Annotated in this window: 104 protein-coding genes and 2 tRNA genes (2 of these 106 running past the window's edge); 54 read left to right on the forward strand and 52 right to left on the reverse strand. The window is 70.5% G+C overall.

Translation table 11 applies throughout. The annotated features are described in order from the left end of the window. Positions 1-26: the 5' end (the start) of a lytic polysaccharide monooxygenase gene (locus AB0N78_RS09680; RefSeq protein WP_363389050.1), read on the reverse strand. 571 nt of this gene lie to the left of the window's left edge; 26 of the gene's 597 nt are visible here — the first part of the coding sequence; it begins with the start codon at positions 24-26; its stop codon lies off the left edge, out of view. Between the two features lie 186 nt (positions 27-212). On the opposite strand from AB0N78_RS09680, the gene ligD reads away from it, so the two are divergent. Both ligD and AB0N78_RS09690 read left to right on the forward strand, forming a co-directional pair. Then, positions 213-1,280, forward strand: coding sequence for a non-homologous end-joining DNA ligase (gene ligD / locus AB0N78_RS09685; protein ID WP_363389053.1), 1,068 nt, complete (start codon positions 213-215; stop codon positions 1,278-1,280). Between the two features lie 58 nt (positions 1,281-1,338). After that, positions 1,339-2,001, forward strand: coding sequence for a DUF5701 family protein (locus tag AB0N78_RS09690; protein WP_363389056.1), 663 nt, complete (start codon positions 1,339-1,341; stop codon positions 1,999-2,001). A 25-nt stretch (positions 2,002-2,026) separates the two neighbouring features. On the opposite strand, the gene AB0N78_RS09695 is transcribed toward AB0N78_RS09690, so the two are convergent. Together AB0N78_RS09695 and AB0N78_RS09700 are read right to left on the reverse strand one after the other, a co-directional pair. After that, positions 2,027-2,860: a sulfurtransferase gene (locus AB0N78_RS09695; RefSeq protein WP_363389058.1), complete on the reverse strand. Its 834-nt coding sequence runs from the start codon at positions 2,858-2,860 to the stop codon at positions 2,027-2,029. A gap of 57 nt (positions 2,861-2,917) precedes the next feature. After that, entirely contained in the window at positions 2,918-3,211 is a 294-nt protein-coding gene (locus AB0N78_RS09700; protein WP_363389061.1) for a hypothetical protein, read from the reverse strand. A gap of 50 nt (positions 3,212-3,261) precedes the next feature. Between AB0N78_RS09700 and AB0N78_RS09705 the strand changes: the two genes are divergently transcribed. The 4 genes from AB0N78_RS09705 (at position 3,262) to AB0N78_RS09720 (ending at position 10,147) form a co-directional block, all read left to right on the forward strand. Then, a complete protein-coding gene (locus tag AB0N78_RS09705) occupies positions 3,262-4,737 on the forward strand; it encodes a DUF3375 domain-containing protein (protein WP_363389064.1) in 1,476 nt (491 codons plus the stop codon). Further along, on the forward strand, positions 4,730-5,491 hold the full coding sequence (locus AB0N78_RS09710) for a DUF4194 domain-containing protein (protein ID WP_363389067.1): 762 nt from the start codon (positions 4,730-4,732) through the stop codon (positions 5,489-5,491). The genes AB0N78_RS09705 and AB0N78_RS09710 overlap by 8 nt, the downstream gene beginning before the upstream one ends. Continuing rightward, positions 5,488-8,841, forward strand: coding sequence for an SbcC/MukB-like Walker B domain-containing protein (locus tag AB0N78_RS09715; protein ID WP_363389069.1), 3,354 nt, complete (start codon positions 5,488-5,490; stop codon positions 8,839-8,841). The genes AB0N78_RS09710 and AB0N78_RS09715 overlap by 4 nt, the downstream gene beginning before the upstream one ends. 328 nt (positions 8,842-9,169) lie before the next feature. Further along, positions 9,170-10,147: an HNH endonuclease signature motif containing protein gene (locus AB0N78_RS09720; protein WP_363389072.1), complete on the forward strand. Its 978-nt coding sequence runs from the start codon at positions 9,170-9,172 to the stop codon at positions 10,145-10,147. Between the two features lie 37 nt (positions 10,148-10,184). On the opposite strand, the gene AB0N78_RS09725 is transcribed toward AB0N78_RS09720, so the two are convergent. From AB0N78_RS09725 to tmk, 5 genes are all read right to left on the reverse strand, one after another. Beyond that, positions 10,185-11,246: a DNA cytosine methyltransferase gene (locus tag AB0N78_RS09725; protein ID WP_363389075.1), complete on the reverse strand. Its 1,062-nt coding sequence runs from the start codon at positions 11,244-11,246 to the stop codon at positions 10,185-10,187. A gap of 936 nt (positions 11,247-12,182) precedes the next feature. Further along, positions 12,183-12,255: transfer RNA gene (locus AB0N78_RS09730), tRNA-Thr, on the reverse strand. A gap of 63 nt (positions 12,256-12,318) precedes the next feature. After that, complete coding sequence (locus AB0N78_RS09735; protein WP_363389078.1) at positions 12,319-13,848, reverse strand: alpha/beta hydrolase; 1,530 nt, start codon at positions 13,846-13,848, stop codon at positions 12,319-12,321. Between the two features lie 21 nt (positions 13,849-13,869). After that, complete coding sequence (locus tag AB0N78_RS09740) at positions 13,870-15,009, reverse strand: DNA polymerase III subunit delta' (RefSeq protein ID WP_363389081.1); 1,140 nt, start codon at positions 15,007-15,009, stop codon at positions 13,870-13,872. Further along, positions 15,006-15,668: a dTMP kinase gene (tmk, locus tag AB0N78_RS09745; RefSeq protein ID WP_363389084.1), complete on the reverse strand. Its 663-nt coding sequence runs from the start codon at positions 15,666-15,668 to the stop codon at positions 15,006-15,008. The genes AB0N78_RS09740 and tmk overlap by 4 nt, the downstream gene beginning before the upstream one ends. A gap of 214 nt (positions 15,669-15,882) precedes the next feature. Here tmk and AB0N78_RS09750 point away from each other — a divergent pair, with 214 nt between their 5' ends. Genes AB0N78_RS09750 through AB0N78_RS09760 form a run of 3 tightly spaced genes read left to right on the forward strand, consistent with a single transcriptional unit; the run spans position 15,883 to position 19,875 of the window. Then, positions 15,883-16,680: an IclR family transcriptional regulator gene (locus tag AB0N78_RS09750; RefSeq protein WP_363389086.1), complete on the forward strand. Its 798-nt coding sequence runs from the start codon at positions 15,883-15,885 to the stop codon at positions 16,678-16,680. A gap of 1 nt (position 16,681) precedes the next feature. After that, complete coding sequence (locus AB0N78_RS09755; RefSeq protein ID WP_363389088.1) at positions 16,682-18,322, forward strand: beta-N-acetylhexosaminidase; 1,641 nt, start codon at positions 16,682-16,684, stop codon at positions 18,320-18,322. After that, entirely contained in the window at positions 18,319-19,875 is a 1,557-nt protein-coding gene (locus tag AB0N78_RS09760) for an amidohydrolase family protein (protein ID WP_363389091.1), read from the forward strand. The genes AB0N78_RS09755 and AB0N78_RS09760 overlap by 4 nt, the downstream gene beginning before the upstream one ends. Here AB0N78_RS09760 and AB0N78_RS09765 read toward each other — a convergent pair. Both AB0N78_RS09765 and AB0N78_RS09770 read right to left on the reverse strand, forming a co-directional pair. Then, positions 19,839-21,017 (reverse strand): alanine racemase, encoded by a 1,179-nt coding sequence (locus AB0N78_RS09765; RefSeq protein ID WP_363389093.1) that lies wholly within the window; start codon positions 21,015-21,017, stop codon positions 19,839-19,841. The two genes, AB0N78_RS09760 and AB0N78_RS09765, sit on opposite strands and share 37 nt — an antisense overlap. 65 nt (positions 21,018-21,082) lie before the next feature. Next, positions 21,083-22,087 carry a Gfo/Idh/MocA family oxidoreductase gene (locus tag AB0N78_RS09770; protein WP_363389096.1) on the reverse strand — a complete coding sequence of 335 codons (1,005 nt, stop codon included), beginning with the start codon at positions 22,085-22,087 and terminating at the stop codon, positions 21,083-21,085. A gap of 162 nt (positions 22,088-22,249) precedes the next feature. Between AB0N78_RS09770 and AB0N78_RS09775 the strand changes: the two genes are divergently transcribed. Then, positions 22,250-23,398, forward strand: a complete 1,149-nt coding sequence (locus tag AB0N78_RS09775; protein ID WP_363389099.1) for a glycerol dehydrogenase — start codon at positions 22,250-22,252, stop codon at positions 23,396-23,398. 166 nt (positions 23,399-23,564) lie between these two features. Then, the gene (locus tag AB0N78_RS09780) at positions 23,565-24,914 is read left to right on the forward strand and encodes an alpha-amylase family glycosyl hydrolase (RefSeq protein ID WP_363389102.1); all 1,350 of its coding nucleotides are present in this window, start codon (positions 23,565-23,567) and stop codon (positions 24,912-24,914) included. Between the two features lie 47 nt (positions 24,915-24,961). On the opposite strand, the gene topA is transcribed toward AB0N78_RS09780, so the two are convergent. Together topA and AB0N78_RS09790 are read right to left on the reverse strand one after the other, a co-directional pair. Next, a complete protein-coding gene (topA, locus tag AB0N78_RS09785; RefSeq protein ID WP_363389105.1) occupies positions 24,962-27,694 on the reverse strand; it encodes a type I DNA topoisomerase in 2,733 nt (910 codons plus the stop codon). Between the two features lie 70 nt (positions 27,695-27,764). Next, complete coding sequence (locus AB0N78_RS09790; RefSeq protein WP_363389108.1) at positions 27,765-28,706, reverse strand: phosphatase PAP2 family protein; 942 nt, start codon at positions 28,704-28,706, stop codon at positions 27,765-27,767. Between the two features lie 151 nt (positions 28,707-28,857). On the opposite strand from AB0N78_RS09790, the gene AB0N78_RS09795 reads away from it, so the two are divergent. From AB0N78_RS09795 to AB0N78_RS09805, 3 genes are all read left to right on the forward strand, one after another. Continuing rightward, positions 28,858-29,238: a VOC family protein gene (locus tag AB0N78_RS09795; RefSeq protein ID WP_363389111.1), complete on the forward strand. Its 381-nt coding sequence runs from the start codon at positions 28,858-28,860 to the stop codon at positions 29,236-29,238. 61 nt (positions 29,239-29,299) lie between these two features. Beyond that, a complete protein-coding gene (locus AB0N78_RS09800) occupies positions 29,300-30,034 on the forward strand; it encodes a response regulator transcription factor (RefSeq protein ID WP_363389113.1) in 735 nt (244 codons plus the stop codon). Beyond that, on the forward strand, positions 30,031-31,536 hold the full coding sequence (locus AB0N78_RS09805) for an ATP-binding protein (protein WP_363389116.1): 1,506 nt from the start codon (positions 30,031-30,033) through the stop codon (positions 31,534-31,536). Before AB0N78_RS09800 ends, AB0N78_RS09805 begins: the two co-directional genes overlap by 4 nt. Here AB0N78_RS09805 and AB0N78_RS09810 read toward each other — a convergent pair. The 3 genes from AB0N78_RS09810 to radA form a co-directional block, all read right to left on the reverse strand. After that, a complete protein-coding gene (locus AB0N78_RS09810; protein WP_363389119.1) occupies positions 31,533-31,991 on the reverse strand; it encodes a hypothetical protein in 459 nt (152 codons plus the stop codon). The two genes, AB0N78_RS09805 and AB0N78_RS09810, sit on opposite strands and share 4 nt — an antisense overlap. Before the next feature lie 78 nt (positions 31,992-32,069). Continuing rightward, positions 32,070-33,620 carry a hypothetical protein gene (locus AB0N78_RS09815; RefSeq protein ID WP_363389122.1) on the reverse strand — a complete coding sequence of 517 codons (1,551 nt, stop codon included), beginning with the start codon at positions 33,618-33,620 and terminating at the stop codon, positions 32,070-32,072. A gap of 120 nt (positions 33,621-33,740) precedes the next feature. After that, complete coding sequence (gene radA / locus AB0N78_RS09820; protein ID WP_363389125.1) at positions 33,741-35,159, reverse strand: DNA repair protein RadA; 1,419 nt, start codon at positions 35,157-35,159, stop codon at positions 33,741-33,743. Between the two features lie 81 nt (positions 35,160-35,240). On the opposite strand from radA, the gene disA reads away from it, so the two are divergent. Both disA and AB0N78_RS09830 read left to right on the forward strand, forming a co-directional pair. Beyond that, positions 35,241-36,314, forward strand: coding sequence for a DNA integrity scanning diadenylate cyclase DisA (disA, locus tag AB0N78_RS09825; protein ID WP_363389128.1), 1,074 nt, complete (start codon positions 35,241-35,243; stop codon positions 36,312-36,314). Between the two features lie 36 nt (positions 36,315-36,350). Beyond that, positions 36,351-37,274, forward strand: coding sequence for an NADP-dependent oxidoreductase (locus tag AB0N78_RS09830; RefSeq protein ID WP_363389130.1), 924 nt, complete (start codon positions 36,351-36,353; stop codon positions 37,272-37,274). 23 nt (positions 37,275-37,297) lie between these two features. Here AB0N78_RS09830 and AB0N78_RS09835 read toward each other — a convergent pair whose 3' ends face one another. Further along, positions 37,298-37,879, reverse strand: a complete 582-nt coding sequence (locus AB0N78_RS09835) for a hypothetical protein (protein ID WP_363389133.1) — start codon at positions 37,877-37,879, stop codon at positions 37,298-37,300. A gap of 88 nt (positions 37,880-37,967) precedes the next feature. Here AB0N78_RS09835 and AB0N78_RS09840 point away from each other — a divergent pair, with 88 nt between their 5' ends. Further along, positions 37,968-38,888 (forward strand): A/G-specific adenine glycosylase, encoded by a 921-nt coding sequence (locus tag AB0N78_RS09840; protein WP_363389136.1) that lies wholly within the window; start codon positions 37,968-37,970, stop codon positions 38,886-38,888. Positions 38,889-38,895: 7 nt separating this feature from the next. Here the strand turns inward: AB0N78_RS09840 and AB0N78_RS09845 are convergent, their stop codons facing one another. The 4 genes from AB0N78_RS09845 to AB0N78_RS09860 all read right to left on the reverse strand — a co-directional run bounded on the left by AB0N78_RS09845 (position 38,896) and on the right by AB0N78_RS09860 (position 43,750). Beyond that, the gene (locus AB0N78_RS09845) at positions 38,896-41,364 is read right to left on the reverse strand and encodes a hypothetical protein (protein WP_363389139.1); all 2,469 of its coding nucleotides are present in this window, start codon (positions 41,362-41,364) and stop codon (positions 38,896-38,898) included. A gap of 211 nt (positions 41,365-41,575) precedes the next feature. Then, complete coding sequence (locus tag AB0N78_RS09850; protein ID WP_363389142.1) at positions 41,576-42,085, reverse strand: hypothetical protein; 510 nt, start codon at positions 42,083-42,085, stop codon at positions 41,576-41,578. 28 nt (positions 42,086-42,113) lie between these two features. Continuing rightward, on the reverse strand, positions 42,114-42,638 hold the full coding sequence (locus AB0N78_RS09855) for an amino-acid N-acetyltransferase (protein WP_363389145.1): 525 nt from the start codon (positions 42,636-42,638) through the stop codon (positions 42,114-42,116). Between the two features lie 161 nt (positions 42,639-42,799). Next, complete coding sequence (locus tag AB0N78_RS09860) at positions 42,800-43,750, reverse strand: sugar-binding transcriptional regulator (protein WP_363389148.1); 951 nt, start codon at positions 43,748-43,750, stop codon at positions 42,800-42,802. A 156-nt stretch (positions 43,751-43,906) separates the two neighbouring features. Between AB0N78_RS09860 and AB0N78_RS09865 the strand changes: the two genes are divergently transcribed. The 3 genes from AB0N78_RS09865 to glpK all read left to right on the forward strand — a co-directional run bounded on the left by AB0N78_RS09865 (position 43,907) and on the right by glpK (position 48,179). Beyond that, positions 43,907-45,727, forward strand: a complete 1,821-nt coding sequence (locus AB0N78_RS09865) for a glycerol-3-phosphate dehydrogenase/oxidase (protein WP_363389151.1) — start codon at positions 43,907-43,909, stop codon at positions 45,725-45,727. Between the two features lie 104 nt (positions 45,728-45,831). Next, complete coding sequence (locus tag AB0N78_RS09870) at positions 45,832-46,563, forward strand: MIP/aquaporin family protein (protein ID WP_363389882.1); 732 nt, start codon at positions 45,832-45,834, stop codon at positions 46,561-46,563. A gap of 95 nt (positions 46,564-46,658) precedes the next feature. After that, entirely contained in the window at positions 46,659-48,179 is a 1,521-nt protein-coding gene (gene glpK, locus AB0N78_RS09875) for a glycerol kinase GlpK (RefSeq protein WP_363389154.1), read from the forward strand. Positions 48,180-48,230: 51 nt separating this feature from the next. Here the strand turns inward: glpK and AB0N78_RS09880 are convergent, their stop codons facing one another. The 4 genes from AB0N78_RS09880 to mgtE all read right to left on the reverse strand — a co-directional run bounded on the left by AB0N78_RS09880 (position 48,231) and on the right by mgtE (position 52,393). Beyond that, positions 48,231-49,334, reverse strand: coding sequence for a sugar kinase (locus tag AB0N78_RS09880; RefSeq protein ID WP_363389156.1), 1,104 nt, complete (start codon positions 49,332-49,334; stop codon positions 48,231-48,233). A gap of 107 nt (positions 49,335-49,441) precedes the next feature. Then, positions 49,442-50,080 carry a bifunctional 4-hydroxy-2-oxoglutarate aldolase/2-dehydro-3-deoxy-phosphogluconate aldolase gene (gene eda, locus AB0N78_RS09885; protein WP_363389159.1) on the reverse strand — a complete coding sequence of 213 codons (639 nt, stop codon included), beginning with the start codon at positions 50,078-50,080 and terminating at the stop codon, positions 49,442-49,444. Between the two features lie 156 nt (positions 50,081-50,236). Beyond that, the gene (locus AB0N78_RS09890; RefSeq protein ID WP_363389161.1) at positions 50,237-51,004 is read right to left on the reverse strand and encodes an IclR family transcriptional regulator; all 768 of its coding nucleotides are present in this window, start codon (positions 51,002-51,004) and stop codon (positions 50,237-50,239) included. 18 nt (positions 51,005-51,022) lie between these two features. Beyond that, positions 51,023-52,393: a magnesium transporter gene (mgtE, locus tag AB0N78_RS09895; RefSeq protein ID WP_363389164.1), complete on the reverse strand. Its 1,371-nt coding sequence runs from the start codon at positions 52,391-52,393 to the stop codon at positions 51,023-51,025. A gap of 564 nt (positions 52,394-52,957) precedes the next feature. Here mgtE and recQ point away from each other — a divergent pair. Together recQ and AB0N78_RS09905 are read left to right on the forward strand one after the other, a co-directional pair. Further along, complete coding sequence (recQ, locus tag AB0N78_RS09900; RefSeq protein ID WP_363389885.1) at positions 52,958-54,790, forward strand: DNA helicase RecQ; 1,833 nt, start codon at positions 52,958-52,960, stop codon at positions 54,788-54,790. Between the two features lie 5 nt (positions 54,791-54,795). Further along, positions 54,796-55,449, forward strand: a complete 654-nt coding sequence (locus tag AB0N78_RS09905; RefSeq protein WP_363389167.1) for a hypothetical protein — start codon at positions 54,796-54,798, stop codon at positions 55,447-55,449. Here AB0N78_RS09905 and AB0N78_RS09910 read toward each other — a convergent pair. Both AB0N78_RS09910 and mgrA read right to left on the reverse strand, forming a co-directional pair. Next, positions 55,446-55,823 carry a VOC family protein gene (locus AB0N78_RS09910; RefSeq protein ID WP_363389169.1) on the reverse strand — a complete coding sequence of 126 codons (378 nt, stop codon included), beginning with the start codon at positions 55,821-55,823 and terminating at the stop codon, positions 55,446-55,448. The two genes, AB0N78_RS09905 and AB0N78_RS09910, sit on opposite strands and share 4 nt — an antisense overlap. Positions 55,824-55,825: 2 nt before the next feature. After that, positions 55,826-56,869 (reverse strand): L-glyceraldehyde 3-phosphate reductase, encoded by a 1,044-nt coding sequence (gene mgrA / locus AB0N78_RS09915; RefSeq protein ID WP_363389172.1) that lies wholly within the window; start codon positions 56,867-56,869, stop codon positions 55,826-55,828. Positions 56,870-56,928: 59 nt separating this feature from the next. Between mgrA and AB0N78_RS09920 the strand changes: the two genes are divergently transcribed. The 8 genes from AB0N78_RS09920 to AB0N78_RS09955 all read left to right on the forward strand — a co-directional run bounded on the left by AB0N78_RS09920 (position 56,929) and on the right by AB0N78_RS09955 (position 65,579). Continuing rightward, complete coding sequence (locus AB0N78_RS09920) at positions 56,929-57,390, forward strand: tRNA (cytidine(34)-2'-O)-methyltransferase (protein ID WP_363389175.1); 462 nt, start codon at positions 56,929-56,931, stop codon at positions 57,388-57,390. A 79-nt stretch (positions 57,391-57,469) separates the two neighbouring features. Then, on the forward strand, positions 57,470-58,969 hold the full coding sequence (locus AB0N78_RS09925) for an amino acid permease (RefSeq protein ID WP_363389177.1): 1,500 nt from the start codon (positions 57,470-57,472) through the stop codon (positions 58,967-58,969). Positions 58,970-59,083: 114 nt separating this feature from the next. After that, on the forward strand, positions 59,084-60,052 hold the full coding sequence (locus AB0N78_RS09930; RefSeq protein WP_363389179.1) for an ATP-binding cassette domain-containing protein: 969 nt from the start codon (positions 59,084-59,086) through the stop codon (positions 60,050-60,052). After that, entirely contained in the window at positions 60,049-60,888 is an 840-nt protein-coding gene (locus AB0N78_RS09935) for an ABC transporter permease (RefSeq protein ID WP_363389182.1), read from the forward strand. The genes AB0N78_RS09930 and AB0N78_RS09935 overlap by 4 nt, the downstream gene beginning before the upstream one ends. A gap of 20 nt (positions 60,889-60,908) precedes the next feature. Beyond that, positions 60,909-62,735: a gamma-glutamyltransferase family protein gene (locus tag AB0N78_RS09940; RefSeq protein ID WP_363389185.1), complete on the forward strand. Its 1,827-nt coding sequence runs from the start codon at positions 60,909-60,911 to the stop codon at positions 62,733-62,735. A gap of 103 nt (positions 62,736-62,838) precedes the next feature. Beyond that, on the forward strand, positions 62,839-63,324 hold the full coding sequence (locus AB0N78_RS09945; protein WP_363389187.1) for a MarR family winged helix-turn-helix transcriptional regulator: 486 nt from the start codon (positions 62,839-62,841) through the stop codon (positions 63,322-63,324). Between the two features lie 121 nt (positions 63,325-63,445). Further along, positions 63,446-65,038, forward strand: coding sequence for an MFS transporter (locus AB0N78_RS09950; protein WP_363389190.1), 1,593 nt, complete (start codon positions 63,446-63,448; stop codon positions 65,036-65,038). Between the two features lie 79 nt (positions 65,039-65,117). Then, on the forward strand, positions 65,118-65,579 hold the full coding sequence (locus tag AB0N78_RS09955) for a MarR family transcriptional regulator (protein ID WP_363389193.1): 462 nt from the start codon (positions 65,118-65,120) through the stop codon (positions 65,577-65,579). A 16-nt stretch (positions 65,580-65,595) separates the two neighbouring features. Here AB0N78_RS09955 and AB0N78_RS09960 read toward each other — a convergent pair whose 3' ends face one another. The 4 genes from AB0N78_RS09960 to AB0N78_RS09975 form a co-directional block, all read right to left on the reverse strand. Further along, entirely contained in the window at positions 65,596-66,477 is an 882-nt protein-coding gene (locus AB0N78_RS09960; RefSeq protein ID WP_363389196.1) for an NERD domain-containing protein, read from the reverse strand. 57 nt (positions 66,478-66,534) lie between these two features. Further along, entirely contained in the window at positions 66,535-66,942 is a 408-nt protein-coding gene (gene msrB, locus AB0N78_RS09965) for a peptide-methionine (R)-S-oxide reductase MsrB (protein ID WP_363389199.1), read from the reverse strand. Between the two features lie 183 nt (positions 66,943-67,125). Continuing rightward, positions 67,126-68,673 carry a DEAD/DEAH box helicase gene (locus tag AB0N78_RS09970; RefSeq protein ID WP_363389202.1) on the reverse strand — a complete coding sequence of 516 codons (1,548 nt, stop codon included), beginning with the start codon at positions 68,671-68,673 and terminating at the stop codon, positions 67,126-67,128. A 58-nt stretch (positions 68,674-68,731) separates the two neighbouring features. Then, positions 68,732-69,382, reverse strand: a complete 651-nt coding sequence (locus AB0N78_RS09975) for a PilZ domain-containing protein (protein ID WP_363389204.1) — start codon at positions 69,380-69,382, stop codon at positions 68,732-68,734. Positions 69,383-69,674: 292 nt separating this feature from the next. Here AB0N78_RS09975 and AB0N78_RS09980 point away from each other — a divergent pair, with 292 nt between their 5' ends. Genes AB0N78_RS09980 through AB0N78_RS09995 form a run of 4 tightly spaced genes read left to right on the forward strand, consistent with a single transcriptional unit; the run spans position 69,675 to position 73,168 of the window. Next, a complete protein-coding gene (locus AB0N78_RS09980) occupies positions 69,675-71,594 on the forward strand; it encodes an EAL domain-containing protein (protein ID WP_363389207.1) in 1,920 nt (639 codons plus the stop codon). 41 nt (positions 71,595-71,635) lie between these two features. After that, positions 71,636-72,262 carry a TasA family protein gene (locus AB0N78_RS09985; protein WP_363389210.1) on the forward strand — a complete coding sequence of 209 codons (627 nt, stop codon included), beginning with the start codon at positions 71,636-71,638 and terminating at the stop codon, positions 72,260-72,262. Further along, positions 72,262-72,993, forward strand: a complete 732-nt coding sequence (locus AB0N78_RS09990) for a signal peptidase I (RefSeq protein WP_363389213.1) — start codon at positions 72,262-72,264, stop codon at positions 72,991-72,993. Before AB0N78_RS09985 ends, AB0N78_RS09990 begins: the two co-directional genes overlap by 1 nt. A gap of 16 nt (positions 72,994-73,009) precedes the next feature. After that, positions 73,010-73,168, forward strand: coding sequence for a hypothetical protein (locus AB0N78_RS09995; protein ID WP_363389216.1), 159 nt, complete (start codon positions 73,010-73,012; stop codon positions 73,166-73,168). 958 nt (positions 73,169-74,126) lie between these two features. Here the strand turns inward: AB0N78_RS09995 and AB0N78_RS10000 are convergent. After that, positions 74,127-74,414 (reverse strand): hypothetical protein, encoded by a 288-nt coding sequence (locus AB0N78_RS10000; protein WP_363389219.1) that lies wholly within the window; start codon positions 74,412-74,414, stop codon positions 74,127-74,129. A gap of 107 nt (positions 74,415-74,521) precedes the next feature. Between AB0N78_RS10000 and AB0N78_RS10005 the strand changes: the two genes are divergently transcribed. The 8 genes from AB0N78_RS10005 (at position 74,522) to AB0N78_RS10040 (ending at position 80,398) form a co-directional block, all read left to right on the forward strand. Then, the gene (locus tag AB0N78_RS10005) at positions 74,522-74,830 is read left to right on the forward strand and encodes a type VII secretion target (protein ID WP_363389221.1); all 309 of its coding nucleotides are present in this window, start codon (positions 74,522-74,524) and stop codon (positions 74,828-74,830) included. 3 nt (positions 74,831-74,833) lie between these two features. Further along, complete coding sequence (locus AB0N78_RS10010; RefSeq protein WP_363389224.1) at positions 74,834-75,559, forward strand: hypothetical protein; 726 nt, start codon at positions 74,834-74,836, stop codon at positions 75,557-75,559. A gap of 1 nt (position 75,560) precedes the next feature. Beyond that, positions 75,561-75,878 (forward strand): hypothetical protein, encoded by a 318-nt coding sequence (locus AB0N78_RS10015; protein WP_363389227.1) that lies wholly within the window; start codon positions 75,561-75,563, stop codon positions 75,876-75,878. A 115-nt stretch (positions 75,879-75,993) separates the two neighbouring features. Next, entirely contained in the window at positions 75,994-76,977 is a 984-nt protein-coding gene (locus tag AB0N78_RS10020; RefSeq protein WP_363389230.1) for an ABC transporter substrate-binding protein, read from the forward strand. A 53-nt stretch (positions 76,978-77,030) separates the two neighbouring features. Then, entirely contained in the window at positions 77,031-77,969 is a 939-nt protein-coding gene (locus AB0N78_RS10025; RefSeq protein WP_363389887.1) for an iron chelate uptake ABC transporter family permease subunit, read from the forward strand. Then, a complete protein-coding gene (locus AB0N78_RS10030; protein WP_363389233.1) occupies positions 77,962-78,930 on the forward strand; it encodes an iron chelate uptake ABC transporter family permease subunit in 969 nt (322 codons plus the stop codon). The genes AB0N78_RS10025 and AB0N78_RS10030 overlap by 8 nt, the downstream gene beginning before the upstream one ends. Beyond that, positions 78,927-79,688: an ATP-binding cassette domain-containing protein gene (locus AB0N78_RS10035; RefSeq protein ID WP_363389236.1), complete on the forward strand. Its 762-nt coding sequence runs from the start codon at positions 78,927-78,929 to the stop codon at positions 79,686-79,688. Before AB0N78_RS10030 ends, AB0N78_RS10035 begins: the two co-directional genes overlap by 4 nt. Before the next feature lie 206 nt (positions 79,689-79,894). Next, on the forward strand, positions 79,895-80,398 hold the full coding sequence (locus tag AB0N78_RS10040; protein ID WP_363389239.1) for an FBP domain-containing protein: 504 nt from the start codon (positions 79,895-79,897) through the stop codon (positions 80,396-80,398). A 46-nt stretch (positions 80,399-80,444) separates the two neighbouring features. Here AB0N78_RS10040 and AB0N78_RS10045 read toward each other — a convergent pair whose 3' ends face one another. The 3 genes from AB0N78_RS10045 to AB0N78_RS10055 all read right to left on the reverse strand — a co-directional run bounded on the left by AB0N78_RS10045 (position 80,445) and on the right by AB0N78_RS10055 (position 82,239). Then, positions 80,445-80,810, reverse strand: coding sequence for a nuclear transport factor 2 family protein (locus AB0N78_RS10045; protein ID WP_363389242.1), 366 nt, complete (start codon positions 80,808-80,810; stop codon positions 80,445-80,447). Positions 80,811-80,899: 89 nt separating this feature from the next. Continuing rightward, on the reverse strand, positions 80,900-81,406 hold the full coding sequence (locus tag AB0N78_RS10050; protein ID WP_363389244.1) for an RNA polymerase sigma factor: 507 nt from the start codon (positions 81,404-81,406) through the stop codon (positions 80,900-80,902). Next, the gene (locus tag AB0N78_RS10055; protein WP_363389247.1) at positions 81,403-82,239 is read right to left on the reverse strand and encodes a DsbA family protein; all 837 of its coding nucleotides are present in this window, start codon (positions 82,237-82,239) and stop codon (positions 81,403-81,405) included. The genes AB0N78_RS10050 and AB0N78_RS10055 overlap by 4 nt, the downstream gene beginning before the upstream one ends. Before the next feature lie 94 nt (positions 82,240-82,333). Between AB0N78_RS10055 and AB0N78_RS10060 the strand changes: the two genes are divergently transcribed. The 4 genes from AB0N78_RS10060 to AB0N78_RS10075 all read left to right on the forward strand — a co-directional run bounded on the left by AB0N78_RS10060 (position 82,334) and on the right by AB0N78_RS10075 (position 86,230). Beyond that, a tRNA-Lys gene (locus tag AB0N78_RS10060) sits at positions 82,334-82,406 on the forward strand. Between the two features lie 43 nt (positions 82,407-82,449). Further along, positions 82,450-82,986, forward strand: coding sequence for an MFS transporter (locus tag AB0N78_RS10065; protein ID WP_363389250.1), 537 nt, complete (start codon positions 82,450-82,452; stop codon positions 82,984-82,986). A 69-nt stretch (positions 82,987-83,055) separates the two neighbouring features. After that, positions 83,056-85,464, forward strand: a complete 2,409-nt coding sequence (locus tag AB0N78_RS10070) for a hypothetical protein (protein WP_363389253.1) — start codon at positions 83,056-83,058, stop codon at positions 85,462-85,464. Positions 85,465-85,639: 175 nt separating this feature from the next. Continuing rightward, on the forward strand, positions 85,640-86,230 hold the full coding sequence (locus AB0N78_RS10075) for a hypothetical protein (protein ID WP_363389256.1): 591 nt from the start codon (positions 85,640-85,642) through the stop codon (positions 86,228-86,230). Here the strand turns inward: AB0N78_RS10075 and AB0N78_RS10080 are convergent. Next, on the reverse strand, positions 86,196-87,632 hold the full coding sequence (locus AB0N78_RS10080; RefSeq protein WP_363389259.1) for an MDR family MFS transporter: 1,437 nt from the start codon (positions 87,630-87,632) through the stop codon (positions 86,196-86,198). The genes AB0N78_RS10075 and AB0N78_RS10080 overlap by 35 nt on opposite strands. Before the next feature lie 115 nt (positions 87,633-87,747). Here AB0N78_RS10080 and AB0N78_RS10085 point away from each other — a divergent pair, with 115 nt between their 5' ends. Beyond that, positions 87,748-88,329: a helix-turn-helix domain-containing protein gene (locus tag AB0N78_RS10085; protein WP_363389262.1), complete on the forward strand. Its 582-nt coding sequence runs from the start codon at positions 87,748-87,750 to the stop codon at positions 88,327-88,329. 73 nt (positions 88,330-88,402) lie between these two features. Then, positions 88,403-88,669, forward strand: coding sequence for a GlsB/YeaQ/YmgE family stress response membrane protein (locus AB0N78_RS10090; RefSeq protein ID WP_363389265.1), 267 nt, complete (start codon positions 88,403-88,405; stop codon positions 88,667-88,669). A gap of 48 nt (positions 88,670-88,717) precedes the next feature. Here the strand turns inward: AB0N78_RS10090 and nadC are convergent, their stop codons facing one another. From nadC to dacB, 16 genes are all read right to left on the reverse strand, one after another. Further along, positions 88,718-89,656, reverse strand: a complete 939-nt coding sequence (nadC, locus tag AB0N78_RS10095) for a carboxylating nicotinate-nucleotide diphosphorylase (RefSeq protein ID WP_363389268.1) — start codon at positions 89,654-89,656, stop codon at positions 88,718-88,720. 54 nt (positions 89,657-89,710) lie between these two features. Continuing rightward, entirely contained in the window at positions 89,711-91,414 is a 1,704-nt protein-coding gene (locus AB0N78_RS10100) for an L-aspartate oxidase (protein WP_363389271.1), read from the reverse strand. Then, positions 91,411-91,980, reverse strand: a complete 570-nt coding sequence (gene panD / locus AB0N78_RS10105; protein ID WP_363389890.1) for an aspartate 1-decarboxylase — start codon at positions 91,978-91,980, stop codon at positions 91,411-91,413. Before panD ends, AB0N78_RS10100 begins: the two co-directional genes overlap by 4 nt. Positions 91,981-91,982: 2 nt before the next feature. Next, positions 91,983-92,852 (reverse strand): pantoate--beta-alanine ligase, encoded by an 870-nt coding sequence (gene panC / locus AB0N78_RS10110; RefSeq protein WP_363389274.1) that lies wholly within the window; start codon positions 92,850-92,852, stop codon positions 91,983-91,985. Further along, positions 92,849-93,814: a DUF2520 domain-containing protein gene (locus AB0N78_RS10115; RefSeq protein WP_363389277.1), complete on the reverse strand. Its 966-nt coding sequence runs from the start codon at positions 93,812-93,814 to the stop codon at positions 92,849-92,851. The genes panC and AB0N78_RS10115 overlap by 4 nt, the downstream gene beginning before the upstream one ends. Further along, a complete protein-coding gene (locus tag AB0N78_RS10120; RefSeq protein WP_363389281.1) occupies positions 93,811-95,391 on the reverse strand; it encodes a PH domain-containing protein in 1,581 nt (526 codons plus the stop codon). Before AB0N78_RS10120 ends, AB0N78_RS10115 begins: the two co-directional genes overlap by 4 nt. Beyond that, entirely contained in the window at positions 95,388-95,876 is a 489-nt protein-coding gene (locus AB0N78_RS10125; RefSeq protein WP_363389284.1) for a PH domain-containing protein, read from the reverse strand. The genes AB0N78_RS10120 and AB0N78_RS10125 overlap by 4 nt, the downstream gene beginning before the upstream one ends. A 29-nt stretch (positions 95,877-95,905) precedes the next feature. Further along, complete coding sequence (locus tag AB0N78_RS10130) at positions 95,906-96,388, reverse strand: DUF3180 domain-containing protein (RefSeq protein ID WP_363389287.1); 483 nt, start codon at positions 96,386-96,388, stop codon at positions 95,906-95,908. A gap of 1 nt (position 96,389) precedes the next feature. Further along, positions 96,390-97,817 (reverse strand): 2-amino-4-hydroxy-6-hydroxymethyldihydropteridine diphosphokinase, encoded by a 1,428-nt coding sequence (gene folK, locus AB0N78_RS10135; RefSeq protein ID WP_363389290.1) that lies wholly within the window; start codon positions 97,815-97,817, stop codon positions 96,390-96,392. Continuing rightward, positions 97,814-98,632 (reverse strand): dihydropteroate synthase, encoded by an 819-nt coding sequence (folP, locus tag AB0N78_RS10140; protein WP_363389893.1) that lies wholly within the window; start codon positions 98,630-98,632, stop codon positions 97,814-97,816. Before folP ends, folK begins: the two co-directional genes overlap by 4 nt. 91 nt (positions 98,633-98,723) lie before the next feature. After that, positions 98,724-99,305, reverse strand: coding sequence for a GTP cyclohydrolase I FolE (gene folE / locus AB0N78_RS10145; RefSeq protein ID WP_363389293.1), 582 nt, complete (start codon positions 99,303-99,305; stop codon positions 98,724-98,726). 3 nt (positions 99,306-99,308) lie between these two features. After that, positions 99,309-101,342 carry an ATP-dependent zinc metalloprotease FtsH gene (ftsH, locus tag AB0N78_RS10150; RefSeq protein ID WP_363389296.1) on the reverse strand — a complete coding sequence of 678 codons (2,034 nt, stop codon included), beginning with the start codon at positions 101,340-101,342 and terminating at the stop codon, positions 99,309-99,311. Positions 101,343-101,467: 125 nt separating this feature from the next. Further along, positions 101,468-102,022 (reverse strand): hypoxanthine phosphoribosyltransferase, encoded by a 555-nt coding sequence (hpt, locus tag AB0N78_RS10155; RefSeq protein WP_363389299.1) that lies wholly within the window; start codon positions 102,020-102,022, stop codon positions 101,468-101,470. Continuing rightward, entirely contained in the window at positions 102,019-103,068 is a 1,050-nt protein-coding gene (gene tilS / locus AB0N78_RS10160; protein ID WP_363389303.1) for a tRNA lysidine(34) synthetase TilS, read from the reverse strand. Before tilS ends, hpt begins: the two co-directional genes overlap by 4 nt. Before the next feature lies 1 nt (position 103,069). Further along, complete coding sequence (locus AB0N78_RS10165; RefSeq protein WP_363389306.1) at positions 103,070-104,062, reverse strand: zinc-dependent metalloprotease; 993 nt, start codon at positions 104,060-104,062, stop codon at positions 103,070-103,072. 28 nt (positions 104,063-104,090) lie between these two features. Beyond that, positions 104,091-105,512 (reverse strand): D-alanyl-D-alanine carboxypeptidase/D-alanyl-D-alanine-endopeptidase, encoded by a 1,422-nt coding sequence (dacB, locus tag AB0N78_RS10170; protein WP_363389309.1) that lies wholly within the window; start codon positions 105,510-105,512, stop codon positions 104,091-104,093. Positions 105,513-105,668: 156 nt separating this feature from the next. Between dacB and AB0N78_RS10175 the strand changes: the two genes are divergently transcribed. After that, entirely contained in the window at positions 105,669-106,166 is a 498-nt protein-coding gene (locus tag AB0N78_RS10175) for an inorganic diphosphatase (RefSeq protein WP_168628634.1), read from the forward strand. 69 nt (positions 106,167-106,235) lie between these two features. Here the strand turns inward: AB0N78_RS10175 and AB0N78_RS10180 are convergent, their stop codons facing one another. Next, complete coding sequence (locus AB0N78_RS10180; protein ID WP_363389312.1) at positions 106,236-107,624, reverse strand: NlpC/P60 family protein; 1,389 nt, start codon at positions 107,622-107,624, stop codon at positions 106,236-106,238. 387 nt (positions 107,625-108,011) lie between these two features. On the opposite strand from AB0N78_RS10180, the gene AB0N78_RS10185 reads away from it, so the two are divergent. The 5 genes in view from AB0N78_RS10185 to AB0N78_RS10205 are tightly spaced (at most 22 nt apart) and all read left to right on the forward strand, a layout consistent with a single transcriptional unit that may run on beyond the window. Beyond that, positions 108,012-109,328, forward strand: a complete 1,317-nt coding sequence (locus AB0N78_RS10185) for a bifunctional o-acetylhomoserine/o-acetylserine sulfhydrylase (protein WP_363389315.1) — start codon at positions 108,012-108,014, stop codon at positions 109,326-109,328. Next, positions 109,328-110,512, forward strand: coding sequence for a homoserine O-acetyltransferase (locus tag AB0N78_RS10190; protein ID WP_363389318.1), 1,185 nt, complete (start codon positions 109,328-109,330; stop codon positions 110,510-110,512). Before AB0N78_RS10185 ends, AB0N78_RS10190 begins: the two co-directional genes overlap by 1 nt. A 22-nt stretch (positions 110,513-110,534) precedes the next feature. Continuing rightward, entirely contained in the window at positions 110,535-111,359 is an 825-nt protein-coding gene (locus AB0N78_RS10195; protein ID WP_363389321.1) for a maleylpyruvate isomerase N-terminal domain-containing protein, read from the forward strand. A gap of 18 nt (positions 111,360-111,377) precedes the next feature. Further along, positions 111,378-112,340, forward strand: a complete 963-nt coding sequence (locus tag AB0N78_RS10200; RefSeq protein ID WP_363389324.1) for a zinc-binding dehydrogenase — start codon at positions 111,378-111,380, stop codon at positions 112,338-112,340. Between the two features lie 11 nt (positions 112,341-112,351). Further along, positions 112,352-113,046 carry the 5' portion of an alpha/beta hydrolase gene (locus AB0N78_RS10205; RefSeq protein ID WP_363389327.1) on the forward strand. The gene runs 274 nt beyond the window's last position, so the window shows 695 of its 969 coding nt (coding positions 1-695); it begins with the start codon at positions 112,352-112,354; its stop codon lies beyond the right edge, outside the window.

Genomic DNA, 113,046 nt, shown 5'->3' on the forward strand with positions numbered 1-113,046 from the left:
CTGCCGATCTTCTGACGTCGATTCATGGATCCCCCTGTGTCGGGCAGGGGACAGCACAGTGGTGCGCGCCCCCTGCGTCGCACTGCCCGCGTCATCGCGAGCAGCCGGTGTGACCCTAGACACAGTGGGCGCACCGCTGACCAGAGTTGCCCCGACCGGTCGCGCCTGGCACACATCGAGCACACAGCGACCGCCCGCCCTACCGTGGGGCGATGACGCCCAGTGCCAGCCCCGCCACCCAGCTCGAGGTTCGCGGTCGCACCGTCCGGGTGAGCAACCCGCAGAAGGTGTACTTCGCTGAGCGTGGGTACACCAAACTGGATGTGGTCGAGTACCTGCTCGCGGTCGGTGACGGCATCCTGAACGCGCTGCAGCACCGGCCGACCACGCTGGAACGCTGGCCGCAGGGCGTGTTCCCCGGCGCCACGCTGTCCACGCGGGCGGACAACCGGGGGGACGCGTTCTTCCAGAAGCGAGTGCCCCAGGGCGCACCCGACTACGTCGAGACCGCACGGATCGCCTTCCCCTCCGGGCGCACCGCCGACGAGGTCAGTCCCTCCGAGCTGGCCGTGGTGATCTGGGCCGCCAACCTGGGCACGTTGACCTTCCACCCCTGGCCGGTCACCGCCGACGATGTGGAGGCACCGGACCAGCTCCGGATCGACTTGGACCCGCAGCCCGGCACCGACTTCTCCGACGCCGCCCGGGTCGCCCCGCATGTCCGGGAGATCCTGGCCGAACACGGGCTGACCGGATATCCCAAGACCTCTGGCGGCCGCGGGATGCACATCTTCGCGCCCATCGAGCCGCGCTGGACCTTCACCCAGTGCCGACGTGCCGCCATCGCCGTGGGACGGGAACTGGAGCGGCGGCTGCCCGGGCAGGTCACCACCAAGTGGTGGAAGGAGGAGCGGGGCGAGGCGATCTTTGTCGACTACAACCAGATGGCCCGGGACCGCACCATCGCCTCCGCGTGGTCGATCCGCCCCAACCCACGCGCCACGGTGTCGATGCCACTGGACTGGGCCGAGGTCGACCAGGTGCACCCGGACGACTTCGACCTGCGCACCGCACCCGCCCGGTTCGCGCAGGTCGGTGACCTCTTCGCCCCGCTGCGCGCCGGGGCACCCGACCGGGGCTCCCTCGACGGACTGCTGGAGCTGGCCGATCGGGACGAGCGCGACCACGGGTTGGGCGATCTGCCCTACCCACCGGAGTACCCGAAGATGCCGGGTGAGCCCAAGCGGGTGCAGCCCAGCAAGGACCGGGACCGGAGCTGACGGAACTCTCCCGGCACGTCGACCGTTGAGCCCGGTTCCCCCACTCCCGGAGGTATCGATGGGCCTGTCCGACGTCCCGCACAACCCTAATTGGCCGACCACCGCCGACCACACCAGCCCCGCCGAGCCCTACGACCCCACCGTGTCAGCCGCCGACGAGCTCGCCCGACAGCTGCGTGCCTACCAGTCGCTCGGCGTGACCGCGGCTCTGGGCTGGTCGGAGCAGCCGCTGCCCACCCCGCCGGAGAACGTGGTGCTGCACGAGGACCACATCCCCTTCCTGCTGGTGCTCGACCCAGCACCCTCGAATGCCCTGGTCCCCGCCATGCGTCGCGGGTCGACGTCCGGGGTCAGCGTCATCGACGACCAGGAACTGGCCGGGTACAGCACCGTCGATCAGCGCGCGCCCTACCTGCTGGTGGATGTCGACACCGGGTCGGAGTTCTGCAACCAGACCCCAGAACACGCGTTGACCGTGGTGCAGCAGCGCGGACGGGTCGGCCTGACCATCGCCGAAGGACTGGCGCTGGTGACCGTGCGACCGGACATGCTGCGCCCCAACAAGTGCTTCAGCCTGATGGCGTCCCGGGCCGGTAATCAGCGCGTGCCAGCGATCTGGATCAGCCAGCGCCGCCCGAAACTCGGCTGGTGCTGGGACCGCAACCCGCACACCTGGCTGGGCGCGGCCTCCGCCGGTGGCCGGGTCGACTCAACCCGATGACCGGCGGCGGGGTGGTCATGGGTGGTCATTCCCCCGTCGCCACCGGCCGATCTGGGTCGCTGGACCACTGCGACCAACTGCCCGGGTAGAGCACCGGCGTGTACCCGGCCAGGGTCAGCGCCGCTGCCTGGTGCGCCGCAGTCACCCCGGAGCCGCAGTACACCGCCACCCGACCACCCGCCGGTGCGCCCAGCGCCGCGAACCGGCGGGTCAGGTCGTCGGTGGGCAGGAAGCTGCCGGAGTCGTCGTTGTTCTCCGCGGTGGGTGCACTGACCGCCCCGGGGATGTGTCCGGCGCGGGGGTCGATCGGTTCCACCTCGCCACGGAACCGCTCGGCGGCCCGGGCGTCCAACAGCAGACCGTCCTGCGGCCAGGCGGCGGCACCATCGGCATCCAGGGTCGGCAGCCCGCCCCCGGTCAGCTCGACATCACCGAGCGGCGGATGCACCTCGTCCTGGCTCAGCGCGCCACCCGCAGCCACCCAGGCGGCCAGTCCACCGTCGAGGATGCGCACCCGCTCCACCCCGGCCCAGCGCAGCAACCACCAGGCGCGAGCCGCTGACATCGACCCCGAGTCGTCGTAGACCACGACCGGCTCGCCCTGCCGCAGTCCCCAGGTCCGAGCGGCCCGTTGCAGCGCAGCCGGGTCCGGTAGCGGGTGACGACCGGCGGCCGGGCTGGGCGGTGCTGCCAGCTCGGTGTCCAGGTCGACATACACCGCGCCCGGCAGGTGGCCCGCGCGGTAGCCGTCCACGCCCGGCGGTCCGCCGAGCTGCCAGCGCACATCGAGCAGCCGGGGCGGGCGGGGGCCGGACAGTTCCTCGGCCAGAGCAGCGGCGGAGACGATCACCTCGGGCATGACCGCAACCTAACCCCGGCCCCGACGATCAGCGCGCTGGTGCTTTCTTTCCGGCGCTCAGGCCGTGACCGGCAGCCAGCGAGCGCCCTCCCGGCGGGTCACCACCGAGGCCGACACCTGCGCCAGACCGGTCACCTCTCCGATCACCCGACCGGCCACATCCCGGGCCTGATCATCATGCTCAGCGACGTACCGCACGACGATTCGCGGCTGCCCGGCGACCACGGTCAGATCCTGCGCCTCCACCTCAGTCAGCTCCGCGGCGGCGGCTCCGGCAGCGGGGAGCACCGTCGACGGGTTCACGCCGCGGTGCAGCAGTCCGATGGTCATGGTCACGCGATACGAGGGCATCCTCACAGGGTGGCACGGGCACCTGTCGGGCTTCACTAGGCTGTGTCCCGATGATCACTCGTGCCGAAGGTGCCTACCTGGGCGCCGTCCGGGCGTTCCAGAATCCGATGCTCGACCTGCTGCACAAGCGGCATGCTCCCCTGGTCGTCGCGATGCTCTCGCTGACCTTCACCGCGGAGCGCCCGACCGTGCCGGTGGACGACGCGCATGCGGAGATCGGCGACGCCCTGGACCAGCTGCGTGCCGACGGGCACGGCGACGACCTGCCCGTCGGGTCCGCGCGCGAGCTGTGCCGTCAGTGGGCGGATGCCGGGTGGCTGGTCCGTCAGGTGCGGGACGACGACGTCGAGGTCTATCAGCTGACCGCGCACGCGGTGGGCGCGTTGGAGGTCGCCGGTCGGGCCGGTGGTACCCGGGCGCGGGTGTCGCACTCCCGGGTCCGCACCCTGTTGGACGCCCTGGACCGGCTGGCGCAGCACGCCGACCCCGATGTGCTGGTCGCCCTGGCCCGGCTGGATGCCGAGATCGCGGAGAAGAAGGCCGAGCTGGACCGCATCCAGCGCACCGGCAAAGTGGTCGAGACCCCGGACGACATCCTGCTGGAAGAGGCGGAGAACGTCCTGCACCTGGTCCGCGAGCTACCCGGCGACTTCGCCCGGGTGGCCGAGTCGATCAAGGCGATGCAGCGCGATGTGGTCACCGCCCTGCGTCAGGATGAGCGCCCCACCGGTGAGGTGCTGCGCGAGTACCTGGAACGCGGCGAGCACGTGATGGAGTCCACCGACGAGGGCCGGGCCTTCGCCGGGGCGCTGCGCCTGATCGGCGACCCGCAGCGACTGGATGAGCTGGCCGCACAGTTGGACGTGGTGCTGCGGCACCGGTTCACCCGGCAACTGCCCGCCCAGCAGCGCGCGGAGCTCGCGGACATCGGGCGTCGGATCGAGCAGGGTCTGGAGCAGGTGTTCGCCGCCCAGCGTGAGGCCTCGTCGGTGATCACCTCCCAGGTGCGCAACCACGACCCGCTGCGTGACCGGCAGGTCGACGATCTCCTGCGCGAGGTGATGACCGGCCTGCAGGACTGGATGCCTACCTCCCGACGCGGGCAGGCTGTCGAGCCGCTGCGCCGGCTGCCGGTGGCCGAGGTCGAGGCTCTGCGCCAGACCCCGAGCGACCTGCGGCCCCCGCAGCCCCCGGAGGCACTCACCGAGTGGGACGACGATCTGGACCCGGCGGTCTCCACTGCCGAGGCCCGGGCCTGGGGCGGACCGCACTACGCGGAGCTGAGCGCCTACCTGACCACCTGGTTGGACGAGCACGAGGACGCCGACCTGGCCGAGGCCTTCGCCGCGGCACCCGATCATCTGCGCCGACCGGTGGACCTGCTGGGTCTGCTGGAGATCGCCGAGCAGCACCACACCACCGAGACCGCCACCGTCGCCCAGGTCGAGGCGATCCGGCCCGACGGCACCCCGCGCCGCTTCGCCTTCGAGGGCGTCGCGGTCCGCCTGGAGGAATCCGATGACTGAAGACGCCTTCATCGCACCCGTGTCGATGGAGGAGGACCCGAGCGAGCTGTTCGCCGGGGACTCCGGAACCCTGGACGCCGAGGTGCGCCGGGTGCTGGTCCGACTGCTCCAGCGCCGGGTGATCCTGGCCGAGAAGAACACCGCCCAGTGGCGCACCCTGGTGGAGAACCAGCAGGTGATCGAGTCGCGGCTGCACGACCTGTTCGTGCACCTGGTGGTCGACCACGACCGGGGCATCGCCTACAAGCGTCAGGTCCGCTCCGCGGAGTTGGACGTCCCGGTGCTGCTGCGCGACGAGCCCTACAGCCGGGCCGAGACCCTGGTGCTGGTGCACCTGCGCACCGTGTTCCAGCGCGAACGCGGTGCCGGGGAGACCTCCGTGCGGGTCGACGTCGAGGAGATCGAGCAGACCGCGCTGACCTACTTCGACCCCGAGGGCACCAACCTGGCCACCCGGCAGCGGGAGATCCGGGCCGCCATCGCCCGTCTGGCCAAGGACGGGCTGATCGAGGAGGCCTCCGAGGGGCGGTACCGGATCACTCCGCTGGTCGAGGTGGTGCTGAGCAATGAGCGACTGTCCGAGCTGAATGCCTGGTTGCGCACCCCCGGCGCGGAGGTGGTGGTGGACGACCTGCCCGCCGAGCCCGACGTCGATGCCGCATCCGAGTCCGAGCCCGAGCGGCCCGTCGAGGACACCCCCGAACCGCCCCAGGACACCGACCTGTTCACCCCTGACGAGGAGACCGCCCGATGACGATGGTGGACACGCTCTTCGGGCTGATCCCCGCCGCCTCCACCGGTCAGCAGTGGGTGGCCCGCGACCTGCAACTGGTGAACTGGGGTGGCTACGACGGCCATCACAGGGTGCTGCTCGCCCCCACCGCCACCCTGCTATCCGGCGGTTCCGGCTCCGGCAAGTCCACCCTGATGGACGCCTACATCGCCCTGCTCATGCCGCACACCACCCCGTTCAACGGCGCGTCCAACGGCGGTGTCGTCGGACGTCCGCGTGGCAAGGACCAGCGCAACATCCTGTCCTACGCCCGGGGCAAGCTGGACGAGTCCCGCACCGACGAGGGCACCCGTCAGCGTGTGCTGCGCGGCGATGGCCGGGACACCTGGTCCGCCATCGCGATGACCTGGGCGGATCAGACCGGCCGGGTGTTCACCGCGGTGCGTGCCTGGTACGTCCCGTCGGCCGCCCGGACCCTGGACGAGGTCACCGCGGTGCGCGCCACCGTCGACGCCGACTTCGACCTGACCACCCTGGAACCGGCCGCCGCCGAGCGACTGTCCCGGGCCGCGGTCACCGCCACCGGGCTGACCGCCTATGACACCGACCGGGAGTTCACCGCCCGCCTGTACTCGACCCTGGGGATCGGGGCCACCGGCGACGGCAGCCGCGCGGTCGGCCTGCTCGGGCGCATCCAGGCCGGACAGCAGATCACCACCGTGGACGCGCTGTACAAGGCGATGGTGTTGGAGGAGCCCACCACCTTCGCCACCGCCGACGCCGTGGTCGAGCAGTTCGACAAGCTGACCGGCACCCGCGATCAGATGATCACCGCCCGGCAACAGGTGAAGGCGCTGGAGCCGATCCGCGGACTGCGCGACGGCATCGAGGCCGCCGCCGACCGCGTGCGGGTCATCGCCCAGCTCGGTGACGTGGACGCCCCCAACAGCCCCGCAGCCGTCTGGCGGCACGAGCAGCGCCTCGGACTGTTGCGCGATGTCGAACACGACCTGCAACAGCGCCACAAGCAGGCCCAGCGCCAGGTCACCGAAACCCAGGCCCGGGTGGAGGCCGCCCGTTCCGAGCTCGACGGCGTCAAGGAGACGCTGTGGAGCTCCGGTGGCGACCGCCTGGCCACTGCCCAACGCGAGCTACGCACCGCCGAGGAGCGCCTGGCCCGGGTCACCGCGGCCCGCACCCGGCTGGCCGAGACCGTGTGGGACGCGCTGGGCAGCGACCTGCGTGGCAAGTCCGACTTCGATGCGTTGGCAGCCCGGGCCCGCACGGCGCTGACCGACGGTGCGGCCAAGGCCGACGCCCGCCGCGCGCTCGGTGACGCGATGACCGAGAAGAAGGACGCCGCCATTGAGTTGGCCCGGCTCCGCTCCGACCGGGTCGCCGCCACCTCGCACAAGGGCGCGATCCCCGGTGAGCTGCTGCGTGCCCGGGCCGCCCTGGCCGAGGCCGCCGGAATGTCGCCCGAGCAGCTGCCCTTCGTCGCCGAGCTGATCGAGGTCCGCGCCGAACACGAGCCGTGGCGGGAAGCCTTCAACCTGGCCCTCGGCGGATTCGCCACCCAGCTGCTGCTCGACATGGCCGACCTGCGCCGGTTCCGCGAGGCCATCGACGGGGTGCAGCTCGGACGCCGGCTGCGATTCGAGGGCGTACCCACCGACATCCACACCGAGGTCGCCCTCGACCCGCGCACCCTGCCCGGCCGCCTGGACTTCCGCTCCGGGCCGTTCACCGGGTGGCTACGCACCGAGCTGGCCAACCGGTTCGCCTACGTCTGCGTCGACACCACCGGCGAGCTCGCCCAGCACCGCAAGGCGCTGACCCGCACCGGCCAGACCTCCGAGGGCAGCCGCGGCGCCCACGGCGGTGGCGGTCGGGCCAACGTGCTCGGCTTCACCAACACCCGTCGACTCGCGCACCTCGATCAGGAGATCGACGCAGCGCAGAAGCGACTCCTCCTGGCCGAGCAGGCCGTCGAGTCCGCCGATGCCGGCCTGGATCAGCAGGACGCCGAGCTGGACGCCTTCCGGATCATCGACGCCACCGCCTGGACCGACGTCGACACCGCCACCGCGCAGGCCGACCGGGACCGCTGGCAGCAGGTCATCGACGATGTCACCTCCGGCAGCCCCGAGGTCACCCAGCTCCAGCGCCGCGCCACCGAGCTGGAGGGCTCGATCCGCACACTCTCCGACCAGTTGGGCCGGGCCAAGGGTGAGGCCGAGCGACTGTCCGAGAGCTGGTCCGCGATCACCGACGACGTCGACGTCTCCCAGCAGGCCCTGGACGACGCCGCCGACGCCGAGGTCGAGATCACCGAGGACCAGCGCGCCTACCTCGACGGGCTGCTCGGCTCCCCGGACGGCCCCGCACCCACCTCACCCGCCGCGGCCCTGGACGCCTTCGACACCCTGTCCGCCCGCGCCACCGAGCTGCTGCGCACCGACCGGCAGGCCGCCGAGCAGGAGATCGGCACCGCACGGGACACCCTGCGCCGGATCTTCGAGACCTTCGTCGAGCGCTGGCCCGACCCGAATCTCGGCACCGACCCGGAGGGCTCCTACCCGGACTTCGCCCGAATCCTCGCCGAGTTGGAGACCAGCGGCCTGCACGAGTTGGAGGCCGACTGGCGCAAGAGCCTGCTACGGCTGTCCGGCAACGACCTCACCGACCTGTACAACGCCCTGTCCCGCTCCGTGCGGGAGATCAAGGAGCGCATCCGCCCGGTCAACGACATTCTGGCCGCGCTGCCCTTCGCCGACGACGACCACCGCCTGCGGATCGACGCCCGGGACACCCAGTCCACGGTCGTCGCCCGGTTCCGCAAAGAACTGCGCGACCTGCGCGACGAGCTCGCCACCGAGGCCACCGACGCCGAACGCGAACGCCGCTACGCCCGGATGGCCAAGGTCATCGACCGCATCCGCCGCACCGCACCCGACTTCGCCGACCTGGTCGACGTCCGCCGCCACGTCCGACTCTCCGCGGAGAAGGTCGACCTGGAGGGCAACCACGTCGCGCTCTACGACCACATTGGAGAGAAGTCCGGTGGCGAATCCCAGGAGCTCGTTGCGTTCATCGTCGGCGCCGCCCTGCGCTACCAGCTCGGTGACGCCGGTGCCGACCGCCCGCGCTACGCCCCCGTGTTCCTGGACGAGGCACTGATCAAGGCGGACGCGCGGTTCACCGGCCGGGCGATCGGTGCCTGGCGTGGACTCGGCTTCCAGCTGGTCATCGGCGCACCGAACGACAAGTTCAGCGCGCTGGAGCCGCATGTCGACCTGGAGTACATCGTGATCAAGGACGCGGCGGGGCGGTCGCGGACGAAGGCGGTGGTGGGGCTGCCGGTGGCGTGAGGGCCGCCGTGCAGCTTGGCGAGGCAGACGTCGATGGCGGCCCATCACGCCACTGTCTACCGGCGATCAACGGTCACTGGGACAGCACGAACATGATTGGCTTGTGCTGCGACATAGTCGGATGCATGCCTTCGATGGCGCGGCCTAGTGTCCGACGAGATCCAGTCCTACCGAGACGGCTGCCACGAGTGCCGGTTGTGGCCGATTCGAACGCACAGGCCCCGCTTGACGCAGAATCGTGCCGTTGCGAAGTCGCCAGCTGAGCGAACACGATGGCGCAACCGTGTCCCTCCGTCAGGTGCGTCAGTGTTCTCGCTAGCGTGTGGACATGAACGACGACGCAGGTGCACCGTCTTCGGACGATGAGGTTCTCTTCGGTCGACTACTGAACGCGAATGACCCGACGGACAACGTGATCCCGATCCGACCACGACCAGGCGAATCCGTTGAGCACGACGACATCCTCGCCGTTTCGCGTCAGCTTCCTGAGCCTGGTTCGGCTCTCATCCAAGACCTCGGTGTCTCAGGGGCCCAAGCCGCGATCTACTCGATGTTGCACGCGAGGCGTGACGATCCGCCAACCATGCTCGAGATCCGAGACCACATCGTCGCGACCTTCGGGGAGGCCCAGTCTCAAACCGATCGTCGGGTTCGCGACCTTCGCAAGTACTTCGTTATTCGATCCGAGCGCGGCGTAGATGGCGAATGGCACTACCACCTCGTTGGATGGAAGCAGAAGCCATCGGTCGACACGATCCCGATCTCGCTGCGAGTGCGCGCCGAGGTGCTTGCTTCTCAACGATGCGCGCAGTGCGGTCGGACGCCGTCCGAGGACGGGGTGAAGCTGGCGGTAGACCACAAGATCCCGCAAGCATGGGGCGGCGGAAACGAGATCGAGAACCTTCAGCCCCTATGCGAGGACTGCAACTCGGGTAAGAAGGACTATTACGCGACGTACGACTCCCACAGTGAGGAGATCAAGGAAGCAATCCTCCATGATGAACCTCACCGTCGCATCGGGGAACTACTCAAGGCATTCGAAGGCAAATGGGTGCCATCCGATCTCATCGGTATCGTCGCGTCCGCGAAGCAGTATCAAGAGGACTACCAGAAGCGCCTGCGGGAACTACGCAAGCTGGGCTGGATCATTAAGTCTCAGCGCCGCTACCACGAGGGCACACGGGTGCGGACATACTACCAAGCAACGCACTGCGAGCCATGGGGAGATGGGCCGATCCGAGCGCAAATAAGTGCAGCGGAGCGCGCCATTAAGGAAAAGAGGCTCGACGGAGGCGCCAAGCCGTAACGAGCAGAGTCGCTCACCCCAGCAGTGAACCTGCCGTTCACACCGCCTTGAGTAGGCGCAGCGCGGACTGGTGGAACGAGGCACGGGACACGCTCTCCGAGTAGGTGAGACCGTCGCCTTCGTCCTCGACCAGGCGATGGAGCGGCGTTCCGGTGAGAACAGCGCGGATCGACAGCCCAACCGCCTTCGCAACAGGAGGCGGGAAGGCATTCCCGACCTGGCGGTACGCAGCAGTCTTACGCCCGGAGAATTTCCAGTCACCAGGGAAACCCTGGATCGCGGCGACCATCGGGAGGGTGAGACGCGGCGTGTGATCAGCCGGGGTGTCGTAGTCCGGCGCTGCGTCCGCGATACTTCGACCGTCAACACCAAGCTCGAGCCACGCGGCGCGCGCGCGAGTCGGACCCAGGTCGGGGCCTCCGTGCTTGCGAGAGCCACCTACGACAGTGGGTGCGATTCCGTTCGCGCGGTCGCGCCACGCCTCCGCACCGAGCCATCCATTCGCCGACATCATCGGGTACAGCGTCTCGCCGACTGTGGCCGCGGTAGCACCGATCGCATGCCACTCGAAACGCTGCTTTCGCAGATACTTGCGCTTGATTGCCGCGAGCACAAACCGAGGCCGCAACTGTGGAACGCCAAAATCGTTCGCAAACAGCAGGTGCCAATAGGCGTCGTAGCCCATCGCATCGAGCGCCGCCAGGATGGAATCGCGGTAAGGGGCGAACTTTGCACCCGCCAGCCCTTTAACGTTCTCTAACATCACCGCTCCAGGCTGAGCCTCGCGCACGAGACGGAGCGCTTCGGGGAAGAGATCGCGCTCATCGTCAGCCCCCAGCTGCTTGCCAGCGATACTAAAAGGAGGGCACGGAACGCCCCCCGAAAGCAAGTCGATCCCTTTATAGTCTTTGCCGTTGACGTCGCGCACATCGCCCTGATGCACATTTTGATTGGGGCGATTGATTCGCAGCGTCTCGCATGCCTCGGGCTCGATCTCGACAGCAATAGTATGATCGAAACCTGCCTGCTCCAACCCAATGAACTGCCCGCCAGCCCCGGCGCAAATCTCAAGCCCGGTCAGCCGCTGTTCGTCAGCCATCGAGTGGTCCTCTCATCGTCGGCAAGCGCACGCGCCGCCTCATCTTCTATCAACACCCAGCACAAGACCGGGATCCGCCCCGGTGTGGCGGCATCGAACCGACACGTGTGCCCGCGTTCGTGGCTGCGCGACTACCAGTGTCCACTACGCACCTCGACCACGAGGACATCATGCTCACGAGCACTGACATCCCCCTCGGCTCCGACGTCTGGACTGGTCGTAGCCGACTGAGTGCTGATCCCGCTGACCGCTCTCGCCCACGTAGATCACCGTGTTGGCGTGCCCATCGATGTAGAGATGCTGCTCGGCAGCCCTGCTCAGCATCGTCGGCAATAGCGCGCAGCCCGCCAAAAACAGCAGGCAAACCCACCAGCACCTCGAACTCGAACCTGGTCTCGCCCGCAGTGTCCCACTCTCGTCGGCGTCGGTCGTCGTCAGGGAGTCCGTAGCGCCGCGCTCGGCCCTACACCCGACCAGCGCCTCGGCACAAGCCAGCAAGAACTGACCTCAGCATCCGTGAGGTCCTCCCGCCAAGCCACACACATCACTGAGAGTTCAGAGAGTCGCGTTCGTCCACTTCTCAGCCACAGCATGGGCATGCATGTTGCTCACTGGCGCGGGTCGGCGCTTAGGGCAACCTCGGAGACTCCGGTTCGCTGCGGCGTCGGTCACGGAGTACTTGACCCGCCGGGCGGGGCGGTGGACGACCTCTATTCGGGTTACCCCAGGCGGGCGACTGCACGCGCTCGTTTCCGTCGGCCACACACCGTCATCGCCTCACGCCGCAGCCGAACCGGGCTTGCGAGAGCCTCGCGCTCAGGGCGAGTAGGCGTGTAACCATCCACCAACGAGAGGCAACCCCGGAGCAGTCCTGCGCCGGATATGAGAAGGCCCCTCGCACCACTGCTTGTGTTGGCGTGAGGGGCCTTCCGTCGGAGCCGCCTGTGGGAATCGAACCCACGACCTTCTCATTACGAGTGAGACGCTCTGCCGACTGAGCTAAGGCGGCGTCGTCCCGGAGGACGAGCGCGCCCACTGTACCCGGCGAGGCGGCGGTGCTCCAAAGTGCTTCTCAGCAGCGGGTGCCGTCGGCGGGGACGGTGCCGTCGACCAGGTAGGCGTCGACCGCGTCGAGGATGCAGGAGTTCGAGCGGCCGTAGGCGGTGTGGCCCTCGCCCTCGTAGGTGAGCAGGGTGGCGGAGTCGCCGAGGGTGGCGGTGAGGGATTCGGCCCAGGTGTAAGGGGTGGCCGGGTCGTTGGTGGTGCCGATGACGACGATGGGGGCGGCGCCCTCGGCGGTGTAGGAGTCCAGGCCGCCGGCCTCGGCGACGGGCCAGTTGGCGCACAGGACGCCGCCGTAGCCGAAGAAGCTGCCGACGGTGGGGGCTGCGGCCTCGATCTCGGCGGCGTCGGCGCGCATCTGGGCGATGTCGGTGGTGCCACGGTCGTCCGCGCAGCCGATGGCCCAGAACGCCACGGTGGAGTTGGTGGTGTACGTGCCGCTGGCGTCCCGGTCGTAGTACAGGTCGGCGAGCTGGAGCAGGACGGAGCCGTCGCCGGCCAGGGCTTCGCGCAGGCCCATCGTGAGGTAGGACCAACTGGACTCGTCGTAGAGCGGCAGGGCGATTCCGCTGAACGCGAGCGCGCCGGTCAGGGTGCGACCGTCGGTGCCGGTGGGCAGCGGGGTGGCGGTGGCCTGGTCGAGTAGGGCGCGGATCTGGGTGAGGCCCTCGTCCACGGTGCCGGTGAGTGGGCAGTCAGTGCCGTTCTGGCAGTCGGTGACGTAGGCGCGCAGCGCGTTCTCGAAGCCGACGGCCTGGCCGAGGGACAGCTCCTGGCTGCTCAGCGTCGGGTCCAGTGCACCGTCGAGCACCAGGCGACCGACCTGCTGCGGAAAGAGTGCGGCATAGGTGGCGCCGAGCTGGGTGCCGTAGGAGTAGCCGACGTAGGTGAGCGTGTCGTCGCCGAGCACGGCACGGATCACGTCCATGTCCTTGGCCGCGCTGACCGTGTCGACGTGCTCGAGCAGCGGACCGGTGTTCGCCAGGCAGCCCTTGCCCAGGGTGGCGTAGGCGGCTTCTGCGGCGGCCACGCCTTCATCGGTACTGAAGTCGTAGTCGGCGGACACGAGTGCGTCCATCTCGGCATCGCCCACACAGTCGACGGCGGTGGACTGGCCGACGCCGCGCGGGTCGAAGCCGATCAGGTCATAGGCGGCGATCACATCGTCACCGAATCCACCCAGAGCGATGGAGGACAGCGCGTCGATGCCGGAGCCGCCGGGGCCGCCGGGGTTGATCAGCAGCGAGCCGAGCTTCTCACCGGTGGCCTGGTGCCGGTTCACCGCGATGTCGATGGTGTCGCCGCTCGGGTCGGACCAGTCGAGCGGGACGGTGACGGTGGCGCACTCCAGGTCGCCGCAGCTGGACCAGTCGATCTGCTGGGCGTAGATCTTCTCCGCGCCGTCGGGCACCGAGGTCGGGACCACCGGGGAGGGTGTGGCATCGGTGTCGGTGCGGCCGTCACCGGCGCTGCATGCGGCGAGCGCGAGGGCGGCGACAGCGGTCAGGGCGAGGGTGCGGGCATGGCGCTGGGAAGTCACCGGGCCACGGTAACGGGTGTCTCAGGCCCGCTGGGGACGCAGGCCGATCATCATCGCCTCGACGGCCAGCAGCGGGGAGACGTTCCCGGCCAATCGCTCACGGGCCTCGGTGACGGCGTCCATCCGGTGCAGGTTCTGCTCCGGGGTGCTGCTGCGGGCCAGGTCCCGGACGGCCTCTTCCTGCTCACCGTTGACCAGGTCGACGCCGGCACCGAGCTGGACCACCAGGACATCCCGGTAGAGGGACAGCAGGTCGACCATCGCGCGGTCGAGCACGTCGCGCTGGGCGCGGGTGGCCCGCCGCTTCTGTTCCTCCTCCAGCTGGCGGATCTGACCGCGCAGCGCGGGCGGGATGGTCGTCGTGCCCTCGGCACCGAGGGAACGGAGCAGGGCGGTGCGCTCGGCGGCATCGCGCTCCTCGGTGGCGGCCTTGGCGTCGGCCTGCGCGGTCTCGACCAGATCGGCGGCGGCCAACACCGCGTCCCCGACCCCGCGGACCTGAGAGGCCAGCCGGAGCACCTGGTCGCGGCGGGCGCGTGCCGCCGGGTCCCGGGCCAGGCGACGGGCGACACCCACGTGACTCTGCGCGGCCTTCGCGGCGGTGAGCGCCACCGTGGGGTCGATCCCGTCCCGGCGGACCAGGAGGTCGGCGACGGCCTGCACCGGCGGCACCCGCAGGGCGACGGCGCGGGACCGGGAGCGGATGGTGACCAGCACGTCCTGCGGGCTCGGGGCGCACAGCAGCCACACAGTGCGCGGCGGCGGCTCCTCGATGGCTTTGAGCAGCACGTTCCCGGAGGTCTCGTTCAGCCGGTCGGCGTCCTCGATCACGATCACCCGCCACCGACCCTGCGCGGGGCTGCGCTGGGCCAGCTCCACCAATGGGCGCACGGTCTCGGCCCGGATGACGACACCCTCGGTGGCGACGAAGGTGACATCCGGGTGGGTGCCAGCCAGCACCTGCGCGCAGCCCGGGCTGTGCGGGTCGGCGCTCGGGTCTTGGAGTGCGGCAGCGAAGGCGCGGGCGGCGTTGGAGCGACCGGAGCCGGGCGGGCCGGTCAGCAGCCAGGCGTGGGTCATCTTCTCCGGGTGCTCGGCGGCAGCCCGCAGCACCTCGACGGCGGGCTCCTGTCCCACCACGTCGTCCCAGACGGTGGTCATGCGGTGACCCCGCGCTCCGCGAGCAGAGCGGTGACCCGGGTGCGGATGTCCGCGGCGATGTCCTCGGCGGGGCGGGCGGCGTCGAGGACCAACCACCGGTCGGGGTCGGCGGCAGCACGGTCCAAGAACGCGGCGCGGGTCCGGCGGTGGAAGTCGTCCCCCGCGGATTCCAGCCGGTCCGGGGCGGCATCGCGGTCGGCGAGGCGACCCAGACCGACCGCGGGGTCCAGATCGAGCAGCACGGTGAGCGCGGGCAGCAGCCCGGCGGTGGCCCACAGCGACAGCTGCTCGACCTCGTGCGCACCCAGGTCGCGGCCGGTGCCCTGGTAGGCGACGGAGGAGTCCAGGTAGCGGTCGGTCAGTACGACGGCCCCTGCGTCCAGCTCGGGCCGGACCAGCGACGCCACGTGATGGGCGCGGTCGGCGGCGTAGATCAGCGCCTCGGTACGGGGGTCCATGTCCTCGCCGTGCAGCACGGCGTCACGCAGCACCGCACCGAGCGTGGTGCCGCCGGGTTCTCGGGTCGGCACCACCCGGAGCCCGAACTCGCTGGTCAGCCACCGCCCCAGCAGCTGCAACTGGGTGGACTTCCCCGCGCCGTCGCCACCCTCGAAGGAGATGAACAGGCCGCCGGGGACGGGCGCAGGGGTGGTGGTCACGGGGCTCAGGGTATCCAGCCACACCCACGGCCCAACGCGTCGTGCACTGCACACGCACAACGCACCCAAGCCGGACACGGACGGATGCACACGCCATCAGCGGTGCATTCCGTGCGCAGGACACGACAAGTCCGCCGATATCGCTGTTAGCGTCACGACCACCCGAGCCCCCAGGAGCGTCCGTGCACCGCCGCCGTCCGCACTCCCCCGTCCGATGACCGCCGTCGAGGCCACCGGCCGCAACGAGTCCCTGTCCGTCCGCCGCTGCCTGCACCTGCTGGAACACGTCCGGGCCCACGCCACCGCCGACCGCGGCGTCCCGGTGCTCCAGCTGGCCGAGGCGATCGGCGTGCACCGGTCCACTGCCGCACGGCTGCTCGCGCCGCTGATCGAGGAGGGCCTGCTGATCCGCGACCCCGCCGGTCGGTACCGATTGGGGGTCGGAGCGCTCCGCCTCGGACAGTCCTACCTGGGTGCCATCGACCTGCCCGCGCTGGCCGAACCGGCGCTGCGGGAACTGGCCGAGCGCACCGGCGGCATCTGCGCACTTGGCGTGCCTGACCAGGACCGGATCCGGGTGGCGCTGAGCACCGGACGCGGCGCACTGCGCGCCGGCGCACTGATCCCCGCCTACTGCTCGGCCTGGGGCAAGGCGGTGCTGTCCGTCGCGCCGCCGGCCTGGATCGACCGCGCGATCGCGACCGGGCTGCGCGCGCTCACCCCACGCACCATCACCGACCCGACCGAGCTGCGCGGCGAGCTGGACCGCACCCGGCAGCGCGGATTCGCATTGGACGACCGCGAGCACGACCCCCAACTGCGGGCGGTGGCCGCGCCGGTGCTCAACCACACCGGCATGGTGGTCGCCGCGGTCGGTGTGGCACTCGACCACCACCGGATGCCGCCGGTGGTGCTGCGCGAGCACGCCCGAGCCACCGCTGAGCTCGCCCGTTCGCTGTCCGGCGCGATGGGCTGGTCCCGCGCACCCCGTCCCACCACCCGAGAGGCCTGACATGACCGGACCCGAGCTGGTCCCCGCCCCCGCGACGCTGGTAGCGGACGGGCGCGGATGGACCATGCCCGAGCGCCTGACCGTGTCGACTCACGCGGAGCTGGCAGCAGTACGCCCTCTGCTGATCGATGTGCTGGCGGTACGCCTCGGTCGGGAGCTGGTCACCGTCGACGGGGCCGCCGATCTCGTGCTGCACCACGATCCGACCCTCGACCCCGAGCACTATCGCCTAATGGTGGATTCCGGGGTCCGGATCGAGTCGAATGGCCCGGACGGTGCCCGGCATGCCCTGCGCAGTCTGCAACAGCTGATCGGTCCGGACGCCTACCGCGCGGTGCCGCGGCAGGCGCACGCCCTCGCGCTGCCCACGGTGCGGATCGAGGACGGCCCGCGGTTCACCCACCGTGGCGTGCTGTTGGATGTCGCCCGGCACTTCATGCCCAAGGCCGGGGTGATGCGCTTCATCGAGCTGATGTCCGCGCACAAGCTGAACCTGCTGCACCTGCACCTGACCGACGACCAGGGATGGCGGATCCAGATCCACGCCTTCCCCCGGCTGACCGAGGTGGGCAGCTGGCGCACCGAGTCGCAGCTCGGGTCCTCCCGCTCCACGCACTACGACGGCACCCCGCATGGCGGCTTCTATACCCAGGACGACCTGCGGGAGATCGTGGCCTTCGCCCACACCCGGGGCGTGACCGTCGTACCGGAGATCGACCTACCCGGACACTCCCAGGCCGCGATGGCCGCCTACCCCGAGCTCGCCGCCCTGCCCGAGCAGGCGTCCACCTGGGCGGTGTGGACACGGTGGGGCCTGAATCCCCATGTGTTGGGTGCGACCGACCGGGTGCTCGACTTCTACCGCACCGTGCTGGACGAGGTGCTGACCATCTTCGACGCCCCGCTGATCTGCCTGGGCGGCGACGAGGTGCCGGTGGACGAGTGGACCGCCGACCCGGCCAGTCTGCGTCGCGCCGAGGAGCTCGGGATGTCCACCGTCGAGGAGCTGCTGCCGTGGTTCATCGGCGAGCTGGCCGATCACCTGCGGGCCCGCGGTCGGCGCACGGTGGTCTGGGACGAGGTGGGCGGCTCCCGGCTGCCGACCGACGTGGTGATCAACTCCTGGCGTGGGTACCGCGGCGGGATCGATGCCCTGCGCGACGGCCACGATGTGGTGGTCTGCCCGGAGCACGAGGTCTACCTGGACCACCGCGCCGCCCCCGGTCTGGACGAGCCGGTTCCGGTCGGCACGGTGCACACCATCGAGGATGTGTACCGGTTCGAACCGGTGACCGACCAGGTCGCCGAGGCCACCAGCGAGTCCGGCACCGGACGGGTGCTCGGTGCCCAGGCCCAGCTGTGGAGCGAGCAGCTGAACTCCGAGCGACGGATGGACTACGCCGCCTACCCCCGGCTGTCCGCCTTCGCGGAGGTGGTGTGGAGCCCGCGGGAGCGCCGGGATTGGCACGACTTCGACCGGCGACTGCGGGGCGCGCATCTGGACCGGCTGGCTGCGGCCGGAGTGGAGTACCGACCGTTGGACGGCCCCCGCCCCTGGCAGCGCCGCCCAGGAGTGCCCGGCTGGCCGCTGCGCTTCGACGAGTTGGGCCGGTTGGTGCACGCCGAGGACGGCGCGGGGTGAGCCGGCTACTGCTGCGGGGCGGTCTGCTCGCCGACGGCACTGGTGCCCCGGCCCGCCCCGCCGATCTGCTGCTGGACGGCGATCGGGTGGCGGCGGTGCTGACCCCCGGCGACCCGGTCGAGGACGCGCAGGCCGTGGACGTCTCCGGGCAGATGGTGCTGCCCGGCTTCATCGACGCCCATGTGCACGCCGATGCGGTGGCGCTGGACCCCCAGGTGCAGGACGCGCTGACCTCCCAGGGCGTCACCACGGTGGTGGTCGGCCAGGACGGGTTGTCCTACGCCCCGTCGCATGCCAGCCCGGACGGTCCGGACGCCGCGGCGTTCACCCGCCGGTACTTCGCGGCCATCGACGGCGACCACCCCGGATTCGACCGCGGATCAGTGGCCGAGCTGCTGGCCAGCTACCGAGGGCGGTCCACCGTGGACGTGTCCTACCTGGTCCCGCACGGCACACTGCGCTACGCGGTGCTCGGCTCCGATCCTCGACCGGCGACGACGGCGGAGATCAAGCGGATGTGCGAGCTGCTGGACGAGGGGCTGCACCAGGGCGCACGCGGGATGTCCACCGGTCTGGAGTACGCCCCGGCCTGCTGGTCCACCACCGAGGAGCTGACCGCCCTGTGCGCGGTGCTGGCCCGGCACGACCTGCCCCATGTCTCGCACATGCGCGGGTACGAGACCCAGGCACCCGCCGCGCTGACCGAGCTCCTGGACCTGGCCCGGGCCACCGGCGTCGCGACCCATGTCTCCCACCTGCACGGTCCGGCGGAGGTAATCGTCCCGCTACTGGATGCCGCCCGCGCGGAGGTGGAGCTGACCTTCGACAGCTACCCCTACTTGCGGGGCGCCTCGGTGCTCGCGCTGGTGGCGCTGCCGACCTGGCTGCCGTTGGCCGATCCGGAGCGGGCCACCGCGATGCTGACCGACCCGCAGGTGCTGGCCCGACTGCGCGCGGATGACCTGCCCGCCCGCGCGCAGGTGTGGCCGCGAGTGACGTTGGCCTCCGTGCCACACCCCGACTACCGCTGGACCGAAGGACAGCGGCTGACCGCCGTCGCCGAGCAGCTGGGTGAATCACCAGCAGAGACCGCCCTGCGGCTGCTGGTGTCCACCGGACTGCGGGTGGGCTGCGTGTTCGAGCAGCCGCCGACCAACTCGCTGGACTCGGTGCGTGCCCTGATGCGGCACGAGGCGCACTGCGCGGGATCGGATGGCATCTACCTGGGCGGACACCCCCACCCGCGCGGGTGGGGCACCTTCGCCCGGTTCCTCGGCACCCACGTCCGCGCGCTCGGCGACTGGACCTGGGGCGAGGCCGCGCAGCACCTGGCCGGGACTGCGGCCCGGGTGTTCCGCCTGCCGGATCGGGGTGTGCTGCGTCCCGGTGCCCGGGCCGATGTGGTGGTGGTGGACCCGGGCACGGTGGCTGACACCGCGACCTATGAGCGCCCGCGGTCGACTGCGAACGGTGTCACCCACGTGCTGGTCGCGGGTGAGCGGATGCGGTGGAACGGTCAGAACAGGGTGAACAGCAGCTCCACCACCCGCTGATCGGGGTCGAGCACCGGCACCACCCGCCACTTGTCGAAGCTGGTGCAGGGGTGGGACAGGCCCAACTCGACCACGTCGCCGACCGCCAACTCCGTGGCGGCACCGTCTGCCTCCAGATAGGCGTGCTGGTCGTTGGTCCGGGTCAGCGTCCACCCGGCCAGATCGTTGACAGCCCCGGCACGGTGCCGACGCAGCGGGAGTGGCAGTCCCTCGTCGTAGGGAAGGTCGCGCTTCCCGGCACCCAGGATCGCCAGTCCGGGCTCCGGACGCGAGGTCACCTGCGCCCACACCCGCAGCGCCGGGTGCAGCTCGCCGGGGATGCGGGTGAAGGGGGTGCGTTGGGCGTAGATGCCGTGGTCGTGGGTCAGCGTCGACCCGCTGCGCATCAGCACCTGGGTACCCGGCATCCCACCCAGCACCTCAGCGACCACGTCGAACCACGCCGACCCACCCGCGGAGACGATCACCTGCCCGTCGATCAGCTCGGCCACCGCGGTGCCCGCCGCACGCAGCAGACCGAGGAACGCGCGCACCTCGGCCGCGCCGGGCAGCCCACCCTCATAGGCGGTGACCCCGGCCAGTCGCAGTCCGGGTGTGTGCTGCACCTGCTGGGCCAGGTGGAGCAGCTGCGGCAGATCGCGCGCCCCGGTCCGACCACCGTCGTGCCCGAGCTCGACGAGCACCGGCACCGGGTTGTCCGGGTCCGCCACCGCCGCGAGCGCCGTGATCCCCGTCTCGGAGTCGACCTGGAGCATCACCTGTGGTGCCACCGACGCGATCCAGCGCAGGGCACTGGGGTCGAGCACCTCGTTGGCGATCAGAATGCGGCCGATGCCCGCCGCATGAGCTGCGGCGGCCTGCGTGGCGCTGGCCAGAGTGATGCCCCACGCACCGGCGTCGAGCTGGCGGCGGAACAGGGCGGGGGCCATCGACGTCTTGCCGTGCGGGGCGAGCAGCAGCCCGTGCTCGGCGGCGAAGGCGGCCATCGTGGCCACGTTGTGGTCGACGGCTGCGGAGTCCACGGTCAGCACCGGCCAGCTCAACGATCCGTCGAACAGGTGGTGTCCCTCGGCCAGCCACTGCGTCGCGGGAACCGGTGCGGTCTGCCAGAAGCCCTTGGTGCCGGGGCCGATCACGTCCATGTGCCGACCCTAGGCGCGCCGACCCGGCGGGTCACCGGGTCGGCGCGTCCTGGTGCGCAGCGCACTCACTCGCCGGGGTAGCGCACCCCGATCTGCTCGCGGATCGTGTCCATCGTCGTCATGACGTCCAGGGTGTGCTGCCAGGTCATCCGCGGGCTCTGCGTGGCGCCCTCCGTGATCCGGCGGGCCACCTCCGCCGCCTCGAACTGCAGGCCGTGCGGGGTGGGCCGGTCGAAGGTCCACACCCGACCGTCCCGCCGCTGCACGGTGAAGGAGGTCGGGGCGTAGAACGAGCCCTCGACGGTAATCGCCCCGTCGGTGCCGGTGATCGCGGCGGTGGTCGGGGTCCGGGCCCACAGTGTGGTGGACAGGGTGGCCTGGGTGCGCTCGCCGTAGTCGAGGACGACGCCGATCTGCCCGTCGACGCCGGTGGTGGTCAGCTGGCCGGTGGCGTGCACCGACCGCGGTGCGCCCAGCAGGTCGTGGGCGAAGCTGACCGGGTACACCCCGAGGTCCAGCAGCGCGCCACCGGCCAGCGCCGGGTCGTACAGCCGACTGCTCGGGTCCAGCGGGAAGAACTGCCCGTGGTCGGCGAACAGCGCGACCACCTCGCCGATCTCACCGGAGTCGAGGATCTGGTGCAGCGCCTGGACGTGCGGCAGGAACCGGGTCCACATCGCCTCCATCACGAACACCCCGGCGGCCTTCGCGGCGTCCAGCACCTCGCGGGCCTCGGCGGCGTTCCGGGTGAAGGCCTTCTCCACCAGCACGTGCTTGCCCGCGGCGATCGCCAGCAGGGCGTGCTCGCGGTGCTCGGAGTGCGGGGTGGCCACGTAGACCACGTCCACCTGCGGGTCGGCGACCAGCTCGGCGTAGCTGCCGTGCACGGTCGGGACCCCGTGGGCGGCGGCCCAGCGGGCGGCCTTGTCCCGGTTGCGGGAGCCGACGGCTACCGCCCGGGACTCGGTCTCGGCGTGCAGGGCGTCGGTGAAGTGTCCGGCGATGTTCCCGGCGCCGAGGATGCCCCAGCGGAGGGCGGGCGCGGTGCGCGGCTCTGCGATCAGCGTCATGGCCCCGACCCTAGTGCCGACCCACCCCCTCGGCGTCCGCGCCCAGGGCCTGAGGTCCCTGCGCGGACCGGTCCGGTGCTGCCTAGGCTGGTGGGGTCGGCGGTGAACGGTCTCCGCGGAACACCGCGGGGGCACCGTCGGCGTGATCCGAAGGAGCCCCCCGTGTCCGCAGCTCACCCGATCCGTACCGTTATATCCCCCGGTCGCTACGCCCAGGGCCGCGGTGCACTCGCCCGGCTCGGTGAGCTGACCAAGCCCATCGGCTCCACTCCTCTGGTCGTCGCCGACGACGTGGTCTGGGGGTTCGTCGGGGAGCAGGTGACTGCCTCCTTCGCCGAGGCCGGTCTGCCGCTGACCCGCGACACCTTCGGGGTCTACGCCACCGCCAAGGCGGTCGACGCCATCGCCGCCCGGATCGCCGAGGTCGGCGCTGACGTGGTGGTCGGCGTGGGCGGTGGCTCCGTGATCGATGCGGTGAAGGCCGCCGGTCACCTGGCCGGAATCCGGTGGGTGTCCGTGCCGACGGTGGCCTCCACCGACGCCCCCTGCTCGGCGCTGTCGGTGATCTACTCCGAGGAGGGCGCATTCGAGGAGTACCGGTTCTTCCCGCACAACCCGGACCTGGTGCTGGTGGACAGCCAGCTGGTGGCCAACGCGCCGGTGAAGTTCCTGATCGCCGGGGTCGGCGACGCGCTGGCGACCTGGATCGAGGCCCGTGCGGTGGCCACGACCGACGCCACCACGATGGCCGGTGGGCTGCCGACCATGACCGGCACCGCGCTGGCCAAGCTGTCCTGGGACGCCCTGTGGGAGAACGCGCTGCCCGCCATCGCCGCCGTCCGGGACCACCTGGTCACCCCCGCGGTGGAGAAGGTCATCGAGGCGAACACCCTGCTGTCCGGGCTGGGATTCGAGTCCGGTGGTCTGGCCGCGGCGCACGCCATCCACAACGGCCTGACCGCCGCCCCGCAGACCCACGGGCTCACCCACGGCCAGAAGGTCAACATCGGCTCCCTGACCCAGCTGATCCTCGAGGGCGCCCCCACCCAGGAGGTGCGCGACTTCATCGAGTTCACCACCCGGGTCGGCCTGCCGAACACCCTGACCGAGATCGGCCTGACCACCGACGACGTCGACGACCTGACCCGGGTCGCCGAGCTCGCCACCGTCGAGGGTGAGACGATCCACGCGATGCCCTTCACCGTCCGGGTGCCGGAGCTGGTGGACGCGCTGCGCTCCATCGAGGGCTTCAGCCGTCAGGTCCGCGCCGACGCTGGTCTGCCCGAGCCGGTGCTGCACCGCGCGCACTGATCCACGGGCGCTGATGCACGAGCGCTGACTCGCGAACCCGTAGGTCCCCGGCCGTCCTCCCTGGGCCGGGGACCTGCGCCATGTCCAGGCCCTTCTCGCCTGCGCGGGCCCGACGGGAGGACCTGCGTCATGCGTGGGGTGATGCGCCGGGCCTACGGTGGGCCGGGTGAGCGCTGACCTGGTCCGACCGGCCGATGCCCTGTGGTGGCAGGTGTTCCCGCTGGGCTTCACCGGCACCGAACCCACGCTCACCCCCACACTCACGCACCGGCTGCCGCACGTCACCGCCTGGCTGGACTACCTGGTGGAGACCGGCTGCAACGGCCTGGCGCTCGGTCCCGTGTTCGCCGCGAGCACCCACGGCTACGACACCGTCGACCATCTGCGGATCGACCCGCGGCTCGGCGACCGGGCGGACTTCGACGCGCTGATTGCCACCGCCCATCACCGCGGGGTGCGAGTGCTGCTGGACGGCGTGTTCAACCACGTCGGGGAACAGCACCCGCTCTTTCGGGCCGTGCTCACCGCCGGACCGGAGCACCCGGACAACGCGCTGTTCCGCATCGACTGGTCCGGTGACCGACCCACCTGGGACTGCTTCGAGGGACACCGCCACCTGGTCACCTTGAACCACAGCAGCGCGCGGGTGGTCGACTGGGTCGCCGAGGTGATGATCCACTGGCTGGACGCGGGGGCCGACGGGTGGCGGCTGGACGCGGCCTACGCGGTGCCCACCGAGTTCTGGGCGCAGGTCACCGCCCGGGTGCGCGCCCGGCACCCGGACGCCTACCTGCTCGGCGAGGTCATCCACGGCGACTACACCGGGTTCGTCGCCGACTCCGGCGTCGACACCGTCACCCAGTACGAACTTTGGAAGGCGGTCTGGAGCTCGATCATCGACCACAACTGGCACGAGCTGGTCTGGACGCTCGGCCGTCACGACGAGTTCGGTGCGGGGTTCCGACCGTGGACGTTCATCGGCAACCACGACGTGACCCGAATCGTCACGCAGGTCGGCGGCCCCCGCACCGCCGGGCACGCGCTGGTGCTGCTGACCACCCTGCGTGGCACCCCCGCGGTGTACTACGGCGACGAGCAGGCGATGCCCGGCCTCAAGGAGGAGCGAGCCGGCGGCGATGACGCGATCCGTCCGGCGTACCCCCCGTCCCCCGCGGAGATCCCGGCCGAGGGGATGGCACCCGGTGGTGCGGCGCTCCGGCGGCTGCACCAACTGCTGCTCGGCCTGCGCCACCGGCACCCGTGGTTGGCCGACGCCAGCACGCAGGTGCTGCGGGTGAGCGGTGAGCTGCTGGTCTACCGACAGCACGGAGCTGAGGGGCAGACCATGACGGTGGCGCTGAACCTGGGCGAGGCGGAGACCGTGCCGATGGGTGCGGGCGAGGTACTGGCGGTGTCAGCGCCGGACGAGTCGCCGGGTCACGGTGATCCTGCCGCGGTCGCGCTGCACGATGGTGAGGCCACGGTTCCGGCCCGCGGCTGGCTCATCGCGCACTGACCCCGCCCGGGGCGCATGCCCCAGGCGGTTCAGTCGGCCGGCCGGTGCTACTTCTTGGCCGCAGCCTTCCGCGTGGTGGTCTTGCGGGCCGCGGGCTTCTTCTTTGGCCCCTGGGCGCGCTTCTCCGCCAGCAACTCGATGGCCTGCTCGCGGGTGATCGTCTCCGGAGTCACATCGCGGGGCAGGGTGCGGTTGGTGGTGCCATCCGTGACGTACGCCCCGAACCGGCCGTCCTTGACGACGATCGGCTTCTCCGAGGTCGGGTCGTCACCCAGCTCGCGAAGCGGCGGCGCGGCGGTGGCACCACGACCGCGCTTGGGCTGGGCGTAGATCGCCAGCGCCTCCTCCAGCGTGGTGCTGAAGATCGCGTCCTCCGACGGCAGCGTGCGCGAGTCGGTGCCCTTCTTCAGGTACGGGCCGTAGCGACCGTTCTGCGCGGTGATCTCGGTGCCGGTCTCCGGGTCGGTGCCGACCACCCGGGGCAGGCTGAGCAGCTTGAGCGCGTCGTCCAGGGTCACGGTGTCCAGCGACATGCTCTTGAACAGCGACCCGGTGCGCGGCTTGGGCTGCGCGGCCAGGGCCTTCTTCTTGGCGGCCGCGGACAGACCTGGGTCCAGCTCGGGCTCCGGCAGGACCTCGGTGACATACGGCCCGAAGCGACCGTTCTTGGCGACGATGGTGGTGCCGGTGTTCGGGTCGGTGCCGAGCACCAGATCGCCCTCGGGCTCGGCCTCCAGCAGCTCGCGTGCCTTGGCGGCGGTCAGCTCATCGGGGGCCAGGTCATCCGGCACCGAGGCGCGACGCGGGTTGCCGTCCGGGCCGGGCTCGCCCTGGGCGTCCTCGATGTAGGGGCCGTAGCGACCCACGCGCAGGGTCAGGCCGTCACCCAGGTCGATCGAGTTCACCTCGCGGGCGTCGATCTCCCCCAGGTTGGCGACCAACTCCCGCAGGCCGTCCCCGTCCACGCCATCAGCTGCGGCATTGCCGAAGTAGAACCGGGTCAGCCAGTCCACCCGGTCCTCGGTGCCCGCGGCGATGGCGTCCAGGTCCTGCTCCATCCCGGCGGTGAAGTCGTAGTCCACCAGCCGGTCGAAGTTCTCCTCCAGCAGCCGGGTCACCGCGAAGGCCAACCAGGTGGGGACCAGTGCCTGTCCGCGGTTGGTGACGTAGCCACGGTCCTGGATCACGGAGATGGTCGCGGCGTAGGTCGACGGGCGGCCGATCCCGCGCTCCTCCAGTGCCTTGACCAGACTGGCTTCGGTGTAACGCGGCGGCGGAGAGGTGCGGTGACCGTCGGCGGTCAGGTCGGCGGCGGACAGCGGGTCGCCCTCGGACATCCGGGGCAGCCGGGTCTCGTCCTTGCCGGAGGACTCCTTGCCCTCGTAACGCTCGACGTCCCGACCCTCCTCATAGGCGGCCAGGAAGCCGCGGAAGGTGATGACGGTGCCGGAGGCGGAGAACTGTGCCTCGGTGGGGGTACCGGTCGACGGAGCGGGAACGGTGGCACCCAGGCGCACCGTGGTGGTCTGCACCTTGGCGTCAGCCATCTGCGAGGCGACGGTCCGCTTCCAGATCAGCTCGTACAGCCGGAACTGGTCGCCGGACAGCTCCCGAGCCACCTGCGCCGGGGTACGGAAGTTGTCACCGGCGGGACGGATCGCCTCGTGAGCCTCCTGCGCGCCCTTGGACTTGGCGGCGTACACCCGGGCCTTGTCCGCGACGTGGTCGGCACCGTACAGCTCGGCGGCCTGCCGGCGGGCAGCATCGATCGCCTGACTGCTCAGCACCGGCGAGTCGGTTCGCATGTAGGTGATGTAGCCGTTCTCGTACAGGCTCTGCGCAGTGCGCATGGTCTGACGGGACGCCATCCGGAGCTTGCGGGAGGCCTCCTGCTGGAGGGTCGAGGTGGTGAACGGAGCGGCAGGTCGACGGGTGCTCGGCTTGGACTCCAGCGAGCGCACCGTGAAGTCCGCGCCGTCCAGGGCGGAGACCCAGGCGGTGGCGGCGGACTCATCCAGGTGGATCACCGAACCCGCGGACTTCTTCAGCACACCGTCGTCGCCGAAGTCCCGTCCGGTGGCCACCCGCTGGTCGCCGATCCGGGTCAGTCGGGCCTCGAAGGCGGGCTCGTCGGCGGCGGTCACCGCGAAGGTGCCGGTCAGATCCCAGTAGTCCGCGGGGACGAAGGCCATCCGCTCGCGCTCGCGCTCCACCACCAGGCGGGTCGCGACCGACTGCACACGACCGGCGGACAGCCCCTGGCGGACCTTGCGCCACAGCACCGGGCTGACCTCGTAGCCGTAGAGCCGGTCCAGGATGCGCCGGGTCTCCTGTGCGTCCACCAGGCGCTCGTCCAGCTCGCGGGTGTTCTCCAGCGCACGGGTGATCGCCTCACGGGTGATCTCGTGGAAGACCATCCGCTTGACCGGAACCTTCGGCTTGAGCTCCTGGAGCAGGTGCCAGGCGATGGCCTCGCCCTCACGGTCCTCATCGGTGGCGAGGTAGAGCTCGTCGGAGTCCTTGAGCTTGCGCTTGAGCTCGGCGACCTTCTTCTTCTTGTCCGCGTCGACCACGTAGTACGGCTCGAAGCCGTTGTCCACGTCGACGGCGAACTTGCCGAACGGACCCTTCTTCATCTCCGCGGGCAGCTCCGAGGGCTGCGGCAGGTCACGGATGTGCCCGACGCTGGCCTCGACGTCGTACTCGTCGCCGAGGTACCCCGCGATCGTGCGCGCCTTGGCGGGCGACTCCACGATGACGAGCTTGCGACCTGCGGACATGGACTCCTGCTTCCTCGAGCGTGTGATGCGGCGACGACGACAGCATGCCATCCGCCGATGCGGGGGAACTCTACGACGGTCCGTCCCGCAGACCGGATGCGGTGGCCGAACGGCGGATCAGAGTGAGCACCGCGAAGGACAGTGCCGCCACCGCCACGATGCCCAGCGCTCCCCCGGCATAGGCGGTCAGCAGCGACGTCCGGGTGGCCAGCGGATCAGCGGCACGCCAGGTGCCGAGTAGTCCGACCGTGCCCATCGCCCCGGTGACGACGGCAGCCGCCAGCAGCAACCCCACCGCGATCCGGTCACCGGCGCGCCCGATCGGCCGGGTGGTGGCCAGCGGCACCGCTGCGGTGGGTGGCCTTGTGTCGGCGCGAACGCCGACAGCGGGCACCAGGCAGGCCAACGCACCCCAGGCCAGGACCACCAGCAGGGCGGCGATCACATCCGAGGGCCGGTGCCACTGCCCCACCAGCGTGGAGATCCCGGTTGCCGCGGCGTAGACCGCACCGAGTACCGCCACCCAGGATCGAGCACGCGGCGGCACCACCAACAGCACCGCCACCGCCACCGAGGCCGCCGCGGTGGTGTGACCGCTGGGCAGCGTGTTGAAGTCCGGGCCGTGCCCCCAGTCCGGACGGTCCCAGACCAGCTTCTTGAGCACTTGGGTGCTGATGTTGGCCCCGCCGAGCACCACCACTGCGGCCACCGCGAGCGACCAGCGACGGCGCAGCAGTGCCACCACCCCGCAGGCCAGGACGGCGGCGACGATGAACCCGACGGACACCACGTCCAGCACCGGCTCGGCGACCTGCCACAGTCGGGTCTGGCCGATGTGCGCACCCTCCAGCGCGGCCTGGTCCACCGACTGACCCTGCTCGGTCCCGACGAACAGCCGCCAGCACGCCACCGTCGCCAACGCGGCGACCAGCACGACCACCACCGTCCAGGCCACCGCTCCCGCGCGGGGTGCCCGCACAGCGGCGGGCGGCGGGGCGTGGGTCGGGGTCATGGCGCTCACGGTAAGCGACGGGTGCCACAGGTACCGACTCCATCCACAGCCGCACACCGAATGTGCACGCGCCGCGTGCGCGCCCTGCGATCGAGGTCCACGCTGTCGGTAGCGGTCACACCGTGGTGACCGAGGACGGAGGGTGGCGATCATGGCCGATCTCAGCAACCCGTTCAGCGGGTTCTCGGTGGACGACGTGGCGGCGGCGCAACAGTTCTACGGCGAGGTGCTCGGCCTGGACACCCGCGCAGTGGACGGGCTGCTCTGGCTGCAGCTGGGGACCGGCGCGCAGGTGCTGCTGTACCCGAAAGGTGACGCCCACCGACCGGCGAGTTTCACCGTGCTGAACTTCCGGGTAGCCGATGTGCCCGGCACGGTCGCCGAGCTGCGCGAGCGTGGGGTGGAGTTCGAGCGCTACGAGGGCACCCCCACCCAGACCGACGACGACGGAGTGTTCCGCGGTGGTGGACCGTTGATCGCGTGGTTCACCGATCCGGCCGGCAACGTGCTGTCCATCGTCGCCGACGACTGACCACAGGGTTTTCACAGGGAGACGTCAGGGCTGGTCCAGACAGCGGATCCACAGTGTTCTCATGACCGCCTCCACTCTCACCCGCGAAGCCCTGACCCGTCCGGACGGCCAGCCCGTCCGCGCCCTCGTCGTCGACGACGAGGCCACCCTGGCCGAGCTACTGTCCACCGCCCTGCGCTACGAGGGCTGGCAGGTGGAGCACGCACTGACCGGCCAGGCCGCCATCAAGCAGGCCAAGAGCCTCGACCCGGACGTGATCCTGCTCGACGTCATGCTCCCCGACCTGTCCGGCCTGGAGGTGCTGCGACGAATCCGCACCACGCACCCCACCGTGCCGGTGCTGTTCCTCACCGCCAAGGACGCTGTCGAGGACCGGATCGCCGGGCTCACCGCCGGTGGCGACGACTACGTGACCAAGCCGTTCAGCCTGGAGGAGGTCGTCGCCCGACTGCGCGCCCTGCTACGCCGCACCGGAGCGGTCAACCAACGGGAAGAGGCGGTGCTGACCGTCGGTGACCTGGTGATGGACGAGGACTCCCACGAGGTCACCCGCGCCGGGCAGGACATCCGGCTGACCGCCACGGAGTTCGAGCTGCTGCGCTACTTCATGCGCAACCCCAAGCGGGTGCTGTCCAAGGCGCAGATCCTGGACCGGGTCTGGCAGTACGACTTCGGCGGGCAGGCGAACATCGTCGAGCTCTACGTGTCCTACCTGCGCCGCAAGATCGACAAGGGACGCGAGCCGATGCTGCACACCCTGCGCGGGGTGGGCTACGTGCTCAAGCCCGCCGCGTGAGCGAGGCCGCGTCCAGTCGTCGACCGCGCGGTCGTTGGACCCTGCGCCGTCGCCTGGTCGCGGTGGTGCTGATCCTGTTGGCCGCGGTGGCCGCCGTGATGGGTGTGGTGTCGACGGTGGCGCTGCGCAGCTCGCTGATCGGGCAGATCGACGACCGGCTGTCCGCCGCCAGTCAGCGCGCGCAGCAGGCACCGCAGCGATTCCAGGAGGACGCTCCCGACCCGTCTGCCCCCCGCCCGTCCACCCAGACCCCGCCGGCGCTGGGCCTGCCCGGGCAGGACGTCGGCACGGTGAACGTCTACCAGTTCGACGGCATCACCCTGTCGGGGTACCTCGATGACAACGGTGACAGTCAGGAGCTCACCGACGCTCAACTCGACCTCCTGCTCAGCCTGACCCCGGACGGCGACCCGATCACCCTCGATCTACCCGACCTCGGCTCCTACCGGGCGGTGGCCGTGACCAATGCCGACGGTGACCTGTCCGTCACCGCCCTGCCACTGGCCGATGCCACCGCCACCGTGGACGCGTTCCTCGCGGTGGAGATCGCGGTCGGCGTGGTCGGCCTGCTGGTCGGCGGCGGGCTGGCCACTGTGCTGCTCCGACGGGAGCTGCGCCCGCTCGACCGGGTCGCCGCCACTGCGACACGTGTGGCCGAGATGCCGCTGGCCCGTGGCGCGGTGCAGATCGCCGAGCGCGTACCCGAGGCCGACACCGACCCGGGCACCGAGGTCGGCAAGGTCGGTTCTGCCCTGAACCGGATGCTCGGCCACGTGGAGTCCGCGCTGTCCGCACGGCACGAGTCCGAGACCCAGGTCCGCCGGTTCGTCGCCGACGCCTCGCACGAGCTGCGCACGCCGTTGGCCTCGATCCGTGGCTACGCGGAGCTGGTGCAGCGCCTGCCCGAGCCGGTCCCGCAGGACGCGCGACGAGCGATGGACCGGGTGGAGTCGGAGGCCACGCGCATGACCGGCCTGGTGGAGGACATGCTGCTGCTCGCCCGACTGGACGCGGGCCGCGATCTGGACCAGACCGAGGTCGACCTGGCCGGACTCGCCGTGGATGCGGTCGCGGACGCCCATGTCGCCGGGCCGGATCACGTGTGGCACCTGGATCTAGGCGAGGAGGATGCCGAACCGCCGTCCCCCGTGATCGGCGACGAGCACCGGCTGCGTCAGGTGCTGCTCAACCTGCTGTCCAACGCCCGGGTACACACACCGCCCGGGAGCACAGTCACCGTCTCGGTCCGGGACGAGGGCACGCAGGTGGTGCTCCGGGTGCGCGACGACGGTCCCGGTATCGCCGAGCCGCTGCGCTCGCGCCTGTTCGAACGCTTCACCCGCGGCGACGAGTCACGTAACCGCGCTGCCGGGTCGACCGGGTTGGGACTGGCCATCGTGCATGCGGTGGTGACCGCGCACAGCGGGACCATCGAGGTAGACAGCACACCCGGGGCGACGACCTTCACCGTCAGGCTGCCCCGAGCAACCGCAGAGGCCTAGACGATGAACTGCGGACGGCCTGCCGCGATCCAGTTGGCGTAACGCTGCGAGATCATCGGCGCGAGACGTTCGAATACCTCCCAGGTATCAGGAACCCGGTAGATATCGGCGACGCTGGTGCCAAAAGCAGCAAGGAAGTCACCGACGTAACGAGAGTCGTTGTCTTTTCCCTCGTAGTAGGCGACGGTGAACGCGTTGCCTTCCTCGTTCAGATCAGCACTGATGAACTTCTCGTCCATCGCCTCGATGAGAAACTTGCCCGGAGTGGTCAGCCGATCCCTGAGTTCCTGCAGTTCGCCTGACAGCTCTTGCGCAGCATCGTCGCTGGCGAAACCACTGAACAGGCACCAGGCGAGGAACATTCCGATATGTGTCGCCGCGGCATCGTCCGGCAGGTCGTCGGGATACGTGCCCCCGTAGTGCCAGCTCGCGTCATCGTACTTCGTGACCGTCACAACACACACTCCACACTCATCGAACTACCGATCCCCCAAAAATACTCTCGCAACGTCCCCACCGCAGCGAAATCTCGCTCACATCGGGAACGCCGCGTAAGCGTTGCTCACATCCGCGATCGGCGCGGTGAGGACAAAGACCGCCGACCCGTTGTTCCACACCGCGGTCCCGGTGCCATCGCCCAGGTCCACCACGGTCAGGGCACCAGTGTCGACCCCCTCCACGGTGACCGCTCCCGCGCTGATCACCTCGCCGACCAGCGCACCGGCCAGCGACGCCTGCTGGGTCTGCGCCTCCGCAGCGGTTCCCCACTGACCCGAGTGCACGGTCAAGGTCGCACCGGACTGGTCGACGTAGGTGTCCTGGTAGGCCTCCACCGCTCCGGCTGCCACCCATTGCGGATCGTCCTGCGAGGCGCTGAGCGCGTACTGCAACACCGTGGCGGGCAACGACTGAGCGAAGGCGGTGGCGGCGGTCCGGTCCACTGCGGGCACCTCACTGGTGGGCGACGGAGCCTGAACGACCTGCTGCTCCGATGCGGTGTCGTCCCGGTTCATCAGATACCAGGCGGTAGCCCCACCGAGCACCAACGCCGCGACGACAACCAGCGCGATCCACAGGCCGCGACGGCGACGGGGAGTGTCGACCGGCTCCTCGGACACCTGCCCGCCGGGGAACGCCGCTCCATCGTCATGGGGGGCAGGGATCATCGCGGGGGGCTCCTCAAAGGCGGCGGGGCGGAGCGTGCGGGTGGGTCGTCGGATGGGCGCTGACGTCTCGGATGTCGCGGGCTGCTGTGCCACGGTCGCCTGTCCCGAGGGCTGCGGCACTGGGGCGGCCTGCTCGAACGACTGCGCTGTCTCGGCGTTGCTCGCTGTCGCAGGCTCCTGCGATATAGCGGTGTCAGCCGGTGCCGTGTTGTCAGCCGGGGCCCCGACGGGCGCGGCCGGGACAACCGGCTGTTGCCCGGTGACCGGCTCCCACGGGGACGCGGGGGCGACCACGGGCACCGCACCGGTGATCGGGTGCCAGGTCGGAACGGGTGCGGGCTCGTCGCCCAGCGGGTCCGCCGCCAGCTCCGAGTCGACCATCGGCGACTCGCGGTGCCCCTGCGGTTCCGGAGCAGCCGGTGTCGCGATGGTCGGCGTCACGGGTGTCGTGGCGGTCGCCCCCATCGGGCGGTCCGCGGCGAGAGCCGTATCGTCGCCGGTCGGGGCCTTCGACGGGGACAGAGGCTCGGGGTGGGCCACTGGCTCCGCGTGGGTCGACGGCTCCGCCCCGGTCAGCGACTCCGCCTGGGGCGACGGCACGGCCTGGGTCGGCACCTGCACCCCGGTCGGCGCGGGCACGATGGGGATCGCCGCGGTGCTCACCGGCGGCTTGCCGCGCAGCGAGCGTCGACTCGGCACCGGGGGCAGCGCGAAGGAACCGGTCACCGGAGCGGGTTCGACCGTCGACTCCTCGGCGACCGGGGCGGCCGCGTCATGGCCGATGGCCGGTCGTCCCTCCGCCACGGCGGGTGTGCCGGACGGGGCGCTCCCGAAGGCGGTGGGAATCACCGGGGCCGGGGCCACGGGGTCGCTGGTGGGGGTGGTGGGCTGCTGCCGGTCGGTATCGCGCTCAGTCATCTGTCTCTCCCCGGCGACCTCTCGCTGGTCGCCGCATGGTCCCGCGCAGCCTAGCGGCGTGGGGGCCTGCGTCCGGGGCTATCCGCTGCCCGTCGTGTCCCGGGTGGGCGGCTGCGCCGACTAGCCCGCCGCTGAGCCCGATGATCTGGTGGCACGCACGGCCTCCATCAAGTCGGCTGCCTGTGCCACGGCGATCCCGGCGGGGGCCTGCCCCTTCTCAATGGAGCCGGCGGGCACCACCGCGTGGGTGAAGCCCAGCCGTGCGGCCTCGGACAGTCGCCGCAGGGTCCCGGACACCGGTCGGATCTCCCCCGCCAGGCCGACCTCCCCGATCGCCACCAACCGCGGCGGCAGCGCGACGTTCTCCCGGGAGCTGACGGTGGCCAGCGCCAGCGCCAGATCAGCGGCAGGCTCCACCACCCGGGCTCCGCCGACGCTGGACACGTAGACGTCCTGGTCGGCCACCTTGAGCCCAGCCCGTCGTTGCAGCACCGCCAGCACCATCGCCAACCGGGACCCGTCGACCCCGCTGGTGGTCCGCCGCGGATTGGACAGCATGCTGGGCGCGACCAGGGACTGCACCTCCACGGCCAGCGGGCGTCGACCCTCCAGGGTGACGGTGACGCAGGTGCCGGGCACCTGGTTGCGCTCGGTGGACAGGAACAGTCCGGAGGGGTCGGCGAGTCCGACGATGCCGCCCTCGTTCAGGTCGAAGCAGCCGACCTCGTCCGTGGGCCCGAACCGGTTCTTGGTGGCCCGCAGCAGTCGCAGCCGGGAGTGCCGGTCACCCTCGAACTGGCAGACCACATCCACCAGGTGCTCCAGGGTGCGCGGTCCGGCCACCGACCCGTCCTTGGTCACATGCCCGACCAGCACCACTGGCAGGTTGCGCTCCTTGGCCGCCGCGATCAACGACCCGGCGACCTCCCGCACCTGCGCAACACCGCCCGGCGAGCCCTCCACCTCGGCAGAGGCCACGGTCTGCACCGAGTCGAGCACCAGGAGATCCGGCGCGGACTGCTCAATGTGCCCGAGGATGGTCGCCAGGTCGGTCTCCGAGGTGAGCAGCAGACGATCCGCCAACGCCCCGATCCGCTCGGCGCGCAGCCGCACCTGCCCGGCAGACTCCTCCCCGGTCACGTACAGCACGGTGCGCCCGTCGGAGTCCGCGACCCGGCTGGCCACATCCAGCAGCAGGGTCGACTTGCCCACGCCCGGCTCCCCGGCCAGCAGCACCACCGCACCGGGCACCAGGCCACCGCCGAGCACCCGGTCCAGTTCGTCCACGCCGGTGGGCCAGGACCGACTCGCCTCGACGTCGATCTGCGCGATCGGCCGAGCCGCACCGCGCGGCGGGGCACTGGCCACCGTGCGCGGCGCCGCGCCACCGGCACCGCCGTCCTCGCCGACGCTGCCCCAGGTCTGGCACTCCCCGCACCGACCGACCCATTTGCTGGTGGTCCACCCACACTCCGAGCAGCGGTAACCCGCCCGTGCGGCGCGGGCGGTACGACTCTGACGGGAGGTGCTGGTGCTCACGGTCGGTCACGCTAGCCCCGAGCGCCCACACGCCGGGACAACACCTGCGTCAGCAGGGCAGCGACCCGTAGGATCACGCCCGTGCCCACCTCCCAGGCGGACGAGCTGCTCCGCTCCACACTGGCCGCTGTCGCGCCCGGCACCGAGCTGCGCGACGGTCTGGAGCGCATCCTGCGTGGCCGGACCGGCGCGCTGATCGTCCTCGGCTACGACGACACCGTGGAGAGCATCTGCTCGGGCGGATTCGAGTTGGCGGTGGAGTTCTCCGCGACCCGACTGCGCGAGCTGGCCAAGATGGACGGCGCGATCGTGATGGACCCGAAGGGGGGCACCATCTTGCGCGCGGCGGTGCAACTGCTGCCGGACTCCTCGATCAGCACCTCGGAGTCGGGCACCCGGCACCGCACCGCCGAGCGGGTGGCCAAGCAGACCGGCCTGCCGGTGATCTCGGTCTCCGCGTCGATGCGGATCATCGCCCTGTACGTCGGCAATCAGCGGCACGTGCTGGAGAACGCGGACGCCATCCTGTCCCGGGCGAATCAGGCGCTGGCCACTCTGGAGCGCTACAAGGCCCGACTGGACGAGGTCTCCGGCACCCTGTCCGCGCTGGAGATCGAGGACCTGGTCACGGTCCGCGATGTCGGCGTCGTGGTGCAGCGGTTGGAGATGGTGCGTCGCATCTCGGAGGAGATCGCGGGATACGTGGTCGAGCTCGGCACCGACGGTCGACTGCTGTCCCTCCAACTGGATGAGCTGACCGGCGGGATCGGCGCGGACGCCAGCCTGGTCATCCGCGATTACGTCGACACCACCCGGCGCAGCCTGGAGCAGGTGCAGGCGGCGCTGAGCACCCTGGATGCCACCGAGCTGCTGGATCTGTCAGCCATGGCTCGGGTGCTCGGCCTGTCCAGCACAGTGGAAAGCCTGGACGCCGCCGTCGCGCCCCGCGGCTACCGGTTGCTGTCGAAGGTTCCCCGACTTCCCGGTGCCATCGTCGACCGACTGGTCGAGCACTTCAGCAGCCTGCAGAAGTTGCTCGCTGCGAGCATCGACGACCTGATGGCCGTGGACGGTGTGGGCGAGCAGCGCGCCCGTGCCGTGCGCGAAGGACTGTCCCGGCTGGCCGAATCCAGCATCCTCGAGAGGTACGTCTGACGGAATGCGCCCGGGTCGACCGTGGTTGGCCCGAATATGAAGGCAGTCACGTACGACCGCTTCGGCGGCGCTGAGGTCATGCAGGTCACCGAACAGCCCGAACCGCATGTCGGTCCGGACTCCGTGCTGGTGAAGGTGGTGGCCGCCGGGATCAACCCGGTCGACTACAAGGTCCGCGAGGGGTACCTCCAAGGGCTGATCGACACCCGCTTCCCCGCGATCCCGGCCTGGGATGTCGCCGGTGTGGTGGTGAAGGCCGGTCTGGACACCCCGGAGTTCGCTGAGGGGGACGAGATCCTGGCCTACGCCCGTAAGGACACCGTGCAGGACGGCACCCTCGCCGAGTACGTGCAGGTGCCGGTCCGCACCGCCGCGAAGAAGCCCGCCGGGCTGGACTTCGACCGGGCCGCCGCCCTGCCGCTGGCCGGATTGACCGCCCTGCAGAGCGTGCGCCGCTCCGGCCTGGGCGAGGGTGACACGGTGCTGGTGCATGCTGCCGCCGGCGGGGTGGGCTCCATCGCCGTGCAGCTGGCGGTGCGCGCCGGGGCCCGGGTGATCGGCACCGCCTCGGAGCGCAATCACGACTACCTGCGCGAGCTCGGTGCCGAGCCGGTGACCTACGGTGACGGCCTGGTCGAGGCGGTACGTGCGCTGGCACCCGAGGGTGTCGACGTGGTGCTCGACTATGTGGGTGGCGCGGCGATGGACGTCACCGATCAGCTGCGACGTGAGGGCGGCACGGTCGTCTCCATCGCCGACCCGCGGGCCCGGACCGAGTTCGGCGGCCACTACGTGTGGGTCCGCCCCGACCCGGCCGACCTGAGCGAGCTGGCACAGCTAGCCGCGGACGGTGACCTGCGGATCGAGGTCTCCGCGACTTACCCCCTGGACCGTGCAGCGCAGGCCTACGACGAGCTGGCGGCCGGGCACACCCGCGGCAAGATCATCGTCAAGCCCTGATCAGCCAGGGATCGACCGGGTGATCACCCCAGGGTGAAGACCACCGGGTCGGTGCTCACGCCGTTGAGGGTGAGCACCGCCTGGTAGGTCCCGGGCTGCGTCGCAGGCAGGCCCGCGGAGCAGGCCTCGTCGGAGCGGCTGCGGTCCCACTGGGTCTGCCGCTGGTCCGCCTGCTCCGGCGCGAGCAGTAGCTGCAAGGGGTCACCGGTCGCGCAGTCGGTGCTGGCCCAGATCCGGTCACTGCCGGAGGTGACGACGATCTGGCGCTGGTCGTCCCCCGCGTCCAACAGGCACGGTGTGGCACCGGCGTTGGTCATCGTCGCGGTGAACACCGGCTGCGCGCCCTCGGGGTAGGTCGCCGCATCCGCGCTCAGTTCCACGGTCAGACTCGCGGGATCACAGGTAACCGGCTCGGTGCTGGCCGCGGCGCTCTGGCTGGGGCTCGGCTCAGCCATCGGCGTCTGCGGCTCGTCGCCACCGCCGGTCAGGGCCTTCACCACGACGACGATCAGCACGATCACCAGAACCAGGGCCGCCAGCACCACCAGTCGACGTCGCCAGTACACGCTCGCCGGTTCTGGCCCGGTCGGCCGCAGCACGCTCATCCGATCCTCCCCGTCCGCCTGACGATCACCGTAACCAGCGGCTAGGACCCGCCCGGGTGCGGCACGCCGGTCCGTCGCAGATGTGAAGATGTCCCCCGTGCCCGTCGCCGACCCCTCCCCCACCGTCCCCGCGGATGAGGTCGAGGAGGTCCGTGACCTGGTGGTCGACTGGTTCGCCGCCCACGCCCGTGACCTGCCCTGGCGCTCGGTGGACCGCACCCCCTACGGCGTGCTGGTCAGCGAGGTGATGTTGCAGCAGACACCGGTGGTCCGGGTCGAACCGGCCTGGCGCGCCTGGATGACCCGCTGGCCCACCCCCGCCAACCTGGCCGCGGCGGCCCCGGCGGATGTGCTGCGCGCCTGGGACCGACTGGGGTACCCGCGCCGCGCCCTTCGACTGCGCGAGTGCGCTCAGGCTGTGGTGGAACGACACGGTGGCGAGCTGCCCACCGATGAGGCCGAGCTGCGGGCGCTGCCCGGAATCGGCGAGTACACCGCCGCCGCGGTACGGGCCTTCGCCTATGGCTTGCGCTCCACCGTGCTGGACACCAACGTCCGCCGGGTGTTGGCCCGCGTCGCCGAGGGGATCGCGCTACCCGCCCCGTCCCTGACCGTGGCGGAGCGGCGGCTCGCCGGAGAGTTCGTGCCCGAGGCCGACGGGGATGCGGCACGGTGGGCAGCGGCGTCGATGGAACTCGGGGCCCTGGTCTGCACCGCCCGCTCCCCGCGCTGCGACGACTGCCCGGTGCGCGGCCTGTGCGCCTGGCGCGCGGCCGGTTTCCCCGCGGATGCGCATGCCGGACGGCGACGCACCCAGGCGTGGGCGGGGACCGACCGTCAGGTCCGCGGGCGGATCATGGCGCTGCTGCGCGAGGCGTTGGAACCCGCACCGGCCGAGGCGGTCGCCGCGGTGTGGCCGGACGACGAGCAGCGCGCACGGTGCCTGACCTCGCTGCTCGCCGACGGTCTGGTGGAGCAGGTCGGCCAGACTTATCGGCTGCCGGACTGAGCCGGGGTCAGCGCCGACCCCGCCGGGCGTTCTTCTCCGCCCGCGTCACCTCCCGGAGCTCCGCCGCGGACAGGCCCAGCTGGGGCGTCGACCGCATCCAGGCATAGGTCGCGACCGCACAAGGGAAGTCGCCGAGCATCGTGCATGCGGCCGCCAGGTCGAATCCGGACTTCTTGGCCCGGATCATCAACTCCGGATCGGTGGAGACCGCGACCAGGTCCAGCACCCGGCGGTGCGCACCGGCGGCCTCGGCCGTACGCCCGAGTTCGGTGAAGGTCGCCGCCTGATTGCGCAGTGCCTTCGCGCAGCGCAGGTGCCCGCCCGCCGTCTCGAGGTGCTGACCGTGCACCGCCACGACGTGCTCATAGGCCGCCAGCGCACCGAGCGGGTCACCGAGCTCATCGATGAGCACCGCACGGTTGTAGACCGCCTGCTGCCGGGACACCGCCGTGTCCAGATCGCTGGTGCCCGCGGCGAGCGCGTCCAATGCCTCATAGGCCCTGATCGCGCCCCGGTGGTCCCCGAGCTTGGTCAGCGCCATCCCGAGCCGCAGGTGGGCACGGGCCTGGACCCGGTGGGCCCGGCTGTCGGCCTGGGACGGGAGGACCGCTGCCTGCTGCGACAGCTGGGCGACCTGCTCCCAGCGTCCAGCCTCCTGCATCCAGCCCGCCCAGACATCGAGTGCGGCCAGGCGCAGCACCACCAGGTCCGGGTCGGTCGCGCCGGTGGTCTCCGCGACGATGGAGTGCCACAGCGGCTCGGCCTCGGCGATCCGACCCTGCGCAGCGAGATCGTCAGCCGCCTGGACCCGGTCGCGCAGCACGCGATAGGCCCCGGCACCCGCCGCAGCGGTGGCGACGGCCACGATCCGGGCGTTCTCCCGGGCGATCCGGACGGTGTCCTGGATGTCGTCGTCCTGGACCTCGCCGTAGCGCTGCTCGATCTGTTGGAACAGCGCGAGAGCACGGTCACTGTGTCCGGCCTCGTGCTGCGCAGCCGCCTCACCGAGCAGCCGGCTGGCGTCCAACCGACGCAGGCGCACATCGGGGTCGTCGGCGAACCGGCGGGCGAACTCCTGCCGGAGGGCGGCCGCCTCCGGCTGATCGACCCGTCCGGAGCGCCAGGTCGACCAGAGCGCGGTGGCCGCCCAGATGCGCACGTCGGCGGAGGGGTCGGTGCCGAACTCCGCCAGGATCGCTCCGATCCCCTCGCGGGCGAGCGCGATCTGGTCCTCCTCCAGCAGGAAACGGATCGTCCAGTAGGCGGCTTGGGCGCGTTCGACCCGCGCAATGTCCAGCCCGGACTCGTCCACCCGGTTGCGGAGTGTGGCCAACGCCGACCGGGCCTCTGCCCGCCGCCCGAGGTCGGACAGCCGCAGCCCCCGGTCGAGCAGCAGGGCCGCCATCGCCGGGATGCCGTCCGGGCGGGACCACAGGGTGACGAACCGCTGCTCGACCTCGACCGACAGGCGCACCGCCTCCTGCGGATCACGGGCCGGAGCAGCGGAGGACCGCGAGGGCTCGGCACCGTCGGGGTGGCCCAACACCTGGGTGATCAGTGCCGCGACCGAGAACCGGGGCAGCGCCGTGTCGGGGTGATCATCCGCGCGGGCCAGGGCATCGGCGTGCCGCAGGACCGCGAGCATGCCGTCAGTGGTCCGCGCCGTCGGCTGTGCGGCACGGACCAGTCCGGTGAGCACTACCGCCCGGGTGCGCGGGTCGGTGGCGGCGGCGTAGGCGTCGACCAGACGGGTCCAGTCCTCCGCCTCGACCACTGGGCGGCGCTGGTCGTCGAGCCTGCGCAAGATTCCGTGCAGGTGTCGGATCGCCAGCGAGGCCGCATGCGGGGTGTGCCCGGCGGCGGCCTCATCGATCAGCAGTGCGCGGGCGGTGCTCACTGCCTCGTCCGGGGTCGCACCGTCCGCCAGTGCCAAATCGGCGAGCAGGAGCGATGCCCGCCAGGCGAAGACCCGACCGGCGCGGACCCGTGGGGCCTCGCGCAGCACCCGGTGCAGCACCTCCGGAGCAACCGCGCGGTCGTCGCCGTGCTCGATGCGCAGGCGTGAGGCGGTCACCATCGCGTCGAGTCGGATCGCCCCGAGTCGGTCGTCATCCTCATCGCCGAGGCGCAACGCCAGCTCATCCAGGGCCACCGCGATGGACGTCGGGTCCTGACGCAGCCGCTCACGGAGCATCTGCGCGGTGAGCGCCGCCTCCGCCGCCACTCGCCGCTCGCCCACGTGGACCGCATCCCGCAGCCGCTGATCCAGGTCGGCGGCCCGCCGCACGACCTCGACGAACAGCACCGGATCGTCATCCTCCCGGCGGTGCACGAACTCGATTTGGCGCAGCTCCGCCTCGGCGCGAGCCACCCGGGTGTCCACGTCATCGAATGTGTCGGTCAGTGCCTGCATCCGGTCCAGATGGTCATCCACCACGGTCGACGGCTCGATCGGCGCGTCCAGATCGATCAGCACCCCGGTCGCCTGGGCGATGGCGGTGGCCTGCGCGGCATCCTGTGCGGGTGCGGAGTGCGACAGCGCGGTGAGCAGGAGGGCACGGGCAGCGCCCTGCTCCCCCTCTGCGATCAGCTCGCGCGCCTGGGCCAGTGTGGCGTCGATGATGTGCCCTCCTCGGACCGAAGCGCCAGGTCAGCGCCGTGACGCTCGGACTCTATCCGCGAGGTAACTAGTGGTGGGCGGCCAGCTCGAGCAGCACCACCGCGAGCCCGAGCAGCCCCTCGGCCCCGAGCACCACCAACCGCTGCGGGAAGCTCAGCCGCAGTCGTCGGGCCGCTGCCCAGCCAATGACGATGAGGGTGCCCAGCAGGGCGATGGTCGAAGCCTGCAACGCGGTGTCCACCTGCCAGGCTCCTGTGCCCGCCCCGGCCAACAGGATCAGCGGGATCACCGCGGGGCCGATCCCGCTGCGCATGATCCCCAGGAAGTGTCGGAGCTCCGCCCGGTGCGGCAACTCCTGGTGCACCACCACATGGGAGACCAGATCTGCCACCAGCACCGCCAGCAGGGTGCCGCCGACCGTGATCACCAGCGTCTTGGCCGCGCCACCTGCACCGTCGACATGGCCGCGCATCGTCATCACCACCGCGAGCGCCGCGAAGGAGACGTAGACCCGCTCTTTCAGCCGTTCCGCCCGGCGGTCGAGCTCGTCATGATCGGGGGCGGTGGTGCTGGTCATCGGCTCAGGGTACGAATCCGGACCGAGGCTATTCGGACAATTCGATCAGCATGCGTGTATTGCCGAGCGTGTTGGGCTTCACCCGTGCCAGATCCAGGAACTCGGCCACCCCATCGTCCTGTGAGCGCAGCAGTTCGGCGTACACCTGCTGGTCGACCGGTGTCCCGTCGATCTCCGACCAGCCATGTCCGGTGAAGAAGTCCACCTCGAAGGTCAGACAGAACAGCCGCCGCAGCCCGAGCACCCGGGCCCGCTCGGTCAGCGCGTCCAACAGCAGGTGCCCGACCCCGCGCTTGCGCCAGTCCCGGGAGACCGCGAGCGTCCGGATCTCGGCCAGGTCCTCCCACATCACATGCAGCGCCCCACAGCCGATCAGCGTCCCGTCCGGGGCCTCGGCCACCAGGAACTCCTGCACCGCCTCGTAGTAGCCCACCCATTCTTTGGCCAGCAGGATGCGTTCGTCCGCGTAGGGCTGGACCAGCGCGCCGATGGCTCGGACGTCCGCGGGCAGGGCGGGCCGGATCCGGATCGGGGACTCATCGCGCGAGGTCACGGGGCCAACCTACGACCGCCCACGCGCCCGCACTCCCCCGGGCCCGCCCACCGAGACCCCGTACGACCGCACACGCACCCGTCGATGTGTCACTTTCGGAGCCACATTCCGCCCGAGTCGCCTCAGTTTCTGACACATCGGCGTCGGCCTGCGCGGGTGGGTCAGGTCAGGTCGAGCAGTCGCGCGGCCGTCCGCTCGTCGACAACCAGGTCGGTCACCGTCCCGGCCCGGAGCGCGGCGAGTAGCGGCACCGCTTTGCTGTCACCGGCAACCACGCACAGGCGGTGCGGGATCCGGCGCAGCTGCTCGGGGGTCGGACCGGTGGCACGGTCGTTCAACGGCACATCACGCCAGGACCCGTCCGCGCGCAGGAAGACCGTGCACACGTCACCGACCACCCCCTGCTCGTGCAGCAGGTCCACGTCGTCAGCGTCCAGGTACCCGGCCGAGTAGACGTGCGAGGGCAACGCGCCACCGACCGAGCCGACCGAGAACAGTGCGATGTCCGCCCGCGCCTGCTCATCCAGCACCCGTCGGACCGAGCGCTCGCGCCACATCGCCGCCTTGCTCTCCGGGTAGTCGAAGAAGGCCGGCACCGGGAAGTGGTGCACCGCCGCCCCATAGGCCGCTCCGAAGGAGGCGATCAGGTCCGAGGCGTACTCGATGCCCGAGGTTCGCGTGTTGGCGGCCCCGTTGAGCTGGACCACCACCGAGCCGCGGGTGGGCTTGGGTTGGAGGTGCCGGGAGATCGCCGCCAGGGTGGTTCCCCAGGCCACGCCCAGGATCATGTCGGAGTCGAACCAGTTGGAGAGCAGCCGGGCGGCGGTGCGGGCCACCTGATCCAGGCGGTCGATCTCCTCGGCGGAGTCCGGCACCGGCACCACATAGGTCTCAATCCCGAAGGCGGCGGAGATGGATCGGCCAAGTCCGGGGGCGCGCGTCGTGGATGGACGCAGGGTGATCTCAACCAGACCGCTCTCCCGCGCTTGCTTCAGCAGTCGGGACACCGTGGACCGTGACGTGCGCAGGTGCCGGGCAATGACGTCCATCTTGACGTCCTGGAGGTAGTACATCGACGCCGCTCGCAGCACGTCCTGGTCCCGGTCGGCCATCCCACCCTCCTTGGTGACTGCACATTCGTGCACAGCGCTTGCGCGTCTGTTCGCTGGCGCTGACGATAGCGGCAGGCAGGACCGAAGTCCTATCCCGGTGAGCAGCCGCACACGGGGAGGGCGAGCGGCCGACGGCGACGCATCGGAGAGACATCCATGAGGACGGCAGCACTGACCCCCCAGCTACGCCAGGACGCCCTGGCGACTCTGCGCTCCACCTCGGAGGACGGCCCTGAGCTCGACGTGCTGGTGATCGGCGGCGGTGTCACCGGAGCCGGCATTGCGCTCGATGCAGTCACCCGCGGGTTGTCCACCGCGGTGATCGACGCGCAGGACTGGGCCTCGGGCACGTCCAGCCGATCCAGCAAGCTGGTGCACGGCGGACTGCGCTACCTGCAGATGCTCGACTTCCACCTGGTCCGCGAGGCGCTGACCGAGCGTGATCTGCTGATCAACACCCTGGCCCCGCACCTGGTGAAGCCGGTGTCCTTCCTCTACCCGCTGGAGCACCGGGTTTGGGAGCGGGCCTACGTCGGGGCGGGCGTCGCCCTGTACGACACCCTGGCCAGCGTCTCCGGGCGCGAGCGCGCGATGCCGATCCACCGGCACCTGACCCGCAAGGGTATGGAGAAGCTGTTCCCCGATCTGCGCCACGACGCCGCGGTCGGCGCGGTCCGATACTGGGATGCCGCTGTCGACGACGCGCGACTGACCTCCACCCTGATCCGCACCGCCGTCTCCTACGGCGCGCATGCGGCATCCCGGACCCAGGTCGTCGATCTGACCACCACCCCGGGGGGCGCGGTCACCGGTGCCGAGCTGGTCGATCTGGAGACCGGTGAGCAGATCACCGTCCGGGCCCGGCACGTCATCAACGCCACCGGCGTGTGGACCGAACAGACCGAGGGCCTGGCCGGCACCGACGGCGGACTGCGGGTGCTGGCATCCAAGGGCATCCACATCGTCGTCCCGCGGGACCGGATCGCCGGGAACACCGGTCTGATCCTGCAGACCGAGAAGTCCGTGCTCTTTGTCATCCCGTGGTCGCGCTACTGGGTGATCGGGACCACCGACACGCCCTGGGAGCAGGAGCTGACCCACCCGGTCGCCACCAGCGAGGACATCGACTACGTCATCGACCACGCCAATGCGGTGCTGGCCCGACCCCTGACCCGCGAGGACGTGATCGGTACCTGGGCCGGGCTGCGTCCGCTGCTCCAACCGGGCACCAAGGAGGGCACCTCCTCCGCCAAGGTGTCCCGTGAGCACACCGTGGCCTCGCCCACCCCGGGCCTGACCGTGATCGCCGGCGGCAAGCTGACCACCTACCGGGTGATGGCCAAGGACGCGGTGGACTTCGCCATCGGGTCGCGTGCCACGACGTTGCCGTCGATCACCGACCGGGTTCCGCTGGTCGGCGCCGAAGGGCTGGAGGTCGTCCAGCGTCAGTCCCGCGACACCGCCAAGCGCTACGGCTGGGACCGCGGGCGGATGGACCACCTGCTGCACCGGTACGGCTCGCTGATCCACGAGCTGACCGACCTGATCGAGGCCGAGCCGTCCCTGGCCGAGCCGCTGAAGAACGCCCCCGCGTACATCGGGGCCGAGATCGTCTACGCCGCCTCCCACGAGGGTGTGCTGCACCTGGACGACGTGATGATGCATCGCACCCGCCTGAACTACGAGCAGGCGGACAAGGGTGTCGGTGCCCTGGAGGAGATCGCCGACCTGATCGGTCCGCGACTCGGCTGGGACGCCGCCACCCGCGAGAAGGAGATCGCCGCCTACCGGTCGCGCGCCGAGGCGGAGTTCGCCGCGGCCGAGCAGCCGGACGACGCCGCCGCCGAGGTCGCCCGGCTCCAGGCGGAGGATCTGGCGCCGATGCTGCCTCTGCCGGGCGGCGATCGGGTGAAGTCCGGCACAAAGCCGGGCTCAGACCCCGCAACCCCTGCCGCCGCGGGCCCGGCAGGAACATGATCTGACCGCGCACGATCCCGGTCCGTCGGGGTTGATTCCCGACGGACCGGAGCCCCTGTGAGACAACGACGTCCAGAAAGAGGTTGGCTGTGGAGTCCATCTCAATGGGACAGGTGTTCCTGTCCGAGTTCCTCGGCACTACGGTGCTGCTACTTCTTGGTGCTGGTGTGGTGGCGAATGTCGTCCTGCCCAAGACCAAGGGTCACGCCGGCGGCTGGCTGCTGGTCAACTTCGGCTGGGGCCTCGCGGTCTTCGCCGGTGTGTATGTCGCCTTCAAGACCGGTGCCCACCTGAACCCCGCGGTCACGCTGGGTATCTGGGCCGCTGGCAAGGACGAGTTCGCCCCGGGCATCGAGGTGAACGCGGCCAATGGATTCGTCTACATCGCTGCCCAGATGGCCGGTGCCGCAGTCGGTGCCGCCCTGGCGTACCTCGCGCACAAGAAGCACTTTGACGAGGAAGCCGACCCGGCCGACAAGCTCGGGGTCTTCGCCACCGGTCCGGCGATCCGTTCCTACGGCTGGAACTTCGTCACCGAGGTGCTGGCCACGTTCGTGCTGGTGTTCTGGGTCGTCATCAGTGGCAACACCCCGGCCCAGATCGGCCCGCTCGGTGTGGCGCTGGTCGTGCTCGCCATCGGTGCCAGCCTCGGTGGCCCCACCGGATACGCCATCAACCCGGCCCGTGACCTCGGTCCGCGCATCGCGCACGCGCTGCTGCCGATCAAGGGCAAGGGCTCCTCGGATTGGTCCTACGCCTGGGTGCCGGTACTCGGCCCCGTCGTCGGTGGTGTGGTCGGCGGTCTGCTGGCCTCGGCCCTCGGCTGGGTGTTCTGACCCAGCGCTGACCCGCAGTCTCCGCGCGCGGGTCGAGCGGCACTGTCGTCGCCGGCCCGCGCGCCGTCCCTCCCCCCGACATCGAAGGAAGTCACATGTCCGAGAAGTTCGTCATGGCCATCGACCAGGGCACCACCTCGTCCCGGGCGATCATCTTCGACCACGCCGGTCAGATCGTGTCCGTCGGCCAGACCGAGCACCAGCAGATCTTCCCGCGAGCCGGTTGGGTCGAGCACGACCCGAACGAGATCTGGACCAACGTCCGCGAGGTCGTCGGCCTAGCCCTGTCCCGCGCGAATAAGACCTACACCGACATCGCTGCGGTGGGCATCACCAACCAGCGTGAGACCGCCGTGGTGTGGGACCGCACCACCGGTCAGCCGATCTACAACGCCATCGTCTGGCAGGACACCCGCACCCAGAAGATCTGCGACGACCTGGCCGCCCTCGGCGGGGGCGCTGAACGTTACAAGGAGCGCACCGGTCTGCCGCTGGCGACCTACTTCTCCGGCCCGAAGATCCGCTGGATCCTGGACAACGTCGAGGGTGCGCGGGAGAAGGCCGAGCGCGGTGAGCTGGCCTTCGGCAACACGGACTCCTGGGTGCTGTGGAACATGACCGGTGGCGTCGACGGTGGCATCCACGTCACCGACGTCACCAATGCCTCGCGCACCCTGCTGATGAACGTCGACGACCTCACCTGGAACGAGGAGATCGCCGCGGAGATGGGCATTCCGCTGTCCATGCTCCCGGAGATCCGCTCCTCCTCCGAGGTCTACGGCGAGGGCCGCAAGGGTGGCCTGGTGCCTGGCGTGCCGATCGCCGGCATCCTCGGCGACCAGCAGGCGGCCACCTTCGGCCAGGCCTGCTTTGAGGTCGGCAGCGCCAAGAACACCTACGGCACCGGCAACTTCATGCTCCTGAACACCGGAACTGAGCCGGTGGCGTCCAAGAACGGTCTGCTGACCACCGTCGCGTACAAGATCGGCAACGCCCCGCAGGTCTACGCGCTCGAGGGCTCTATCGCAGTCACCGGTTCGCTAGTGCAGTGGCTGCGGGACAACTTGGGCATGTTCATGGACGCCCCGGACATCGAGTACCTGGCCAATAAGGTCGACGACAACGGTGGCGCGTACTTTGTGCCCGCGTTCTCCGGCCTGTTCGCCCCGTACTGGCGCTCGGACGCCCGTGGCGCGCTGGTCGGCCTGACCCGGTTCGTCAACCGCAACCACATCGCCCGCGCGGCGCTGGAGGCCACCGCCTTCCAGACCCGTGAGGTGATGGACGCCATGAACGCCGACTCCGGGGTGGCGCTCACCGAGCTCAAGGTGGACGGCGGCATGACCGCCAACAACCTGCTGATGCAGTTCCAGGCGGACATCCTCGACGTGCCGGTGATCAAGCCGAAGGTCGCGGAGACCACCGCTCTGGGTGCCGCCTACGCCGCCGGTATCGCCGTCGGCTTCTGGTCGGGCGAGCAGGACGTGATCGACAACTGGGCCGAGGACAAGCGCTGGACGTCGTCCATCGACTCCGCCGAGCGCGACCGTCAGTACCGACTCTGGAAGAAGGCTGTCACCAAGACCTTCGACTGGGTCGACGAGGACGTGCGCTGATCCAGGCATGAGAAAGGGGGCCCGGGTGACCGGGCCCCCTTTCTGCTGTGCTCAGCGGTCGACGCGCGCTCCGCCGCCCCCGGCCAGCTTGAGGATCTCCGCGCGATTGGCCATCGAAGTATCACCCGGCGTGGTCATCGCCAGCGCCCCGTGCGCTGCACCCCACTGCACCGCGGTGGCCAGCGGCTCACCGTCCAGCAGGCCGGCGATCAGTCCGGAGGCGAAGGAGTCCCCGCCACCGACCCGGTCCAGGATCTCCAGCCCTTCGCGGTGAGTGGCCCGCACCAGACCGGAGTCCGCGGACCAGGCGATCGCCCCCCAGTCATTGACGGTGGCGGAGCGGACCGTCCGCAGCGTGGTCGCGATCACCCGGAAGTTCGGGTACGTGGCGGCGACCCGGTCGATCATCCGTGCGAAGCCCTCCACATCCAGCTCCGCGAGATCGGCGTCGACACCCTCGACCTCGAACCCGAGCGCCGCGGTGAAGTCCTCCTCATTGCCGATCATCACGTCGACATAGGGGGCGATGGCCCGGTTGACCTCCTGCGCCTTCGGCTGACCACCGATGGCCTTCCACAGACTCGGGCGGTAGTTCAGGTCGTAGGACACCAGGGTGCCGTGCCGCCGCGCCGCCTGCACCGCCGCCAGCGTGGTCTGGGCAGAGGTCTCAGACAGTGCCGCGAAGATGCCGCCGGTGTGCAACCAGCGCACCCCCTGCCGCCCGAACAGGTCGTCCCAGTCCACGTCCTCGGCGCGCAGCTGGCTGGCGGCAGTGTTCCCCCGGTCCGAGACACCCACCGCACCGCGCACGCCGAATCCGCGCTCGGTGAAGTTCAGCCCGTTGCGTGCGCTGCGCCCGACCCCGTCCGAGGGCACCCAGCGGATGTACGCGGTGTCGACGCCACCGGTCAGGATGCAGTCCTCGACCAGCCGACCCACCTCGTTGTCGACCAGGGCGGTCACCACCGCCGTGCGCAGCCCGAAGGCCCGGCGCAGGCCGCGGGCCACGTTGTACTCACCCCCGCCCTCGGAGGCGCGGAAGCTGCGGGTGGTGCGCACTCGGCCCTCGCCGGGGTCGAGTCGGAGCATCACCTCGCCCAGGGCGACCGCGTCGTAGCGGCAGTCCTCGGCGGGGCGGAGCGGGAGGGTGGTCATGGTGTCTCCTGGGATGGCGAACGGTGTGGGGCGCCGGTGCGGCGCGGGGACGGTGGACCCGGGCGGCGGGTCGAGGCATGTGCGGCTAGCCGAGCCGTGCGCGGCGACTACGGCCGCAGTCGGGTCGCCAGGGCGACGGCGTCGGCGACCAGCGACCGCACCCCGTCGACATCCCCGGCCCGCACCCGGTCACGCGGGACCATCCACGAGCCGCCGACCGCGGCCACCGAGGGCAGCGCCAGATACTCGTGCAGGTTCGTCGGGCCGACCCCGCCGGTGGGCACGAAGGCCACCCCGGTGAACGGTGCCGCCAGCGCCGCGATGGCCGCCGCGCCGCCGGAGCTGCCCGCCGGGAAGAACTTCACGGTGTCGAGCCCGAGCTCCAGCGCGGTCTGCACCTCGGTGGCGGTGACCGCACCGGGCAACACCGGCACACCGCGCTCACGGGCGCGCTCGATCACCGCACGGGAGGTGCCCGGCGACACGATGTAGCGAGCACCGGCATCGACGGCCCGGTCGACCTGTGCCGCGGTCAGCACCGTGCCCGCGCCGACCAACACATCGCCGCGGTCGGCCATCACCCGGATCGCGTCCGGTGCCGCCGCGGTGCGGAAGGTCACCTCGGCCACCGGCAGCCCGCCGTCGACCAGTGCGGAGGCCAGCGGGGCGGCGTCGGCCACCTCGTCCAGCACCACGACGGGCACCAGGCGGTGGGTGGACAACTGGGTCAGGACGTCATCGGCCATCTCGGTTCCGTTTCACTCTGCGCAACGCGCGCGTCACTGTGTGCAACGCCAGCTTGCCACAGATCGCGTCGGCGACGCCGAGACTGCAGAAATCCACACTTCGACGGCCGCGAAGCGTCGATCTGCGCAGTCTCGGTGAAGAACTGCCCGAGGCGGCTAGGCGGGCAGGACCAGACCGGGCGGCAGCAGCGGGGGCAGGAGGTCCGCGAGCGTCGCGTGCAGCTCGGCCATCCGGCCAGGCGACAGGCGCTCCGCCGGGGCGGTCACGCTGATCGCCGCCACCGGGTGGCCGGGCCTGCGCAGCAGCGGCACCGCCAGGCAGGCGATGCCGGGCTCGTTCTCTTGGGTCTCCTGCGCCCAGCCCCGTTCCCGTGCGGCGGTCAGCTCCGTCCACAGGTGCTCGGGGTCGACGGCGGCGGGCGGTTCCACGGCGCGTGCATACCCGTCCGCGGTGGACCGGGGCAGGTCGCGCTGGGCGAGCATCGCCCGTCCGAGGGCGGTGGTGGCGGCCCAGTTGCGTCGACCCACCGCGGACCAGACCCGCACCGCACGCTCGGGTTCGACCTTGTCCAGGTAGATCACTTGCACCCCGCTGAGCACGCCCAGGTGGACCAGCTCATCGGTGGCAGCGCACACCTCGGTCAGGGCGGTCCGCAGCCGAGCCGGGAGGTCGTCCTCGGCGAGGAACCGGTCCGCGAGCGCCACCGCCGCACCCCCGAGCTGATACCGCCCGGTCACCGGGTCCTGTGCGACATAGCCCCGGTGGCGCAGCGCGGCCAGCGACCGGTGCACGGTGGTCTTGTGCAGCCCGAGCTCACCGGCCAGGTCGGCCAGTGCTGCCCCGTCCGGCCCGGCCGCGGCGAGCAGGTCGAGGGCACGCAGCGCCCGGTCGACGCTCTCCACCGGGGCCGCGTTCTCCTGCACCCGGTCAGCCTAGGGCCCTCACCCCAGCGCGGAGATGAACAGCCGGGCGACCGTGAAGTAGATCATCAGTCCGGTGCCGTCCACGATGGTCGCGATCATCGGGCCGGAGACCACCGCTGGGTCGATGCCGATCCGGCGCAGCACCAAGGGCAGCACCGAGGCCATCAGCGAGGCCCACAGCACGATCGCGGCAGCGGACACCGCCACCGTCAGACCGACCTCCAGTCCGACGCCGAGTGTCCAGGCCCGAATGAACGCCATCACCGCCATGGTCACGGCGATCATCGAGCCGGTGGTCATCTCCTTGGCCAGCACCCGGGGCACATCGCGCAGCCGTACCTCTCCGGTGGCCATCGCCCGGATCAGCGTGGTGGTGATCTGGGTGCCCGCGTTACCGCCGGTGCCGATCAGCAGGGGGACAAAGAAGGTCAGCGCCACCACCGTGGCCAGCTCCTCCTCGAATGCCCGCAGCACCGAGCCGGTGTACATCTCAGCCAGGAACAGCGCGAGCATCCACACCACCCGCTTGCGCCAGAGCAGCCACGGGCTGGCGCGCAGGTAGGGCACCTCCAGCGGCTCGGAACCGCCCTGCCGCGCGGCGTCCTCGGTGGTCTCCTCCTCCATGATGTCGGCCACGTCGTCCGGGCTGAGCACCCCCACCAGACGCCCGTCGTCAACGACCGGCAGCGCGGCCAGGCGGTGCTCGTTCAGCAGTCGGGCGGCGCGCTCCTGGTCGGCGGTGGCATCCACGCAGATCGGCTCGTCCCGCATCAGATCGGCGACCATGGCGTCCGCGGGTGCCAGCACCAGATCCCGGAAGCTGACCACCCCGCGCAGCACCTGTCGGCCGTCGTCGTCGGGGGTGGTCACGTAGACCTCGGTGGTGTCCTCGGCCGGCGACTGGTGCTGGATCTCCGCGACGGCCTCGCGCACATCCTGGGTCGGTCGGACCGTGACCACATCGGGGTTCATCTGCGCGGCGGCGGAATCCTCCGGCCAGGCGAGCAGTCCCCGGACGACGGCCGAACGGGCGATGCCCATGGCGGACAGCACCAGCGCACGCAGCTCGTCATCGGCAGCGCGCAGCACCTCGGCGGCGGTGTCGGATTCCATGGAGTCGACCAGCCCGGCGGCGACCCGGGGCGGGAGCAGCTGCAACACCTCGGCCACCGCGTGCGGGTCCAGGGAACCGAACAGCTCCCGGGCGGTGTCGGGGCGCAGCAGACGGACCAGGTTGCGCACCTGGGCATCGGACAGATCGGCGAGCTGGTCGCTGCGGCCCCTGCGGTCCGGAACGGTGTCCAACCAGATCTCGACCGCGCGGGGCGTCCCGGCGGACAGCACGTCGTGCAGGTCGAGGTCGGTGAGGGCGGTGGTGGGCGGCGTCATGGCGCTTCTCCTGACAGGGGGCCCACGGCCAACGTGCACACGCCGACACCCGGGCAACACCGTCGACGTCGACGTGGGCCCGGGTATGGGGGTGGTCAAGGGACCGCGGGAGGCGGAGTGATGAACGCACCGAATCGGTGCCGGAGCTCTCCGTCGACGCCTCGACGAACGATCCGCCGCTGTCAGATCAGCGCGGACGGCACGACGGGCGTCGACGGATGCGGACTACTTGCGGAGTCACTCATCGCGCCACCTCCTCGCGTCGTGCGGACCGGATGGCCCACGGACGAGGGTAACGGCCCGTGTCTCACAGGCCAACCGCCCGAACGTCCCGATCCGGACACCCGTCCACAATCAACGAGCACCTGAAGACCTGGGGACGACGCCCTCAGCGGTCGGCCCGCCACCTAGGGTGGAGCGGTGGCATGGGAAGACGAATGGCCGTTGCCGGAGGAACCGCCCTACGACCCGGAGTACGACGGTGCACCGGAGCCGACGGGCCTGCCCTCCGCGCCCAGCGCTGCCCCTGCGGCGGCGGCCGGATCACACACCGGGCAGTCGCCGCTGGACGTGCTGCGCGAGGTGTGGGGCTACGACGACTTCCGCGGTGAGCAGGCCGCCATCGTGGACACCGTGGTCGGTGGCGGGGACGCCCTCGTGCTGATGCCCACCGGCGGCGGTAAGTCGCTGTGCTATCAGGTGCCCGCGCTGGTCCGGCCCGGGACAGGTGTGGTGATCTCCCCGCTGATCGCACTGATGCAGGACCAGGTCGACGCGCTGTCCGCCCTGGGCGTGCGCGCCGGGTTCCTCAACTCCACCCAGGACTTCAGCCAGCGACGCGCGGTGGAGCACGCACTGATCTCCGGTGAACTCGACCTGCTGTACCTCGCTCCGGAACGGCTGCGGGTGCCGGAGACCCTGGAACTGCTCGGCCGGGCCGCGATCAGTGTCTTCGCCATCGATGAGGCGCACTGTGTGTCCCAGTGGGGTCACGACTTCCGCCCGGACTACCTCGGGCTGTCCGTGCTGCACGAGCGCTGGCCGGATGTCCCCCGGATCACACTGACCGCCACGGCCACCGCCGCCACCCGGACCGAGATCGCCGAGCGGCTGGAACTCACGCAGGCCCGGCACTTTGTGGCGAGCTTCGACCGACCGAATATCCAGTACCGGATCGTCCCCAAGGACAACCCGCGTGCGCAGCTGCTCGACCTGCTGCGGACCGAGCATCCCGGGGACTCCGGCATCGTCTACTGCCTGTCCCGCGCCTCGGTGGAGCAGACCGCGGAGTACCTGTCCGGCCAGGGCATTCCGGCGCTGCCGTACCACGCAGGCCTCGACCGGGAGGTGAGGGCCCGCAACCAGAGCCGATTCCTGCGCGAGGACGGCCTGGTCATGGTCGCGACCATCGCGTTCGGGATGGGCATCGACAAGCCGGACGTCCGATTCGTGGCGCACCTCGACCTGCCCAAGTCGGTGGAGGGCTACTACCAGGAGACCGGTCGCGCCGGACGCGACGGGCAGCCGTCCACCGCCTGGCTCGCCTACGGGCTGGCCGACGTGGTGCAGCAGCGCAAGATGATCGACAGCTCCGAGGGCGACGAGCAGCACCGCCGACGACTGAGCCAGCACCTGGACGCCATGCTCGCGCTCTGCGAGACGGTGACCTGCCGACGCCAGCAGCTGCTCGCCTACTTCGGTCAACAGTCCGAACCCTGCGGCAACTGCGACACCTGCCTGGCCCCGCCCACCACCTGGGACGGCACGGTCCCCGCGCAGAAGTTGCTGTCCACCATCGTCCGTCTGGAACGCGAGTATGGCCGGCACTACGGCGCCGGGCACCTGATCGACATCCTGCGCGGCAAGCAGACCCCCCGGATCGACCAGCTCGGCCACACCGCGCTGAGCACCTTCGGCCTGGGCGCTGACCTCTCTGACGGCGAATGGCGGGGGGTGGTCCGGCAGCTGCTCGCCCAGGGCATCCTCGGCGTGGACACCGACGGCTACGGCACTCTGCGGCTGACCGACCAGAGCGCCATCGTGCTGCGCGGCGAGCGGGCGGTGCCGCTGCGCAAGGACACCCGGGTCGCCCGCTCCACCGCCAGCAGTGCCAAGAGCCGCCGGTCCACCGCCGACGCCGCTCCCCTGGACGACGCCGACACTGAGCTCTTCGAGCGGCTGCGCGCCTGGCGAGCCCGCACCGCCAAGGCCAACGGGCTGCCCGCCTATGTGGTCTTCCACGACGCGACCCTGCGCGCGATCGCCACCGCCCGACCGGAGGACACCGGCACGCTGGGCACGATCAGCGGGGTCGGGGCGAGCAAGCTGGAGAAGTACGGGGATGAGGTGCTGGCGGTGGTGTCGGGGCGGGAGCCCGGGGACGGAGCCGGGCAGTGACGGCCATGAGCTCGGACTGGGCGCTGTTCCTCGCGGACCATGGATGGCTGGTGCGGGCGGATCACGTCGAGGTGGGACCGGTGCACGGCTGGTGCCGGGGGCCAGTGGCGGGCCTGCCGGCATTCAGCGCCCTCCTGGCTAGGTCTCGGGTCACCGAGCTCCGGGTGGCCGGCCGACCGATGGAACTGCTGGCCTGGGATCTGCCGGAGGGGCCACGGTTCACTTTCGGCCCCGCCCCGTGGACTACCGACCGGCCCCGACATCCGCTGTTGCGTTCCCTCGCCGAGGCGTGGGGTGGGTCGATCTACCTGAGCACACCACAGCAGGAGCAGAGGACCTGGTGGAACCCGAACCTCGACCAGCTCCTCACTCCGGAGTGCCTCGACCATGACATCGCCGGGATGCTCGATGCCTACGCCTGGATCTGGACGAACGAGGGACTCTCCCTCCCGATCGATGTCTCCGAGTGGGACACGGTCGCCGTGGAGGCCAACGGGAACACGACCCTCGCCCACCACCGCACGGGCCAGCTCCTCCTCTTCGCCCCCGACACCGACGATGACGGTCTCACTGTGCTCCCAGGTTGCCCGGAAAACAGCCTCTACACCATCGATGATGCACCGGACCTGATCAGCTGGATCGAGGGCGCTGCGGCCTAGACCGCGACCAGCTCGATCTTGAACCCGGCCGCATTCGCCAGCCATCCCGCATAGTGCCGCGGGCCGCCCGCATGCGGGTAACGCTCCTGGTAGAGCGGCAGCCACCCATGCTCGGGAGCCTCGGCCATCACCGCATCGACCTCATCCGACGACCCGAGTGCGAAGGCGAGGTGATTCAGCCCGGCCCGACGCCGGTCATGCACCGGGTCATTCATCGTCGGCGACACCGTGAGCGTCAGGTACGCGCCGCCCGCGGCCCAGCTCTGCCCACCGGGCCAGCTCTCCTGACGGACAAAGCCGACCCGGTCGAGCAGCCACTCCCAGTCCGGACCGATCGACTCGACCCAGAGTTCGACGTGATGGAAGCCCGCCACGGTCACCACCCGCGGCCGGTACCGTCCACGGCCAGCGGCTCGATGGCGGCGATCTCCTCGTCGGCGAGCGGGGCGGCCGACAGCGCCTGCACGTTGTCCTCCAGCTGTGCCACCGAGGAGGCCCCGATAATCGCCGAGGTCACCCGCGCGTCGCGGAGCACCCAGCTGAGCGCCAGCTGCGCCAGGGTCTGACCCCGGGACTCGGCGATGGCGTTCAGCCCGCGTGACCGCTCCAGGTAGGTCTCGTCGATGGCCTCGGCCTTGAGGAACTTCCCCTGGGCGGCACGCGAGCCCGCGGGCACGTCACCGGACAGGTAGCGCCCGGTCAGCAGACCCTGGGCCAGCGGGGAGAACACGATCATCCCGATGCCCAGGTCGCCCACCGTGTCCAGCAGCGCCTCGGTCTCTCCCTCGGCCACCTGCTCCACATGCCGGTTGAACATCGAGTACGACGGCTGGTGGATCAGCAGCGGGGTGCCGAGCTCGGCCAGGATCCGCGCGGCCTCGCGCGTCGCGGACGGGCTGTAGTTGGAGATGCCCGCGTACAGCGCTTTACCGCTGGTCACGGCGGTGTGCAGCGCGCCCATCGTCTCCTCCAGCGGGACGCTGGGGTCCGGGCGGTGGGAGTAGAAGATGTCGACGTAGTCCAGGCCGGTGCGGGCCAGCGACTGGTCCAGGCTGGCCAGCAGGTACTTGCGCGAACCGCCGTCACCGTAGGGCCCGGGCCACATGTCGTAGCCGGCCTTGGAGGAGATCACCAGCTCGTCGCGGTACGGCCCGAGGTCCTGCGCCAGGTGCCGACCGAAGTTCGCCTCCGCGGAGCCGTAGGGCGGGCCGTAGTTATTCGCCAGGTCGAAGTGCGTGATCCCCAGGTCGAAGGCTCGGCGCAGCACCGCGCGCTGGGTCTCCATCGGGTTCACGTCACCGAAGTTGTGCCACAGGCCCAGCGACAGCGCGGGCAGGTCCAGGCCGGAGCGACCGGCGCGGCGGTAGGGCATGGACTCGTACCGGTCGTCGGCGGCGCGGTACGGGGGGATGACGGGCATGGCGGGCCTCTCGACTGGGTGTCTGCTCCGGCGATCATCTCAGGTGAGAGGATCGCGGCGTGCTGCACGTCGTCTTCTTCGAGCCCCGCATCCCCGGCAACACCGGCAACGCGATCCGCCTGGCCGCCGCCACCGGCGCGACCCTGCACCTGGTGGAGCCGCTGGGCTTCGTGATGGATGAGCCGCGGCTCAAGCGGGCCGGACTGGACTACCACGACCTGGCGAACACCGTGGTGCACCCGGATCTGGAGCACGCGATGGCCGCGCTGCCCGGCCGGGTGTTCGCGTTCACCACCCACACCGACCAGGGCTACACGGATGTGGACTACCAGGACGGTGACGCGCTGCTGTTCGGGCCGGAGCCGACCGGGCTGCCCCCGGAGGTGCTGGCACACCCGCGGATCACCGGGCAGCTGCGGATTCCGATGCTGCCAGGACGACGCTCGTTGAACCTCACCAACTCGGCCTCCATCGCGCTATACGAGGCGTGGCGGCAGTTGGAGTTCACCGGCGGGGTCTGACATCTCACGGCCCTCGGGATGCGCAGGGAGCCGACTACCGGAATGCTCGGTCGCCGTCGCCGACCGGAGGGGGCCAGCCGTGGCCATCAACCGCAGCATCCTGCGCCGCAAGTCCGTCGAGGAGTCACTGGCCACCGCCGATGATCCGGAGCGCTCGCTCCGTCGGGACCTGACCGCCTGGGATCTAGCGGTGCTCGGGGTCGCGGTGGCGGTCGGCGCGGGCATCTTCTCCGTCGGGGCGACCGCGGCCGCGAACTACGCCGGTCCGGGCGTGATCCTGTCCTTCCTCATCGCCTCGGTGGTGTGCGGGCTGGCGATCATGTGTTACGCCGAGTTCGCCTCCACTCTGCCGGTGGCAGGATCGGCGTACACCTTCAGCTACGCCACGATGGGCGAGTTCGTGGCCTGGATCATCGGCTGGGATCTGATCCTGGAGATGCTGCTGGCGGCGGCGGTGATCGCGAAGTTCTGGGGTGTCTACCTCTCGGATGCCTTCGGGCTGTTCGGGGTGGACGTGCCGACCACGGTGCACGTGGGGCCGGTGGCGCTGGAATGGGGTCCGGTGCTGGTGGTGGGGGTGTTCACCACGCTGCTGGCGATCGGCACCAAGCTGAGCACCCGGGTGAACAGCATCTTCACCATCCTCAAGGTCGGCATCACGCTGTTCGTCATCGTCGCCGGGTTCTTCTACGTCAAAGCGGAGAACTACACCCCGTTCATCCCGCCGTCGCAGCCCGCCGAGTCCGACTCCGGGCTGCACCAGTCGCTGTTCGCGTTCCTGTCCGGTCTGGAACCGTCGACCTATGGCGTGGTGGGCATCCTGTCCGGTGCGGCACTGGTGTTCTTCGCGTTCATCGGATTCGACGTGGTGGCGACCACCGCGGAGGAGACCAAGAACCCGCAGAAGGCGCTGCCCCGCGGCATCCTCGGCGGTCTGGCCATCGTGACCGTGCTCTACGTGCTGGTGACCGTCGTCGTCACCGGGATGGTGCCCTACACCGCACTCGCCGAGTCCGGTGATCCGTCGCTGACCACCGCCTTCGTCCTGGTCGGCGCGGACTGGGCAGGCAAGGTGATCTCGATCGGCATCCTGGTCGGGCTGACCTCGGTGATCATGGTGCTGCTGCTGGGGCTGACCCGGATCGTGTTCTCGATGAGCCGGGACGGTCTGCTACCCCGCGGGGTGTCGCGCACGTCGCCGCGGTTCCACACCCCGGCCCGCTTGCAGATCATCTGCGGCATCGCGGTCGCGCTGATCGCGGGGCTGGCCAAGGTGGAGCTGTTGGAGGAGATGATCAACATCGGCACGCTCTCCGCCTTTGTGCTGGTGAGCTTCGGGGTGCCGCTGCTGCGCCGGTCGAGGCCGGATCTGGCCCGGGGCTTCCGGGTGCCGTGGTCGCCGGTGCTGCCGATCCTGTCCGGGGTGGCCTGCCTGTGGCTGATGAGCAACCTGACCGTGACCACCTGGCTGCGGTTCCTGGCCTGGTTGGCGCTGGGCATCGCGATCTACGCCGGGTACTCCTACCGGCACTCGCGGATGGGACGCGACGGGGACTCTGTTGCCGCCTCCACCCGGTGAACCTACGCTGATCGGCATCGCGCTCAGGTAGCCCTTCTCCCGGGGGTTGTCCCCCAGTCCTCGCGTCGATATCGACGCCGAGCTCCAGTCGTGCCAGCCCCACCTGGAGGACCCATGAGCACCGCCATCGAGACCGAAGGACTGGTCAAGCTCTTCGGAACCACCCGCGCCGTGGACGGCATCGATCTGTCGGTCGCCACCGGCGGCGTGCACGGGTTCCTCGGTCCGAACGGTGCCGGGAAGACCACCACCATCCGGATGCTCGCCACGCTGCTCCGTCCGGATGCGGGCACCGCCCGGGTGCTCGGCCACGATGTGGTCGCCGAGGCTGACCTGGTCCGCAGCAAGGTCGCGCTCACCGGGCAGTTCGCCTCCGTCGACGAGGATCTGACCGGCGCGGAGAACCTGATCCTGATCTCCCGGCTCTACGGTCACAGCCGATCGGGGGCACGGCATCGGACCGAGGAACTGTTGAGCGCCTTCGGCCTGACCGCCGCGGCGGACCGCCAGGTGAAGAAGTACTCCGGTGGCATGCGGCGACGGATCGACATCGCCGCCAGCATCGTGCAGACCCCGGAGCTGATCTTTCTGGACGAGCCGACCACCGGGCTGGACCCGCGCAGCCGCAACCAGGTGTGGGACATCGTCCGGGCGATGGTCCAAGCGGGCACCACCGTGCTGTTGACGACGCAGTACCTGGACGAGGCCGATCAGCTCGCCGACCGGATCAGTGTGATCGACGCCGGAAAGGTGATCGCCGAGGGTACCCCCGGGCAGTTGAAGGCCTCGGTCGGTGCCAGCGCCCTGCACATCCGCCTGCTCAACCCGGACGACCGACCGCGCGCCCGCGAGGTGTTGCGCCCGCTGCTGGGCGAGGCGGTCACCGATGAGGCCGACCCCGCCGCGCTGTCCGCCACCGTCGACTCCTCCGCTCCGGCGATGCGCGCCATCGCCGCACTGGAGGGCACCGACATTCCCGTCGCCCAGTTCGCGCTGGGCCAGCCCACGCTGGACGAAGTCTTCCTCTCCCTGACCGGGCGGCCCGCCAAGGACCGCGACACCGCCCAGGAGGCCGTGGCATGAGCGTCGAGCAGACCACGCTCACCGAGCGCGACACCGCCGTCGCCGCCGTCCGCGCGGCCCTGGGCTCCGACACCGCCCGCCCGGCACGGCCCTCCGGTCTGCGCACGTCGCTGACGTTCGGGTGGCGCGCGCTGCTGAAGATCAAACACGTGCCGGAGCAGTTGTTCGACGTGACGGTGTTCCCGGTGATGATGACGCTGCTGTTCACGTATCTGTTCGGCGGCGCGCTGGCCGGGAGCGTCGGCGACTACATCCAGTTCCTGCTGCCGGGCATCCTGGTGCAGGGCGTCATCATGATCACGATGTACACCGGCGTCACGCTGAACACCGACATCCAGAAGGGCGTCTTCGACCGGTTCCGCTCGTTGCCGATCTGGCGGCCCTCGGCCCTGGTGGGCATGCTGCTGGGCGACGCGGTGCGGTTCACGATCTCCTGCGCGGTGGTGCTGGCCCTGGGCCTGGCCATCGGCTTCCGCCCGGCGAACTGGCTCGGGGTGCTCGCCGGGGTCGGTCTGCTGCTGCTGTTTGCTTTCGCCTTTGGCTGGATCTGGACGTTCCTGGCCCTGATCCTGCGCACCCCGAACTCGGTGATGGGCGTGAGCATGATGGTGATCACGCCGGTGACCTTCGGGTCGAACATCTTTGTCGACCCGGCGACGATGCCGGGCTGGTTGCAGGCCTTCGTGCACGTCAACCCGGTCTCCGATCTGGTCACCGCGGTGCGCGGGCTGATGAACGATGTGCCGGTCGGTGGCGAGGTGCTCGCAGTGCTGGCCTGGAGCGCCGGACTGATCGCGGTCTTCGGCCCATTGACCATGCGCCGGTACGCCCGCTGACCACCGCGTACCGTGGCGGGATGTTCACCACCCGCCCGGAACTCGTCGGCTCCTACGGGATGGTCGGGTCCACACACTGGCTGGCCAGCGCCGTCGGGATGCGGATCCTGGAACAGGGCGGGAACGCCTTCGATGCGGCCGTGGCGGCGGGGTTCACCCTTCAGGTGGTCGAGCCCCATCTGAACGGGCCGGGTGGGGACGCGCCGATCATCGGGTATCGCGCCGACGACGGGCACACCTTCGTGCTGTGCGGGCAGGGCCCAGCCCCGGCGACGGCCACCATCGACGCCTACACCGGCCTGGGTCTGACCGAGATCCCCGGCACCGGACACCTGGCCGCGGTGGTGCCGGGGGCGGTGGGTGCCTGGCTGGATCTGCTGGCCCGGTACGGCACGCTGCCCCTGGCGGATGTGCTGAGCCCGGCGATCGGCTACGCGGAGGACGGCTACCCCCTGGTTCCGGCCACCGCGCGCACCATCGGCACCGTCCGGGAGCTGTTCACCGAGCACTGGCCGACGTCGGCCGAGGTATACCTGCCGCACGGTGACCTGCCGGTCGCCGGGGCCCGGTTCCGCAATCCGCAGCTGGCGACGACCTACCGTCGGCTGCTGACCGAGGCGCAGTCCGCCGGGTCGGACCGGGTGACTCAGATCGAGGCGGCACACCGGGCGTTCTACACCGGGTTCGTCGCCGAGGCGATGGACGAGTTCCTGCGCACGCCGGTCCGTGACTCCTCCGGCCGCGACCACACGGGTCTGCTCACCGGCGACGATCTGGCTCGCTGGCACCCCACCGAGGAGCCCACCGTCGCGGTGGAGTTCGCGGGGGCGCAGATCCACAAGACGGCGGCGTGGGGTCAGGGTCCGGTGCTGTTGCAGCAGCTCCAGATGCTCGACGCGCTGAACGTCGCCGATGCCGAGCCCGGGTCGGTGGAGCTGGTGCACACCACCGTCGAGGTGGCCAAGCTCGCCTTCGCCGATCGCGAGGCCTGGTACGGCGACGGCGATGTCCCGCTGGCTGACCTGCTCGACCCGCGCTATGCCGCCGAGCGCGCGGCCCTGGTCGGCCCCACCGCGGCGGATGGACTGCGCCCCGGTTCCCCCGGTGGACGCACTCCGCGCCTGGCCAGTGTCTTCGGTGACCTGGTGGATGGTGTCTGGCCCGGTCGCTACCAGGGTGCTGCCGGAGTCGTCGGTGGCGGCGAACCCACCCGGGGACCCTTCGGACCGGAGGCGATGCGCACCGAGACCACCGGCGAGACCCGGGGCGACACCTGCCATGTGGATGTGGTCGACCGTTGGGGCAATCGCGTCTCCGCCACCCCCTCCGGCGGCTGGCTGCAATCGTCACCGGTGGTCCCGGGCCTCGGCTTCGGGCTGCCCACCCGGGCACAGATGTTCTGGCTCGAACCCGGGCTGTCCGCCTCATTGGTCCCTGGCCGTCGCCCCCGGACCACCCTGTCCCCCGCGCTGGCCCTGCGCGCGGACGGCAGCGGTTTCGCCTTCGGCACCCCGGGCGGCGATCAGCAGGACCAGTGGACGATTCCGTTCCTCCTGCACCACCTGCTCTGGGGCGCGGACCTGCAAGCCGCCATCGACGCGCCGGGCTGGCACTCCACCCATGTCCCCTCGTCCTTCCACCCGCGGGTCAGCGAACACCTGGGTGTCGAGGCGGAGAGTCGGCTGGGTAGCGCGGTGCTGAACGGGCTCCGGGCACGAGGCCACCAGGTGCGGGACGCGGGTCCGTGGTCACTGGGCCGGGTCAGCGCAGCGGGGGTGCGGCCCGACGGTCTGCTGCATGCGGGGGCGAATCCGCGCGGGATGCAGGGCTACGCCGCCGGTCGCTGAGCGAGCTAGTCCTCTCTGAGGCACAGCTCACACCCGTCAACAGTTGCCTTCTGCAACTACACGACGTAAGTTGCCTGCTGCAACCAAGAAAGAAGGCAGCTCCGTGACCACGCACTCCCGCGCACTGATCGACGCGATCAGTCGGCTCTCGCGCGTCCAGCGTGAGGTCGCGGACCGGCTGTCCCGGGAGCTGGACTGCCCACGAGCGGCGCTCGGACTGCTCTGGGTGCTGGAGAAGCGCGGCGAGCTGACCGTCGGTGACATCGCGAGCCACCTGCGGGTGGACATCTCCGTGGCCAGCCGCCAGACCAGCGCCCTGGTCGACGCCGGCTACGCCGAGCGGACCCGACAGAGCACTCCCGGTGCCGACCATCGAGTGCGCACCGTGCGCCTGAGCGAGACCGGGCGGTCCTTCACCGAGCAGACCCGCCTGCGGCTCGACTCGATGCTCGCCGAGATCTTCCACGAGTGGGAACCGGAGCAGATCCGCCTCGCCGCCGCGCACATCAGCCGCGTGGCCGAGACCGTCGGTGCCTTCGCCGAGCACACCGCCCCCGAGCCGGACACCCCGGCCCTGGTCGGCATCTGAGCGTGCCGCCCGTCGCCCCTCCCCTGGCGACCGGCGGAACCACCCGGGCGGCCCGCACCGCCCCGACCCCCTTCCCGACGACGGCGCCGGGTTCCACCCCTTCGAACCGAAAGCCGAGAGCATGACCGCATCCACTGCCGGGGCACCGCCCACGGCCTCCCCCGCGCCGATGACCCACCGCCAGGTGATCGAGTCGCTGTCCGGCATCCTGCTGGGCATGTTCGTGTCCGTCCTGGCCACGAGCGTCGTGTCCAGCTCGCTGCCCAAGATCGTCAGCGACCTGGACGGATCGCAGCACTCCTACACCTGGGTGGTCACCGCCACCCTGCTGACTACCACGATCACCACCCCGATCTGGGGCAAGCTCGCGGACCTGATGGACCGCAAGCTGCTGATCCAGATCGCACTGATCATCTCGGTCCTGTCTTCCGCCGCCGCCGGATTCGCGCACAACGTGGGCTTCCTGATCGGTGCCCGCGCGGTGCAGGGCATCGGAGCCGGCGGTCTGACCGCCCTGGCCACCATCCTGATGTCCGACATCCTCAGCCCCCGCGAACGCGGCAAGTACATGGGTCTGATGGGCGGCATCATGGGCATCGGCATGGTCGGCGGCCCGCTGCTCGGCGGTGTGATCACCGACAGCATGGGCTGGCGGTACAACTTCTTTGTCGGGCTGCCCTTCGCGGTCGCGGCCATCATCGTCCTGCAGATCACCCTGAAGCTCCCGGCGATGGCCCGCAAGGTCGTTCGGATCGACTACTGGGGCGCGCTGCTCATCAGTGCCGGCATCGCCTGCCTGCTGCTCTGGGTGACCTTCGCCGGCAGCAGCTTCGAGTGGCTGTCCTGGCAGACCTGGACCATGACCGGTGGTGCCGTGGTGCTGCTGGCCCTGGCCGTGTGGGTCGAGTCCAAGGCTGCTGACCCGATCATTCCGCTGGACCTGTTCAAGAACCGCACGCTGGTGCTCTCCGTGGTCGCCTCGGTGGCCGTCGGTGTGGCGATGTTCGGCACCTCGGTGTTCCTGAGCCAGTACATGCAGGTCGCCCGCGGCAAGACCCCGACCCAGTCCGGTCTGCTGACCATCCCGATGATCCTCGGTGTGTTCCTCTCCTCGACCTTGAGTGGACGCCGGATCACCAAGACCGGGCACTACAAGAACTTCATGATCGCCGGTGCCGCGGTGCTCACCGTCGGCCTGGTGCTGATGGGCACGATTCACTACGACACCAGCTTCGTCCTGGTCAGCCTGTACATGTTCGTGCTGGGCTGCGGCGTCGGCATGCTGATGCAGAACCTGGTGCTGGCGGTGCAGAACACCCTGGCCGTCGACGAGATCGGCTCCGGCACCGCGACCGTGGCGTTCTTCCGGACCCTGGGTGGGGCCATCGGTGTCAGCGCGTTGGGTGCCGTCCTGTCCTCGCGGATCACCACGCTGATGATGGACGGGCTGGCCAAGCTCGGCATCGACCCGGCCGCGCTGGGCGGTGGCGGCAGCACCTCGGTGCCCGATGTGTCCACCATCCAGGAGCCGATCAAGACCGTGGTCGAGTCCTCCTACGGTGACGCCATCGCCGAGCTGTTCATGGTGGCTGCGCCGTTGGGCCTGGTCGCCCTGATCGCGGTGATCTTCCTCAAGGAGGTCCCGCTGGGTAACCGTTCCGGTCTGGAGCAGCGCGCGGCGGTCGTCGAGGACATGGAGACCGTCGAGGCCTGATCGCCTGCCACACACGCCACGCCCCCGTCCGGATATCCCTCCGGGCGGGGGCGTCGTCGCGCTACGGAAGAATGCGGCCATGGACGCACACGATCCGCTGTCGCGGGTGGAGAACGAGCTGGGTCTGCTGCTGCGCCGCGCCCGCTCCCAGACCGAGCGACTGTCCCGGCAGGTGCACCCGGAGCTGGAACCCTCGGCCTACCCCCTGCTGGTCCGGATCGGGTCACATCCGGGCATCCGCGCCGGCGAGCTCGCCAGTCTGATCGGCATCGGTCGGGGCACGATGTCCCGCCAACTCGCCCGACTGGAGGAGTTCGGCCTGATCACCCGCAGCCCTGATCCGCAGGACTCCCGCGGGCAGCTGATCGAGCTCACCGCGCAGGGCGCGGACCAGATGCAGCGCGCCCGGCAGGCTCGACGCGTGTTCCTCTCCGACGCGTTGTCGGACTGGAGCGAGCAGGACCGCGCCCTGTTCGCCGATCAGCTGGCACGGTTGAACCACGATCTGACCGCGCACCGGATGTCCGACGAGGACGACTGACCACAGCGCAGGACGTTCAGGAGCGCGCCCAGGTCGATGACCAGGTGGTGGCCCGCTGCGCCACCTGGGTCAGCGCCGCCACCCGACCGTCATCCCATCGGCGCGGCATCCGGGCGAAGAACTCCGGCACCGCGTCCAGTGGCACGGCGAGGGCGTCCGCGGTCGACACCTCCCGCACCGGAGCGCCGACCACCAGCACCCCACGCACCCCGACCGGAGCGCCCACCGCCGAACGCAGCAACGCACTAACCCGCGCCGCCGCCAACCGGACCTCGCGCAGCTCGGCGACCGCCGCACCGTCCGCGGACAGTCGTCGACCGTCCAGCACGAATCCCCGGGCGAGAATGCGGGTCGCATCGGACACTGCGAATACGCCGCCTGGCCCGATCAGCAGGTCGTCCAGCACCGTGCCTTGGCGGCCCACCGGCACATCGTGCAGCAGCGACCAGCCAGAAAGCACCAGGCGCTCAAGCCGGTCGCGCAACCCGTCCGGTGCGGGGTCGGCGTCCGCTCGGTGCCGACCACGCGGCGCGGGCAGCAGCGGCGGCCTCCCGGTGGCGAATCCTGGCAACGGCGTCGGGTCGATGGACCGGCCACGTGACGGGCTCAGGTCTCCGGACGGATGATCGGGCGGTCCCGCGGCGGCGCGACGGCCCGGGGCTCGGTTGCCGCCACCCAGCACCGCCGACAGCGGCAGCACCAGCTCCGGCAGATCCCGTCGGAGGAAGGCCTGGGCGGCCGCCCGCACCGCCTCGTCGGCCCACCGCGCACCTGGTGCCAGATCCACCGCCCCGGACACCAGATCGACACTGCCCAGAGGCGCGCCCGTCCCGGCCCGGACGTACAGCCGGTCCGCGCCGTAGCGGCACCACCGATGCACGATCAGGGACGGTTCCATGTCAGGGGTATCGGCAGCCGACGACCGGAGCTGAACCGCCCCGGCCCTCGACCTCGGTCAGCCCTCGGCGGGCTCGAAGGTCATGCTCACCGAGTTCATGCAGTAGCGGTCGCCGGTCGGGGTCTGCGGAGCATCGTCAAAGACGTGACCCAGGTGCGAGCCGCACTTGGCGCAGCGCACCTCGGTCCGGACCATGCCCAGGCTGCGGTCCTCGATCAGCTCGACCTTGTCCCCGGCCAGCGGGGAGTAGAAGCTGGGCCATCCGCAGTGCGAATCGAACTTGGTCTCCGAGCGGAACAGCTCGTTTCCACAGGCCCGACAGCGGTAGACGCCCTCGCGCTTCTCGTCCAGCAGCTCACCGGTCCACGGCCGCTCGGTGCCCGCCAAGCGCAGCACCTGAAACTCGGCCGGGTCGAGCACGGCACGCCACTCGGACTCGTCCTTGGTGACCTCGTAGGTCGACATCGTGTTCCTCCCTCATCCGCCCCGTCGTCAGGGCGCAGCTGTGGAACCCCGGACGACGCCCGGGTGTTCCGATGCTGCTGCCGATCCCGGGTCAACGCACGGCGAGCCGGTGGGGGGAGCTCCGCTGATCCGCGAACGGGCGCTCGGGCACCAGCGTCGCCGAGCGCCCGTTCGGTCGAGGGATCAGCGCCCGGACTGCGCCGGACCGGCGGGACGACCCGCGCGACGGTTGCGGTTGCGGCGCGGCTGACCCGACGGTGCGGCAGCGGCCTGGCGAGCGCCGCCCTGGGTCGAACGCGGAGCGCTCTGAGCCGGACGCGCGGTGCCCTGAGCCGAGCGCGCGCCCCCCTGAGCCGGACGCGCCGTTCCCTGGGCCGGACGGCCCTGGGCACCGGAGTTCGACGACGCGGCACCGCCAGAGGCGCCCGAGCGGCCGCGACCCCGACGACGACGTCCACCGCCGCCGGCGCTCGGTGCGGACTCGCCGTTGCGCGCCGCGCGCTTGGCGGTGGCATTCCGACCGGTCGACTTACCCTGGACCGGCGCAGCGACCGGCTTCGGCTCCACCCGGGCTGCGACCTCACCGACCAGCGCGGCGACAGCCGGCGATCCAGGGCTGACCCGCTCCGGGGTGACCTGGATCTTCGCCTTACGGGTCAAATCGCGCACATCACCGGCCTGCTCGGGCAGCTGGAGGGTGACCACCACACCGCCGGACCCGGCGCGGGCGGTGCGGCCGGAACGGTGCAGGTAGGCCTTGTGCTCGGCGGGCGGGTCGACGTGCACCACCAGCTCGACGTCGTCGACGTGGATGCCGCGGGCGGCGATGTCAGTGGCGCACAGCACCTTGACCTCACCGGAGGTGAACGCGGCGAGGTTCCGCTCCCGGGCGCCCTGGCCGAGGTTGCCCTGAAGGTCGACAGCGGGGATGCCGTCGGCGGTCAGCTGCTTGGCGAGCTTCTTGGCCTGGTGCTTGGTGCGGGTGAACAGCACCCGCCGACCGGTGCCCGAGGCCAGCTCGCGCAGCACGGCCTTCTTGGCGTCGGCGTCGGCCAGCGCGAAGACGTGGTGGGTCATGGTCGACACCGGGGCCACCGCCGGGTCCACCGAGTGGGTGACCGGCTGGTGCAGGTAGCGCTTGACCAGCGTGTCGACCCCGTTGTCCAGGGTGGCGGAGAACAGCAGCCGCTGGCCGCTGGCGGGCGTGCGGTCCAGCAGTCGACGGACCACCGGCAGGAATCCGAGGTCGGCCATGTGGTCGGCCTCGTCCAGCACGGTGATCTCGATCGCGTCCAGGTTGCACAGGCCTTGCTGGATCAGGTCCTCCAGTCGGCCCGGGCAGGCGACCAGTACGTCGATGCCCTTCTTCAGGGCGTTGACCTGCGGGCCCTGGCCGACCCCACCGAAGACGGTGGTGCTGGTCAAACCGAGGGCGTCGGCCAGCGGGGCGACGGTGGCATGGATCTGGGTGGCCAGCTCGCGGGTGGGTGCCAGGATCAGCGAGCGGGGACGTCCGGCGGTGCGCGGCTTGCCGGAGGCGGCCAGTCGGGTCACCACGGGCAGGCTGAACGCCAAGGTCTTGCCTGAGCCGGTGCGGCCACGGCCGAGCACATCAGTGCCGGACAGCGTGTCCGGCAGGGTGGCGGTCTGGATGGGGAACGGCTCCGTGATGCCACGCTCCGCGAGGGAGTCGGTGAGCACAGCGGGAACGCCGAGGTCTGTGAAGGTCATGTCGCCTTTCCGGCGGTTGGGTCCGCACCCGCGGCGCTCGGCTGCGCGCTGCAGAAGGTCACTCTCGGCTGAGCATCTGCTGGCGGCGCAGGGCGCCCTGCGTGCGCAGGACATAGCTGAACAGGTCGTCGAGCTCCCGTGGGCTGGCATCCCGGAACTGGCAGCCGTAGTGGGTGCCGCTGCGGGATGGTTGGGCACGCACAACCTCTGCGTGCAGCCAGAACGCCTCTGAGAGCTCAGGGAAGACGAACCGGACCAGGCTCCCGATCGGGAGTGCGGTCATCGCCATCATACGCATCCCGTGCGCGGAGACATCGAGGACGGTGAATCTGCGTCGACGTTCCCCGGTCTCGGGGTCGATGTCGGCGGCCTCGTCGTCAGGAACGTCAGCCCCGTCGGGGAACCGGACCCAGCCCTCACACTCGACATGCACCTGGACCCGGGCCACCGCGCGCTTCTGCAGGGTGGACAGCAACTCGACCTGCGCGCAGCCCAGCAGATCGGCGGACATCCGACCCACCACACCGCCGTAGACGCACTCCCCGCGCTGGTCGTCGAGGACCCGCAGCACCACGCGCTCACCCTCGGTGAAGCCCCGCACCAGGTTCTGCGACCCGATCCACATCACCCCGTCGGCGAACTCCCGGACGTAGCCATCCAGTCGGACCGCACCCTCGACCTCGACGGTGCAGACGGCGAGCTCGTGCATCGGGGTCCTTCCGGCGGAGTGGGCGGCGCGCGGTCACGCTACTGGGGGCCTCGGACGCGGGCGCGCTGTGTCGAGGGGGTAACGCCCTGGAGGCCGGGTGAAACGGTCTGACGCCGCCGAAACGCCGAATCCCGGCATCTCGCTTATGACAGGACATACCCCCTAGTCTCGCCCCGAGTCGCTCGCAGCCGCGGTCGACCTGCCCGCTCCCCCTCCCGCGAGGTTCCCCCTGACCGCCGCCCGACGCCGCTGGTCCCCGACCCGGTACTTCGCCGTGGTCAGCGTGGTCGCCATGCTCGCGCTCGGCGTCGCGCTGGTCTGGGTGACCGACACCGTGATGAGCGACCAGGCCCGACGCGACGGCATCGCGATGGCACAGAGCATCGAGTCCTACGCCACCTCCGAGGTCACCGACGACGCCTACACCGTCGGAGTACTGGACGCCGCCACGTCAGCCCGGGTCACCGAGCAGATCACCCGATTCGAGAACCTCACCCGGCTGCGCCTGTGGACGGTGGACGGCGTGCTGCTCTTCGACTCGCTGCACGACTCCACCGGCTTCCCGGACGGTGACCGACTCGACGCCGCCACCCGGCAACGCGAACCCGACGCCCAGGTCGTCACCGAGGTGCTCGGACAGCAGTTCGGCGGGACCCAGTCGACTCAGCTCGACGTCTACGTGCCCATCGAGCACGGCAGCACCGTGGTCGGTGCCGCGGAGGTGATGCTCGACTACGCCGAGACCCAATCCGCGCTCAGCCGGGCCATCCGCATCGTGACGGCGGTCGTCGCCGGCGGACTCGTCCTGCTCTGGCTGCTGCTGTTCCGGACCGTGCGCAACGCCTCCCTGCGATTGCAGTCCTCCGCGCTGGAGAACGCCCGCCTCGCGCTGATCGACTCGCTGACCGGCCTGCCCAACCGACGCATGCTCGGCGACCGGCTGGAGAAGGCCATCGCCGAACATACCGCCCAGGGCACCACCGTCGGCCTGGCCCTGCTCGACGTCGACCGGTTCAAGGACATCAACGACTCCCTGGGGCACGACCGCGGGGACGAGTTGCTGCAACAGGTCGCCACCCGGCTCCGGGACGCGATGCGCGAGGACGACGTGGTGGCCCGGCTCGGCGGCGACGAGTTCGCCATCCTGCTGCCCGACATCCGCTCCGTGGCCGATGCCGAGGCGGCCGCCCGCCGAGTCCGGCATCTGTTCGCACCCCCGTTCCCGCTCGGCGACCTCGCCCTGCACGTCGACACCTCCATCGGTGTGGCCTGCCTGCCCGACCATGCCGACGACGCCTCCTCGCTGATGCGGATGGCCGACGTGGCGATGTACACCGCCAAGACCCACCGACTCGGCGTCTCGGTGTACTCCCCGGAGGAGGACGACTCCTCCCCCGCCCGCCTGGTCCTGCTCGGCGATCTGCACCGTGCGCTCGGCGTCGAGAACGAGCTGGAGATGCACTACCAACCCAAGATCGACCTGCACACCGGCCAGGTGATCGGGTTGGAGGCGCTGATGCGCTGGCGGCACCCCACCCGCGGGATGCTGCCGCCCGACCTGTTCATCCCGCTGGCCGAACAGTCCGGCCTGATCCATGACCTCACCCGCTATGCCCTGCGCTCCTGCGTGGCCCAGATCGCCGCCTGGTCGACGGACCGCGCCACCGTGCCGGTCGCCGTGAACCTCTCCGCCCACGACGTGGCCGCCCAGGACGTGGTCGAGGTGATCGAAGACCTGCTCACCCTGCACGGCGTGCCCGCCGATCTGCTCGAGGTCGAGATCACCGAGACCGCACTGGTCTCCGACCCCTCCCGCGTCGTCCCCGTGCTGCACCACCTCGGCGAGGTCGGGGTTCGGGTCTCCATCGACGACTTCGGCATCGGCAACACCTCCATCTCCCTGCTGCGCGACCTGCCGGTGCACGGCTTGAAGATCGACCGGCTGTTCGTCGCGGATCTGGCCACCAGCGGCAAACGCGGCTCGGAGGTCGTCGTCAAGGCAATGGTCGACCTGGCGCACTCCTTCGGGCTGGATGTGGTCGCCGAGGGCGTCGAGGACGAGGACACCGCCGAGGCGCTGCGCCGGCTCACCGTCGACCAGGCGCAGGGCTACCTCTACTCCCCCGCGGTTCCGGCCGAACAGATCCTCCCCCGACTGGGTGACAAAAAATCCGACACATCGCCTCAAGTCGCCCGCGAGCAGCGCCGATAACCACCCGAACAGCCCTCATCCCGCTCACCCGTGAGGACCCGATGGACGACCTGCTCCGCGAGATGATCACCCCGCCGGCACCGCGTCGTGACCCCGCGAGACGCCGCCGAGTGATCGGCACCGCGGCCATCCTCGGCATGGCGGGCCTCGGGCTGACCACCCTGGTCACCTCCGCGGTCTTCACCGACAACGACGACACCGGACGCAGCGGCATCGTCACCGGCACCGTCGACATCGAGGCCGGTGAGGACGTCGCCTTCACCCTGCCGCCCGGCAACCTCGCCCCCGGCGACTCGATCCACTCCCCGGTCACCGTGAACAACGCCGGATCACTCGCCCTCACCTACGGCGTGCAGTACTCCGCCACCAGCCCGGACGGCAAAGACCTGGCCGGGGTCCTCGCCATGGACCTGTTCGCCGTCGCCGACGCCGCCGCCTGCTCCGAGGCCGGGCTCACCGGCGCCACCCCGATCGGCACCGCCGGGCCGGGACTGGCCACCAGCACCACCCCGCTGACCACCACCGACCGCGGCCTGATCGCCAACGCCTCCGAGCTGCTCTGCGTCCGCGTCACCGTGCCCGACATCGGCAACGAGTATCAGGACTCCCGCGCCGACCTCACCCTCACCTTCGCCGCACAGCAGGACCCGGTCGACCCGCACCGCTGATGTCGACCCTCGCCACCACCGGACACGCGCCCGGCCCTTCGGCCGACCGTCGCGCGCCCGCGCCACCACGGCACCGCACCCCGCCACCACCGCCCGTCCGTCGGATTGTCAGCGCCGCCCTGTGGACCGTCGTCATCCTCTTCGGCCTGGCCTACGCCACCTCCGTCGCCGTCCCGCTCTGGTTCACCCTCAACGACCAGCGCCTGATGATCGTCACCTCCGGGTCGATGTCCGGCTCCGCCGAGGGCGCCTTCGACGCGGGGGACGCCGTGGTCCTCAAGCAGATCAGCGACCCCTCCGAACTCCGCGTCGGCCAAGTCGCCTCGTTCTGGCCCGTCGGCTCCGACCAACTCGTCACCCACCGGATCGTCGCCCTGCGCTCATTGCCCGTCATGCAGCAAGACACCGACACCGGCCGCATGGTCCCCACCCTCGACCCGGCCACCGGCGAGCCGATCACCCGCCCGTACATCTTCACCAAGGGCGACGCCAACGCCAGCCCCGACCCGGATGCCACCCCGCTGTCCCAGGTGCGCGGCATCGTCCTGGACGTCCACCCCCGGTGGGGTTGGGTCCTCGACTGGGCCGGATCACCCCGGGGCAGACTCATCCTGCTCGGGCCACCACTGCTCGCCCTCGCCACGTTGGAAGGCCTCGCATTGCTCCGCGAACGCCGCACCCGCCCCACCAACCGGCGGGAGGTGGCCGAGGATGCGCTCCTGCTCGGATGACAGCGACGCTCCGGCAATGCGGCGATGGGAACGGCTGGCGCTGGGGACGGTGCTGGTCGCGCTGGCTTTGGGGCTGCCCGCCGCGGGGCTGGCGCAGGCGCACTTCGGGAGCACGGCGCAGGTGACGATCACGATCTCGGTGGGGCCTAGTGCGGGGGCGACGCAGGGGCCGTGACTCCCTCCGGCCCTGACCAGGGCAGGCAGCACCGGAGACCGCGGAATACCACGGCGCTGCTGCCGGCATCCACTTCTCCGCGGCACCGGTGGTCAGGGCGCTCCGCGGCTCGTGAACCGCGCTACTCCCACGTGGTGTTGGCCAGGGGGAATCCGAGCATGAGGACGACGAATCCTGCCATCGCATGACCGAGCAACCGTAGTCCGACACCAGCCGCCGGCGTCTGGTCTTCTCGCGAAAGAGCTTTCAGGGCAGGCAGGCACATCCAGGCGACACCACAAGCGCCGCCACGACGCCACCTTCCTCGTCCAGGTGCCGCCCGCAGCTAGCGAGGGGCGCAGTGCCCTCCGCCGCGGGTCACATCGACCAAGACCGCTTGTCACCCGGCTCCGTTGGCCACTGTGAATCCCAGCATGATCACGAGGAACGCCCCTGCGATGTGGAGCAGCAGACGACCACCCACCCCGGGACGAGGGACCCCATCCTGCGGGACGGACAACGCACGCAGCCCTGCCCAACACAACCAGGCAACACCCGCACTCGGGAGCAACAAGGCGACCGCTTCGCGAGGGCGTCCATTGGCCACCGCTGAGATCATCATGAGCAGTAACACCAGGCCCAATGCGCCGGATGCGAGCCGAATCCGTAGTCGACGGAACCGTTGACGGTTCATTTTCATCTTTCTCTCGTTCAACTCCCGGAAAAACAATATCTTCAATCCAAGGGCACATGGAGGTCGCGAGATGCGGGTCAATGGCCATTCTGCTAATCCGGCCTCGAATCGCGATAAAGGCACCTCATAGCGCGGTCGAAGTACGATGAGAGCGTCCCAGGGCGCGCCAACGACGGAACCAAGGTCGCTCTCACGTCCAGACGAACAGTCACACCATCGGGCACTTCGATATGCGGAGCATGCATCGCATCGCACACCGGGGCGAGCCTTACCAATGAAGGTGGATCAGAGCGGGCCGAAAAGTGGGATCAGGAAGACGCTCAACAAGACGGCGAGAAGCACGAAGAACCCCAGAGCCATCTGCTTCATCGACTTCCGCTCATGCATGGCCTCGGGTATCCATCCCGAGAGCCACCATAGCGTTGCAGCCTGGAGGGAAAAGATTACTGCACACCCGAAGGAGGCCCAGCTCTGATTTCCGATCGCCGACACCAGAAACCCAACGGCAAAGATCGCGGCGGTAGCTGATAACAAGCGGTAGCTCAGTCGCCCCAGGGCTGCGCGGTTCCACATGTCCGCAGATCATGCCATAGCGCAAAACGCTCGACTCGCCGATCATGCACGATTCGCCGTCCTCTCGAGGACGGTGCCTGCGCTACAGTCAGCTCCGAGGAGGTTTGATGACTGGGTTCTATGTCGATCCGGCCGCAATTCAACGATTTGCGGCACGAATCGAGACACACGGAGCAGGCGCCCGAACAGCGCGGGATTACGCGGATGACTACCTCCGCCTGCAAGAGGGGGTCAGCACGGGAGCCCTGTACCAGAACATCCGCGGAACAACCCGAGAGACCCACGACGCGGTGATCGACGCGCTGAATCGGCTCAAGAACCTCCTGGATGAATGCCGGGACGAGCTGAATCGCACAGCAACTATGTACGCCGCTACTGACACCGACACCGCGACCACTTTGGACAGCACGTACTGAGGGATGATGACGACATACACACCCACCGAGGCGCTGGCACCACCTGTCGCGGACATGCCTATCCCTCAGATCGTCGACAACATCGCCGGATTTGGGCAGTACATAAGCTTTGGGCATTGGGTCGTTTGCGCGATCGACGCCGTATTCGATGTCAACCCATTCCAGCAGGTTGCCGAGTGGATGGGCGGAGATTGGAGCAACGTCATGCTCGTTTCCGATGCCCTCGACAAACTTGCCGAATACGCCGACCGGCTGGGTGGTGAGCTGACCTTGAACACAAAATCAGCTCGCGCCGACTGGGACGGAAACGCCGCCAATGCCATGGAGGACTATTTTACCGGCCTGAGTGATGCGATCAATTCGCTACGCCACTCACTCACCGACTGCGCAAACCAGTTCCGCGCAGTGGCCGCCGGAATGCAGGAGTCTGTCAATGCGATCGTGGGGTACTTTGAGTCCCTGATCGATGCGCTCATAGCCTTCGGGCTGTCGCTCGCTGCGACCGCGCTGACGTCGTGGACCGGCGTGGGTGCCGTCGCCGGCACGGTGGCAACCGGAGCCGCCGCGGCGAGCGCGCTTGCCGTCTTCGCCGACATCGTGAGCGTCTGGAACGCGTCGGTAGCCCTGACACAGGGGGCTGTCGGGGTGATCGCCGGATGCCTCGGAGCAGTCCGGGGATTCGAGTCGGTCTCCTTCCCCGCCGCCTACAGCCACCCGGGAGTTGCCTGAGATGGATCGACAGAACGAGGACGAGCCCGCGCTCCTGCAGAGCATCCCGCGCGAGTCCCCCTTACATGCGACGGTCAAGAGCGCCCTCCAAGCGCTGCGCGACGAGGCCCCCGACCCTGCCCTGCGCGCGCTCTGCGGCGACATTCTCAGCGGTCAGCGCAACGCGCGCGAGCTTCTCTCGTCCTCAATGCTCGACGCGGCTGTCACCCTCGGAGCCGAGCAGTACCAGGAACACCTGCGCACGATGGACCCGGAAGAGCGCGCCGCGTTCGACCGAGCCACCCAGAGCTATCTGGGCGAGGCTGGCGAACGCTCGTAGCCCGGCCCAGGTCACGATCCGGTCAACTTAGCCAACCCTAACTAAGGATGCGCTAAGTTCGTCCCGACCGACCGGCAAGACCCCAGCCGGCAACCGCAACCACGGAGAGTTCCACGTGACCGTCCTGCGCCGCCCGACCCTGATCGCCGCGACCCTGGCCGCGGGGCTGATCGCCCTCACCGGGTGCTCCTCGAGCACCGAGGCGAGTTCTGACAGCTCCACCAGCGCCGCCGCCACCCCGGAGACCGTGACCATCACGGACAACCACGGTGAGGTGGAGGTCCCCTATCAGCCAGAGCGGGTGGTGGCACTGGACAACCACGTGCTGCAGACGCTGAGCGACTGGGACGTCGAGCTGGTGGCTGCGGCCAAGGGCCTGATGGGCACCGGGATCTGGCCGGAGTACCAGGACGATGAGGCGATCCTGGATGTCGGCACCCACCGCGAGCCGGATCTGGAGCAGGTCATCGCCGCGGAGCCCGATCTGATCATCGGTGGCAGCCGGTTCGGTGACTATTACGACCAGCTGTCGGAGATCGCCACCACTATCGAGACCGAGCCGCAGGACGACGAGCTGATCACCGACGGTCTGATCCGCCAGGTGACCACGCTGGGCGAGATCTTCGGCAAGCAGGATGAGGCGCAGGAGCTGACCGAGGCGCTGGAGACCGCCACCGCCGAGGCCAAGGACGCGTACGACGGGAGCAGCACCGCGCTGGGGCTGATCACCTCGGGCGGGGAGATCTCCTACGCGGCACCCGGCTCCGGTCGGTCGGTCGGACCGGTGTTCACCGCGCTAGATCTGGTCCCGGCGATCGAGACCGAGGCGGAGGACGCCACCCACGGCGACGACATCTCGTTGGAGGCCATCGCTCAGGCCAACCCGGACTGGCTGATCGTGCTGGACCGTGACGGGGCGCTGGACACCGAGGGCTATGTCGCCGCGCAGGAGCTGATCGAGGGCTCCGAGCTGTTGGCGAACGTCACGGCGGTGCAGGAGGGCCAGGTCATCTACCTGGACCCGAACTTCTACCTGACCGAGGACATCCAGGCGTACACCGCCCTGTTCGAGCAGATCCGGGACGCCTTCTCCGCGTGACCTCTGCTCCGCCCTCCGGAGCCGCAGCGACCGTCGTCAACCCGCGATGGTCGCTGCGGCGCTTCGCGCTGCCCACCGCCGTGATCGTGGTCCTCGCACTGGTGGTGCTCTCGCTGTTCATCGGGATGTACGACCTGTCCGCTGAGGGTGGCTGGCGGATGTTCTGGGCTTCCCGGGTGCCGCGGACGCTGGCGCTGGTGTTGGCCGGGATCGCGATGAGCACCTCCGGCCTGGTGATGCAGCTGCTCACCCAGAACAAGTTCGTCGAGCCCACCACCACCGGCACCACCGAGTGGGCCGCGCTCGGGTTGTTGATCACGACACTGGTCGCACCGCGCGCCGGGCTGACCGTGCAGATGCTGGCCGCGAGCGCCGCCGCCCTGGTTGGCACGCTGGTGTTCATGTCCGTGCTGCGCCGGATCGCGTTCCGGTCGTCGCTGGTCGTGCCCCTGGTCGGGATCATGCTGGGCGCGGTGGTGTCGTCCTTCACCACGTACCTCGCGGTGTCCACGGACCGGTTGCAGATGCTCGGGACCTGGTTCATGGGCTCCTTCACCCAGGTGGTGCGCGGCCGGTATGAGGTGTTGTGGGTGGTCGCCCTCGTCGCGGTGGCGGTGTGGCTGCTTGCCGACCGGTTGACCGTCGCCGGGTTGGGCAAGGACGTGGCGACCGGGCTCGGGCTGCACTACGACCGGCTGGTGCTGCTCGGCACCGTACTGGTCGCGGTGTCGACCGGGGTGACCACTGTCGTCGTCGGGTTCCTGCCGTTCCTCGGTCTGGTGGTGCCGAATATCGTGTCGTTGATCCGCGGTGACGATCTGCGTTCCTCGATCCCCTGGGTGTGTCTGGGCGGGGTCGCGCTGATCACGGTGTGCGACATCATCGGCCGGGTCGTACGGATGCCCTTCGAGGTGCCGGTGTCGATGGTGCTGGGCATCGTCGGCGCGGCCGTGTTCCTGGCCCTGATCACCCGGCAGTGGCGTCGTGGCTGAGCGGATCTGGCCCCGGTACGCCGCGCTCGGTCTGCTGACCGTGCTCGCCGCCGCGGTGGTGCTCGGCTACGGGATCAGCAGCGAGCCGGGCACCCGGGCGTTCGACCTGGTGTTGCGGATGCGGATCACCAGCCTGGGCACGGTGCTGGTGGTGGCGTTCTGTCAGGCGGTGGGGACGGTGCTGTTCCACACCGTCACCGGCAACCGCATCCTGACCCCGTCGATCATGGGGTTCGACGCGTTGTACACCGTGATGCAGACCGCGCTGGTGTTCCTGTTCGGTGCCGCCTCGCTCACCGCCACCGACGGCCTGCCCAAGGTGATCATCCAGAGCGCGTTGATGGTCGGCTTCGCCACGGTGTTGTACGGCTGGCTGTTCTCCGGCAAGCGGTCCAACCTGCATCTGATGCTGCTGGTCGGCGTCGTTCTCGGGCTGGGCTTCGGTTCGCTGTCGACTTTCATGCAACGGCTGCTCACCCCGAGCGAGTTCGACATCCTCTCCGCCCGGCTGTTCGGGAACCTGTCCAACTCCAACCCGGAGTACCTGCCGTGGGCCGCGCTGATCTGCGTGCTGGTCGGGGTGTGGGTGTGGCGGCGTCGGCACCGGCTCGATGTGCTGGCGCTGGGCCGTGACACCGCCACCGGGCTCGGCCTGCACTACCGGCGTGAAGTCACCGCCGTCCTGATCGTGGTCGCGCTGCTGGTGTCGATCTCCACCACGCTGGTCGGGCCGATGACCTTCCTCGGGTTCCTGGTGGCGACACTGGCCTACGCCCTCACCCCCGGCCCGCAGCATGCCCGGGTGCTGCCGATGGCGGTGCTGCTCGGCACCGCCACCCTGCTCACCGGCTACGCCGTGCTCAAGCACGTGTTCTACGCCGCCGGGATGCTCTCGGTGATCATCGAGTTCGCCGGTGGCCTGACCTTCTTGATCCTCCTGCTGCGCAAGGGACTGCGATGATCCGCCTGACCGACGTCTCCAAGAGCTACCACGGCACCCGCGTGCTCGGTCCGGTGGACCTGGAGATCCCCGCCGGGGGCATCACCGCGCTGGTCGGCGCGAACGGGGCGGGCAAGTCCACGATGCTCACCATCATCGGTCGGCTGCTGGACGCCTCCGGCGGGCACACCACCGTCGACGGCAAGGACGTGGCGAGCACTCCGACCCGCGACCTGGCCACCGTGCTGTCGGTCCTCCGGCAGGAGAACCACTTCGTCACCCGACTGACCGTGCGGCAGCTGGTCGAGTACGGTCGGTTCCCGCACTCGCAGGGCCGCCTGACCGCCGCCGACCGCGAGCGCGTCGACACCGCCTTGGAGCTGCTCGACCTGGTCGACCTGGCCGGTCGCTACCTGGACGAGCTCTCCGGTGGCCAGCGGCAGCGGGCCTATGTCGCGATGGTCCTCGCCCAGGACACCCGCTACGTGCTGCTCGACGAGCCGCTGAACAACCTGGACATGCGCCATGCCGTCGACATGATGCGCCAACTGCGGCACGCCTGCGACGTGCTCGGGTCGACCATCGTCATGGTGCTGCACGACATCAACTTCGCCTCCGCCTACGCCGATCACATCGTCGCGCTGCGGGACGGGCAGGTGGTGCACACCGGCACCCCCACCGAGGTGATGCGCCCCGACGTGCTGGAGGACGTGTTCGGCACCCCGGTCCAGGTGGTCGAGGGCTCCGCACCGTACCCGCTGGCGGTCTACTACCGCTGAAACGGCTCGACGCGTCGGCGTGCGGGGCGTACCGTCATCCGCGGTCCGGAATCGAATCGAGGAGTGCTGATGCGGGGCATCACGGGATGCGGGGTGGCCGACATGGCCTGCTTCGCGCGCACCCGCCCCGGCGTCGCCTGACCTCAGGTACTGGCGACGCGGGACTTCGTTGACCCCGCACACCCCTCGTCACCCAAGGACCCACCATGCACGCGCTCACCGAGCAGCAGATCCGTTCCGCCTTCGTCAACGCCTCCCGTCGCGAAGCAGCGCAGGCGACCCTTCCCGACCTCGACTCCCTGAACTGGGATCGCCTCGACTACCTGGGCTGGCGCGACCGCAAAGCGCCGCTGTCCTCCTATGTCGTCGCCGAGGTCGACGGCGAACCGGTCGCCGTCCTGCTGCGCGCCGCCGAGCGCACCGGCAAGCGGCGCAAGGCCGTGTGCGCCTGGTGCGAGGACGTGGTCAACACCGACGACGTAGCGCTCTACGTCGCGCGCCGCGGCGGAGCGGCCGGACGCAAGGGCGACACCATCGGCACGCTGATCTGCGGCGAGTTCCAGTGCTCGCAGAACGTCCGGCGCAAGCCCACCCGCGCGGAGGCCGGCGACGCCACCGAGGAGGAGCGCGAGCTCATTGTGCAGCTGCGGATCGAAGGGCTGCGGGAGCGGGCGGGGCGGTTCGTGCGGGAGGTGGCGCGGACGCGGTGAGCCGAGCATCCGGCGGGCGACTCGTGCCGCCCGCCGGATCTGGTTCTCAGGCCGTGCCGAACGGGTTGTCCAGCACGTACTTCCACCCCTGCTCACCCAGGCGGGCAACGTCGGCGGTGGTGCCGGACATCGACACCTCGGAGCCGTCCGCTGCGGTGCCCGCGATCGTCCAGTCGTAGATCAGCAGCGCGATGTCCCCGCTGACCAGGCTGTGCTTGAGGGTCAGGGAGATCGGCAGGCCCATCGCCAGGAATCCGCCGAGGGCGGCGCGGTAGTCGTCGCCGGTCACCACGGTGCCGGGCTGCGGGGCGAATCCGGACCCCGGCTCGGCCAGGGCGAGCATGCCGTCGACATCCGCGGCGTTGAACGCGGCGGCCCAGGCGGGGTGCAGGTCAGTGGGGTTGGTGATCATGGTGATTCCTCCATCAGGGTGTGCGGAAGTAGGACGTGGCACCGGGTGGTGCACGCCGGGTGTGAGGGGACGACTCCGACCGGAGCCGTTCAGTCGCGGTCGAGCTGCTCGCGCAGGCGTCGGCGGGCGGTGCGCAGCCGCCAGCGGACCAGGTCGTCCGGGATGCCGAGCTCAGCAGCGACCTCGGCGGTGCTGCGTTCCTCCAGCACGCGGGCGACGAACACCACCCGCTGCGACTCCGGAAGCCCGGACAGCAACGGCTCCAACGACCGGCGGCAGGCGATCAGGTCGGCGTCGCCGGGGTCGGCGGGTTCCGGCGCGGACTCCAGGGGGTCCTGCGGATGCCGCGCCTGCGCACGGTGGGCGGACCGGGCCAGATTCGTGGCGATCCGATCAACCCACCCGCACATCAATGCCTCATCCGCCGGTCCGCGGACACCCTCCAACGACCGCAGTGCCCGCAGCAGCGTCTCCTGCGCCAGATCCTCGGCATCGGCGCCCTGGTGTCCGGCCGCGCGCATCTTGCGGGCCAACCGCCCGGGCTGCTCGGCGACCATGCGGGTCAGGAGTTCGCGGCGCTCGGACTGAACACTCATGACAGCCATGCTGCGCCTCCCGGCAGGTCGATCCGGCGTAGGCCCGCGTCGGTGAGGCCCGCAACGAGTACCTGCTCGGGCAGATCGAGCACCGCGGCGTACTCGGCGGTGGTGCCCGAGCCCAGCGTCGTGATCGCCTCAGCCAGCTCCCGGGGACGACCGTCCGGCACCTGTCCGACCAGCGCACCCAGCACGGCGGTCAGCCGCTCCGGGCTCTGCACCCCGCGCAACGCAAAGCGGTCCCCACCGGACTCGACCACCAGGGTCGGGAAGCCCGACACCCCGAGCGCCCGAGCGCGTCCCAGATCCGCCGCGAACTCTCGCTTCGCGGAGCCGTCCGCCAGCTTCTGCGCCACCAGATCCGGGTCGACACCCACCGCGGCGGACCAGATCTCCGGCCGCCCGATGTTCCGACCGTGGAAGAACAGCTGCTCGCGCAGGGCCCGCAGCGCCGACTCCTCCCGCTCCGGATCGATCAACCGCACCGCGGTCATCACCATCGACGCCGGGAAGCTCGACAGGATCGGGTCATCGGCCCACACACTCACCGCGGTCGCCTGACCGACGTGCTCGGCCATCTCCCGCCAGTGCTCGGCGACATCCTCGTACCCATGAATGCCGTTGGCAGGGTCGGCGAACCCGTCCCAGCTGGGCAACAGCCCGCCGTACACATGCTGCACGTCGAGGGTGTCACCGAACCGCAGCCGGGCCGATCGCCAGGCGGGTTCCATCGCCCAGCACGCGGAGCAGATCGGATCGGTGACGTAGGTGACGCGCACGCGCTGCTCGGACTCCGCCGGACCGCAGAGGCCGGTGCTCAGATCGCAGGTCATGTGAACAGAGACGCCGGGAGTGACGCGAACGCGAGCGCGGGGTGGGGTGACCTCGGTCACGTGCCATGCGCCGCTAGGCTAGGCGGGCAGTACGGGGCCTCTAGCTCAATTGGCAGAGCAGCGGACTTTTAATCCGCGGGTTGTGGGTTCGATCCCCACGGGGCCCACCCCGCGCACCGACCCGTCGCACTGCTCGGCCTGTCCACCCTGTTGATGTTCGCGACGATGTCAGTCGAACCGATCATCACCGTGCATGTGGAGAAGTTGACCGGGAGCACGGCGAACGTCGCCATCGCCTCGGCAGCCGTGTTCTCGCTGACCGCCCTCGGCACAGTGCTCTCCGGGCCTTGGCTCGGCAAGCTCGCCGACCGGGTGGGCCCGCTGCGAGTGCTGACCGCGAGCCTGGCAGTGGCGACGGTGCTCCTGATGGTCCAGTCGTCCGCACCCACCCTGTGGAGTTTCGCGGCGCTGAGATTCGTGACCGGGCTCGCCCTCGGCGGGATCACGCCGACCGTCGTCAGCACGCTGCGGCGGATCGTCCCGGCAACCTCCGTCGGGCTGGTCCTGGGCTACAACGTTTCAGCGCAGTACCTCGGGCAGGTGTCCGGACCGATCGTGGCCGGCTGGCTGGGCGGTGTGGCCGGGACTTCGACCGTCTTCCTCGTGACCGGCGCACTCACGGCCCTGGGTGTGGGGGTGGCCGTGCTGATTCGGCGACACACCGCTGAATCCCCCTCACTCGCCTGAACCAGCGCTTTCGCCCAGACCGGAAACTCCCTACGGTGCACAGGAGAGCCGCAGCCGAAGTGAGGGAACATGCCACGCACCACCCGTCCGCGCACACGATGGTCCGCCGCGATGGCCGCCGCGGTCCTGGCCGGGCTCGGTCTCGCCGCGACACCCGCATGGGCTGCCGTACCGACGCCCGCCGCCGGGGAGTCAGTGGTCACCGTGCGAGTGGGCGGTGACCGGACCGGCACCCGGACGGTGGCGCCCCTAGCGGGCACGCAGTTGGGGTTGTACGCGGCAGCGGGTGACACCGAGGCGGTGGACCCGTCCTGGGGCGTGTGCACCTCCGACGCGGATGGCGACTGTTCTTTCACGGTGCCGGACACGCAGGACGGTGGCGCGAACGCGGGAGCGCAGTTCGTGGTGCAGCAGATCTCCGCCCCGGCGGGCTGGTACACGAACCCCACTCTGCGGACCGGGAACGGAAGCGGGTCGGTGTCGACGGCGCGGCCCTACACCTTCACGACTCCGGCGCTGGTGGCGGGGCAGACCTACTCCTCGCAGTCGGATTTCATGGCGCAGCCGGCGGTGTCGGGCAGCTCGGAGGATGCCTCCGAGGGTGTCTGGCAGCAGTCGCGGACCAACCCGCCGTTCCAGGCCGCGTGCGGGATCGACATCGCGTTCGTGCTGGATCTGTCCTCGTCACTGGGCAGCCAAGTGACCAACCTGAAAGCGGCGACGAACACCATCGCGGACTCCTTGGTGGGGACACCCTCGCGGGCAGCGGTGTTCTCCTTCGACGCGAACTCCCCCAGCACGGGCACGCAGAACTACCCGGAGCTGGTGTCGGTCGCCACGGCGCAGAGCGCGGCGCAGTTCAAGGCGCAGTACGCGAACTGGTCGACCGGGTCAGGCACCAACTGGGACCGCGGGCTGTGGTCGGTGGCCCAGGCTGACCCGACGTACGAGCTGGTGGTGATGATCACCGACGGCAACCCGACCCGGTACAGCGCGTCACCGAATCTGGGCACCGGCGGCACGACGCACTTCGCGGATGTGGAGAACGGCATCTACTCCGCCAACGCGATCAAGGCCGAAGGGTCGCGCCTGGTGGTGATGGGCGTGGGCTCCGGCGTCGACGACGTGACCCGGCTGAACCTGCGCGCGCTGTCCGGTGAGACGTTCTACACCGGCGGGCCGAACCCGGAGCTGGCGGACTACTTCGATGTGGACAACTTTGAGGCGGCCGGGCAGACGTTGCGCAATCTGGTGCTGAGCAACTGCGTGCCCCGAGTGAACGTCACCAAGCTCATCGTCCCGACCGAGAACACCGGCGACGACGTGACCGGGGCGCAGGTGGCGGGGGCGGGCTGGCAGTTCGACGCCGAGATCGCCGACCCGGATGTCACGCTGGATGCGAGCAGCAAGACCACCGAGGATGACGGAACCGGGTCGGTGGCGTTCACCGCGACCTACCAGGGCACCCCGGCGGACACGGTGATGGAGCTGACCGAGACGCAGCAACCCGGATACACGCTGGTCAGTCCTGGTGGCGCACATGCGAGCTGTGTCGACAAACTCGATGACGACGCCCCGGTCCCAGTGACCAACACCGGCGAGACCGCCTTCTCAGTCGGACTGCCCGAGGCAGGATTCATCAACTGCCTGGTCTACAACAAGGTGCTCAGTTCGGTGCAGGTGGAGAAAACCTGGGTGATCCAGGGGCAGACCTATGCCGAGGGCGACCAGCCCGCCGACTACTCCGCGCAGCTGACCCTCACCGGTCCGGGCGGCGCGGCGGCGAGCAATCAGGACTGGGGCGCGATCCGCGAGGGCTACGACGGCGCAGAGGATGTGGTGGTCGATGAGCAGGTCGATCTGCCGGAGGGCTGCCGCCTGATCGATGCCCGGGTGACCGCCGTTGACGGAGCCGCCGCCGACGCTCCCCTGCCTGCCACCGTGACCGCGGGCGATCCCCGCACCGTGCAGGTCGTGAACCGGGTGGAGTGCGAACCGTTCCTCACCCTCGTCAAGCAGGTGATCAATGACGCGGGCGGCACCGCGACCGCGCGGGACTGGACTCTGAGCGCCACCGGCCCGACCCCGGGGATCAGCGGGGTCACCGATGCACCGGAGGTGACGCTGGCACCGGTCGACCCGGGTACCTACACCTTGGCGGAGTCAGGCCCGGCGGGGTACACCGCGCAGGGGTGGGTGTGTGTGGACCGCAATGACGGCAGCGAGCTGGCGGTCGATGGCGACACGGTGACCATCGGTGACCGCGGCGATGTGGTCTGCACGGTGACCAATGACGACATCGCGGCAGCACCGGCACCCGTTCCGGACCCGGGTGATGCCGGGCGGCGATCGGGTGGGTTGCCGGTCACCGGCGCACAGGTCGGCGGTGCGGCCGCACTGGCCACGCTGCTGCTCGCGACGGGGGCGTTGCTGATCCTCGGTCGGCGGCACTGGCGCAGGCCGGGCAGTCAGGACTGATCCGTTCGGTCGACGGTGATCACGGCGCGACGCAAGTGACGCACTCGATCAGGGGGACAACCTGTGCGGCTCAGCCGACAGGTTGTCCCCGTCGCATGTTCTCGAGCGGGTGGCCTGCGCTTACCTGAGCCACGGGTCCGGAACGAGCCGGCCACCCGTGTCAGAAGGACGCCACATGCCCCGCCTCACCCGGACCTGGGCGCGGTTCGCCACCGCCCGACCCGCCACTGCCGAGTTCGTTGTCTTCAGCCTGATCAGCATGGGGATGACTGTGCTGCAGCTGGCGCTGATGCCGCTCCTCAAGTGGATCTTCGGCCGGACTGGTCTGGTGGAGACGACGTTCCAGGTGCTGCCCACCACCACCAACGCAGACGGAAGCCAGTTCTTTCTCTTCGACTACCCGGCCGGGGCCCTGCCGGAGGGCGGTGGTGGGCTGGCGTACTTCCTGGCGGTGCAGCTGACCTTGCTGGTGGCGCAGGTGATCAACTTCTTCTTGCAGCGGAGGGTGACATTCAAGTCGACCTCCAACCCGTGGCGCGCAGCGGCCTGGTACGCGTTGGCGTACGTGATCATCACGGTCCTGGCCGCCTGGTTGCAGGGCTTCTACAAGGATCCGATCTACCAGTGGATGATCGGGCGCTGGGGCGGCACCGGGGAGGCTGGAGCCGACGTGCTGACGATGGTCATCAACGCGTTGATCTCGTTCGTGGTGTTCTTCCCGATCCTGAAGATCATCTTCCGGAAGGAACCGGCTGCGGCCGCTTGACCAGCACCGCACCGACCAGCGCGACGATCCCGAGCACCCCACCGACCACGAACGCGATCCGCACCCCGTGCTCCATCGAGGAGCGCGCGCCGATGGTCATGGCCGCCACCATCACCGCGGTGCCAGCCGCACCGGCGAGCTGCTGGAGGGTGTTCATGATCGCCGACCCGTGCCCGTACAGCTCACGCGGCAGCGACCCGAGCGAGAGAGTCATCAGCGGGGTCATCAGCATGGCCATGCCGACGCAGAACACCACATGCCGGGCGACCACCATGCCAGTGGAGGTGGAGGCGTCCATGGTCGACAACCACCACTGACCACCGGCGAGCAGGATCGCACCGGGGATGACCAACGGGCGCGGGCCGATGCTGTCGTACAGCCGACCGACCAGTGGGGAGACCAGCCCCTGGATCAGTCCGCCGGGGAGCAGCAGCAGACCGGTGGTGAGCACGCTGACCCCGAGGGTGCCCTGCAAGTAGAGCGGCAGCACCACGACGCTGCCGAGCATCGTCGCCATGCAGATCATCACGACGATCACCGACACCCGGAACGCCCCGACCCGGAACGGGCGCAGGTCCAGCAGCGCGGAGTCGTGGCGCTGGAGGCCGTTCTGCCGGAAGACGAAGACGGTCAGGCCGGCGATGCCGACCGCCAGGGAGACCACCGGGGCGATCCAGTCGCCGTCGACCACGGTCGAGATGGAGCCCAGACCGTAGACGAGTCCGCCGAAGCCGATCAGGGACAGCAGCACCGAGCCGAGGTCCAGCGGCGCCGAGCGGGTCTCGCCGCCGGAGCGCACCGCGCCCAGGCCGATCGCCAGCACGACGGCGGTGACCGCAAGCATGAGGCCGAACAGCCAGCGCCAGCCCAGGGCGTCGACCACGATGCCGGAGACGGTGGGGCCGATGGCGGGGGCAACGGAGATGACCACGGAGTTCAGGCCCATCACGGTGCCGCGCCGGGCGGGCGGCACGCTGTGCAGGGTGGTGGTCATCAGCAGCGGCAGGATGATCGCCGTTCCGCAGGCCTGCACGACGCGGGCCAGGAGCATCACCAGAAAGTTCGGTGCGATCACGGCCAGCAGGGTGCCGACCGCGAACAGGCCCATCGCGGCCAGGAACAGGGTGCGGGTGGTGCAGCGCTGGAGCAGGAACCCCGTGGTCGGGATCACCACGGCCATGGTCAGCATGAATCCGGTGGTCAACCACTGTGCGGTGGCGGCGGTGACGCCAAAGTCGCCCATCAGCGCGGGCAGGGCCACCGAGAGCACGGTCTCGTTGAGGATCATCACCAGCGCGGCGACAACCAGCACGGCCAACAGGACCACCACCGGACGACCGATCGTCTGCGGTGGGGTGTGACCGGTGCTGGTGCGCTGGTCGCGGAGCTGGGTTTCGGGCATGCGGAAGCACTCGTTCCTGTGGGGGTGGGAAGACAGGAAATGATGTCACATCGTGCCAACATGTCTTGGTCCGCCAGGACCAGTGAGTTCCGCCACACGTGCTAGGAAGGTCGCCATGGACGACGCCCCGCAGGACCTGCGCGCCCGACGGCATGCCGCCACCCATCAGGAGATCCACCGCGCCGCGCTGGATCTGTTCGAGCAGCAGGGCGTCCGCGAGACCACGGTGCAGCAGATCGCCGACCGGGCGGGCATCTCGACCCGGACGTTCTTCCGACACTTCACCAGCAAGGAGCAGGCCGCACTGCCCGGTCAACGTCGGCTGCGCCAGGCCATAGACGGGTTGGACGTCCCCGCGGATGCCACCCTCCCGGACCTGCTGTCCGCCGTGGAGTCCACCGCCGCCGCAGCGATGTCAGCAGGGGACGAGGAGGCACGGCGGCTGGCCCGCCTGCTGGCCGCCGAACCCGATCTACGCGGACTGGCCGCCGCACAGGAACGCCAACTCGCCCAGCGGCTGCGCGCCCGGCTGACCGCACTGCGTCCGGAACTAGATCCCCGGACCCTGCTGGTGCTCGCCGAGGTCGCGGTCGCCGTCTGGAATGCGCTCTGGGCCCGATGGGCCGAGACCCAGGACACCGACCCGCTCGACCTCTACCGGTCCGCGCAGGCCGATCTGCGGGCCATCGTCCGCTGACCTGGGGCGTTCCGGATGCGGAGCGCCCGATCCCATGTCACGGTTCACTGCGTCAATACGAGGGAGGACTGACATGGGACTGTTCGGTTGGATCATTCTCGGGCTCATCGCGGGTGCCATCGCCAAGGCGATCCTCAAGCGTGACAACGGCGGCTGGTTCGCCACTCTGCTGCTCGGTGTGATCGGTGCGCTGGTCGGCGGATGGCTCGGCAGCATCATCTTCGATGCGCCGCTGGAGGACTTCTGGTCGATCCAGACCTGGGCGCTGGCCATTGTCGGATCGGTGATCGTCCTGGCGATCTACGGTGCCATCACTGGCCGCAAGGGCGCACGCGGCTGACACCCACGAGGGCCCCCGGGGATCGCTCCCCGGGGGCCCTCGTCATGTCTACGCCTGCGACAGCCCGTCGACCAGATCCAGCGCCAGGTCCAGGATCGGCGAGGAATGGGTCAGCGCCCCGACCGACAGGTAGTCCACGCCGGTGGCCGCCACCGCGGCAGCCCGATCCAGGGTGAGGTTGCCGGTGGCCTCCAGCTCGATCGGGCCGGTGTTCGACTCCCCGGCACGCACCGACGTGACGACCTCGGTCAGCACCTCCGGCGGCATATTGTCGAGCAGCAGGAACCGGGCACCGGCCGCCACCGCTTCCAGTGCCTGCGCCGGGGTGTCCGCCTCCACCTGCAAGGGGACATCGCCGAACCGCGAGCGCACCGCCTCGATGGCGGCAGTGATACCCCCGGCAGCCACCACGTGGTTGTCCTTGATCATCGCGACGTCATGCAGGCCCATCCGCTTATTGGTCCCACCGCCGCAGCGCACCGCGTATTTCTCCAGTTCCCGCAGGCCGGGGGTGGTCTTGCGGGTGTCGAGCACCTGCGCGCCGGAACCGGCCAGCACGTCCGCCCAGCGGCGGGTGTGACTCGCGACCCCGGAGGCCCGCGAGGCCAGGTTCAACGCGGTCCGCTCGGCCACCAGTAGCACCTGCACCGGGCCGGTCACCACCACGAGCACGTCGCCCCGCTCGACCCGGGCACCGTCTGGCACCCGCTGGTCGACGGTCACCGGTGGCAGGCCGAGGCGCTGGGCCACCTGCGCGGTCACCTCGGCCACCACCGGCAGGCCCGCCACCACGCCGGGCTCACGGGCGACCAGATGGGCCGTGCCGCGCAAGTGGCTGGGCACAGTGGACTGGGTGGTCAGGTCACGACCGGGTTCGGGGCCCAGATCCTCGTCCAGGGCGATCCGCACCGTGCGGCGCAGCCAGTCGGGGTCGAGGCGTCCCGGGTCGACGGTGGGGACGGTCCGGGGCTGCTCGGCTGCGCTCACCCCACGAGCCTAGGCGGCACGCCGCCGCGCCAGCACACTCGGTCTGCCGCAGGGTCAGTCCGCCACCGGTACCCGGGTCAGCGTCAGCCCACCGTCCGGGTCCAACTCCGCCCGCACCCGCACGGCCCACGTCGGGTCGGTCGCCGGGAAGTCCGTCCGCACATGACCGCCACGGGTCTCGGTGCGCTCGGTGGCCGCCGCGGTCAGCACCGTGGCGACCTGGTGCACGTTGGTGGTCTCCCACTCAGCGACCTGCGGATCGGCGAGAGCCTCTCCCCCGTCGGCGTCGCGGTGCGCATCGGTCCGGACGGCTGCCAGTTGGTCAGCAGCGGTCCGCAGCCCGTCAGCCGATCGCAGCACCCCCGGCCCGGCTGCCGCGATCCACTGCACCCGCGACCGGGCGGCACCGGACACCAGGGCGCTCGCCCCCGCGCGCCGCACCGGGTCGGCGTGGCCCAGTCGACCCCGGGCGATCCGCTCGGCGACATCGCGGGCGGCCCGATGCGCGAACACCAGGCCCTCCAGCAGCGAGTTGGACGCCAACCGGTTCGCCCCGTGCACCCCGGTACAGGCCGCCTCGCCGACCGCGTACAGCCCGCGCAGCGTGGACCGTCCGGACAGGTCGGTGAGCACACCCCCGGAGTGGTAGTGCTGCGCCGGGGCGACCGGGATTAGGTCCGCTCCCAGGTCCAGCCCGTGTTCGGCCAGCCGCGCCGCGATGGTCGGGAATCGGCGGCGGGCTGCCGCGCTGCCCAGGTGTCGGGCGTCTACCAGCACATGGTCCGACCCGGTGCGGGAGAGCTGATCGACAATCGCCCGGGACACCACATCCCGGGGTGCCAGCTCGGCCATCGGATGCACCGAGGGCAAGAACCGTTGGCCGTCCACGTCCAGCAGGACCGCGCCCTCGCCGCGCACCGCCTCGGAGATCAGCGTCAACTGACCCTTCACCCCGGAGCCCAGCCAGAGCACCGTCGGGTGGAACTGCACGAACTCGGCATCCGCCACCGCCGCGCCGGCCCGCAACGCGGCGGCCATGCCGTCGCCGGTGGCCTGCGCCGGGTTGGTGGAGGAGGGGAACACCTGACCGATCCCGCCGGTGGCCAGGACGACCGCGGGTGCCAGCACCGCGCCCACTCCGTCCCGCGACCCCGCGCCGATCACATGCAGCGTCACCCCGCACACCGGGCCGGGTCGCCCGTCGGCGTCGGGGGCTGCGGTCAGCACATCGAGCACCAGGGCATGCTCGATCACCTCGATGCCCGGGGCCTCCTGCACGGCGGTGAGCTGCGCGATCAGTGCCCGGGAGATCTCCGCCCCGGTGGCATCACCCCCGGCATGGGCCACCCGGTCCGCCCGGTGACCACCCTCCCGGGTCAACGCGATCCGTCCGTCCGGCGCGGTGTCGAACACCGCCCCGGCGTCCACCAACTGCCGCACCCGGGCCGGCCCTTCGGTGACCAGTACCTCCGCGGCCCGCGGGTCGCACAGTCCGACCCCGGCCTCCAGGGTGTCGTGCAGGTGCGCGGCCGGGGAGTCGGTGGGGTCGAGTGCCGCCGCGATGCCGCCCTGCGCCCAGATCGTGGAGCCCGAGACCAGCTCGCCCTTGGTGACCAGCAGCACCCGGTCCACCCGGCTACGCAGCTCCAGGGCGGCGGTCAGCCCGGCGATCCCGGAGCCGACCACCACGGCATCAGCAGTCACGGTCCACCCGGGGGCGGGTGCGGCGAGGGTGCGCGCCAGGACCGGCGTGGTCACCGACCGGTGTCCGGACCGTCGCCGAGGAGGGCGCGGCTGTCGCCCTTCTGGCCCGAGTGCTGCTTGTCGTCATCGCGGACTGCGGTGCCCTCGTGGCCTCCGTGGTGACCGTCGTCGTCACGGACCGCGGTGCGCCCGTCGTCGAAGGGCAGTCCACTGGGATGCAGACCGGACTGTGCGGTCCAGGACTCCGGCACGGTGCCCGGATCATGGCCGGTGTCCATGATCCGGTTGTCCGCATCCACCAGCACCACATGCGGCTGATACGTGCGGGCCTCGTCGTCGTCGAGCATGCCGTAGGCAATCAGGATCACCAGGTCACCGGGGTGCACCAGGTGGGCAGCGGCACCGTTGATGCAGATCTGCCCCGAACCCGGCTCCCCCGCGATCACGTAGGTGGTCAGGCGCGCACCATTGGTCACGTCGACCACGTCCACCTGCTGTCCTGGCAGCAGATCCGCTGCCGCGAGCAGGTGAGCGTCGACCGTGATGGAACCGACGTAGTGCAGGTCGGCCTGGGTGACGGTGGCGCGGTGGATCTTGCCGATCATCATCGGGCGCTGCATAGTCACGCCCACCTCACGTCCGTGTTGTCGATCAGTCGGGTGTCGCCGACCCGACCGGCGACCGCCAGCACCGACACCGAGCCGGATTGCGGACGGTCGTCCTCGGGCAGGTCGGCGAAGGTCAACGGGTCGACCAATGCCACATAGTCGGCGAGCACCCCGGCGGCGATCAGCGTCTCCTGGGCGACGGCCCGCACGGTGGCGGGATCGGCACCCTCGGCCGCGGCCCGCTCCCCCGCCGCGAGCGCCCGGGACAAGCCCAAGGCGGCCGGGCGCTGGTCCTCGGTCAGATACGCGTTGCGTGAGGACAGCGCCAGACCGTCCTCGTCGCGCACGGTGGGCACCGGGACGACACTCAGGCCCAGATCGAGGTCACGCACCATCCGGCTCACCGCCACCAACTGCTGGACGTCCTTGCGCCCGAACAGCGCCACATCAGGCCGGGTCAGGTGCATCAGCTTGAGCACCACGGTGAGCACACCGTCAAGGTGGCCGGGCCGGACCGCACCCTCATAGACCTCGCCGATGGCACCGGCGGACACCCGCACCACCGGATCACCATCCGGGTACACCTCAGCCGGTTCCGGGGCGAAGACCACGTCACCGGGCCCGAGCAGCCCTGGACCGGTCAGCTGCGCCAGGTCACCGGTCAGATCCCGCGGGTAGCGGTCCAGGTCCTCGCTGGGGCCGAACTGCAACGGGTTGACGAAGATCGTCACCACCACCTGCTCGCCCCGCGACCGGGCCGCCCGCACCAGGGACAGGTGCCCCTCGTGCAAGGCACCCATGGTCATCACCACCGACCGCGGAACGGGTCGGAGCGCCACCTCCAACTCAGCCCGGGTACGCGCCAAAGTGGGTGCGGTGGTCATTCCTGGTCCTTCGGATCGGTGGGCTGAACGTCGGGAACGCTACCCCCGGCTCCCCCCGAGGTGTGAGTCGGCTGCAACACGTCCAGCAGTGCCTCACTCTGCGCCTGGGTGATCAGCCCCTCCACCAGCGACCGTGAGGTGGCCGCGCGGGACAGCGCGGTATAGGAGTCCAGCACGTCGGCCGCCCCGGTCCGCCCGGCCAGATCGGTCAGTTCGGCCAGATGGTCGCGCACCGTACCGGCATCCCCCCGCCGGACCGGACCGGTCAGCGTGGCGATCGCACCCCCCGCGGACTCCGCCCGCAGCGCACCGTCCAACGCCGCGTCCAGCAACGGTCGCAGCACCGCCCCGGGGTCGGACACCCCAGCCGCCCGCAGCGCCTCACCAGCCTGGGCGACCAACACCACCAGGTGATTCGCCCCGTGGGCGAGTGCCGCGTGATAGAGCGGCCGCGCCGACTCCTCGACCACCACCGGTTCACCGCCCATCTCGACCACCAGTGCCTGTCCGATCGGCAAAACCGGAGTCGGAGCGGTCACCGCAAAGGTGCAGCCCTCCAACCGGGCCAGATCCAAGGACGTGCCGGTGAAAGTCATCGCCGGGTGCAACGCCACCGGGATGACCCCCTTCGCCCGGGCCGGGTCCAGCACCGCGGCCCCGTAACGCCCGGCGGTGTGCACGACGATCTGCCCGGGCTGCCATGCACCGGTGCGCGCCAGGCCCTCGACCAGCTCCGGCAGGGCATCGTCCGGCACCGCCAACAACACCAGCTCGGCCCGACGCACCACCTCCGGCACGTCCAGCACCGGCACCCCCGGCAGCAGCGTCTCGGCCCGCTCGCGTGAGGCCTCCGACACCGCCGAGACACCGACCACCGGGTGGCCGACCGAGCGCAGCGCGCTGCCCAGCACCGCACCGACCCGCCCGGCACCGATCACGCCCACGCCCAACCGTGTGGTCATCGTCCGCTCATCCACTGTTCCGGACCGGCACCAGCCCTGGCGGTCCGTGCCCGCACCGACTGGTCCTCGATCAATTGCGCTGCATCCGTGGCGGCCAGGTGGTGCACGGCGGGTGTGACCGGCCCCGGCGTGGAGTGCACCTGGAAGCTGGCCAGCCCCATCCGACGTTCCAACGGACCCTGGCTCAGCCCCAGCGACTGGGTGCGCTCATGCGGGACGACCACCAGACACCGCGTGATCCGGCCACGCCGCATGAGCAGCGCCCGCTCGGTCACGGTGACGCCGGTACGACGCCAGGCGATCGGATCCAGCCAGCGCGAACGACGGGGCGCGGTGAGGAACCCGAACTCCCGGTCGGTCCGGGTCAGTCCGGCGTCCACCAGCGCGTGCGGGTCCTCGACGCCGAGGTCGGGCAGCACCAGCCACAGGGCCAACATCACGTCCTCTCGGGTGCCCACCGGCAGCAGCGAGGTGTCGGTCTGCTGGCTGTCGTCCTCCTGGCTGTAGCCCGCGACGTTGATCTCCATCCGCCACCAGTCGGCCTTGCGCCACAGGATGCTCTGGTAAATCCGCACCGCCTGCACCCGCCCCGGCGGCACGGTCTGCGCCCGGGTCTCGGTCAGTCCGTGCCGCAGCCGGATGCCGTCCGGGGAGATCGCCGCCCGGAAGTTCGCGCCGCGATTCAGTCGGCCCCACAGGTAGGAGACCACCGCGAACATCGCGGGCAGGATGCCGACCACCGGCCCGATGCTGCGCGAGACGATCATGACCACCACGACCACGCCGACCCACACCAGCAGCCAGAGCACCGCCCAGGTCAGCAGCGTGGACAGCAGGAGTCGGGGCAGCGGGACGGAGAACACCGGGCGCTCAGGGGCGGTCTGCGCGGGGGGCAGGAAGTCGGGCGCGCCCGGCACCTCTCCCTCGATGGCAGATTGCGCACCCGGAACTGTCATGCCACCGGAGGCCACTGGGGCCGCGGGGTGCGGGCCGGCGGTCGCACCCGCATCCGTGCCCACCGCTGGTCCAGGGGCCGGTGCCGCATCCGAGGGGCGACGGTGCAGTCCCGCCGCCCGGGCCAGCAGATCGGCCCGCAGTTGCTCCGCCTCCGCCTCACGCAGAAAGGCCAGCGAGACCGCACTACCCGCACCGCCTGCGACCTCCAACCGCAGCTCCGCCAGCCCGAACAGGCGGGCCAACAGCGGCTGCACCACGTCGATGGCCTGCAACCGGTCCAACCGGGCATGCCGCTGCTGGCGGAACAGCACACCAGTGCGCAGCTGCACCGCATCGTCGGTGACCGCGAACCGGGTGACCCGCCACGCGATGGCCGAGTAGCCGAAACCCACCAGGAGCACCACGACCAGGAGTGCCGCCGCGGCCAGCCACACCCGACCGCCCAGCCAGTCGGCGAGTTCCTGCACGCCGTCCGCGGACTGGGTACCGATCACCACCAGCGCCGCCACAAAGACCTTCCACCCCTTCACCGCAGGGGTGACCGGGTGCATCCGCCGCCACTGGACGCCGTCCTCGATCTGGGCCGCCGTGCCCGCGGTGATCGGTCGGTGCGCGCTCACAGCCCCGCCAGCCGGGCCTCGCCCCGGGACGCCAACTGGTCACGCAGCCGGGCGGCCTCGTCGGTGGGCAGACCGTCCACCGTGACCTGACTGTTCGGTGAGGCGGTGTGCAACTGCACAGTGGCGATGCCGAACTTGCGCGCCAGCGGACCGGCGTTCACATCGACGTACTGCATCCGCCCGTAGGGCACCACGACCATCGACCGGAACAGGATGCCGCGTCGCAGCAGCAGGTCATCGGCACGTTCGGCGTAGCCCATCGCCCGGACCTGACGCGGGACGAGCCACCCGATCCAGAGCGCGACCACCAGCACCGCGGCCGGGAGCGCCCACAGCCACACCAGGCCGGACAGCGCCGCCGCCAGCACTGCACAGAGCAGCACAGGAATCAGCCAGAGAGCAGCCACCAGCAGGCGGGCGGTGATCAGTCGTGGCGACACCGGGGTCCAGGACACGCCCTCGGGTTCGAACGGCTCGATGGTCATGGCGACCATCCTGGCATCACCGGAGCAGATCACCCCATCGCGGGGTCGCCGACTTGCTCACGCTCCTCCGGGTCCTGCGGCGGCGGGATGTGACACCACCACTCGACCAGCAGTCCGACGACGGTCAACACCACCGCGCCGGCCACGGCCACCCCGGCCGACCACGCCTGGTCCTGTCGGACGGTGCCGGTCAGCTCGGTGACGGCATGCAGCACCTGCGCCAGGTACCAGCCGGCCAGCAGCGCACCGGCGTAGCTGCTCGCTTTGGCCAGCACGGCGGTCCGTGCCGCCCGCAGCGGGTCGAGCCCGGGGCGGTTCCCGCGCAGGTACTGCCGGACCGTCCAGCCCAACCAGCACACCACCGCAGCGATGAACACCAGGACCAGACCGGTCGCCCACGGCACGGCAGGTAGCAGGATCCCTCGGCTGGCGAGCGCGCGGATCACCGCCCAGGCCGCCGCGGCGGTGACCACGGCGATCAGCAGCAGTGTGCCGACCCGGGTACGGGACATATCAGGGTGCCTGATGCTCAGCGGCGGCGTCGGGCTCCGGCAGCTCCGGGCGGATCGGCGGGATATCGAACAGCGCCGGGTGATCACGCACCGGGTCATGCTCCGGCTCCACGGTCACGCCCTCGGGCTGGTCGGTCTCCGCGGCGGCGGGCAGCGGCTGGGTCAGCCAGTCCAGTGCCAACCAGCGCACACCCTCGCGGTCCGGGGCGGTGGCGGCCAGCTGAGCCACCGGTCCACCGCCAAGACCGTGCAGCACCGCGTCCGGGCGGACCTGCGCCCAGGGCTGGAGCACGAAGGCCCGCTCATGTGCCCGCGGGTGCGGCAGCTCCAGGTCATCGGTGACCATGCTGAGCCCGCCGAAGGCGATGATGTCGATGTCCAGGGTGCGCGGCCCCCAGTGCTCCAGGCGCTCGCGGCCGTGCGCCTGCTCGATGGCACCGGTGGCGTGCAGCAGGGCCCGAGGGGCCAGCGTGGTCCGGGCGATCACCACCGCATTCAGGTAGTCCGGCTGCTCCGGGCCACCCACCGGCGCGGTGCGGGCCAGCGCGGAGACCTCCAGCAGCTCGACGCCGGGGATGTCGGCGATGTCGACCACGGCGGCGCGCAACGTCTCCTGCGCCGAGCCGAGGTTGGAGCCCAGGGCCAGCACCACCTCGGTGGGTTCGGCGGGTGCGACGTCGAACTGGTCGCTCTGGTCCACCGGATCAGGCCCCGGGTCGGCAGCGGTCGACCCGACCACCGGCACCGGTGCCGAACCGGTCATCCCGGCCAGGGCAGCGGCGGCGGACTGCTCGGCATCCGCGCTCGGCTCCGGCTCCGGGCTCGGTGCGCCCAGGGTCCCGGCCAGCGCAGCCCCGGCCAGGGCCGCCCCGGCGACCGCTCCACCCGCGACCTCCGGCGACACACTGGGCAGCACCGCGGTGGCGGGGGCACCGGTGCCGGACACCCGGATCGGCCCGGTGGTCGGCCGCCCATCGGGGGTGGGCAGTTCCTCCGCGGCGGGTTGCCAGGGCTGGGCGTCCGCGGCCAACGGCTCGGCGGCGGGCAACCGGTGGCGGTCGCGGTGCACCCGGACCTCCACATCACCGAAGGGCACCTGGATCGGCGCCTGCGGCTTGTGCACCGTCACGTCCACGCCGTGAGCTTGGGGGTGGGCGAGCACCGTGGCCGCGATCCGCTCCGCGACGGTCTCGATCAACGCGGCAGGCTCGCCGCGCAGCACCGCCACCACCTGCTCGGCCACGGTGCCGTAATCCAGGGTGTGGCTCAGGTCGTCCGTAGCGGCCGCGCGCCGGGTGTCCAGCTCAATCACCAGGTCCACGACGAAAGTCTGGCCCTCGCGCCGCTCGTGGTCGAAGACGCCGTGGTACCCAGTGGCGCTGACGCCGGTCAGCCGGATCGTGTCCGGGGTGGTCGGCTGCTCGCTCATCGTGCGTCCTCTCCTACGTTCCGTGCGCCCGTCCAGGCCGACGCCACCCGCACCGCGTCGGCGGTCCCCTGTGCCTCATGCACCCGCACACACCAGGCCCCGGCGGCCGCGGCCAGGGCAGAGATCGCCGCGGTGGCCCGGTCCCGTTCCAGCGGCGCGGCGGGTTGCCCGTCGGCTCCTGCCAACAGGTGGCCGAGGAAGCGTTTGCGGGAGGCCCCGACCAGCACCGGGAACCCGTCGGCCAGCAGCTCGTCCAGCCGGGCCAGCAGCGGCCAGTTCGCGGAGCCGGGTTTGGCGAATCCCAGTCCGGGGTCCAGCACGATCTGGTGATCGGCGACCCCGGCGGCACGCAGCTCGGTCACCCGCTGCGCCAGCTCGGTCCGCACATCGGTGACCACATCGTCGTAGTGGGCCAACCGGTCCATCACATCCGCGTGCCCGCGCCAATGCATCGCGACGTAGACCACGCCGGTCCGGGCGACCACCTGGTGGATCTCCGGGTCGGCCAATCCGCCGGAGACGTCGTTGATGATCACCGCACCGGCCTCGACCGCCGCCTGCGCCACCGCGGCCCGGGTGGTGTCCACACTGACTGGCACGCCACGGGCGGTGAACTCGCGGATCACCGGGATGACCCGGCGCAGCTCCTCGCCCTCGGGCACCCGCTCGGCACCGGGCCGGGTGGACTCACCCCCGACGTCCAGGATGTCCGCGCCCTCGGCGATCAGCGACAGCCCGTGCCGCAGCGCAGCATCCGGTGTGAACCACTCGCCACCGTCGGAGAAGGAATCCGGCGTCACGTTGACCACACCCATCACCAGGGTGCGGTCGACCGCGGTCACGGCATCGGGCAGCGGGGAGGGGTGATGCACGCCGGTCAGCCTAGGCGCTCGGAGGGCATCGTGGTCAGCGGATCAGGCTCATCGCCTCGGCACGGGTTGCGGGGTCGCGCATCTGCCCCCGCACCGCCGAGGTCAACGTCCGGCTGCCGGGCTTACGCACCCCGCGCATCGACATGCACAGGTGCTCGCACTCGACGACCACCAGCACACCCCGCGGTTGCAGGTGCTCGACCAACGCGTCCGCGATCTGGCCGGTCATCCGCTCCTGCACCTGCGGGCGACGGGCATACACGTCCACCAGCCGCGCCAGCTTGCTCAGGCCGGTGACCTTGCCGCTCTCGCTCGGGATGTACCCCACATGCGCCACCCCGTGGAACGGCACCAGGTGGTGCTCGCAGGTCGAGTAGACCTCGATGTCCTTGACCAGAACCATCTCTTCATGGCCGATGTCGAAGGTCGCACTGAGCACCTCTCCGGCGTCCTGGCGCAGCCCGGCGAAGATCTCCTGGTACGCCCGCGCCACCCGGGCCGGGGTGTCCCGCAGACCCTCGCGGTCCGGGTCCTCCCCCACCGCGAGCAGCAGTTCACGGATGGCGGCCTCGGCACGCGCGGCGTCATAGGCTCCGACCGGGCCTCGCTTCTCCACGGGTCAGTCCTGCGGGTCCGGGGTCTGGCTCGGCGGAACCTCGACCGCGCCGACCGCGGGGTGCTCATCCTTCGCCGCGGCCGCCTCGTCCTGCGGGATGACCTGGCCGTTCTGCTCGGCCAGCTCCGCGGGGGTCATCACCGGCGGACGGTCGGACACGCCTCGCTCGTCGTTGGTCAGCCACACCTCGCGCGGCTCACGCTTCACCACCGGCTCGAAGATCCGCGCCAGCTCCTCCTGGTTCAGGGTCTCCTTCTCCAGCAGCTCCAGCACCAGCGCGTCCAACACGTCCCGGTACTCGTTGAGGATCTCCCAGGCCTCGTGGTGGGCGTGGTCCATCAACCCGCGCACCTCGACGTCGACCGTGCCGGCCACCGCCTCGGAGTAGTCGCGCCCGTGGCCCATGTCTCGGCCCATGAACACCTCGCCGGAGTCCTGACCGAGCTTGACCGCACCGACCCGGGTGCTCATCCCGAACTGAGTGACCATCTTGCGGGCGGTGGCGGTGGCCTTCTCGATGTCGTTGGAGGCACCGGTGGTCGGGTCGTGGAACACCAGCTCCTCGGCGACACGTCCACCCATCGCGTAGGCCAGCTGGTCCAGCAGCTCGTTGCGGGTGGTGGAGTACTTGTCCTCGGTGGGCATCACCATCGTGTAGCCCAGCGCACGGCCGCGGGGCAGGATCGTCACCTTGGTCACCGGGTCGGTGTACCGCAGCGCCGCCGCCACCAGGGCGTGGCCACCCTCGTGGTACGCGGTGATCTTCAGTTCCTTGATGTTCATCACCCGGGTGCGCTTCTGCGGACCGGCGATCACGCGGTCGATCGCCTCGTCCAACGCCCGGTTGTCGATGATCTGCGCATTCGACCGCGCGGTGAGCAGCGCCGCCTCGTTCAGCACATTGGCCAGGTCCGCACCGGTGAAGCCCGGGGTCCGGCGCGCCACACCCACCAGGTCCACATCGGTCGCCATCGGCTTGCCCTGCGCGTGCACCTGCAGGATCCGCTCACGGCCCTTGAGGTCCGGGGGCTCCACGGCCACCTGGCGGTCGAACCGGCCCGGGCGCAGCAGCGCGGGGTCAAGGATGTCCGGCCGGTTGGTGGCGGCGATCAGGATGACGTTGGTCTTGACGTCGAATCCGTCCATCTCGACCAGCATCTGGTTCAGGGTCTGCTCGCGCTCGTCGTGACCGCCGCCCATCCCGGCACCACGGTGGCGACCCACCGCGTCGATCTCGTCGATGAAGATGATCGCCGGGGCGTTCTGCTTCGCCTGGTCGAACAGGTCGCGCACCCGGGAGGCACCGACACCGACGAACATCTCGACAAAGTCCGACCCGGAGATCGAGTAGAACGGCACCCCAGCCTCACCCGCGACCGCACGGGCCAGCAGGGTCTTCCCGGTTCCGGGCGGGCCGTAGAGCAGCACGCCCTTGGGGATCTTCGCGCCGACCGCCTGGAACTTGGCCGGCTCAGAGAGGAACTCCTTGATCTCGTGCAGCTCCTCCACCGCCTCGTCCACCCCGGCGACATCAGCGAAGGTGACCTGCGGCGTCTCCTTGGAGACCAACTTGGCCTTGGACTTGCCGAAGGCCATCGCCCCCCGGCCACCGCCCTGCATCGAGCTCATCAGGAACCAGAACAGGCCCACGATGATCACGAACGGCAGCACGAAGGTCAGCAGGCTGCTCCACCACGGGGTGGTGGGCACCTCAGAGGTGTAGCCCTTCTCCAGATCCGCGCCGGCAATCGCGTCCACCACGGTCGGCCCCTGCGGGAGGACATAGCTGAACTGGACGTTCTTGCCGTAGTTCTTGTCGTCCTTGACGAAGTCCTCGGTCAGGACCAGGTCGACGCGCTGGACGCCCTCGGTGATCTTGGCCTGCTCGGCCTTGCCGTCGTCGATCAGCTCCAGGCCGTCGGAGGTGTCGATCCGCTGCACGCCGGAGGAGGTGAACAGGCTGGCACCGATCCAGAGGACCAGGACCGCGAGCAGGATCCACGGGATGGGTCCGCGGGTGAGTCGCTTGAGAGTCATGTGGTCAGCGAGAGCGCGCGCCCTCTTGTCCCTCCGGTTGCAGGGGTGAAGGCCTTGAAGCTACACGGTGGATCTGGACGTTGGCTGTCCGGTGACCGGATGTTCGCCCAGGGCAGGATCGGCGTTCAGTGCGAGTAGACGTGCGGGGCCAGCGTCCCGACGAACGGCAGGTTGCGGTACTTCTCCGCATAGTCCAGGCCGTAGCCGACGACGAACTCGTTCGGGATGTCGAAGCCCACGTAGCGCACCTCGACGTCGACCTTGGCCGCCTCGGGCTTGCGCAGCATGGTGGCGATCTCGACGCTGGCCGGACCACGACTGCGCAGGTTGGCCAGCAGCCAGGACAGCGTGAGCCCGGAGTCGATGATGTCCTCCACGATCAGCACGTGCCGCCCGGTCAGGTCCGCGTCCAGGTCCTTGAGGATCCGCACCACACCGGAGGACTTGGTGCCCGAACCGTAGGAGGACACCGCCATCCAGTCCATCGACACCGGTGTGCTGATCCGGCGGGCCAGGTCAGCCATCACCATCACCGCGCCCTTGAGCACCCCGACCAGCAGCAGGTCCTGACCGGCGTAGTCGGCGTCGATCTGCGCCGCGATCTCGTCCAGGCGCTGGCCGAGCTGCTCCTCGGTCAAGAGCACCCGCTCCAGGTCATCGCCCATGTCTTCGACGTTCACCGCTGTGGTTCTCCTTGCTGATGCGGGCTGTCCGGGGTCACCGGACGAGGCGGCTGATGCAGAGCAAGACTGCCACACGCCCGGACGACCTCCACCCGTCCGGGCAACGGGATCGCGCCCTGACCGTGCCAGTCGGTGAGCAAGGCATCGACGGCGAGCAGGTGGGTCCGGGTCAGGGCAGCCGCGGGCACTCCGGCGCGCAGCACCGCGATCCGCAGCACCCGACGGCGCAGCGCAGCGGGCTGACCTGCCAGGGGCTCGATCCGCACCCGACCGTCCGGGTCGATCACCTGCCCCGCCAAGAGGTCAGCGAGCTGGTCGAGCGCGTCGGTGTCCTCCCGGAGCGCCGCGGCCGTGCGCGCCAGCGCGGCGGGGACGCCCGGGCCCAGTTCCCGTTCCAGCACGGGCAGCACCCGGGTCCGCACCCGCGAGCGCAGCGGTGCCCCCAGGTCGTCGGGCGCAGGTGCGTTGGTCGGGTCGTGCCACGGGTCGAGCCCCTGGGCCGCGCAGGCCGCCTCGGTGTCCGAGCGCGGCAGGTCGAGCAGCGGTCGACGCCAGAGCCCTCGCACCGGGGCCATCCCGGACAGTGAACGACCGCCCGACCCACGGGCCAACCCGAGCAGCACCCCCTCGGCCTGGTCGTCGCGGGTGTGCCCGAGCAGCACCGCCGCCGCGCCCACCTCCTCCGCGACCGCGCGCAGTGCCGTGTAGCGGGCGTCCCGGGCCGCCGCCTCCGGACCACCGGGGCCGTCCACCGTCACCGTCCGCACCAGCACCGGGTCCAATCCGAGTGTCCGGCACTGCGCGGCAGCCCGTTCGGCGACCGCCGCACTGTCCGGCTGCATCCGGTGATCGACCACCACCGCACCGGCGCGCAGGGCCAGCGGACCGTGCGCCCGGACGGCGAAGGCAGTGGCCGCGGCCAGTGCCAGAGAGTCCGCGCCACCGGAACAGGCCACCAGCACCAGCCCGCCGTCGGGCAGATCGGCGCAGCTGGCGGTCACCGCGGAACGGGTGCGGGCGACCGCGGGCGCGGGTCCGGCCATCTCAGCCGTGCACCCGTCGCACCCAGGCGGCCGGGTCGGCGACCTCCTGCGGAGAGGGCAGCAGCTCCGGGGCGGACCAGGCCGCGTTGAACCCGTCCCAGCCCACCCGACGCCGCACCCCCCGGACGAACCGGGCACCGTCGGCGTACTGCGCCATCTTCACGTCCACCCCGAGCAGGGTGCGGACCACGCGGCGGATGCCAGTGGCCCGAGCCGCCGCTGACCGACGGCGGGTGAATCGCCGCCGCAGCTGCCGCACGCTGGGGATCACCCGGGTGCCCACCGCGTCCATCGCCACGTCGGCGTGCCCCTCCAGCACGGACATCACCGCGCCGATCCGGTCCACCTCCGCGCGCTGCTCCGGGTCGAGAAGCTCCAGCGGCGACCAGGTGCCCGCACCAACGACACGCCGCACGGTGGCCGGGGTCAGCCGGGGCTGGTGCTCCCACAGCGCCCGCACCCGGTCCGCCAGATGTCCGGCGAGCCACGGTGCCGCACCAAACTGCAGCACATGGGTCTGCTCGTGCAGGGCCACCCACAACCGGAAGTCCTCGGCGGGCACCTCCATGCTGCGTTCGGTGGCCAGCACATTCGGTGCGACCAGCAACAGTCGGGGCCGGACGCTCCCCCACGGGTCGACCTGACCGAGCACCGAGCCGGACAGCAGGGCCAGCGCACCGGCCAGCTCCAGGCCGGTGGCCGCACCGCGTCCGAGCGGGGGCCTCCGCGGAGCCTTCGGCGTCGCGCCGGTCACCGTCGCCAACGCCTGGACGTTCGCCCGGGCCCAGCCGCCGCGGTCCACCACCAGCGTTTGGGGGTCCTCCGGCGGTTCCAGTCCGGTGACCCGCGCGGCATGCGGCAGCGCGGTCCGGGCCGCGGTGCGCAGCGAGTCGACCACCTGCATCCGGTCAGTCCACGCCGCCGCCGGACCGGGCCGGACCAGCCGGGGTGCCACCCGGGCCGCCAGCTCCCAGTCCACTGCCGGTGCGCTCATCGCCCCACGGTAACCAGTGCCGCTCTGGTCAACCCTGACAACCGCAGTCCGCCAACCCGCCGACGAACCCGTCGATGGCCGTCCGCGGGCCCCACTGGCCGCCCTCACCGGTCTGGTCGGCCATCACCACATAGAGCAGCATCCGGCCGTCGGCGTCCACCACCAGGCCGGCCAGCGAGGTCACGCCCTTGAGCGAGCCGGTCTTGGCGCGCACCACACCGGTGCCCGCGCCGGAGGTGAAGCGATCACTGAGCGTGCCGGTCAAACCGCCGATGGGCATCCCCGTGGCGACCGACCGCAGCTCGGGGTGGGCGGGGTCGACCACCAGCTGCAACAAGCTCATCAGCATGGTCGGGCTCAGACTCGAGCCCTCTGCGAGACCGCTGGCATCGGTGAGCACCGCGCCGGTCACATCGACACCCAGCGCACGCGCCGATTGCAGCACCGCCTGGGTCGCCCCCTCAAAGCTGGCCGGGAAGCCCCGCTGCACCGCGACCATCCGGGCCATGACCTCGGTGATGGTGTTGTCCGAGTGGTCCAAGAAGTACCCGGTCACCTCGGGCACCGGTGCCGAGCTGACCGTGGCCAGCAGCTCACCGCGGGTGTCGTTCGCACCCGCCCGGGCCGGAGCGCCGCGCACCGTGATCCCCTGATCCGCGAGCCGCTGCGCGAAGACCTGGGCCGCGTGCATCGCAGGGTCCTCGTAGCGCGGGGCGTACTCCTCGTCGGACTTCTTGGCGATGTTCACCCCGAGTGCAGCCACCGGGGCGGCGTATCCGGCGGCGACGTCGGCCGGGTCCCATCCGGGGGCGATCGCGCTGCCGGAGAACAGGGTGTCGTCCACCCGCAACGTCACCTCGGTGACACCGGCCAGCCGCAGCTGCTCGGCAGTGCCCGCGGCCAGATCCGCCAGCCCGGCCCGGCCATTCACCGCATCCGGGTCGCCCTCGCCCGCCGCGAGCATCATGTCCCCGCCGCCGACCAACACGATCTGATCCGCCGCGCCGCCCTGGACGACGGTGGTGTCGAAGGTGGTGTCCGCCCCCAGGTCGGTCAGCGCGGCGACCGCGGTGACGACTTTCTGGGTCGACGCCGGAATCCGGCCCTGATCCGGGTTGTTCTGTGCCAGCACCTCACCGGTGAGCGCGTCCGCGACCAGCACTCCGACCGTGGGGCCCAGCCGCTCGTCCGTGGTCAACGCCTGCACCCGCTGGCCCAGCACGGTGGCGGAGGGGACCGGCGCGGCCGGGTCCAGCTCGGCCAGCACGCTCGCGTCGCTGCGCTGGTCGGTGGCACCGGGGGCGGTCGGGAACGGCGCGGCCGGCGCGGGCACCGGCTCCACGGTCAGGAATCCCGGGACGACGTCATAGGCGTCGGCGGTCAGGTACCCGCCGCCGGCGACCAGCAGCACCAGTGCCGAGATCCCCACTGTCCGTGCCGCGCGCGCCACCGGCTCCTCCTCGCCGTCGATCAGACGCCGGACGCTCCCGGATCGCCTGCCGTGCGCCACACTAGGCGACGCGGGGCCACCAGCCGTCGCCGCGGCGTGTGAAGATGTGCCGCAGGGTCCGACGCCGGACCCCCACGGGTCGACGAAGGAGCGGGAGTGGAGTTCGACGTCACGATCGAGATCCCCAAGGGTCAGCGCAACAAGTACGAGGTGGATCACGCCACCGGCCGGATCCGACTGGACCGGATGCTGTTCACCTCGACCCGCTACCCCGATGACTACGGGTTCATCGACGGCACCCTGGGTGAGGACGGCGACCCGCTGGACGCCCTGGTGCTGCTCGAGGAGCCGACGTTCCCGGGCTGCCTGATCCGCTGCCGCGCGCTGGGCATGTTCCGCATGCGCGACGAGGCCGGAGGTGACGACAAGGTGTTGTGCGTGCCCACCGGTGACCAGCGCGCGGCGTGGCGGCAGGACATCGACGACGTGTCCGACTTCCACCGGCTGGAGATCCAGCACTTCTTTGAGGTGTACAAGGACCTGGAGCCCGGCAAGTCCGTCGAGGGCGCGCACTGGGTCGGCCGCGCCGAGGCCGAGGCGGAGATCGCCCGTTCGCTACAGCGCGCCGCGGACGCCGGGTACAACGCGCACTGAGCGCATCCCGTCCAGCACGAAGCCCCCGTCACCGATCCGGTGACGGGGGCTTTCGCGTCGTGGTGGGGCTCAGGGACGACCGGCGTAGGCCATCGAGTTGCTCCAGCGCACCGAGGTGATCTTCACGACGTCGCCCGGCTTGGGGGCCTCGATCATCTGCCCGTTCCCGAGGTACATCGCGACGTGGTAGATGCTGCTGGCGTCGTTAGGGTTGTTCCCGTAGAAGATCAGGTCACCCGGACGCATCTGGGAGTAGCTGACCTTCTGCACCTGCCGGTACTGGTCGCGGGAGGTGCGGTTGAGGTTGACCCCGGCCGCCCGCCACGCGCCCTGGGTCAGCCCCGAGCAGTCGTAGCCGGTGGGCCCGGTGCCGCCCCAGATGTAGGGCTTGCCGAGCTGTGCCTTGGCCCACGCGATGGCGGTTTCCGCTGAGGTCGCGGTGCCCGAGGAGCTGCCTCCGGTGCTGCCGCCACCGGAAGACGACCCGCCGCCCGAGGACGACCCACCACCGGACGAGGAGCCCCCGCCCGAGGACGACCCGCCACCGGAGGACGATCCACCGCCGGACGAGGAACCACCGCCGGAGGAGGACCCACCGCCACCGCTGGACCCGCCACCGGTGCTCGGTGCGGTCGGCGGGGTGACCGAGGGTGCCGTCGGGGCCGGGGTCGCGGCGCGGTCCGCTTGAGCCGCTGCCTCCGCCTGTGCGCGGCGCTCGGCGTCGATCTGGTCCTGCCGCTGCTGCTCCACCTCGGCCGAGGTGTTGCGTGCGGTGGCCAGCTGCTGGATCAGCGACTGACGCTCGGTGGCCGCCTGGGCGACCGCGGCATCCGCGTCGGCCTGGGAGGACTCCGCAGCGGCCAGCTTGGCCTCGGCGTCGGAGGCGGCGGTCTCCTTGGCCTCCTGCGCGTCATCAGCCTCCTGCTTGAGGGTGGTGGCGACCTGGTCTGCGGCACGGTAGCTCTGCACCGCCTGATCGGCCTTGGAGCTGACCAGCCCCAGCGCCTCGCTGCGGGCGACCACATCCTCCATGCCCTCGGCGGACAGCAGCGCCTGCACATCGTCCATCGAGCCGCCGTTGCGGGCCTGCTCACGGGCGATCGCCACCAGGGTCGAGCGCGCGGACTCCAGATCCTCCTGGGCCGCCTCGTACTTGGTCTGCGCCTCACTGGCGGTCTGCTGTGCGGTGGTCAGATCGGCCTGTGCCTGGGCGTAGGCCTCGCCCGCCTCCTGCACGGCGATCTGCGCCTGGTCGCTCTGTGAGGCCAGCTGCGCCAGGCGCACCTCGATGTCGGCGACCGCATCGGCGGCGCTGCCCACAGCCTGCTGGGCCTGCTGCACGTCATCGTCGCTGACGTTCGGGTCGGCGAGGGCGATGCTGCCGGGGACGATGAGCAGGCTCGCCACGATCACAGCGGCGGCGGTGCGTCCTGCATGCCGACGACTCGGTTGCTTCACGGGAGCTGTCCCCTCATTCCATTCACGTGGTCCGCGGGGGACGCTACCTGCCTTCACCACAGAAGTGAACTCCTGTCACATAGTTCACAGCTTTCACAGCAGTAACAACTGCCCCAAATCCGGACGACTCGCCGCGCCGACCCGCCGACAGTCCACGAGACTCCCGCTCGTCTCAGGGGGCAAGACGGGTGTTCCACATCGCGGCGACCCGCCCGTATCGTCCAGACCATGACCTGCCGAATGTGTCGCTGACCAGCGCACGCTCGGCTGTGCCCGCAGGCCGGAATCCGGCTCCTCTGCGGAACAACCCGGACCCCTGCCTTCCTGGCACCGCGGCGTGCGCCCCGCTCCCCCACAAGCAGCCCCGCCCCACCCCAGGAGAATCCGATGTCGCAGAACTGGTCCTTCGAGACCCAGCAGATCCACGCCGGCCAGACCCCGGACCCGACCACCGGTGCCCGCGCACTGCCGATCTACCAGACCACCAGCTACGTCTTCCCCGATGCCGGGGTCGCCGCCGACCGGTTCGCGCTCAAGGACCTCGGCCCGATCTACACCCGGATCGGCAACCCCACCGTGGAGGTGGTGGAGAACCGGATCGCCGCGCTGGAGGGCGGGGTCGGCGCGCTGCTGGTGGCCAGCGGCCAGGCCGCCGAGACCTACGCGATCCTCAACGTCGCCGAGGCGGGCAGCCACATCGTCGCCAGCCCGAGCCTCTACGGCGGCACCTACAACCTGCTGCATTACACGCTGCCCCGGCTCGGTATCGAGACCACCTTCGTCACCGACCCGCAGGACCCGCAGGCCTGGCGGGACGCGATCCGGCCGAACACCAAGGCCTTCTACGCGGAGTCGGTGCCCAACCCGAAGCAGGACGTGCTCGACATCGAGACCGTCGCCGCGATCGCGCACGAGGCCGGTGTCCCGCTGATCGTCGACAACACCGTCGCCACCCCGTACCTGATCCGGCCCCTGCAGCACGGCGCTGACATCGTGGTGCACTCGGCCACCAAGTATCTGGGCGGGCACGGCACCGCCATCGGCGGGGTGATCGTCGACGGCGGCACCTTCGACTTCGGCGCGGACCCGCAGCGCTACCCGTCGTTCAATGAGCCCGACCCCTCCTACGACGGACTGGTCTTCGCCCGGGACCTGGGCAAGGACGGTGCCTTCGGAGTCAACCTGTCTTACATCCTGCGAGCCCGGGTGCAGTTACTCCGCGACCTCGGTGCCGCGATCAGCCCGTTCAACGCCTTCCTGATCGCCCAGGGCCTGGAGACGCTGTCGCTGCGGGTCGAGCGCCACGTCGCCAACGCCCAGAAGGTCGCCGAGTGGTTGGAGGCCCGGGATGACGTGCTGTCGGTGACCTACGCCGGCCTGCCCAGCCATCCGCAGTACGAGCTGGGCCGCAAGTACGCGCCCCGCGGCACCGGTGCGGTGCTGGCCTTCGAGATCGCCGGGGGCGCCGCTGCCGGACAGGCCTTCGTCTCCGCGCTGGAGCTGCACTCGAATGTCGCCAACATCGGCGACGTCCGCTCGTTGGTGATCCACCCGGCCTCGACCACCCACAGCCAGCTCACCCCGGCCGAGCAGGCCCAGTCCGGTGTCACACCGGGCCTGGTCCGGCTGGCGGTGGGGCTGGAGGGGATCGAGGACATCCTCGCCGACCTGGATGCCGGCTTCCGGGCAGCCAAGGGAGCCTGATGATCCAGCACCGTCTGGCACCGTCCCGGACCCGGACACCGGAACCGCCCCGGGCCTCCTCCGCCTGGCGGGAGGGAGACCCGGTCGGCCGACGGCAGTTCGCCGACCTGGGTCCGCTCGCGCTGGAGGGCGACGGGCTGCTCCCCGCGGTCCGACTGGCCTACGAGACCTGGGGCACTCTCGCCCCGGACGGTTCCAACGCGGTGCTGGTGCTGCACGCCCTCACCGGTGACGCCCACGTCACCGGTGACGCCGGGCCCGGCCACCCCACCCCCGGGTGGTGGTCCACGCTGGTCGGGCCCGGCGCTCCCATCGACACCGACCGCTGGTTCGTGGTCGCGCCCAACGTCCTGGGTGGCTGCCAGGGCAGCACCGGTCCGGCCAGCACCCACCCGGACGGACGCCCGTGGGGCAGCAGGTTCCCCCATCTGACCGTCCGGGATCAGGTGGCGGCGGAGCTGCGGTTGGCCGATGCCCTGGGCATCCGCTCCTGGGCCCTGGTGGTCGGTGCCTCGATGGGCGGCCAGCGCGCGTTGGAGTGGGCGGTCACCGCACCGGAACGTGTCCGGTCGCTGGCCGCCATCGCCACCAGCGCGCAGACCACCGGCGACCAGATCGCGTCCTTCCACACCCAGTTGACCGCCCTGTCCGCCGATCCCCGATTCCGCGGCGGCGACTACTACGAGGCCGCCGATGGTGACGGCCCGCATGCCGGACTCGGGCTGGCTCGACAGATCGCCCACCAGACCTACCGCAGCGCACAGGAGCTCGACACCCGATTCGGCCGCATCCCCCAGGGCGGGGAACAGCCGTTGGCCGGTGGACGCTTCGCGGTGCAGTCCTATCTTGACCACCACGGGGAGAAGCTGGCCCGGCGCTTCGATGCGAACACCTACGCCGTGCTCACCCGGTCGATGATCACCCACGACCTCGGCCGGGACCGCGGTGGGGTCGAGGCCGCCCTGAGTCAGATCACCGCCCGCACGTTGGTGGTGGCGGTGGACTCCGATCGACTGTTCCTGCCCGCCCAGTCCGCTCGCATCCAGGCCGGCATCCCGGGCGCGGCACCCCTGCGCACGCTGCACACGCCCTACGGCCACGACGGGTTCCTGATCGAACACGCCCAGCTCGGCCCGTGGATCCGCGAGCACCTGGAGACAGCCGTTCACCACCCCACCGACTGACCGGTCGTGCGACGCTGTGCCCATGTCTCTGCGCCCCGATGACCTGGCCGCTCGGATCGACCTGCTGGAACGGCAGTGGACGACGCTGCGTGACTGGGTCGGCGCGGCGGTGGCCGGTCGGGACCGGGGCGCGGCCTCAGTGCTGGACGGGTGGACCGTGGCGGAACTGGTCGCTCACCTCGGCCGGGCCATGGAGGCGCTGGCGGTGTGCGAGCCCGCACCGGAGGGCACGCATCCGGTCACCCTGGGCGAGTACCTGGGGGGCTACCGCGGCCGGGCCGATGACATCGCGGAGGTGACCCGCGCGCTGGCCACCGAGATCGCCGACGACCCCCTGCGCCAGGTCGACCAGCGCGCTCGCGCCGCCCTGGACCGGGCCCGGGAGCTCGGTCCCACCGACCGGGTGGTGCAGGCCCGCCGAGCGCCGGTGCTGCTGTCCACCATGGTGGCCTCCCGGATCGCCGAGCTGGTGATCCATGCCGACGACCTGCAACGCTCACTGGCCCGCAGCCGGGGTGCCGCACCGGGCAGCCGGGCCGAGCTGGGCAGTGGCATCGGCCCGTTGCCGGGTGTGCGCGGTTCCCTCGGGCCGACGGATGGGCTCGGCGACGGGGTCAGCGCCGGTGGACCCATCGACGGGGACGCCCTGGACCTGGTCGCCCACGAGCTACTGCGGATCGTCGTCGCCCGCGGCGGCTGGGACCTGGAACTGAGCCAGCCCCTGACCTGGGTACGACTGGCCGCCGGGCGACTGCCCTACGACGTGGACCTGCTCGCCGCCGCCTTGGCCCCACGTTTCACCTCCGACTCGGTGCCGGATCTCGGGCGGATGCTCCCGGTGCTCTGACCCGCCTAGGGTCGAGGCATGCTCGCCGCACAGGTCACCGCCTTCCACCCCGACGATCCGCTGGCCGGACTCACCATCGGCGACCACCCCGACCCAGAGCCGCCGACGCACTGGACCACGGTGGACCTGCGTGCCGCTGCGCTGAACCAACACGACCTGTGGTCGCTGCGCGGGGTGGGGCTGCGTGCCGAGCATCTGCCGATGGTGCTGGGCACCGACGGTGCAGGCGTGACCCCGGACGGCCGTGAGGTGGTGCTGCACGCCGTGATCGGTGGCGGGCTCGGTCACGGAGTCGGACCGGCCGAGCCGCGGTCGCTGCTGTCCGAGCGCTACCCCGGCACTCTCGCCGAGCGGGTGGCAGTGCCCACGTGGAATCTGGTCGACAAGCCCGCCGAGCTGACCTTCGTGGAGGCCGCGTGTCTGCCCACCGCCTGGTTGACCGCCTACCGGATGCTGTTCACCACCGGTGGCGCAAAGCCCGGTCAGCGGGTGCTGGTCCAGGGCGCTGGCGGCGGTGTCGCCACGGCGGCGCTGCTGCTGGGCGCTGCCGCCGGTCTGGAGATGTGGGTGACCAGCCGGGACGCCTCTCGGCGGGAGCGGGCGCTCACCCTCGGCGCCACCGGTGCACTGGCCCCCGGGGACCGGCTCCCGACCCGCGCCGATCTGGTGATCGAGACCGTCGGGGCTGCCACCTGGTCACACTCGGTGCGCTCCACCCGGCCGGGCGGTCGGATCGTGGTGGCCGGGGCGACCACCGGAGACCCGGAGCGGATGGAGCTGCAACGGATCTTCTTCACCGAGATCCAGGTGCTCGGCGCAACGATGGGCAGCAAGGAGGACTTGGCCGCGCTGCTCACGTTCTGCGCCCGCACCGGCGTCCGTCCGGTGGTGGACAGTGTCTTTCCGCTCGCGCAGGCCGACCGGGCCCTGGCACGCTTGGCCGGCGGACAGCAGTTCGGCAAGATCGGGCTGGAGATCTGAAGGGACCGGGCGTGACGGCGCAGTGGCAACAGGATGTCCTCGGCCCCGACTACCTGGCGCTGACCCTGCCGCTGGCCGACGACGACGAGGGCGCGGTGGTCGCCACCCTGATTCGGCATACCCCGCCCAGCGACGAGCCGTTGCGCCCGTCGCGGGCCGTGCTCTATCTGCACGGCTGGTCCGACTACTTCTTCCAGACCGGGCTGGCCGAGTTCTGGTCCGGTCAGGGCGTGGCCTTCTATGCCCTCGACCTGCGCAAGTACGGCCGCAGCCTGCGCCCCCACCAGACCCCGGGCTACATCGACGACCTCGCCAGCTACGACGAGGAGATCGAGGCCGCTCTCGCCCAGATCAAGGCCGACCTGGGCGAGCCCGCCCGCGTGATGCTCATGGGCCACTCCACCGGAGGCCTGACCGCCTCCCTCTGGGTACATCGCAACCCCGGACGGGTGCACGGTCTGGTGCTCAACAGTCCGTGGTTGGAACTCCAGGGCTCGTCCGTGGTGCGGCACATCAGCTCCCCCGCCGTCGCCCGACTGGCCAAACTCCAGCCCAAGGCACCTCTGCCCAACATCGACCCCGGCTTCTACGCCCGGACCGTCCGCCAGACCGACGGCGGCGAGTGGACCTACGACGAGCTGTGGCGACCCACCCCGTCCTTCCCCGCCCGGGCTGGCTGGCTGGCCGCAGTGCTGGCCGGCCACGC

Source organism: Cellulomonas sp. NPDC089187, from assembly GCF_040685135.1.
Classification (GTDB): Bacteria; Actinomycetota; Actinomycetes; order Actinomycetales; family Cellulomonadaceae; genus Cellulomonas.

What these genes read in the sequence shown, in the direction of transcription:
- AB0N78_RS10090 (WP_363389265.1), top strand. Translation starts at nt 88,403, where the DNA reads ATGGGACTGTTCGGTTGGATCATTCTCGGGCTCATCGCGGGTGCCATC.
- AB0N78_RS10075 (WP_363389256.1), top strand. Translation starts at nt 85,640, where the DNA reads ATGCCCCGCCTCACCCGGACCTGGGCGCGGTTCGCCACCGCCCGACCC.
- AB0N78_RS09870 (WP_363389882.1), top strand. Translation starts at nt 45,832, where the DNA reads ATGGGACAGGTGTTCCTGTCCGAGTTCCTCGGCACTACGGTGCTGCTA.
- AB0N78_RS09740 (WP_363389081.1), bottom strand. Translation starts at nt 15,009, where the DNA reads ATGACCACCGTCTGGGACGACGTGGTGGGACAGGAGCCCGCCGTCGAG.
- AB0N78_RS09850 (WP_363389142.1), bottom strand. Translation starts at nt 42,085, where the DNA reads ATGACCAGCACCACCGCCCCCGATCATGACGAGCTCGACCGCCGGGCG.
- AB0N78_RS09860 (WP_363389148.1), bottom strand. Translation starts at nt 43,750, where the DNA reads ATGGCCGACCGGGACCAGGACGTGCTGCGAGCGGCGTCGATGTACTAC.
- AB0N78_RS09970 (WP_363389202.1), bottom strand. Translation starts at nt 68,673, where the DNA reads ATGACCTTCACAGACCTCGGCGTTCCCGCTGTGCTCACCGACTCCCTC.
- AB0N78_RS09840 (WP_363389136.1), top strand. Translation starts at nt 37,968, where the DNA reads ATGTCCCCCGTGCCCGTCGCCGACCCCTCCCCCACCGTCCCCGCGGAT.
- AB0N78_RS10185 (WP_363389315.1), top strand. Translation starts at nt 108,012, where the DNA reads ATGTCGCAGAACTGGTCCTTCGAGACCCAGCAGATCCACGCCGGCCAG.
- folP (WP_363389893.1), bottom strand. Translation starts at nt 98,632, where the DNA reads ATGGGTGTGGTCAACGTGACGCCGGATTCCTTCTCCGACGGTGGCGAG.
- AB0N78_RS10115 (WP_363389277.1), bottom strand. Translation starts at nt 93,814, where the DNA reads ATGACCACACGGTTGGGCGTGGGCGTGATCGGTGCCGGGCGGGTCGGT.
- AB0N78_RS09960 (WP_363389196.1), bottom strand. Translation starts at nt 66,477, where the DNA reads ATGGAACCGTCCCTGATCGTGCATCGGTGGTGCCGCTACGGCGCGGAC.
- AB0N78_RS09880 (WP_363389156.1), bottom strand. Translation starts at nt 49,334, where the DNA reads ATGACCACCCTCCCGCTCCGCCCCGCCGAGGACTGCCGCTACGACGCG.
- AB0N78_RS09995 (WP_363389216.1), top strand. Translation starts at nt 73,010, where the DNA reads ATGCGGCGATGGGAACGGCTGGCGCTGGGGACGGTGCTGGTCGCGCTG.
- AB0N78_RS09700 (WP_363389061.1), bottom strand. Translation starts at nt 3,211, where the DNA reads ATGCCCTCGTATCGCGTGACCATGACCATCGGACTGCTGCACCGCGGC.
- eda (WP_363389159.1), bottom strand. Translation starts at nt 50,080, where the DNA reads ATGGCCGATGACGTCCTGACCCAGTTGTCCACCCACCGCCTGGTGCCC.
- AB0N78_RS10015 (WP_363389227.1), top strand. Translation starts at nt 75,561, where the DNA reads ATGGATCGACAGAACGAGGACGAGCCCGCGCTCCTGCAGAGCATCCCG.
- AB0N78_RS09865 (WP_363389151.1), top strand. Translation starts at nt 43,907, where the DNA reads ATGAGGACGGCAGCACTGACCCCCCAGCTACGCCAGGACGCCCTGGCG.
- AB0N78_RS10165 (WP_363389306.1), bottom strand. Translation starts at nt 104,062, where the DNA reads ATGAGCGCACCGGCAGTGGACTGGGAGCTGGCGGCCCGGGTGGCACCC.
- AB0N78_RS10055 (WP_363389247.1), bottom strand. Translation starts at nt 82,239, where the DNA reads ATGACCTGCGATCTGAGCACCGGCCTCTGCGGTCCGGCGGAGTCCGAG.
- AB0N78_RS09795 (WP_363389111.1), top strand. Translation starts at nt 28,858, where the DNA reads ATGGCCGATCTCAGCAACCCGTTCAGCGGGTTCTCGGTGGACGACGTG.
- AB0N78_RS09725 (WP_363389075.1), bottom strand. Translation starts at nt 11,246, where the DNA reads ATGGCTGACGAACAGCGGCTGACCGGGCTTGAGATTTGCGCCGGGGCT.
- AB0N78_RS10050 (WP_363389244.1), bottom strand. Translation starts at nt 81,406, where the DNA reads ATGAGTGTTCAGTCCGAGCGCCGCGAACTCCTGACCCGCATGGTCGCC.
- AB0N78_RS09715 (WP_363389069.1), top strand. Translation starts at nt 5,488, where the DNA reads ATGACGATGGTGGACACGCTCTTCGGGCTGATCCCCGCCGCCTCCACC.
- AB0N78_RS10010 (WP_363389224.1), top strand. Translation starts at nt 74,834, where the DNA reads ATGATGACGACATACACACCCACCGAGGCGCTGGCACCACCTGTCGCG.
- AB0N78_RS09750 (WP_363389086.1), top strand. Translation starts at nt 15,883, where the DNA reads ATGACCGCCGTCGAGGCCACCGGCCGCAACGAGTCCCTGTCCGTCCGC.
- AB0N78_RS09765 (WP_363389093.1), bottom strand. Translation starts at nt 21,017, where the DNA reads ATGGACGTGATCGGCCCCGGCACCAAGGGCTTCTGGCAGACCGCACCG.
- AB0N78_RS10200 (WP_363389324.1), top strand. Translation starts at nt 111,378, where the DNA reads ATGCTCGCCGCACAGGTCACCGCCTTCCACCCCGACGATCCGCTGGCC.
- AB0N78_RS10195 (WP_363389321.1), top strand. Translation starts at nt 110,535, where the DNA reads ATGTCTCTGCGCCCCGATGACCTGGCCGCTCGGATCGACCTGCTGGAA.
- AB0N78_RS10005 (WP_363389221.1), top strand. Translation starts at nt 74,522, where the DNA reads ATGACTGGGTTCTATGTCGATCCGGCCGCAATTCAACGATTTGCGGCA.
- ftsH (WP_363389296.1), bottom strand. Translation starts at nt 101,342, where the DNA reads ATGACTCTCAAGCGACTCACCCGCGGACCCATCCCGTGGATCCTGCTC.
- AB0N78_RS09940 (WP_363389185.1), top strand. Translation starts at nt 60,909, where the DNA reads ATGTTCACCACCCGCCCGGAACTCGTCGGCTCCTACGGGATGGTCGGG.
- AB0N78_RS09835 (WP_363389133.1), bottom strand. Translation starts at nt 37,879, where the DNA reads ATGAGCGTGCTGCGGCCGACCGGGCCAGAACCGGCGAGCGTGTACTGG.
- AB0N78_RS09905 (WP_363389167.1), top strand. Translation starts at nt 54,796, where the DNA reads ATGAGCTCGGACTGGGCGCTGTTCCTCGCGGACCATGGATGGCTGGTG.
- AB0N78_RS09690 (WP_363389056.1), top strand. Translation starts at nt 1,339, where the DNA reads ATGGGCCTGTCCGACGTCCCGCACAACCCTAATTGGCCGACCACCGCC.
- AB0N78_RS09950 (WP_363389190.1), top strand. Translation starts at nt 63,446, where the DNA reads ATGACCGCATCCACTGCCGGGGCACCGCCCACGGCCTCCCCCGCGCCG.
- AB0N78_RS10045 (WP_363389242.1), bottom strand. Translation starts at nt 80,810, where the DNA reads ATGATCACCAACCCCACTGACCTGCACCCCGCCTGGGCCGCCGCGTTC.
- AB0N78_RS09990 (WP_363389213.1), top strand. Translation starts at nt 72,262, where the DNA reads ATGTCGACCCTCGCCACCACCGGACACGCGCCCGGCCCTTCGGCCGAC.
- AB0N78_RS09720 (WP_363389072.1), top strand. Translation starts at nt 9,170, where the DNA reads ATGAACGACGACGCAGGTGCACCGTCTTCGGACGATGAGGTTCTCTTC.
- AB0N78_RS09975 (WP_363389204.1), bottom strand. Translation starts at nt 69,382, where the DNA reads ATGCACGAGCTCGCCGTCTGCACCGTCGAGGTCGAGGGTGCGGTCCGA.
- AB0N78_RS09755 (WP_363389088.1), top strand. Translation starts at nt 16,682, where the DNA reads ATGACCGGACCCGAGCTGGTCCCCGCCCCCGCGACGCTGGTAGCGGAC.
- AB0N78_RS10040 (WP_363389239.1), top strand. Translation starts at nt 79,895, where the DNA reads ATGCACGCGCTCACCGAGCAGCAGATCCGTTCCGCCTTCGTCAACGCC.
- AB0N78_RS09930 (WP_363389179.1), top strand. Translation starts at nt 59,084, where the DNA reads ATGAGCACCGCCATCGAGACCGAAGGACTGGTCAAGCTCTTCGGAACC.
- AB0N78_RS10000 (WP_363389219.1), bottom strand. Translation starts at nt 74,414, where the DNA reads ATGTGGAACCGCGCAGCCCTGGGGCGACTGAGCTACCGCTTGTTATCA.
- mgtE (WP_363389164.1), bottom strand. Translation starts at nt 52,393, where the DNA reads ATGACGCCGCCCACCACCGCCCTCACCGACCTCGACCTGCACGACGTG.
- AB0N78_RS10080 (WP_363389259.1), bottom strand. Translation starts at nt 87,632, where the DNA reads ATGCCCGAAACCCAGCTCCGCGACCAGCGCACCAGCACCGGTCACACC.
- AB0N78_RS10085 (WP_363389262.1), top strand. Translation starts at nt 87,748, where the DNA reads ATGGACGACGCCCCGCAGGACCTGCGCGCCCGACGGCATGCCGCCACC.
- AB0N78_RS10070 (WP_363389253.1), top strand. Translation starts at nt 83,056, where the DNA reads ATGCCACGCACCACCCGTCCGCGCACACGATGGTCCGCCGCGATGGCC.
- AB0N78_RS09935 (WP_363389182.1), top strand. Translation starts at nt 60,049, where the DNA reads ATGAGCGTCGAGCAGACCACGCTCACCGAGCGCGACACCGCCGTCGCC.
- AB0N78_RS09985 (WP_363389210.1), top strand. Translation starts at nt 71,636, where the DNA reads ATGGACGACCTGCTCCGCGAGATGATCACCCCGCCGGCACCGCGTCGT.
- AB0N78_RS09815 (WP_363389122.1), bottom strand. Translation starts at nt 33,620, where the DNA reads ATGACTGAGCGCGATACCGACCGGCAGCAGCCCACCACCCCCACCAGC.
- AB0N78_RS10035 (WP_363389236.1), top strand. Translation starts at nt 78,927, where the DNA reads ATGATCCGCCTGACCGACGTCTCCAAGAGCTACCACGGCACCCGCGTG.
- AB0N78_RS10125 (WP_363389284.1), bottom strand. Translation starts at nt 95,876, where the DNA reads ATGACCATCGAGCCGTTCGAACCCGAGGGCGTGTCCTGGACCCCGGTG.
- AB0N78_RS09695 (WP_363389058.1), bottom strand. Translation starts at nt 2,860, where the DNA reads ATGCCCGAGGTGATCGTCTCCGCCGCTGCTCTGGCCGAGGAACTGTCC.
- topA (WP_363389105.1), bottom strand. Translation starts at nt 27,694, where the DNA reads ATGTCCGCAGGTCGCAAGCTCGTCATCGTGGAGTCGCCCGCCAAGGCG.
- ligD (WP_363389053.1), top strand. Translation starts at nt 213, where the DNA reads ATGACGCCCAGTGCCAGCCCCGCCACCCAGCTCGAGGTTCGCGGTCGC.
- AB0N78_RS10130 (WP_363389287.1), bottom strand. Translation starts at nt 96,388, where the DNA reads ATGTCCCGTACCCGGGTCGGCACACTGCTGCTGATCGCCGTGGTCACC.
- AB0N78_RS09830 (WP_363389130.1), top strand. Translation starts at nt 36,351, where the DNA reads ATGAAGGCAGTCACGTACGACCGCTTCGGCGGCGCTGAGGTCATGCAG.
- glpK (WP_363389154.1), top strand. Translation starts at nt 46,659, where the DNA reads ATGTCCGAGAAGTTCGTCATGGCCATCGACCAGGGCACCACCTCGTCC.
- AB0N78_RS09770 (WP_363389096.1), bottom strand. Translation starts at nt 22,087, where the DNA reads ATGACGCTGATCGCAGAGCCGCGCACCGCGCCCGCCCTCCGCTGGGGC.
- AB0N78_RS09800 (WP_363389113.1), top strand. Translation starts at nt 29,300, where the DNA reads ATGACCGCCTCCACTCTCACCCGCGAAGCCCTGACCCGTCCGGACGGC.
- mgrA (WP_363389172.1), bottom strand. Translation starts at nt 56,869, where the DNA reads ATGCCCGTCATCCCCCCGTACCGCGCCGCCGACGACCGGTACGAGTCC.
- msrB (WP_363389199.1), bottom strand. Translation starts at nt 66,942, where the DNA reads ATGTCGACCTACGAGGTCACCAAGGACGAGTCCGAGTGGCGTGCCGTG.
- panD (WP_363389890.1), bottom strand. Translation starts at nt 91,980, where the DNA reads ATGCAGCGCCCGATGATGATCGGCAAGATCCACCGCGCCACCGTCACC.
- AB0N78_RS09955 (WP_363389193.1), top strand. Translation starts at nt 65,118, where the DNA reads ATGGACGCACACGATCCGCTGTCGCGGGTGGAGAACGAGCTGGGTCTG.
- AB0N78_RS09790 (WP_363389108.1), bottom strand. Translation starts at nt 28,706, where the DNA reads ATGACCCCGACCCACGCCCCGCCGCCCGCCGCTGTGCGGGCACCCCGC.
- AB0N78_RS09705 (WP_363389064.1), top strand. Translation starts at nt 3,262, where the DNA reads ATGATCACTCGTGCCGAAGGTGCCTACCTGGGCGCCGTCCGGGCGTTC.
- tilS (WP_363389303.1), bottom strand. Translation starts at nt 103,068, where the DNA reads ATGGCCGGACCCGCGCCCGCGGTCGCCCGCACCCGTTCCGCGGTGACC.
- AB0N78_RS09710 (WP_363389067.1), top strand. Translation starts at nt 4,730, where the DNA reads ATGACTGAAGACGCCTTCATCGCACCCGTGTCGATGGAGGAGGACCCG.
- folK (WP_363389290.1), bottom strand. Translation starts at nt 97,817, where the DNA reads ATGAGCGAGCAGCCGACCACCCCGGACACGATCCGGCTGACCGGCGTC.
- AB0N78_RS09980 (WP_363389207.1), top strand. Translation starts at nt 69,675, where the DNA reads ATGCTCGCGCTCGGCGTCGCGCTGGTCTGGGTGACCGACACCGTGATG.
- panC (WP_363389274.1), bottom strand. Translation starts at nt 92,852, where the DNA reads ATGACCACCGCACCCACTTTGGCGCGTACCCGGGCTGAGTTGGAGGTG.
- AB0N78_RS10190 (WP_363389318.1), top strand. Translation starts at nt 109,328, where the DNA reads ATGATCCAGCACCGTCTGGCACCGTCCCGGACCCGGACACCGGAACCG.